The organism is Streptomyces ardesiacus, assembly GCF_003112575.1.
Lineage (GTDB): Bacteria > Actinomycetota > Actinomycetes > Streptomycetales > Streptomycetaceae > Streptomyces > Streptomyces ardesiacus.
In genome coordinates this window covers 172,262-284,538 of sequence record NZ_BEWC01000006.1, presented here as the reverse complement: position 1 = coordinate 284,538, position 112,277 = coordinate 172,262, and the positions used below count along the sequence as shown (strand labels likewise).

Annotated in this window: 105 protein-coding genes, 5 tRNA genes and 1 pseudogene (2 of these 111 running past the window's edge); 78 read left to right on the top strand and 33 right to left on the bottom strand. The window is 72.9% G+C overall.

Annotated features, from left to right (window positions below; genetic code table 11):
- Positions 1-111: the 3' portion of an ABC transporter substrate-binding protein gene (locus tag Sdi02f_RS21390; RefSeq protein WP_030404673.1), read on the top strand. Its footprint begins 1,494 nt before the window's first position; 111 of the gene's 1,605 nt are visible here — the last part of the coding sequence; its start codon lies off the left edge, out of view; its stop codon occupies positions 109-111.
- A gap of 100 nt (positions 112-211) precedes the next feature.
- Here the strand turns inward: Sdi02f_RS21390 and Sdi02f_RS21385 are convergent, their stop codons facing one another.
- Positions 212-883, bottom strand: coding sequence for a response regulator (locus Sdi02f_RS21385; RefSeq protein ID WP_030404674.1), 672 nt, complete (start codon positions 881-883; stop codon positions 212-214).
- Positions 884-909: 26 nt separating this feature from the next.
- Positions 910-1,905 (bottom strand): RecB family exonuclease, encoded by a 996-nt coding sequence (locus Sdi02f_RS21380; protein ID WP_167458223.1) that lies wholly within the window; start codon positions 1,903-1,905, stop codon positions 910-912.
- A 173-nt stretch (positions 1,906-2,078) separates the two neighbouring features.
- Between Sdi02f_RS21380 and Sdi02f_RS21375 the strand changes: the two genes are divergently transcribed.
- The 3 genes from Sdi02f_RS21375 (at position 2,079) to Sdi02f_RS21365 (ending at position 5,449) form a co-directional block, all read left to right on the top strand.
- Positions 2,079-3,677, top strand: a complete 1,599-nt coding sequence (locus Sdi02f_RS21375; protein WP_167458222.1) for a site-2 protease family protein — start codon at positions 2,079-2,081, stop codon at positions 3,675-3,677.
- Between the two features lie 58 nt (positions 3,678-3,735).
- Complete coding sequence (locus tag Sdi02f_RS21370) at positions 3,736-4,638, top strand: tRNA (adenine-N1)-methyltransferase (protein WP_030404677.1); 903 nt, start codon at positions 3,736-3,738, stop codon at positions 4,636-4,638.
- Between the two features lie 220 nt (positions 4,639-4,858).
- Entirely contained in the window at positions 4,859-5,449 is a 591-nt protein-coding gene (locus Sdi02f_RS21365) for a hypothetical protein (protein WP_053639437.1), read from the top strand.
- A gap of 74 nt (positions 5,450-5,523) precedes the next feature.
- Here the strand turns inward: Sdi02f_RS21365 and Sdi02f_RS21360 are convergent, their stop codons facing one another.
- Positions 5,524-5,829 carry a ferredoxin gene (locus Sdi02f_RS21360; protein ID WP_030404679.1) on the bottom strand — a complete coding sequence of 102 codons (306 nt, stop codon included), beginning with the start codon at positions 5,827-5,829 and terminating at the stop codon, positions 5,524-5,526.
- 244 nt (positions 5,830-6,073) lie between these two features.
- On the opposite strand from Sdi02f_RS21360, the gene arc reads away from it, so the two are divergent.
- From arc to prcA, 6 genes are all read left to right on the top strand, one after another.
- A complete protein-coding gene (arc, locus tag Sdi02f_RS21350) occupies positions 6,074-7,840 on the top strand; it encodes a proteasome ATPase (protein ID WP_108933847.1) in 1,767 nt (588 codons plus the stop codon).
- A gap of 233 nt (positions 7,841-8,073) precedes the next feature.
- Positions 8,074-9,585: a depupylase/deamidase Dop gene (dop, locus tag Sdi02f_RS21345; RefSeq protein ID WP_350889895.1), complete on the top strand. Its 1,512-nt coding sequence runs from the start codon at positions 8,074-8,076 to the stop codon at positions 9,583-9,585.
- Positions 9,586-9,763: 178 nt separating this feature from the next.
- Positions 9,764-9,982 (top strand): ubiquitin-like protein Pup, encoded by a 219-nt coding sequence (locus Sdi02f_RS21340; RefSeq protein WP_030404682.1) that lies wholly within the window; start codon positions 9,764-9,766, stop codon positions 9,980-9,982.
- Between the two features lie 60 nt (positions 9,983-10,042).
- Positions 10,043-10,621 carry an endonuclease VII domain-containing protein gene (locus Sdi02f_RS21335; protein WP_037798989.1) on the top strand — a complete coding sequence of 193 codons (579 nt, stop codon included), beginning with the start codon at positions 10,043-10,045 and terminating at the stop codon, positions 10,619-10,621.
- Positions 10,573-11,418: a proteasome subunit beta gene (prcB, locus tag Sdi02f_RS21330; RefSeq protein WP_030404684.1), complete on the top strand. Its 846-nt coding sequence runs from the start codon at positions 10,573-10,575 to the stop codon at positions 11,416-11,418. The genes Sdi02f_RS21335 and prcB overlap by 49 nt, the downstream gene beginning before the upstream one ends.
- 60 nt (positions 11,419-11,478) lie before the next feature.
- Positions 11,479-12,255: a proteasome subunit alpha gene (gene prcA / locus Sdi02f_RS21325; protein WP_108933846.1), complete on the top strand. Its 777-nt coding sequence runs from the start codon at positions 11,479-11,481 to the stop codon at positions 12,253-12,255.
- Positions 12,256-12,264: 9 nt separating this feature from the next.
- Here prcA and Sdi02f_RS21320 read toward each other — a convergent pair whose 3' ends face one another.
- On the bottom strand, positions 12,265-13,275 hold the full coding sequence (locus tag Sdi02f_RS21320; RefSeq protein WP_030404686.1) for a LacI family DNA-binding transcriptional regulator: 1,011 nt from the start codon (positions 13,273-13,275) through the stop codon (positions 12,265-12,267).
- A gap of 104 nt (positions 13,276-13,379) precedes the next feature.
- Between Sdi02f_RS21320 and Sdi02f_RS21315 the strand changes: the two genes are divergently transcribed.
- The 16 genes from Sdi02f_RS21315 to Sdi02f_RS21240 all read left to right on the top strand — a co-directional run bounded on the left by Sdi02f_RS21315 (position 13,380) and on the right by Sdi02f_RS21240 (position 29,708).
- Positions 13,380-14,639, top strand: coding sequence for an MFS transporter (locus Sdi02f_RS21315; protein ID WP_031087581.1), 1,260 nt, complete (start codon positions 13,380-13,382; stop codon positions 14,637-14,639).
- Positions 14,640-14,648: 9 nt separating this feature from the next.
- On the top strand, positions 14,649-16,010 hold the full coding sequence (pafA, locus tag Sdi02f_RS21310; RefSeq protein ID WP_030404688.1) for a Pup--protein ligase: 1,362 nt from the start codon (positions 14,649-14,651) through the stop codon (positions 16,008-16,010).
- Positions 16,011-16,160: 150 nt separating this feature from the next.
- A complete protein-coding gene (locus Sdi02f_RS21305; protein ID WP_030404689.1) occupies positions 16,161-17,162 on the top strand; it encodes an FKBP-type peptidyl-prolyl cis-trans isomerase in 1,002 nt (333 codons plus the stop codon).
- 60 nt (positions 17,163-17,222) lie between these two features.
- On the top strand, positions 17,223-17,594 hold the full coding sequence (locus Sdi02f_RS21300; RefSeq protein ID WP_030404690.1) for an FKBP-type peptidyl-prolyl cis-trans isomerase: 372 nt from the start codon (positions 17,223-17,225) through the stop codon (positions 17,592-17,594).
- 137 nt (positions 17,595-17,731) lie between these two features.
- On the top strand, positions 17,732-18,685 hold the full coding sequence (locus Sdi02f_RS21295; protein ID WP_030404691.1) for a helix-turn-helix transcriptional regulator: 954 nt from the start codon (positions 17,732-17,734) through the stop codon (positions 18,683-18,685).
- Positions 18,686-18,703: 18 nt separating this feature from the next.
- Positions 18,704-19,738 (top strand): helix-turn-helix transcriptional regulator, encoded by a 1,035-nt coding sequence (locus Sdi02f_RS21290; RefSeq protein WP_063788256.1) that lies wholly within the window; start codon positions 18,704-18,706, stop codon positions 19,736-19,738.
- 110 nt (positions 19,739-19,848) lie between these two features.
- Positions 19,849-20,109 carry a hypothetical protein gene (locus Sdi02f_RS21285; RefSeq protein ID WP_030404693.1) on the top strand — a complete coding sequence of 87 codons (261 nt, stop codon included), beginning with the start codon at positions 19,849-19,851 and terminating at the stop codon, positions 20,107-20,109.
- Positions 20,110-20,119: 10 nt separating this feature from the next.
- On the top strand, positions 20,120-20,314 hold the full coding sequence (locus Sdi02f_RS21280; protein ID WP_030404694.1) for a hypothetical protein: 195 nt from the start codon (positions 20,120-20,122) through the stop codon (positions 20,312-20,314).
- A gap of 280 nt (positions 20,315-20,594) precedes the next feature.
- Positions 20,595-20,882 carry a Sec-independent protein translocase subunit TatA gene (gene tatA, locus Sdi02f_RS21275; protein ID WP_030404695.1) on the top strand — a complete coding sequence of 96 codons (288 nt, stop codon included), beginning with the start codon at positions 20,595-20,597 and terminating at the stop codon, positions 20,880-20,882.
- Between the two features lie 47 nt (positions 20,883-20,929).
- On the top strand, positions 20,930-21,880 hold the full coding sequence (gene tatC, locus Sdi02f_RS21270; protein WP_030404696.1) for a twin-arginine translocase subunit TatC: 951 nt from the start codon (positions 20,930-20,932) through the stop codon (positions 21,878-21,880).
- A gap of 67 nt (positions 21,881-21,947) precedes the next feature.
- Positions 21,948-24,800 (top strand): DEAD/DEAH box helicase, encoded by a 2,853-nt coding sequence (locus Sdi02f_RS21265; RefSeq protein ID WP_030404697.1) that lies wholly within the window; start codon positions 21,948-21,950, stop codon positions 24,798-24,800.
- A gap of 317 nt (positions 24,801-25,117) precedes the next feature.
- Positions 25,118-26,746, top strand: coding sequence for a sensor histidine kinase (locus Sdi02f_RS21260; protein ID WP_055468370.1), 1,629 nt, complete (start codon positions 25,118-25,120; stop codon positions 26,744-26,746).
- A gap of 26 nt (positions 26,747-26,772) precedes the next feature.
- Positions 26,773-27,150 (top strand): roadblock/LC7 domain-containing protein, encoded by a 378-nt coding sequence (locus Sdi02f_RS21255; RefSeq protein WP_167308645.1) that lies wholly within the window; start codon positions 26,773-26,775, stop codon positions 27,148-27,150.
- Entirely contained in the window at positions 27,147-27,545 is a 399-nt protein-coding gene (locus tag Sdi02f_RS21250; RefSeq protein WP_030404699.1) for a DUF742 domain-containing protein, read from the top strand. Before Sdi02f_RS21255 ends, Sdi02f_RS21250 begins: the two co-directional genes overlap by 4 nt.
- Positions 27,526-28,146: a GTP-binding protein gene (locus Sdi02f_RS21245; protein ID WP_030404700.1), complete on the top strand. Its 621-nt coding sequence runs from the start codon at positions 27,526-27,528 to the stop codon at positions 28,144-28,146. Before Sdi02f_RS21250 ends, Sdi02f_RS21245 begins: the two co-directional genes overlap by 20 nt.
- 65 nt (positions 28,147-28,211) lie before the next feature.
- Positions 28,212-29,708, top strand: coding sequence for a cytochrome P450 (locus tag Sdi02f_RS21240; RefSeq protein ID WP_030404701.1), 1,497 nt, complete (start codon positions 28,212-28,214; stop codon positions 29,706-29,708).
- Here Sdi02f_RS21240 and Sdi02f_RS21235 read toward each other — a convergent pair.
- Positions 29,702-30,676 carry an RluA family pseudouridine synthase gene (locus Sdi02f_RS21235; protein WP_108933845.1) on the bottom strand — a complete coding sequence of 325 codons (975 nt, stop codon included), beginning with the start codon at positions 30,674-30,676 and terminating at the stop codon, positions 29,702-29,704. The genes Sdi02f_RS21240 and Sdi02f_RS21235 overlap by 7 nt on opposite strands.
- 107 nt (positions 30,677-30,783) lie before the next feature.
- Between Sdi02f_RS21235 and Sdi02f_RS21230 the strand changes: the two genes are divergently transcribed.
- Entirely contained in the window at positions 30,784-31,365 is a 582-nt protein-coding gene (locus tag Sdi02f_RS21230; RefSeq protein WP_167458221.1) for a GNAT family N-acetyltransferase, read from the top strand.
- A 433-nt stretch (positions 31,366-31,798) separates the two neighbouring features.
- Here Sdi02f_RS21230 and Sdi02f_RS21225 read toward each other — a convergent pair whose 3' ends face one another.
- Together Sdi02f_RS21225 and Sdi02f_RS21220 are read right to left on the bottom strand one after the other, a co-directional pair.
- Positions 31,799-32,641, bottom strand: coding sequence for a siderophore-interacting protein (locus Sdi02f_RS21225; protein ID WP_031087566.1), 843 nt, complete (start codon positions 32,639-32,641; stop codon positions 31,799-31,801).
- 95 nt (positions 32,642-32,736) lie between these two features.
- On the bottom strand, positions 32,737-33,642 hold the full coding sequence (locus Sdi02f_RS21220) for a 5'-3' exonuclease (RefSeq protein ID WP_053665188.1): 906 nt from the start codon (positions 33,640-33,642) through the stop codon (positions 32,737-32,739).
- Positions 33,643-33,835: 193 nt separating this feature from the next.
- On the opposite strand from Sdi02f_RS21220, the gene Sdi02f_RS21215 reads away from it, so the two are divergent.
- From Sdi02f_RS21215 to Sdi02f_RS21200, 4 genes are all read left to right on the top strand, one after another.
- Positions 33,836-34,963: a quaternary amine ABC transporter ATP-binding protein gene (locus Sdi02f_RS21215; RefSeq protein ID WP_030404706.1), complete on the top strand. Its 1,128-nt coding sequence runs from the start codon at positions 33,836-33,838 to the stop codon at positions 34,961-34,963.
- Positions 34,956-37,574 carry an ABC transporter permease/substrate binding protein gene (locus Sdi02f_RS21210; RefSeq protein WP_108933843.1) on the top strand — a complete coding sequence of 873 codons (2,619 nt, stop codon included), beginning with the start codon at positions 34,956-34,958 and terminating at the stop codon, positions 37,572-37,574. Before Sdi02f_RS21215 ends, Sdi02f_RS21210 begins: the two co-directional genes overlap by 8 nt.
- A 445-nt stretch (positions 37,575-38,019) precedes the next feature.
- Positions 38,020-38,589: a helix-turn-helix domain-containing protein gene (locus Sdi02f_RS21205; RefSeq protein WP_030404708.1), complete on the top strand. Its 570-nt coding sequence runs from the start codon at positions 38,020-38,022 to the stop codon at positions 38,587-38,589.
- Positions 38,590-38,599: 10 nt separating this feature from the next.
- Positions 38,600-39,319, top strand: a complete 720-nt coding sequence (locus tag Sdi02f_RS21200; protein ID WP_108933842.1) for a helical backbone metal receptor — start codon at positions 38,600-38,602, stop codon at positions 39,317-39,319.
- Here the strand turns inward: Sdi02f_RS21200 and Sdi02f_RS21195 are convergent.
- Positions 39,246-40,418, bottom strand: a complete 1,173-nt coding sequence (locus tag Sdi02f_RS21195) for a TDT family transporter (RefSeq protein WP_108933841.1) — start codon at positions 40,416-40,418, stop codon at positions 39,246-39,248. The genes Sdi02f_RS21200 and Sdi02f_RS21195 overlap by 74 nt on opposite strands.
- A gap of 70 nt (positions 40,419-40,488) precedes the next feature.
- Between Sdi02f_RS21195 and Sdi02f_RS21190 the strand changes: the two genes are divergently transcribed.
- Positions 40,489-41,481, top strand: coding sequence for a LysR family transcriptional regulator (locus Sdi02f_RS21190; RefSeq protein WP_037798996.1), 993 nt, complete (start codon positions 40,489-40,491; stop codon positions 41,479-41,481).
- A 187-nt stretch (positions 41,482-41,668) separates the two neighbouring features.
- Here Sdi02f_RS21190 and Sdi02f_RS21185 read toward each other — a convergent pair whose 3' ends face one another.
- Positions 41,669-42,370 carry a gamma-glutamyl-gamma-aminobutyrate hydrolase family protein gene (locus tag Sdi02f_RS21185; protein WP_030404712.1) on the bottom strand — a complete coding sequence of 234 codons (702 nt, stop codon included), beginning with the start codon at positions 42,368-42,370 and terminating at the stop codon, positions 41,669-41,671.
- 64 nt (positions 42,371-42,434) lie between these two features.
- A complete protein-coding gene (locus tag Sdi02f_RS21180) occupies positions 42,435-43,145 on the bottom strand; it encodes a FadR/GntR family transcriptional regulator (RefSeq protein WP_030404713.1) in 711 nt (236 codons plus the stop codon).
- A 104-nt stretch (positions 43,146-43,249) separates the two neighbouring features.
- On the opposite strand from Sdi02f_RS21180, the gene glnA4 reads away from it, so the two are divergent.
- From glnA4 to Sdi02f_RS21160, 4 genes are read left to right on the top strand one after another with little or no spacing between them, the layout of a single operon-like run.
- A complete protein-coding gene (glnA4, locus tag Sdi02f_RS21175) occupies positions 43,250-44,620 on the top strand; it encodes a gamma-glutamylethanolamide synthetase GlnA4 (protein ID WP_055468321.1) in 1,371 nt (456 codons plus the stop codon).
- An 8-nt stretch (positions 44,621-44,628) separates the two neighbouring features.
- Positions 44,629-46,032 (top strand): aldehyde dehydrogenase family protein, encoded by a 1,404-nt coding sequence (locus Sdi02f_RS21170; protein ID WP_108933840.1) that lies wholly within the window; start codon positions 44,629-44,631, stop codon positions 46,030-46,032.
- Positions 46,029-46,811, top strand: a complete 783-nt coding sequence (locus Sdi02f_RS21165; RefSeq protein ID WP_030404716.1) for a 3-oxoacyl-ACP reductase — start codon at positions 46,029-46,031, stop codon at positions 46,809-46,811. Before Sdi02f_RS21170 ends, Sdi02f_RS21165 begins: the two co-directional genes overlap by 4 nt.
- Before the next feature lie 37 nt (positions 46,812-46,848).
- Positions 46,849-47,811: a DUF2510 domain-containing protein gene (locus Sdi02f_RS21160; RefSeq protein WP_108933839.1), complete on the top strand. Its 963-nt coding sequence runs from the start codon at positions 46,849-46,851 to the stop codon at positions 47,809-47,811.
- A gap of 21 nt (positions 47,812-47,832) precedes the next feature.
- Here the strand turns inward: Sdi02f_RS21160 and Sdi02f_RS21155 are convergent, their stop codons facing one another.
- Positions 47,833-49,035 carry an amino acid deaminase/aldolase gene (locus Sdi02f_RS21155; protein ID WP_030404718.1) on the bottom strand — a complete coding sequence of 401 codons (1,203 nt, stop codon included), beginning with the start codon at positions 49,033-49,035 and terminating at the stop codon, positions 47,833-47,835.
- Positions 49,036-50,049: 1,014 nt separating this feature from the next.
- Here Sdi02f_RS21155 and Sdi02f_RS36520 point away from each other — a divergent pair.
- Both Sdi02f_RS36520 and mycP read left to right on the top strand, forming a co-directional pair.
- On the top strand, positions 50,050-51,213 hold the full coding sequence (locus Sdi02f_RS36520; RefSeq protein WP_245962228.1) for a hypothetical protein: 1,164 nt from the start codon (positions 50,050-50,052) through the stop codon (positions 51,211-51,213).
- Positions 51,210-52,394 carry a type VII secretion-associated serine protease mycosin gene (mycP, locus tag Sdi02f_RS21140; protein ID WP_030399195.1) on the top strand — a complete coding sequence of 395 codons (1,185 nt, stop codon included), beginning with the start codon at positions 51,210-51,212 and terminating at the stop codon, positions 52,392-52,394. The genes Sdi02f_RS36520 and mycP overlap by 4 nt, the downstream gene beginning before the upstream one ends.
- A 24-nt stretch (positions 52,395-52,418) precedes the next feature.
- Here the strand turns inward: mycP and Sdi02f_RS21135 are convergent, their stop codons facing one another.
- Positions 52,419-53,393 carry a serine hydrolase gene (locus Sdi02f_RS21135; protein ID WP_108933838.1) on the bottom strand — a complete coding sequence of 325 codons (975 nt, stop codon included), beginning with the start codon at positions 53,391-53,393 and terminating at the stop codon, positions 52,419-52,421.
- A 117-nt stretch (positions 53,394-53,510) separates the two neighbouring features.
- Between Sdi02f_RS21135 and Sdi02f_RS21130 the strand changes: the two genes are divergently transcribed.
- A complete protein-coding gene (locus Sdi02f_RS21130) occupies positions 53,511-54,242 on the top strand; it encodes an SseB family protein (protein ID WP_030399194.1) in 732 nt (243 codons plus the stop codon).
- Positions 54,243-54,274: 32 nt separating this feature from the next.
- On the opposite strand, the gene Sdi02f_RS21125 is transcribed toward Sdi02f_RS21130, so the two are convergent.
- Positions 54,275-54,640 carry a DUF1844 domain-containing protein gene (locus Sdi02f_RS21125; protein ID WP_030399193.1) on the bottom strand — a complete coding sequence of 122 codons (366 nt, stop codon included), beginning with the start codon at positions 54,638-54,640 and terminating at the stop codon, positions 54,275-54,277.
- A 384-nt stretch (positions 54,641-55,024) separates the two neighbouring features.
- On the opposite strand from Sdi02f_RS21125, the gene infC reads away from it, so the two are divergent.
- The 9 genes from infC to Sdi02f_RS21080 all read left to right on the top strand — a co-directional run bounded on the left by infC (position 55,025) and on the right by Sdi02f_RS21080 (position 64,993).
- On the top strand, positions 55,025-55,678 hold the full coding sequence (infC, locus tag Sdi02f_RS21120; RefSeq protein WP_063760623.1) for a translation initiation factor IF-3: 654 nt from the start codon (positions 55,025-55,027) through the stop codon (positions 55,676-55,678).
- 112 nt (positions 55,679-55,790) lie between these two features.
- On the top strand, positions 55,791-55,985 hold the full coding sequence (gene rpmI, locus Sdi02f_RS21115; protein WP_003977225.1) for a 50S ribosomal protein L35: 195 nt from the start codon (positions 55,791-55,793) through the stop codon (positions 55,983-55,985).
- Between the two features lie 97 nt (positions 55,986-56,082).
- Positions 56,083-56,466, top strand: coding sequence for a 50S ribosomal protein L20 (gene rplT / locus Sdi02f_RS21110; protein WP_003977226.1), 384 nt, complete (start codon positions 56,083-56,085; stop codon positions 56,464-56,466).
- 182 nt (positions 56,467-56,648) lie between these two features.
- On the top strand, positions 56,649-57,497 hold the full coding sequence (locus tag Sdi02f_RS21105) for a TrmH family RNA methyltransferase (RefSeq protein ID WP_030399191.1): 849 nt from the start codon (positions 56,649-56,651) through the stop codon (positions 57,495-57,497).
- Between the two features lie 50 nt (positions 57,498-57,547).
- Complete coding sequence (locus Sdi02f_RS21100) at positions 57,548-58,687, top strand: sensor histidine kinase (RefSeq protein WP_030399190.1); 1,140 nt, start codon at positions 57,548-57,550, stop codon at positions 58,685-58,687.
- Positions 58,688-58,855: 168 nt separating this feature from the next.
- Positions 58,856-59,977, top strand: coding sequence for a phenylalanine--tRNA ligase subunit alpha (gene pheS, locus Sdi02f_RS21095; protein WP_037824241.1), 1,122 nt, complete (start codon positions 58,856-58,858; stop codon positions 59,975-59,977).
- Positions 59,977-62,490: a phenylalanine--tRNA ligase subunit beta gene (pheT, locus tag Sdi02f_RS21090; protein WP_030399188.1), complete on the top strand. Its 2,514-nt coding sequence runs from the start codon at positions 59,977-59,979 to the stop codon at positions 62,488-62,490. Before pheS ends, pheT begins: the two co-directional genes overlap by 1 nt.
- 494 nt (positions 62,491-62,984) lie before the next feature.
- On the top strand, positions 62,985-64,325 hold the full coding sequence (locus Sdi02f_RS21085; protein WP_030399187.1) for an NsdA family TPR-like regulatory protein: 1,341 nt from the start codon (positions 62,985-62,987) through the stop codon (positions 64,323-64,325).
- A gap of 119 nt (positions 64,326-64,444) precedes the next feature.
- Positions 64,445-64,993 (top strand): NUDIX hydrolase, encoded by a 549-nt coding sequence (locus Sdi02f_RS21080; RefSeq protein WP_030399186.1) that lies wholly within the window; start codon positions 64,445-64,447, stop codon positions 64,991-64,993.
- A gap of 60 nt (positions 64,994-65,053) precedes the next feature.
- On the opposite strand, the gene Sdi02f_RS21075 is transcribed toward Sdi02f_RS21080, so the two are convergent.
- Positions 65,054-65,965, bottom strand: coding sequence for a 3-hydroxybutyryl-CoA dehydrogenase (locus tag Sdi02f_RS21075; protein WP_107049442.1), 912 nt, complete (start codon positions 65,963-65,965; stop codon positions 65,054-65,056).
- 137 nt (positions 65,966-66,102) lie between these two features.
- On the opposite strand from Sdi02f_RS21075, the gene Sdi02f_RS21070 reads away from it, so the two are divergent.
- A complete protein-coding gene (locus Sdi02f_RS21070) occupies positions 66,103-67,347 on the top strand; it encodes a glycoside hydrolase family 10-like protein (RefSeq protein ID WP_108933837.1) in 1,245 nt (414 codons plus the stop codon).
- 18 nt (positions 67,348-67,365) lie between these two features.
- On the opposite strand, the gene Sdi02f_RS21065 is transcribed toward Sdi02f_RS21070, so the two are convergent.
- Together Sdi02f_RS21065 and Sdi02f_RS21060 are read right to left on the bottom strand one after the other, a co-directional pair.
- Positions 67,366-67,560, bottom strand: coding sequence for a DUF1918 domain-containing protein (locus tag Sdi02f_RS21065; RefSeq protein WP_030399183.1), 195 nt, complete (start codon positions 67,558-67,560; stop codon positions 67,366-67,368).
- Between the two features lie 30 nt (positions 67,561-67,590).
- Positions 67,591-68,517: a DMT family transporter gene (locus tag Sdi02f_RS21060; RefSeq protein WP_108933836.1), complete on the bottom strand. Its 927-nt coding sequence runs from the start codon at positions 68,515-68,517 to the stop codon at positions 67,591-67,593.
- Between Sdi02f_RS21060 and Sdi02f_RS21055 the strand changes: the two genes are divergently transcribed.
- The 3 genes and pseudogenes from Sdi02f_RS21055 to Sdi02f_RS21045 all read left to right on the top strand — a co-directional run.
- Positions 68,516-69,955, top strand: a complete 1,440-nt coding sequence (locus Sdi02f_RS21055) for an aminotransferase-like domain-containing protein (RefSeq protein ID WP_031088097.1) — start codon at positions 68,516-68,518, stop codon at positions 69,953-69,955. The two genes, Sdi02f_RS21060 and Sdi02f_RS21055, sit on opposite strands and share 2 nt — an antisense overlap.
- A gap of 58 nt (positions 69,956-70,013) precedes the next feature.
- The gene (locus Sdi02f_RS21050; protein WP_030399180.1) at positions 70,014-70,454 is read left to right on the top strand and encodes a GNAT family N-acetyltransferase; all 441 of its coding nucleotides are present in this window, start codon (positions 70,014-70,016) and stop codon (positions 70,452-70,454) included.
- Positions 70,455-70,527: 73 nt separating this feature from the next.
- Positions 70,528-71,084 (top strand): annotated as a pseudogene (locus Sdi02f_RS21045) (histidine phosphatase family protein); the annotation flags it as partial.
- Positions 71,085-71,086: 2 nt separating this feature from the next.
- On the opposite strand, the gene Sdi02f_RS21040 reads toward Sdi02f_RS21045, so the two are convergent.
- Complete coding sequence (locus Sdi02f_RS21040; protein WP_167458220.1) at positions 71,087-71,563, bottom strand: DUF6314 family protein; 477 nt, start codon at positions 71,561-71,563, stop codon at positions 71,087-71,089.
- A gap of 158 nt (positions 71,564-71,721) precedes the next feature.
- On the opposite strand from Sdi02f_RS21040, the gene Sdi02f_RS21035 reads away from it, so the two are divergent.
- Entirely contained in the window at positions 71,722-74,196 is a 2,475-nt protein-coding gene (locus Sdi02f_RS21035) for an alpha-L-arabinofuranosidase family protein (protein ID WP_108933834.1), read from the top strand.
- 75 nt (positions 74,197-74,271) lie between these two features.
- Positions 74,272-74,796 (top strand): P-loop nucleotide/nucleoside kinase family protein, encoded by a 525-nt coding sequence (locus tag Sdi02f_RS21030; protein WP_108933833.1) that lies wholly within the window; start codon positions 74,272-74,274, stop codon positions 74,794-74,796.
- Between the two features lie 63 nt (positions 74,797-74,859).
- Here the strand turns inward: Sdi02f_RS21030 and Sdi02f_RS21025 are convergent, their stop codons facing one another.
- Positions 74,860-75,645 carry a helix-turn-helix transcriptional regulator gene (locus Sdi02f_RS21025; RefSeq protein WP_108933832.1) on the bottom strand — a complete coding sequence of 262 codons (786 nt, stop codon included), beginning with the start codon at positions 75,643-75,645 and terminating at the stop codon, positions 74,860-74,862.
- Between the two features lie 31 nt (positions 75,646-75,676).
- Positions 75,677-77,380 (bottom strand): amidohydrolase, encoded by a 1,704-nt coding sequence (locus tag Sdi02f_RS21020; protein WP_245962227.1) that lies wholly within the window; start codon positions 77,378-77,380, stop codon positions 75,677-75,679.
- A gap of 180 nt (positions 77,381-77,560) precedes the next feature.
- Here Sdi02f_RS21020 and argC point away from each other — a divergent pair, with 180 nt between their 5' ends.
- The 5 genes from argC to Sdi02f_RS20995 are packed head-to-tail and all read left to right on the top strand — an operon-like array spanning position 77,561 to position 82,394.
- Positions 77,561-78,589 carry an N-acetyl-gamma-glutamyl-phosphate reductase gene (gene argC / locus Sdi02f_RS21015; RefSeq protein ID WP_108933830.1) on the top strand — a complete coding sequence of 343 codons (1,029 nt, stop codon included), beginning with the start codon at positions 77,561-77,563 and terminating at the stop codon, positions 78,587-78,589.
- Complete coding sequence (gene argJ, locus Sdi02f_RS21010; protein ID WP_030399145.1) at positions 78,586-79,737, top strand: bifunctional glutamate N-acetyltransferase/amino-acid acetyltransferase ArgJ; 1,152 nt, start codon at positions 78,586-78,588, stop codon at positions 79,735-79,737. Before argC ends, argJ begins: the two co-directional genes overlap by 4 nt.
- A complete protein-coding gene (gene argB, locus Sdi02f_RS21005; RefSeq protein ID WP_030399144.1) occupies positions 79,734-80,642 on the top strand; it encodes an acetylglutamate kinase in 909 nt (302 codons plus the stop codon). The genes argJ and argB overlap by 4 nt, the downstream gene beginning before the upstream one ends.
- A complete protein-coding gene (locus tag Sdi02f_RS21000; RefSeq protein ID WP_031184885.1) occupies positions 80,639-81,847 on the top strand; it encodes an acetylornithine transaminase in 1,209 nt (402 codons plus the stop codon). Before argB ends, Sdi02f_RS21000 begins: the two co-directional genes overlap by 4 nt.
- A gap of 7 nt (positions 81,848-81,854) precedes the next feature.
- Positions 81,855-82,394: an arginine repressor gene (locus tag Sdi02f_RS20995; RefSeq protein ID WP_030399142.1), complete on the top strand. Its 540-nt coding sequence runs from the start codon at positions 81,855-81,857 to the stop codon at positions 82,392-82,394.
- A 95-nt stretch (positions 82,395-82,489) separates the two neighbouring features.
- Here Sdi02f_RS20995 and Sdi02f_RS20990 read toward each other — a convergent pair whose 3' ends face one another.
- From Sdi02f_RS20990 to Sdi02f_RS20970, 5 genes are all read right to left on the bottom strand, one after another.
- Positions 82,490-83,230, bottom strand: coding sequence for an FAD:protein FMN transferase (locus Sdi02f_RS20990; RefSeq protein ID WP_030399141.1), 741 nt, complete (start codon positions 83,228-83,230; stop codon positions 82,490-82,492).
- A 43-nt stretch (positions 83,231-83,273) separates the two neighbouring features.
- The gene (locus Sdi02f_RS20985) at positions 83,274-84,029 is read right to left on the bottom strand and encodes an FMN-binding protein (protein WP_167458219.1); all 756 of its coding nucleotides are present in this window, start codon (positions 84,027-84,029) and stop codon (positions 83,274-83,276) included.
- A gap of 27 nt (positions 84,030-84,056) precedes the next feature.
- Positions 84,057-85,439 (bottom strand): ferredoxin reductase family protein, encoded by a 1,383-nt coding sequence (locus Sdi02f_RS20980; RefSeq protein ID WP_167458218.1) that lies wholly within the window; start codon positions 85,437-85,439, stop codon positions 84,057-84,059.
- Positions 85,440-85,526: 87 nt separating this feature from the next.
- Positions 85,527-86,246, bottom strand: a complete 720-nt coding sequence (locus tag Sdi02f_RS20975) for a L,D-transpeptidase family protein (protein WP_030399138.1) — start codon at positions 86,244-86,246, stop codon at positions 85,527-85,529.
- A gap of 3 nt (positions 86,247-86,249) precedes the next feature.
- Positions 86,250-86,837, bottom strand: coding sequence for a pyridoxamine 5'-phosphate oxidase family protein (locus Sdi02f_RS20970; RefSeq protein ID WP_030399137.1), 588 nt, complete (start codon positions 86,835-86,837; stop codon positions 86,250-86,252).
- A gap of 120 nt (positions 86,838-86,957) precedes the next feature.
- On the opposite strand from Sdi02f_RS20970, the gene argH reads away from it, so the two are divergent.
- The 4 genes from argH to Sdi02f_RS20950 all read left to right on the top strand — a co-directional run bounded on the left by argH (position 86,958) and on the right by Sdi02f_RS20950 (position 91,642).
- Complete coding sequence (gene argH, locus Sdi02f_RS20965) at positions 86,958-88,385, top strand: argininosuccinate lyase (RefSeq protein ID WP_030399136.1); 1,428 nt, start codon at positions 86,958-86,960, stop codon at positions 88,383-88,385.
- Positions 88,386-88,487: 102 nt separating this feature from the next.
- Positions 88,488-89,459, top strand: coding sequence for an aldo/keto reductase (locus Sdi02f_RS20960; protein WP_108933829.1), 972 nt, complete (start codon positions 88,488-88,490; stop codon positions 89,457-89,459).
- 102 nt (positions 89,460-89,561) lie between these two features.
- Positions 89,562-90,113 (top strand): TetR/AcrR family transcriptional regulator, encoded by a 552-nt coding sequence (locus Sdi02f_RS20955; RefSeq protein ID WP_030399134.1) that lies wholly within the window; start codon positions 89,562-89,564, stop codon positions 90,111-90,113.
- On the top strand, positions 90,110-91,642 hold the full coding sequence (locus Sdi02f_RS20950) for an MFS transporter (protein ID WP_030399133.1): 1,533 nt from the start codon (positions 90,110-90,112) through the stop codon (positions 91,640-91,642). Before Sdi02f_RS20955 ends, Sdi02f_RS20950 begins: the two co-directional genes overlap by 4 nt.
- Positions 91,643-91,714: 72 nt before the next feature.
- Here Sdi02f_RS20950 and Sdi02f_RS20945 read toward each other — a convergent pair whose 3' ends face one another.
- A complete protein-coding gene (locus Sdi02f_RS20945) occupies positions 91,715-92,335 on the bottom strand; it encodes a lysophospholipid acyltransferase family protein (protein WP_231909120.1) in 621 nt (206 codons plus the stop codon).
- A gap of 508 nt (positions 92,336-92,843) precedes the next feature.
- Between Sdi02f_RS20945 and Sdi02f_RS20940 the strand changes: the two genes are divergently transcribed.
- The 3 genes from Sdi02f_RS20940 to Sdi02f_RS20930 all read left to right on the top strand — a co-directional run bounded on the left by Sdi02f_RS20940 (position 92,844) and on the right by Sdi02f_RS20930 (position 95,159).
- The gene (locus Sdi02f_RS20940) at positions 92,844-94,028 is read left to right on the top strand and encodes a glycerophosphodiester phosphodiesterase (protein WP_053638392.1); all 1,185 of its coding nucleotides are present in this window, start codon (positions 92,844-92,846) and stop codon (positions 94,026-94,028) included.
- Positions 94,029-94,102: 74 nt separating this feature from the next.
- Entirely contained in the window at positions 94,103-94,603 is a 501-nt protein-coding gene (locus Sdi02f_RS20935) for a sigma-70 family RNA polymerase sigma factor (RefSeq protein ID WP_108933828.1), read from the top strand.
- A 58-nt stretch (positions 94,604-94,661) separates the two neighbouring features.
- Complete coding sequence (locus tag Sdi02f_RS20930) at positions 94,662-95,159, top strand: GNAT family N-acetyltransferase (protein ID WP_030399130.1); 498 nt, start codon at positions 94,662-94,664, stop codon at positions 95,157-95,159.
- A gap of 22 nt (positions 95,160-95,181) precedes the next feature.
- Here Sdi02f_RS20930 and Sdi02f_RS20925 read toward each other — a convergent pair whose 3' ends face one another.
- A complete protein-coding gene (locus tag Sdi02f_RS20925) occupies positions 95,182-95,619 on the bottom strand; it encodes a hypothetical protein (protein ID WP_203712416.1) in 438 nt (145 codons plus the stop codon).
- Positions 95,600-95,959, bottom strand: coding sequence for a hypothetical protein (locus Sdi02f_RS20920; RefSeq protein ID WP_108933827.1), 360 nt, complete (start codon positions 95,957-95,959; stop codon positions 95,600-95,602). The genes Sdi02f_RS20925 and Sdi02f_RS20920 overlap by 20 nt, the downstream gene beginning before the upstream one ends.
- Before the next feature lie 618 nt (positions 95,960-96,577).
- Here Sdi02f_RS20920 and Sdi02f_RS20915 point away from each other — a divergent pair.
- The 8 genes from Sdi02f_RS20915 (at position 96,578) to Sdi02f_RS20880 (ending at position 107,712) form a co-directional block, all read left to right on the top strand.
- Positions 96,578-97,633: a methionine ABC transporter ATP-binding protein gene (locus Sdi02f_RS20915; RefSeq protein WP_031184880.1), complete on the top strand. Its 1,056-nt coding sequence runs from the start codon at positions 96,578-96,580 to the stop codon at positions 97,631-97,633.
- Positions 97,630-98,367 (top strand): methionine ABC transporter permease, encoded by a 738-nt coding sequence (locus Sdi02f_RS20910; protein ID WP_031082942.1) that lies wholly within the window; start codon positions 97,630-97,632, stop codon positions 98,365-98,367. Before Sdi02f_RS20915 ends, Sdi02f_RS20910 begins: the two co-directional genes overlap by 4 nt.
- 68 nt (positions 98,368-98,435) lie before the next feature.
- Positions 98,436-99,263 carry a MetQ/NlpA family ABC transporter substrate-binding protein gene (locus tag Sdi02f_RS20905; RefSeq protein WP_030399125.1) on the top strand — a complete coding sequence of 276 codons (828 nt, stop codon included), beginning with the start codon at positions 98,436-98,438 and terminating at the stop codon, positions 99,261-99,263.
- Positions 99,264-99,422: 159 nt separating this feature from the next.
- Positions 99,423-100,061: a GNAT family N-acetyltransferase gene (locus Sdi02f_RS20900; RefSeq protein WP_030399124.1), complete on the top strand. Its 639-nt coding sequence runs from the start codon at positions 99,423-99,425 to the stop codon at positions 100,059-100,061.
- Between the two features lie 116 nt (positions 100,062-100,177).
- Complete coding sequence (gene cbiE / locus Sdi02f_RS20895) at positions 100,178-101,404, top strand: precorrin-6y C5,15-methyltransferase (decarboxylating) subunit CbiE (RefSeq protein WP_108933826.1); 1,227 nt, start codon at positions 100,178-100,180, stop codon at positions 101,402-101,404.
- A 373-nt stretch (positions 101,405-101,777) separates the two neighbouring features.
- Entirely contained in the window at positions 101,778-105,449 is a 3,672-nt protein-coding gene (gene cobT, locus Sdi02f_RS20890) for a nicotinate-nucleotide--dimethylbenzimidazole phosphoribosyltransferase (RefSeq protein ID WP_108933825.1), read from the top strand.
- 210 nt (positions 105,450-105,659) lie between these two features.
- Positions 105,660-106,892, top strand: a complete 1,233-nt coding sequence (cobA, locus tag Sdi02f_RS20885; protein WP_108933824.1) for a uroporphyrinogen-III C-methyltransferase — start codon at positions 105,660-105,662, stop codon at positions 106,890-106,892.
- 1 nt (position 106,893) lies between these two features.
- Complete coding sequence (locus tag Sdi02f_RS20880; RefSeq protein WP_030399120.1) at positions 106,894-107,712, top strand: TrmH family RNA methyltransferase; 819 nt, start codon at positions 106,894-106,896, stop codon at positions 107,710-107,712.
- Positions 107,713-107,765: 53 nt separating this feature from the next.
- On the opposite strand, the gene Sdi02f_RS20875 is transcribed toward Sdi02f_RS20880, so the two are convergent.
- Positions 107,766-109,199 carry a serine/threonine-protein kinase gene (locus tag Sdi02f_RS20875; protein ID WP_167458231.1) on the bottom strand — a complete coding sequence of 478 codons (1,434 nt, stop codon included), beginning with the start codon at positions 109,197-109,199 and terminating at the stop codon, positions 107,766-107,768.
- Positions 109,200-109,815: 616 nt separating this feature from the next.
- Here Sdi02f_RS20875 and Sdi02f_RS20870 point away from each other — a divergent pair.
- From Sdi02f_RS20870 to Sdi02f_RS20860, 3 genes are all read left to right on the top strand, one after another.
- Positions 109,816-109,998 (top strand): hypothetical protein, encoded by a 183-nt coding sequence (locus Sdi02f_RS20870; RefSeq protein WP_030399118.1) that lies wholly within the window; start codon positions 109,816-109,818, stop codon positions 109,996-109,998.
- 202 nt (positions 109,999-110,200) lie between these two features.
- Entirely contained in the window at positions 110,201-111,157 is a 957-nt protein-coding gene (locus Sdi02f_RS20865) for an aminoglycoside phosphotransferase family protein (RefSeq protein ID WP_030399117.1), read from the top strand.
- 81 nt (positions 111,158-111,238) lie between these two features.
- Positions 111,239-111,520, top strand: a complete 282-nt coding sequence (locus Sdi02f_RS20860) for a TFIIB-type zinc ribbon-containing protein (protein WP_031082934.1) — start codon at positions 111,239-111,241, stop codon at positions 111,518-111,520.
- Positions 111,521-111,575: 55 nt separating this feature from the next.
- Here Sdi02f_RS20860 and Sdi02f_RS20855 read toward each other — a convergent pair.
- From Sdi02f_RS20855 to Sdi02f_RS20835, 5 genes are all read right to left on the bottom strand, one after another.
- Positions 111,576-111,647: transfer RNA gene (locus tag Sdi02f_RS20855), tRNA-Val, on the bottom strand.
- A gap of 25 nt (positions 111,648-111,672) precedes the next feature.
- Positions 111,673-111,744, bottom strand: a tRNA-Val gene (locus tag Sdi02f_RS20850).
- 36 nt (positions 111,745-111,780) lie between these two features.
- Positions 111,781-111,852, bottom strand: a tRNA-Val gene (locus Sdi02f_RS20845).
- 1 nt (position 111,853) lies between these two features.
- Positions 111,854-111,927: transfer RNA gene (locus tag Sdi02f_RS20840), tRNA-Cys, on the bottom strand.
- Positions 111,928-111,965: 38 nt separating this feature from the next.
- Positions 111,966-112,038 (bottom strand) — tRNA-Gly (locus Sdi02f_RS20835).
- A gap of 177 nt (positions 112,039-112,215) precedes the next feature.
- Between Sdi02f_RS20835 and Sdi02f_RS20830 the strand changes: the two genes are divergently transcribed.
- Positions 112,216-112,277, top strand: partial view of a chorismate-binding protein gene (locus Sdi02f_RS20830; protein WP_108933822.1) — the start only. The gene runs 1,003 nt beyond the window's last position; only the first 62 of its 1,065 coding nucleotides appear in the window; its start codon is at positions 112,216-112,218; the stop codon falls past the right edge of the window.

The window sequence follows — 112,277 nt, the reverse complement described above, 5'->3', positions numbered from 1 at the left end:
CAGGGCAAGCAGTACGTCGCCACCCGCGACGACGTCACCGGCGCCGCCTACCTCCTCAACGCGTCCGCGACGCTGCAACTGTGGGAGCTGGGCCGGGGCGTCAGCGGCTGACACCGCCCCGGCACACCCGAAGGGCGCCCTCTTCCCACCGGAAGAGGGCGCCCTTCGGGTTGAGCACCCGCCGCGGCCGCGCACCGGCCGCGACGGCCGCCTACTGCGCGCCGGGACGGACCAGACCGCTCTCGTACGCGTACACCGCCGCCTGAACCCGGTCCCGCAGGCCCAGCTTCGTCAGCACATGACCCACATGCGTCTTGACCGTCGTCTCGCTGACGAACAGGTCCGCGGCGATCTCCGCGTTGGACAACCCGCGCGCCACCAGCTTCAGCACCTCCACCTCACGGTCCGTCAGCGTGTGCAGGGTGTCCGGCACCGGCTCGTCCCCGGAGGGCAGATGCGTGGCGTACTTGTCGAGCAGCCGCCGGGTGATGCTCGGCGCGAGCATCGCCTCACCGTTCGCCACCACGCGGATCGCCTGCACCAGCTCGTTGGCCGGGGCGTCCTTGAGCAGGAAGCCGCTCGCCCCCGCCTTCAGCGCCTCCACCACGTACTCGTCCAGATCGAACGTCGTCAGCACCAGCACCTTCGCCGGACCGTCCCGCTCGGGCCCGGTGATCTGCCGGGTCGCCTCCACACCGTCCATCCGCGGCATGCGGATGTCCATCAGCACCACGTCGGGCTGCAGCGCCCGCACCTGGTCCAGGGCCTGGAGGCCGTCTCCGGCCTCGCCGACGACCGCCAGATCCGGCTCCGCCTCCAGAATCATCCGGAAGCCCGTGCGCAGCAGCGGCTGATCGTCGACCAGTAGGACGCGGATGGCCACGTAAGTCTCCTTCGATGGGACAGGCCCTAGTCCGGCCCCATTCTGCCCTGCTCGGCACCGGCCGGGTCGGCCGCCCTCACCGGCAGCGGATAGGGCGGGGGAGTGCCACCGAACTCCGGGCAGTGCGCCTGGTGGTCGCACCAGCCGCACAGCTTCGTGGGCCTCGGCCGCCAGTCGCCCGTCTCGGTCGCCAGCCGGATCGCCTCCCACAGCGCCAGCAGCTTGCGCTCGACCCGCTCCAGGTCGGCCAGGACCGGGTCGTACGTGAGCACGTCACCACTGCCGAGGTAGACCAACTGCAGACGCCGCGGAACGACCTTCTTCAGCCGCCACACCACCAGCGCGTAGAACTTCATCTGGAACAGGGCGCTCTCCGCGTACTGCGGCCGGGGTGCCTTGCCCGTCTTGTAGTCGACGATCCGCACCTCGCCGGTCGGGGCCACGTCGACCCGGTCGATGATGCCGCGCAGCCGCAGCCCCGAGTCCAGCTCCGCCTCGACGAACAGCTCCCGCTCGGCCGGCTCCAGCCGGCTCGGGTCCTCCAGCGTGAACCAGCGCTCCACCAGCCGCTCCGCCTCGGACAGCCACCGCGCCAGCCGCTCGCCCTCCGGGTCGTCCGCGAACAGCTCACCGACCTCCGGCCTGCTGTCGCGCAGCCGGTCCCACTGGCCCGGCACCAGCGCCTTCGCCCGCGGCGCCGTCCGCTCGGCCGCCGGAGCGTCGAAGAGCCGCTCCAGCACCGCGTGCACCAGCGTGCCCCTGGTCGCCGCCTCACTGGGCTTCTCCGGCAGCCGGTCGATCACCCGGAACCGGTACAGCAACGGGCACTGCATGAAATCACCGGCCCGCGAGGGCGAGAGCGAGGCGGGCGGTGCCGCCACGGGCGCGGACGAGGGGGCCGCGGCCGCCGCGTCCCGCGCCACGGCCGCCGCTGCCCCCGCCGCGCCCGCCCGGTCCGCCACCGCCGCCGGCCGGGCGGGTCCCCCGGCATCCCCAGCGACATCCTCGGTACTCGTCTCCATGACCACAGACCATACGGCCGGCCACCGACAGCGACCCAGCCACGAGGCCGTGACCCCTGCGACAGAAGGCAAGCACAGGGGTGCCGGGGCTGAACGGGCCGCGACGGACGCATACCATCGACACCAGACCCTCCCGACCGGCAGGCGGGAGACGCTTCGAACGAGGGGACACCGTGGACGTGAGCGGCGGGAGCGGGCAGCCGCGGTCCGGCAACGACGAGTCGGCCGAGCCCCAGGCACATCCCACGGCCCCGGCCGCCGACCCCGCCGACGCCGCACGGCCGGGACCCACCGGCCCCGCAGCCCCGCCCCCCGGAGCGCCCGAGGGGCCGACGCCGCACGCAGCGGCACCCGGCCCCGAGGGGCCGCAGGACGGCACACCCACACCCCCCGGACCGGACCAGACCCCCGCCGAAGCCCCCGCCCCCCGCGACGAACCCGCCCCGGACGGCACACCGCCCGGCACCGCGGGACAGCCGCCGAAGCAGCCGGCCCCCGAGGACGACACCCCCGCCCGCCCCACGACCGGCCCGGCCGGGGGCGAGCGCCACACCGGCACCCCCCACCGCTCCGAGGCCCACACCCCCGGCACCGGCGGACCGGGACGGCCACCGCAGCGCCGGCCCGAACCCGGAGGCGGACTGCTCATGGGCCGCCCCTTCGGCGTACCCGTGTACGTCGCCCCGAGCTGGTTCCTCGTCGCCGCCCTCATCACCTGGGTCTTCGGCGGCCAGCTCGACCGCGTCCTGCCCGAGCTCGGCGCCGCCCGCTACCTCGTCTCCCTCTTCTTCGCCGTCGCCTTCTACGCCTCCGTCCTCGTCCACGAACTCGCCCACACCGTCGCCGCCCTCCGCTTCAAACTCCCCGTACGCCGCATCCAGCTCCAGTTCTTCGGCGGCGTCTCCGAGATCGAGAAGGAAGCCGAGACACCCGGCCGCGAATTCGTCCTCGCCTTCGTCGGCCCCCTGCTCTCCCTCGTCCTCGCCGGCGTCTTCTACGCCGCCCTGCTGCCCGTCGAACCCGACAGCGTCCCCGGCGTCCTCCTGGCCGGACTCATGGTCTCGAACCTCATCGTGGCCGTCTTCAACCTCCTGCCCGGCCTCCCCCTCGACGGCGGCCGCATGCTCCGCGCCGTCGTCTGGAAGATCACCGGCAAACCGATGAGCGGCACCGTCGCCGCCGCCTGGGTCGGCCGCGCCCTCGCCATCGCCGTACTGATCGGCCTGCCCCTGGCCACCCAGTCCCTCGGCAGCAAGGCCGCCGACGACGTCGGCATGGACACCGTCATGGACGCCCTGCTCGCCGCCATCCTCGCCGCGATCATCTGGACCGGCGCCGGGAACAGCCTCCGCATGGCCCGCCTGCGCGAACACCTCCCCGAACTGCGCGCCCGCGCCCTCACCCGGCGCGCCGTCCCCGTCCAGGCCGACACCCCCCTCTCCGAAGCCCTCCGCCGCGCCAACGCCTCCGGCGCCCGCGCCCTCGTCGTCGTCGACGCCGACGGAACCCCCGCCTCACTCGTCCGCGAGGCCGCCATCGTCGGCGTGCCCGAGCACCGCCGCCCCTGGGTCGCCGTCAGCACCCTCGCCCAGGACCTCACCGACGGCATGCGCGTCTCCGCCGAGCTCTCCGGCGAGGAACTCCTGGACGCCCTGCGCGCCAACCCCGCCACCGAATACCTCGTCGTCGAGGAGACCGGCGAGATCTACGGCGTCCTGTCCGCCGCCGACGTGGAACGCGCCTTCGTCAAGGCCATGGCCCGGCCCTCCTGAGCACCGCCCGCCCACAGCCGTGGTCGGAGGCCCCCGCCAGGACCGGTACGCTGGTCACATGTCCGAACCGACCGGTGCCGCCCGCAGGCGCGGGCCCTTCAAGGTCGGGGACCAGGTTCAGCTGACCGACCCCAAGGGCCGCCACTACACGTTCACGCTCGAGGCCGGGAAGAACTTCCACACCCACAAGGGTTCCTTCCCCCACGACGAACTGATCGGTGCTCCCGAGGGCAGCGTCGTCCGCACCACCGGAAACGTCGCCTACCTCGCGCTGCGCCCCCTGCTCCCCGACTACGTCCTGTCCATGCCCCGCGGGGCAGCCGTCGTCTACCCGAAGGACGCGGGGCAGATCCTCGCCTTCGCCGACATCTTCCCCGGCGCCCGCGTCGTCGAGGCCGGCGTGGGCTCCGGCTCCCTCAGCAGCTTCCTGCTGCGCGCCATCGGCGACCAGGGCATGCTGCACTCCTACGAGCGCCGCGAGGACTTCGCCGAGATCGCCCAGCAGAACGTGCAGCGCTACTTCGGCGGCCCGCACCCCGCCTGGCAGCTCACCGTCGGCGACCTCCAGGACAACCTGTCCGACACCGACGTCGACCGCGTCATCCTCGACATGCTCGCCCCCTGGGAATGCCTCGAGGCCGTCTCCAAGGCCCTCGTGCCCGGCGGCATCCTGTGCTGCTACGTCGCCACCACCACCCAGCTCGCCCGGACCGTCGAGTCCATCCGCGAGATCGGCTGCTTCAACGAGCCGACCTCCTGGGAAACCATGATCCGCAACTGGCACGTCGAAGGGCTCGCCGTCCGCCCCGACCACCGGATGATCGGCCACACCGGCTTCCTCCTCACCGCCCGCCGCCTCGCCGACGGCGTCGAGCCGCCCATGCGCCGCCGCCGCCCCGCCAAGGGCGCCTACGGCGAGGACTACGACGGCCCCAACGCCGGCGGAGGCACCGGCCGCTGAGGCCACCCCGCACGGCACCCAACGAACCGACGCCGTGGTGGAGTTCCGGCAGCGTCCCGGAACTCCACCACGGCGTCGCCGTGTTGACCCGCACCCCACGCGCGAACGGCGACCGCGCGGAAAACAGAACCAGTACCCACCCCGCCGTTCCCCCGCACTGTGACGTGTGGCACGATGCAGGCCACCCCCACCGGCACAGCCCTCACAGGAGACACTCCTCGTGCAGCACCCCGCCGTTCCGGACCTCTCGCACACGCACACCCGGCCCATCCACTGGGTCGCCACCGCCACGGCCCTCGCAGGCGTGGTCGCCCTCTCCTCACTCCTCCAGCCCGACGCCGCGACCGCCGCCCAGACCGGCAGCCACACCACCGCGGCCGGACCCAAGGGCGCGCCCGCACCCATGGCGCCGCCCGACCCCGCCGCCGTCTCCTTCCCCCTGGAGTGCGGCCCCGTCAAGGCCGTCGTACAGAAACAGGCCTCCGGCGACCTCGACGGCGACGGCCGCCCCGAGACCGTGGCCGTCGTGCACTGCGACGCCCCCATGGGCACCCCGCCCGACGGCGTGTACGTCATCACCCGGAACGCCGACAACGGCAAGCCCCGCGTCGTGGCCACCCTCGTCGACCCCAAGGAGCGCCGCACGGCCACCGTCCTCGCGGTCCGCGACGGCGCCGTCCACGCCACGCTCCTCGGCTACTCCTCGGCCGACGTGCCCAGTTGCTGCCCCGACGTCACCGACGACGTGAAGTGGCAGTGGAAGAACGGCACGTTCGTCAGCGACACGCCCTCACACGCCCGCACCGTCTGACCGGTACTCCCGGGACGGACGGTGTGACACACCGGACAGCCCTCACGGAACGTACACGTCGCGTTACGATTCGGTCACTCCGCGTCCGGGCCGTAGACCTCGGTCCTGTCCGAAACGCGGCGCACGTGGATGCACTCGCCCGGACACTCCTTCGCCGAATCCACCACGTCCGTGAGAAGCGGCAACGGCACGGGCGTTGTCGCCCCCGGTGCCTGCAGCAGCTCGTCGCCCGCGCCCTTCACATAGGCCAGACCGTCGATGTCCAGCTCGAACACCTCGGGCGCGTACTGGGCGCAGATGCCGTCGCCGGTACACAGGTCCTGGTCGATCCAGACCTCCAGAGCCTCACCGTCGACAACGGCCTCCTGCTGCACGCTCATCTCTCCTGCCGTTTCCTGCGTCGAGCCCCCGGGAATCCGGCCAGCTCCGACGGGTGTTGAACACTTCGACCCTACCCCCGCCGGGGTTCCCCCCACGTTCCGTGGGTATTCCCCTGGCGTGAGGGAGAGCGCAAGGGTGAAGATCGGACACACCCCGACAGTCTTTGTGATCTAGGGGTTTCAATCGACACCCACCCAGGTAGGGTCTGGAAGCGTCCAGCTCCCCTTGGAGGAGGTGAGGACCGTGGCAGCCCACGACGACGACATGAACCGCGGCATCCGCCCGGGACGCGGGTCCGAGGACCCGGCCGGGCAGGTGGCCTACCTTGAGCAGGAGATCGCCGTCCTGCGACGCAAGCTCGCCGAATCTCCGCGACACACGAGAATTCTCGAAGAGCGGATCGTCGAACTGCAGACCAACCTCGCCGGCGTGTCCGCGCAGAACGAGCGACTCGCCGGCACCCTCCGTGAGGCCCGCGACCAGATCGTGGCCCTCAAGGAGGAGGTCGACCGGCTGGCCCAGCCACCGGCCGGCTTCGGCGTCTTCCTGCAGGCCAACGAGGACGGCACCGCCGACATCTTCACCGGCGGCCGCAAACTGCGGGTGAACGTCAGCCCGAGCGTCGAGCTCGACGAGCTCCAACGTGGCCAGGAAGTGATGCTCAACGAAGCACTCAACGTGGTCGAGGCCATGGAGTTCGAGAGCATCGGCGACATCGTCACCCTCAAGGAGATCCTCGAGGACGGCGAGCGCGCCCTGGTCCTCGGCCACACCGACGAGGAACGGGTGGTGCGGCTCGCCGAGCCCCTGCGGGGACTCACCATCCGCCCCGGCGACGCCCTCCTGCTCGAACCCCGCTCCGGCTACGTCTACGAGGTCGTCCCCAAGAGCGAGGTCGAAGAACTCGTCCTCGAAGAGGTCCCCGACATCGGCTACGAGCAGATCGGCGGACTCGGCGGACAGATCGAGATGATCCGGGACGCGGTCGAGCTCCCCTATCTCTACCCCGACCTGTTCAAGGAGCACGAGCTGCGTCCCCCCAAGGGCGTCCTGCTCTACGGCCCCCCCGGATGCGGCAAGACGCTCATCGCCAAGGCCGTCGCCAACTCGCTGGCCAAGAAGGTCGCCGAGGTCACCGGCCAGGCCGCCGGCAAGAGCTTCTTCCTCAACATCAAGGGCCCCGAGCTCCTCAACAAGTACGTCGGCGAGACCGAGCGGCAGATCCGCCTCGTCTTCCAGCGAGCCCGCGAGAAGGCCAGCGAGGGCACCCCCGTCATCGTCTTCTTCGACGAGATGGAATCCCTCTTCCGCACCCGCGGCTCCGGCGTCAGCTCGGACGTGGAGAACACCATCGTCCCCCAGCTCCTCGCCGAGATCGACGGCGTCGAAGGCCTGCAGAACGTGGTCGTCATCGGCGCCTCCAACCGCGAGGACATGATCGACCCCGCCATCCTCAGGCCCGGCCGGCTCGATGTGAAGATCAAGATCGAACGTCCCGACGCCGAAGCGGCCAAGGACATCTTCGGCAAGTACCTCACCGAACGCCTCCCCCTCCACTCCGACGACCTCGCGGAGCACGAGAAGGACAAGGCGGCCACCGTCCAGAGCATGATCCAGACGGCGGTGGAACAGATGTACGCCGAATCCGAGGAGAACCGCTTCCTGGAAGTCACCTACGCCAACGGCGACAAGGAAGTCCTCTACTTCAAGGACTTCAATTCCGGCGCCATGATCGAGAACATCGTGGGTCGCGCCAAGAAAATGGCGATCAAGGACTTCCTCGACAAGAACCAGAAGGGCCTCCGCGTCTCCCACCTCCTCCAGGCCTGCGTGGACGAGTTCAAGGAGAACGAGGACCTGCCCAACACCACCAACCCGGACGACTGGGCCCGCATCTCCGGAAAGAAGGGCGAGCGCATCGTGTACATCCGTACGCTCGTCACCGGAAAGCAGGGCGCGGACACCGGACGCTCCATCGACACGGTGGCAAACACCGGTCAGTACCTGTAAAACGCGGGGCGGCTGCGGGTGCCCTCACCGGGTACCCGCAGCCGACTGTTTTCCGGAGGCCCCGGCTGGAGCAAGGCAATGACGCAAATGATCTCCCCGCCAGCGCAAAGGCGTTCTAGGCTCTTCCTTACCGCCGAGTCGCGCAGTGCGGGGACGGGCACCGCACACGCATCGGAGCGCCAGCGGTACTTGAGCGGCGCCCACTACGGGCGCCGCCGGGCAAGGAGGGCCGCATGACCGTACGGCGAGTAATGGGCATCGAGACGGAGTACGGAATCTCCGTCCCCGGCCACCCGAACGCCAATGCCATGCTCACCTCGTCCCAGATCGTCAACGCCTACGCGGCGGCGATGCACCGGGCCCGCCGGGCCCGCTGGGACTTCGAGGAGGAGAACCCGCTGCGGGACGCCCGAGGCTTCGACCTCGCCCGCGAGGCCGCCGACTCCAGCCAGCTCACCGACGAGGACATCGGCCTCGCCAACGTCATCCTCACCAACGGAGCACGGCTCTACGTCGACCACGCCCACCCCGAATACAGCGCTCCCGAAGTCACCAATCCCCGCGACGCCGTCCTGTGGGACAAGGCCGGCGAACGCATCATGGCCGAGGCCGCCGACCGCGCCGCGGCACTGCCCGGCGCCCAGCCCATCCACCTCTACAAGAACAACACCGACAACAAGGGCGCCTCCTACGGCACGCACGAGAACTACCTGATGAAGCGGGAAACCGCCTTCTCCGACATCGTGCGCCACCTGACGCCCTTCTTCGTCTCCCGCCAGGTCTTCACCGGCGCCGGCCGCGTCGGCATCGGCCAGGACGGCCACGAACACGGCTTCCAGCTCAGCCAGCGCGCCGACTACTTCGAGGTCGAGGTCGGCCTGGAGACGACGCTGAAGCGCCCCATCATCAATACCCGCGACGAGCCGCACGCCGACGCCGAGAAGTGGCGCCGCCTGCACGTGATCATCGGCGACGCGAACCTGTCGGAGATCTCGACGTACCTCAAGCTGGGCACGACGGCCCTGGTCCTGTCCATGATCGAGGACGGCTTCATCGCCGTCGACCTCGCCGTCGACCAGCCCGTACGCACCCTCCACCAGGTCTCGCACGATCCGACGCTCAAGCACCTGGTCACCCTGCGCAGCGGCCGCACACTGACCGCCGTACAGCTCCAGATGGAGTACTACGAGCTGGCCCGCAAGTACGTCGAGGAACGGTACGGCGCGGACGCCGACGACCAGACCAAGGACGTCCTCGGCCGCTGGGAGGACACCCTCAACCGGCTCGAGAACGACCCCATGAGCCTCGCCGGCGAACTGGACTGGGTCGCCAAGCGGGAGCTCATGGAGGGCTACCGCCGCCGTGACAACGTCGACTGGGACGCCGCCCGGCTGCACCTCGTCGACCTCCAGTACGCCGACGTGCGGCCCGACAAGGGCCTCTACAACCGCCTCGTGGAGCGGGGACGCATCAAGCGCCTGCTGGACGAGAACGAGGTCGAGCGGGCCCGTACGAAGCCCCCGGAGGACACCCGCGCCTACTTCCGCGGACGCTGCCTGGAGCAGTACGCGGACGACGTCGCGGCGGCCTCCTGGGACTCGGTGATCTTCGATCTGCCGGGGCGGGACTCGCTCCAGCGGGTCCCCACCCTGGAACCGCTTCGCGGAACGCGTAATCACGTCAAGGAGCTCCTGGACCGGTGCCGCACCGCGGACGACCTGGTCAGGGTCCTGTCCGGCGGGTGAGCAACCCGAGTGGGTACCGGGGAGTAGACAGCCGGACGGGGTGGAATACCCCAGGTCCGGGAACCATGGAGATGGCCCCCGTACGTTGGAGGAAGTGCGGGGCCGATGTCGGACCGGACTTGTAGGGTCTGATCTTGACCGAGCAACTGTGTCGGGCGAACCGAGCGGGGTGAGGGTTATGGCGACCAAGGACACCAGCGGCGGGCAGCAGAAGGCCACGCGGTCCACCGAGGAGGTCGAGGAGCAGGCGCAGGACGCGCAGACCTCGGAGGACCTCAAGGAGCGTCAGGAGAAGCTGAACGACGACGTGGACTCGGTCCTGGACGAGATCGACGACGTCCTGGAGGAGAATGCCGAGGATTTCGTGCGCTCCTTCGTTCAGAAGGGTGGCCAGTAGGCCGCTTTCGCCTTCGAAACGAAGGTCGACTCTGGGGGTTGGTGAGTGCGGGAGGGGCAGATGACGAAGCGCTGCTCGCGGTGCGGGGTGACCAAACCGCGGGCGGCCTTCGCCGCCAACCGAGCCGCTCGTGATGGCTTGCAGGGCTACTGCCGGCCGTGCGTGGCGGCGTACCATCAGGCCCGCCAGCTGGCCAGGGGCAAGAACGTGCGACCCAGGGTGGAGACCCCGGAAGGGCACAAGTACTGCCGGAGCTGTGGTGAGACGAAGCCTCACAGCGAGTGGCACCGCAATGCGAGTGCCTCTGACGGTCTTTCGACGAGTTGCAAAGTGTGCCGGGCGGTGAAGAGCCGGGCGGGCCATCTGAAGCGGAATTACGGTCTTACCGAGGCCGAGCGTGACCAGTTGATCGCCGACCAGGCCGGCGTCTGCTGCATATGTCTCGCCGCTCCCGCCGCACATGTGGATCACTGCCACGAGACGGGTAGGGTCCGTGGCGTACTGTGCTTCAGTTGCAACGCTGCGCTGGGGCAGTTCAAGGATCGGCCCGATGCCATAAGGCGGGCTGCCGCTTACGTGGAGGGAATCGCGTGGAAGCCAACACTCGTAGCACCGGGCGTCTACCGGCTGCCTTCCTGACGCCCGGGTCCTCCTCCTTCATGGACTTCCTCGGCGCGCACCAGCCGGAGATGCTTCCGGGCAACCGGCAGCTCCCGCCGGTGCAGGGCGTCGTCGAGGCGCCGCACGGTACGACGATCGTGGCGGTCACGTTCCCCGGTGGTGTCGTGCTCGCCGGTGACCGGCGGGCCACGATGGGCAACATGATCGCCCAGCGGGACATCGAGAAGGTCTTCCCGGCGGACGAGTACTCCGCGGTGGGCATCGCCGGTACGGCGGGGCTGGCCGTGGAGATGGTGAAGCTGTTCCAGCTGGAGCTGGAGCACTTCGAGAAGGTCGAGGGCGCGCAGCTCTCCCTGGAGGGCAAGGCGAACCGCCTGTCGACGATGATCCGGTCCAACCTGGGCATGGCGATGCAGGGGCTGGCCGTGGTGCCGCTGTTCGCGGGCTACGACGTGGACCGGGGCAGGGGCCGCATCTTCTCGTACGACGTGACGGGTGGCCGTTCCGAGGAGCGGAACTACGCGACCACGGGTTCGGGCTCGGTCTTCGCGCGCGGTGCGATGAAGAAGCTGTTCCGTGACGACCTGACCGAGGAGCAGGCCACGACGCTCGTGGTGCAGGCGCTGTACGACGCGGCTGACGACGACTCGGCGACCGGTGGTCCCGATGTCGCCCGCCGGATCTATCCGATCATCACTGTGATCACCGAGGACGGTTTCCGCCGGCTCGGTGAGGACGAGGCCGCGGAGCTGGCGGGTTCGGTGCTGCAGGCCCGGCTCGAGCAGCCCGACGGTCCGCGGGCCGCGCTGCTGTAGCGGGGCGGGTCTTCGTTGTCAGGTGGTCCAGTGATTTCGACAGGAAGGGACGGATAACCGGTGTCGACGCCGTTCTATGTATCTCCTCAGCAGGCGATGGCGGACCGGGCGGAGTACGCCCGCAAGGGCATCGCGCGTGGCCGCAGCCTGGTGGTGCTGCAGTATGCCGACGGCATCGTGTTCGTCGGTGAGAATCCGTCCCGTGCGCTGCACAAGTTCAGCGAGATCTACGACCGGATCGGCTTCGCGGCCGCCGGCAAGTACAACGAGTACGAGAATCTGCGGATCGGCGGGGTGCGCTACGCCGACCTGCGGGGTTACACGTACGACCGTGACGATGTGACGGCGCGGGGTCTGGCGAACGTGTACGCCCAGACGCTGGGCACGATCTTCTCCAGTCAGGCCGAGAAGCCGTACGAGGTGGAGCTGGTCGTCGCGGAGGTCGGTGACAGTCCGGAGCACGATCAGATCTACCGGTTGCCGCACGACGGTTCGATCGTGGACGAGCACGGCTCGGTCGCGGTCGGGGGCAACGCGGAGCAGATCAGCGGCTATCTGGACCAGCGGCACCGGGACGGGATGACGCTGGCCGAGGCGCTGAAGCTGGCGGTGCAGGCGCTGTCCCGTGACACCAACGGGAGCGAGCGGGAGATTCCGGCGGAGCGGCTGGAGGTCGCGGTGCTGGACCGGACGCGTCCGCAGCAGCGCAAGTTCAAGCGGATCGTCGGCGCGCAGTTGTCGCGGCTGCTGGAGTCCGGGGCGGATGCCGGTGACGACGTCGCCAAGGCGCCCGCGGTGGAGGAGACGGACACCGACTCCGGGTCGGACGAGGAGTAGGCGCCCGCCTCATCGCGGCGGGGCCGTGGAACCCCGTACCACCAGGCTGACCGGCAGGTCCCCCTCTTCGGGGGGCCTGCCTTCCAGTACCGCCAGCAGGGCGCGCATGCCGCGTTCGCCGAAGGCTTCCGCGTCGAGGCGGACGGTGGTGAGTTCGGGGTCGATGGCGGTGGCGAGGCCGAGGTCGTCGAGGCCGGTGACGGAAAGGTCGTCGGGGACGCGGAGCCCGGCCCGGCGGATGGCCTTGTAGGCGCCGGCGGCGAGTTTGTCGTCGTCGCAGACCAGCGCCGTGGGCCGGGGCCCGGGTGCGGCGAGGGCGGCCTCGGTGGCGGTCAGGGCGCCCTCGATGGAGATGGGGGCGTGGACGGTGCGCAGGTCGGTGCCGGGGACGTCGGCGAGTCGTGCGGCGAGTTCGCGGGCGCGTACGTCGAAGGTCCAGGAGGGGACGTCCGCGGCGAGGTGGAGGAAGCTGCGGTGGCCGAGGGAGAGCAGGTGTTCGGTGACCTGGCGGATGCCGTCGGCGATGTCGAGGTTGACCGTGGCGGCGCCCAGGCTGCCGTCGGGGTCGCTGTCGAGCATGACGAGGGGGAGCTGGTCGCCGCGGATGGCGGTGAGCGCGTCGGCGGCCATGGAGGAGGCGATGACGCCGTCGAGTGCGGCCTGTGCGGAGGCGAAGGGGTCCCGGGCGGGGCCGACGCCTTCGGGTGAGGGGTAGAGGACGACTCCGAAGCCGTGTGCGGCGGCGACTCGTGCCGCGCCCGTGTAGACCTCGGCGAAGAACTCCGTGGTGAGTGCGGGGACGACGAGCAGGACGGTGCGGGTGCGGCCGAGGCGGAGGTTGCGGGCGGCGAGGTTGGGGCGGTAGCCGAGTTCGGACGCGGCCTCGCGGACGCGCTGGGCCGTGGGTTCGGAGACCCGGCCGCGCCATTTGTCGCCGAGGACCAGGGAGACGGCTGCCTGGGAGACGCCGGCGGCTTGGGCGACGTCCCGGCTCGTGGGGCGGGTGCTGCCTCGTGCCACCGTTCGCCTGCGCTTTCGTCTGGACTGCTGAACAGGCGACATGGTACGTATGGCAGCGGACGTTATACGTAACACTTGTGTGAGTGGGAACAGGGAGGTGGGTCGTGGTCGCCGGTTATCTGGGCATTCTCCGGGCGCGGCATGCCGTGCGGCTGCTCGTCGGCACGCTGGTCGGGCGGTTGCCCAACGCGACCGCGGCGATCGCGATCGTGCTGTTCGTGCGGGCCGAGGGCGGCTCGTACAGCCTCGCGGGGGCGCTGGCGGCGGTGTACGGCGTCGCGAACGCCGTCGGGCAGCCGGTGCTGGGGCGGCTGGTGGACCTGTACGGGCAGCCGCGGGTGCAGTTGCCGGCCGCGGTGCTGTCGGCGCTGGCGATGGCGGTCTTCGCCTTCGCGGGTACGGGGACGGCCGCGCTGGCCTACGTGTCCGTGGGGGCGGCGGGGCTGTTCACGCCGCCGCTGGAGGGCGGGCTGCGGGCGCTGTGGCCGAGCGTGCTGGGCGAGGAGGACCAGGTGCACACGGCGTATGCGATGGACGCCGTGGCGCAGGAGGTCATGTTCACCGTGGGGCCGCTGCTGGTGACGGTGTGCGTGTCGCTGTGGTCGCCGCCGGCGGCCCTGCTGGTGCTCAACGGTCTCGGTGTGCTCGGCGCGCTGTCCGTGGTGGTGTCGCCGCCCTCGCGCGCGTGGCGGTCGGCGCCGCGGGAGGCGCACTGGCTGGGCGCGTTGCGTTCGGGCGGGCTGCTGGCGCTGCTGGGGGCCTTCCTGTTCATCGGGATGGCGCTCGGGTCGATCACGGTGGCCTCGGTGCCGTATGCGGACGAGCACGGCGGTGACGCCGTGTACGGGTGGCTGATGGCGGCGCTGGGCCTGGGGGCCCTGGTCGGGGGAGTGGTGTACGGGGCGCGGCGCTGGGCGGGTGAGCCGGCGCGGCGGCTGCGGGTGCTGGTGGCGTTGCTGGCGGTGTGTTACCTGCCGTTGATGCTGATGCCGGGCGCGGTGGCGATGGTGCTGCTGACGGTGGTGGCGGGGGTGTTCCTGGCGCCGTGCATCGCGTGTGCGTTCGTCCTGGTGGACGTGCACGCGCCGCGGGGGACGGTGACGGAGGCGTTCTCGTGGCTGGTGACGACGTTCACGGTGGGCGCCTCGGTGGGCACGGGGCTGGCGGGGCCCGTCGTGGAGCACGGCGGCGCGCTGTGGGGCTTCGCGGTGCCGGGGGCGGCGGGATGCGTCTCGTTGCTGGTGCTGGCGTCTACGGGGCGGGTCCTCGCAGCTCCCGCGCGGGGTGCGGTCGTTGCGGCTTCATCGGAAAATGATCCAAACCGTGCCGTCGAACCCCGTTTCAGTTCGGGTCATCAGGCGTAATGTTCAGTCATGGACCGCCGCATTTTCGGGCTGGAGAACGAGTACGGCGTCACGTGCACGTTCAGGGGACAGCGCCGCCTGTCGCCTGACGAGGTGGCGCGGTACCTCTTCCGCCGTGTCGTGTCATGGGGCCGCAGCAGCAACGTCTTTCTGCGCAATGGCGCCCGCCTGTATCTCGACGTGGGATCACATCCGGAATACGCGACACCCGAGTGTGACAACGTGACCGAACTCGTCACCCACGACAAGGCGGGCGAGCGCATTCTCGAAGGACTCCTGGTGGACGCCGAACGACGCCTGCACGAGGAGGGAATCGCGGGCGACGTCTACCTCTTCAAGAACAACACCGACTCCGCGGGCAACTCGTACGGCTGTCACGAGAATTACCTCGTGGCCCGGCACGGCGAGTTTTCGCGGCTGGCGGACATCCTCATTCCCTTCCTGGTGACAAGGCAGTTGCTCTGCGGTGCCGGCAAGGTGCTGCAGACGCCGCGCGGTGCGGTGTACTGCGTCAGTCAGCGGGCCGAGCACATCTGGGAGGGCGTCTCCTCGGCGACGACCCGGTCCCGGCCGATCATCAACACGCGTGACGAGCCGCACGCCGACGCGGAGCGCTACCGGCGGCTGCACGTCATCGTGGGCGACTCGAACATGTCCGAGACGACGATGCTGCTCAAGGTGGGCGCGACGGACCTGGTGCTGCGCATGATCGAGGCGGGCACGGTGATGCGGGACCTGACCCTGGAGAACCCGATCCGGGCGATCCGCGAGGTCAGCCACGACATCACCGGGCGGCGCAAGGTGCGCCTGGCCAGCGGCCGGGAGGCGTCCGCGCTGGAGGTGCAGCGGGAGTACTACGAGAAGGCCGTCGACTTCGTCGACCGCCGCGGCATCCGCACCGGCACGGTGGAGCGGGTGCTGGAGCTGTGGGGCCGCACGCTGGAGGCGATCGAGGCGGAGGACCTGGACCGCATCGACACCGAGATCGACTGGGTCATGAAGTACAAGCTCCTGGAGCGGTACCGGGCCAAGCACAACATGACCATGTCGCATCCGCGGGTCGCGCAGATAGACCTCGCCTACCACGACATCCACCGCCGTCGTGGTCTGTACTACCTGCTCGAGAGGAAGGGCCAGGCGGCCCGGGTCGCCAACGACCTGAAGATCTTCGAGGGCAAGTCCGTTCCGCCGCAGACCACGCGGGCCCGGCTGCGCGGCGACTTCATCCGGCGGGCCCAGGAGCAGCGCCGGGACTTCACGGTCGACTGGGTCCACCTCAAGCTCAACGACCAGGCGCAGCGCACCGTGTTGTGCAAGGACCCGTTCCGATCGGTGGACGACCGGGTGGAGAAGCTGATCGCGGGGATGTGACCCCGGACGGGGTGGGAGCCGGTCTTCCGCGCGAAAGGCGGAACGCCACACGGGCACCGTACGTTAGCCGTACGGTGCCCTTCTCACGCCGTAGAGTTGCGCGCACGCCAGCCATCAGGACCGACCCGATACCGATACGAGGCCCCCACCGTGCGCCGACGCTCCCTCCTCATCGCCGTCCCCGCGGGACTGGTCACGCTCTCCGCCTGCGGTGACGACGGCTCCGGCTCATCGAGCAACGCGAGCGACAGCCCGTCGCCGCAGGCGTCGGCCGGGTCCGCGCCGCCGCCGAAGATCGTCGACGGTCCGCTGCCGGCGATCACCGCGGGGACGAAGTTCGGCGAGAAGCCGACCGTGGCCAAGGGCAGCGGCGAGCCGTCCAAGGACGTCGCGGTCAAGACGGTCGTCGCGGGCGGCGGCAGGGCCGTCGCGGAGAACGACTTCATCGCGGCGGACTACCTGGGCCAGGTCTGGTCGAGCGCGAAGGTCTTCGACAACTCCTACGACCGCAAGACCCCCCTGGTCATCCAGCTCGCCCAGGGCAGCATCATCGACGGCTGGCGGTACGCGCTCACCGGCAAGAAGACCGGCAGCCGCGTCGAGTTCTCCGTGCCGCCCACGTGGGGGTACGGGGAGCAGGGCAACGAGCAGGCCGGCATCAAGGGTGACGACACGCTGGTGTTCGTGGTCGACATCAAGGACACCTTCAACGCGAAGAGCAGTGCCCGGGGCAAGCAGGTCCCGCAGGACGACGCCGCGCTGCCGAAGGTGGGCACCAACACGGACGGCGCGGCGCCCTCCATCGAGGTGCCGAAGACCGACGCGCCGAAGAAGCTCGTCGCGCAGTACGTCCTGGAGGGCGACGGCGCCGAGGTGGGCGCCCAGGACAGCGTGCTCGTGCAGTACAAGGGCGTGCTGTGGGACGGCGGCAAGGAGTTCGACTCGACGTACGCCAGGAAGCAGCTCACGTCGTTCTCGCTGCAGCAGGTGGTCAAGGGCTGGGCGCAGGGTCTGACCGGCAAGAAGGTCGGCAGCCGCGTTCTCGTCGTCATCCCGCCGGACCTGGGGTACGGGGACAATCCGCCGCAGGGCAGCGACATCAAGAAGGACTCCACGCTGGTCTTCTCCGTGGACATCCTCGCGAAGATGTGACCTCCCGGGGATGCAAGACTTGGGCCGTTGCCTTTCCGCAGACAAGCAGGAGCTGAACACGTGAGCATCGACAAGCCCGAGGTCGACTTCCCGGAGGGGGAGCCCCCCGCGGACCTCGAGATCAAGGACATCTGGGAGGGCGACGGCCCGGTTGCCGAGGCCGGGCAGACCGTGACCGTCCACTACGTGGGCGTGACCTTCAGCACGGGCGAGGAGTTCGACGCGAGCTGGAACCGCGGTGCTCCCTTCCGCTTCCCGCTCGGTGGCGGCCGCGTCATCCAGGGCTGGGACCAGGGCGTGCAGGGCATGAAGGTCGGCGGCCGCCGCCGGCTGACCATCCCCCCGCACCTCGCCTACGGCGACCAGAGCCCGACCCCGGCGATCCCGCCCGGCTCGACGCTGATCTTCGTGGTCGATCTGCTCGGAGTCTGACCGAAGTCCGAACGGACGGCGATCAGAGCCGGTCACCTGGGGTCCATGCCCGTCCGGGCGTGGGCCCTCGGCTTTTGCCGCGCCACCGCGGGACGGTACGGTCATCCGTCGTAAGCACCATAGGGAGAAGGGCGTCGATGGCCATTGCCAAGGCCGAGCGGCTGATGAACCTGGCGCTGTGTCTTCTCGGGACACGGCGGCCACTCAGCAAGCGTGAGCTGCGCGAGTCGGTCGAGGCCTATCTCGAGGCGGGCTCCGACGACTCCTTCAACCGCATGTTCGAGCGGGACAAGGACGACCTGCGCGAACTGGGGCTGGTCATCGAGACCGTGGAGAGCCTCGACGGCGAGATCGGCTACCTGGCCCGCCGGGACAGCAACCGGCTGCCGCCCATCACCCTGGACGCGGAGGAGGCCGCCGCGCTGGGCCTGGCCGCGAAGGTCTGGCAGCAGGCCCGGCTCGCCGGTGCCGCGAGCGGCGCGCTGCAGAAGCTGCGGGCGGCCGGGCTGCCCGAGGACGTCGACCCGTACGAGGCGCACGGCGCCCTGGAGCCCCGCATCCCGGTGCACGAGGCGGCCTTCGAGCCGCTGATGCTGGCCTGCCGCGACCGCCGGCCGGTCGTCTTCGACTACCGCAAGGCGAACGCCGCCCAGCCCGAGTCCAGGCACGTGGAGCCGTGGGCGCTGGAGTGCTGGCGCGGCCACTGGTACCTGGCCGGTTTCGACCGCGACCGGGGTGCGGAGCGGGTGTTCCGGCTGTCGCGGATCACGGGGAAGGTCCGCTCGCGCGGCGCGCGGTTCACCGCACCGGTGCCGGACGTCGTCACCGTGCGGGAGACGGTCGCGAGCTGGGCGGGGGAGAGCGCCGACCGGTCCGCGCTCATCCGGCTGCGCGCGGGCGCGGGGTACCCCCTGCGGGCGAAGGCCACCGGGGTGCGGGAACTCGGTGACGGCTGGGACGAGTTGGAGATTCCGTACGGGCACGGCCTGGACGCCTGGCTGGTGGAGTTCGGGCCGGACGTGGTGGTGCTGGAGCCGGCGGAGTTGCGTGCGGACGTGGTGGACCGGCTGCGTGCCGTCGCCAAGGGCTGAGGGGGAGCGGACAACACTGTGGCAGGCAAACCGGTCAGGCCCGTGAACGCCATCGACCAGACCCGGCGGATGCTGTCCCTGGTGACGTATCTGCGCGAGCGCCCCGGGGCCCGTATCGAGGACGTGGCGCGCGCCTTCGGGATCACCGAGGACGAGCTGGTCTCCGACCTCGACGTGCTGCCCATGTGCGGCACCAGTTTCCGCGGCGGCGACCTCCTCGACATCGACACCGACGGCGAGCGCATCTGGTGGCACAATCCCGCCGCGCTCGGCGCGGACGCCGCCGAACCGCTGCGGCTGGCCGCGGACGAGGCCACGGCGCTGCTGGTCGCCGCCCGGGCCGTCGCGACCCTGCCCGGGCTGCGCGAGAGCGACCGGCAGGCGCTGCTGCGGGCGACGGCGAAGGTGGAGACCTCGGCCGGCGAGGCCGCCGGTGCCAGCTCGCGTCTGTCCGTCACCTTCGAGTCCGAGGGCGGTGTCTTCGCCGACGTCGACCGGGCCATCTCGGAGCGCCGCCGGCTGTGGATCCGCTACTACTCGCCGGCCCGCGACGAGGTCACCGAGCGGGAGATCGACCCCATCCGGCTGGTCAGCGTCGGGCACACGTACGTGGAGGCGTGGTGCCGCCGTTCCGAGGCGCGGCGCACCTTCCGGCTGGACCGGGTGGCCGAGATCCGCATCCTGGACGAGCCGTCCGCGCCGCCGGAGGTGGAGCTGCGGGACCTGTCGGAGGGTCTGGTGCAGCCCGCCGCCGAGGATCCCGAGGTGGTCGTGGAGGTCGGCCCGGGCGGGCGCTGGGTGGCCGAGTACTACCCGCACGACAGCGCGGACGAACTCCCCGACGGCGGGCTGCGCATCACCCTGCGCACGCCCGACCCGGCCTCCCTGCGGAGGCTGGCGCTGCGGCTGGGGCGCGACGGGCGGATCGTCTCCCCGCCCGCCCTCGCCGACAGTGCCCGGCAGGCCGCCCGCGAGGCGCTGGCCGCGTACGACGGGACGGGGACGGCCGGGGCGGTCGACGGGCGGCACGACAGGCAGGAGCACGCACGGTGAGCAACCCCCTGGGGCCGTCCGGCCCTTCCGGCTCTTCCGGGCCTTCCGGGCCGTCCCGGCCCACCGGGTCTTCCGGACCGTCCCAGCCTTCCGGGCCTTCCGGGCCGGGCATGACCGCCGCGGTCGCGTTCGCCGGTATGAGACGTGTGTCACCGGTCGTCTTCAAGGCGGGCTGTCCGGAGTGCCGGGGCCGCTTCGAACTCGCCGCGAGCGCCCTGCGCCTGGCCATCGGCGCCACGAGCCGGACCACGTTCTACTCGTTCACCTGCCCCGAGTGCGGGTCGGCCGTGCGCAAGCCGGCGGGAGAGCGGGTCGTGGAGCTGCTCACCGGCGGTGGGGTCAGAACCCTGCGGCTGCACTCCACCGTCTAGTCTCGACGTCATGTTCTGGCCGATGTTCGCGGTTGCCGCGGGATTCCTGGGTCTTGCCGTCCTCGCGGTGTTCGCCGTGAAGGTGTTCGTGGAGGCGCAGCGCCTCGGCCGGCAGGTGTCGGACTCCGCCCGCCGGATCAGCCGGGCCGCGGAGGACCTGGAGCGGGCGACCGAGAGCGCCGCCCGTGCCGTCGACGCCTTGTGACCGCGTGAACCCGCCGCCGGGAGGTCCGGCGGGTGCCCCGGCGGACGGGTGCGAGTTATGTTTTGGGGCACTTCGCCCTGTCACCTCACGGGTTCCGGACGGTACGCTGCTGGTCGCGGCCAGGAAAACGAGGCCCGGTCGCGGACGGGAGTACGCACGGGGATTGCCTCGCGTTCACCCCTGAGCGTTACGATCGCTGCACAAGTCGATCGATCGGACGCATGTCCGGCCGGTCGGACAGCACCCCCACCCAGCCGCCTCGGTGAGAAGGTAAAGACTTATGTTCGGAAGGCTCGGCGCCCCCGAGATCATTCTCATCCTCGTCGTCATCATCCTGCTGTTCGGCGCGAAGAAGCTTCCGGACATGGCGCGCTCGCTCGGCAAGTCGGCGCGCATCCTCAAGAGCGAGGCCAAGGCGATGAAGAGCGAGGGCAAGACCGACGAGGCCGCCCCCGCCGACCCGCCGAACCCGGAGCAGTCCGCGGCGCAGCGCACCATCCAGGCCGCCCCCGGCGACGTGACCAGCTCCCGGCCGGTCACCGAGCCGACGGACACGACCAAGCGCTGACACAGGGCCGGTGACCTCCGGCCCGCCGCACGAGATGGGAACGTGGGTTGCTGAAGTCTGCCCGCAACAAGGAGAAGGATCCCGAGGGGCGGATGCCGCTCGCGGAGCACCTTCGTGAGCTCCGCAACCGGCTTGCGAAGGCCGTGCTGGCCATCGTCGTCGTCACCGTGGTCGCCGCCTTCTTCTATCAGGAGATCATCAACGTCCTCACCGAACCGATTCTGAAGTCGGTCGGCTGTGACAAGTCGTTCGGTGAGCTGGCCCAGGCGAAGGCAGGCTCCGAACCCTGCGCGCAGATCACCATCAACGGTCTGCTCGGCCCCTTCACCCTGGCCCTGAAGGTCTCCCTGACGGCGGGTGTCGTGCTGGCCTCCCCGGTCTGGCTCTACCAGCTGTGGGCGTTCGTCGCCCCGGGCCTGCACAGGAACGAGAGGAAGTACGCCTACGCCTTCGTGGCCACCGGCGCCCCGCTCTTCCTCGTCGGCGCCTACTTCGCCTACGCGGTGCTGCCCACCTCCGCGAAGGTGCTGATCGAGTTCACCCCGAGCGACGTCGACAACCTGCTGCCGCTGGACGACCTGCTCGACCTCGTCACGCGCATGGTGCTCGTCTTCGGCCTCTCCTTCGAGCTGCCCCTGCTGCTGGTGATGCTCAACCTCACCGGAGTGCTGTCCGGCAAGCGGATGCTCGGCTGGTGGCGCGGGATGATCATGGGCATCACGGTGTTCGCGGCCGTCGCCACGCCGAGCACGGACCCCCTGACCATGCTCATGCTGGCCGGACCGATCTGGGTCCTGTACTTCGGCGCGGTCACCGTCGCGCTGCTGAACGACCGCCGCAAGAGCCGCCGCGAGGCCCTGGAACCCGACGACGACGAGGCCTCCGACCTGGACCTCACGCCCGAGGACGTCGGTGAGGCCGAGCCCGTGACCACCGCCCGTGCCCTGCCCGAGCAGGCCACGAAGGACCGGGTCAACGGGTACGACGACGTGACCTGAGGGCCGCCGGGGCGGTGACGCAGGGCGCCGCCGCCCCCACGGAACCCCCACACGGCCGATCCCGATAATGATCGTCCGGTTGTCAGTGCGGCCCGGTACGCTCGAAAGCACGATGACAGAGGATCTCTCACCGGCCGAGCGGTACGCGGCAGCCCGTCAGCGCGCTGCCGAGCAGGCCACCGCGCTCGCCACCTTCCGCGAGATGTACGACTTCGGCCTCGACCCCTTCCAGATCGAGGCCTGTCAGGCGCTCGAGGCGGGCAAGGGCGTCCTGGTGGCCGCGCCCACCGGCTCCGGCAAGACGATCGTCGGCGAGTTCGCCGTCCACCTCGCCCTCCAGCAGGGCAGGAAGTGCTTCTACACGACGCCCATCAAGGCCCTGTCGAACCAGAAGTACGCCGATCTGTGCCGCCGCTACGGCACGGACAAGGTGGGCCTGCTCACCGGCGACAACAGCGTGAACTCCGACGCCCCGGTGGTCGTGATGACCACCGAGGTCCTGCGGAACATGCTGTACGCGGGCTCGCAGACCCTCCTCGGCCTCGGCCACGTGGTCATGGACGAGGTGCACTACCTCTCCGACCGCTTCCGCGGCGCCGTGTGGGAGGAAGTGATCATCCACCTCCCCGAGTCCGTGACCCTGGTGTCACTGTCGGCGACCGTGTCGAACGCGGAGGAGTTCGGCGACTGGCTCGACACCGTGCGCGGCGACACCCAGGTGATCGTCTCCGAGCACCGGCCCGTGCCGCTGTTCCAGCACGTGCTGGCCGGGCGCCGGATGTACGACCTGTTCGAGGAGGGCGAGGGCCACAAGAAGGCCGTCAACCCGGACCTGACGCGCATGGCCCGCCTGGAGGCGAGCCGCCCCTCCTACCAGGACCGCAGGCGCGGGCGCGCCATGAAGGAGGCCGACCGGGAGCGGGAGCGCAGACAGCGCTCGCGGGTGTGGACGCCGAGCCGTCCCGAGGTCATCGAGCGGCTGGACTCCGAGGGCCTGCTGCCCGCGATCACCTTCATCTTCAGCCGGGCCGGCTGCGAGGCCGCCGTCCAGCAGTGCCTGTACGCCGGCCTCCGGCTCAACGACGAGGGCGCCCGGGAGCGGGTGCGGGCCCTCGTCCAGGAGCGCACCGCCTCCATCCCACGCGAGGACCTGCACGTCCTGGGCTACTACGAGTGGCTGGAGGGCCTGGAGCGCGGCATCGCCGCCCACCACGCGGGCATGCTGCCCACCTTCAAGGAGGTCGTCGAGGAGCTGTTCGTCCGCGGCCTGGTGAAGGCCGTCTTCGCGACCGAGACCCTCGCCCTCGGCATCAACATGCCCGCCCGCTCGGTCGTGCTGGAGAAGCTCGTCAAGTGGAACGGCGAACAGCACGCCGACATCACCCCCGGCGAGTTCACCCAGCTCACCGGCCGGGCCGGGCGACGCGGCATCGACGTCGAGGGGCACGCCGTGGTGCTGTGGCAGCGCGGCATGAACCCCGAGCACCTCGCGGGACTGGCCGGCACCCGCACCTATCCGCTGCGCTCCAGCTTCAAGCCGTCGTACAACATGGCGGTCAACCTGGTCGAGCAGTTCGGCCGGCACCGCTCGCGGGAGCTGCTGGAGACGTCCTTCGCGCAGTTCCAGGCGGACAAGTCGGTCGTCGGGATCTCCCGGCAGGTGCAGCGCAACGAGGAGGGACTGGAGGGCTACAAGGCCTCCATGACCTGCCACCTCGGCGACTTCGACGAGTACGCCCGGCTGCGCCGGGAGCTGAAGGACCGCGAGCAGGAGCTCGCCCGCCAGGGCGCCAACCAGCGGCGTGCCGAGGCCGCCGTCGCGCTGGAGAAGCTGAAGCCGGGCGACGTCATCCACGTGCCCACCGGCAAGTACGCCGGCCTCGCCCTGGTCCTCGACCCGGGGCTGCCCGCAGGGCGGTCCAACGGCCACCGCGGCTTCGACCACCACGACGGGCCCCGCCCGCTGGTGCTGACCGCCGAGCGGCAGGTCAAGCGGCTGGCGTCGATCGACTTCCCCGTGCCCGTCGAGGCGCTGGACCGGATGCGGATCCCGAAGACGTTCAACCCGCGCTCGCCGCAGTCCCGCCGCGACCTGGCCTCCGCGCTGCGCACGAAGGCCGGGCACATCCCGCCGGAGCGGGCCCGCAAGAAGCGCTCCCAGGCGGCCGACGACCGGGAGATCGCCCGGCTGCGCAAGGCGATCCGCGCCCACCCCTGCCACGGCTGCGACGACCGCGAGGACCACGCCCGCTGGGCCGAGCGCTACCACCGGCTGCTGCGCGACACCTCGCAGCTGGAGCGCCGGATCGAGGGCCGCACGAACACCATCGCCCGCACCTTCGACCGGATCGTGGCACTGCTGACCGAGCTGGACTACCTGCGCGGCGACGAGGTGACCGAGCACGGCAAGCGCCTGGCGCGGCTCTACGGCGAGCTGGACCTGCTCGCCAGCGAGTGCCTGCGCGAGGGCGTCTGGGAGGGGCTGTCCCCGGCCGAGCTCGCCGCCTGCGTCTCGGCGCTGGTCTACGAGTCCCGGGCCGCCGACGACGCGATGGCGCCGAAGGTGCCCTCGGGCAAGGCCAAGGCCGCCCTCGGCGAGACGGTCCGGATCTGGGGCCGGCTCGACGCCCTGGAGGAGGACTTCCGGATCAGCCAGACCGAAGGGGTGGGCCAGCGCGAGCCCGACCTCGGCTTCGCCTGGGCGGCGTACATGTGGGCGTCCGGCAAGGGCCTCGACGAGGTGCTGCGCGAGGCGGAGATGCCGGCCGGTGACTTCGTGCGCTGGTGCAAGCAGGTCATCGACGTCCTCGGCCAGATCGCGGCCGCCGCGCCCGGTACCGGCTCCACCGTGCCGAAGAACGCGCGCAAGGCCGTCGACGAGCTGCTGCGCGGAGTGGTCGCCTACTCGTCCGTGGGCTGACCCGGCCCCGACACCCCACAGGCCCGGCGGGAGAACCCGCCGGGCCTGTTCTCGTACGCCGTGAGCGCACTACTGCATGTGTTCGAATGACTCCGGGCCGTGCAAATGGGCCCGACCCTACTCCAGCGGCCGGGGCCGTTTCAGGTGCTTGCCGAATATGACACCACGATGATCCGGTCGGACTAAGCTCGCCCGCAGCGCACCGAGTTGAGGTGAAATCGCGCGCTTGTTCCCCATGCGCCGAAGCTCCCGGAAAGTCCCCGGCCTACCCCGCCGCATGCGTGCCCATCCCCGCCGACTCGTTTCAGAAGGCCTACATGGTGAGTGTTGATTCCCCTCCAGGTCGCCGCGAACTTCCCTATGCGCGCGTGCTGTTGCTGCCGGTCATAGTGATGGCCGCGGTCACCGGGGCCGCCGTCGCCCTCGTGACGGAACCGGCCCGGCCCGCCGTCGGCCTGTGCGGTGCCGTCGCCACCCTCCTGGTGCTCACCGCGGCCGCCGAAGCCGTGCGCCGCGGCCGCGTGCTGCGGGCCCAGCGCGCCGAACACGCCCGTCACACCGCCTACCTGGACCACCGGGCCGCGGGCCACCACGAGGAGATGGTCCGCCTCGGGGCCGAGGTCATCCCGAACGTCCTGCGGTTCATGCGCCGGGGCGCCACGCCCCGCGAGGTGATGAACCGGCTCGGCGAGGTGGACCCCTCGTACGCCGAACTCGGCGAGCCACAGCGTCAGTTGGTCCGGATGGTCTGCGAGATCGTCGACCACGAGGACTCCATGAGGGAGTCCGCCGAGCGCTCCTTCGTCGACATCGCCCGCCGTGTCCAGGCGATCGTCCACCAGCAGAACAAGGAACTGCGCGAGATGGAGGAGGACCACGGGCGCAACCCGGAGGTCTTCGACGACCTCCTGCGCATCGACCACGGCACCTCGCTGATCGGCCGCCTCGCCGACTCCATCTCCGTCATCGGCGGAGGCCGGCCCGGACGCCAGTGGCCCGAACCGGTCGCCCTCTACAGCGTGCTGCGCGGTGCCATGTCCCGGATCCTGGAGTACCGCCGGATCAACCTGGCCTCCATCGCCAAGGTCAACATCAAGGGCACCGCGGTCGAACCCGTCATCCACGCCGCGGCCGAACTCCTCGACAACGCCACCCGCTACTCGCCGCCCGCCGCCAAGGTGCACGTCACCGCGACCGAGGTGCAGAGCGGCGTGTGCATCGAGATCGAGGACGCCGGCGTCAGCCTCAGCGAGGAGTCCCGCGCCCGCATCGAGGGCCTGCTCGAACAGGCCAAACGCGGCACCGACGTGCAGGACCTCGCCCAGCACCCGCGCCTGGGCCTGTCCGTGGTGGGCCGGCTGTGCACGCAGTTCGGCATGGACGTCTCGCTGCGCGCCTCCGCGTACGGCGGCGTCCGCGCCATCCTCATCGTGCCCAGCAAGATGCTCACCACCGAGCCCGGCGTCGGCCTCGCCCACGGCATCGGCGCCACCTCGATCCCCACCCCCGGCCCGGACGCCCTGCCCGGACCGCAGCGCAAGCCCAAGAAGCGCCGCCCCACCAGCCCCCGCATCCCCGCCTCGGTCCCCCTGGAGGACGACGTTCCCGAGGTGACCGAGTGGACGGCGGGCGGCCTCCCGCAGCGCCGCAGCCGGGTCAGGATGCCGCTCAGCCAGCGCCTGGCCGAACAGGCCGCCTGGGAACGCGAGGACGCCGAACGCGAGGCCCGCAGGGTTGCCGAACGCGCCCGCGACGGCGTCCCCGCGCCCGCCGGACCCCACGCCGCGCCGAAGAAGGAGGACCAGGGCCTGCCGCCCGGTCACTTCATCGGCGCCTTCTGGGAGGGGCTCAAGCAGCACCCGGGCACCACCACCCAGACCCACCCGCAGTCCAGCAGCAACGCGCCGGCCCACGCCCCGGCAGACGACGAGGGGAACCTCAAGTGATCGAGCAGCAAGGCAAGTTCGACTGGATGCTCCGGGACCTCTACGACGGCGTCCCGGGCATCGAGATGATCGTCGTGCTCTCCGCCGACGGCCTGCGCATCGCCCGCTACTCCGGCGACCCGGACGCCGCCGACCGCGTCGCCGCCGCCTGCGCCGGCCTGCAGAGCCTCGCCAGTGCCGTCAGCCAGGAGATCCCCACCAGCGACGGCGACATGAAGATGGTGCTCATCGAGATGAACGGCGGCTACTTCTACCTGATGGCCGCCGGGCCCAACGCCTACCTCGCCGTCCTCTCCGACGTCCGCTGCGAACCCGGCCGGATGGGTCTGAGCATGGCCGACCTGGTCGCCCGGATCGGCCCCCACCTCACCAGTCCCGCACGGCGCAACGGGCAGACCGTATGACCCCTCCCCAGCGCCAGAGGCGATCCACCGGGGCGGCCTCCGACGGCGTGCCCGCCAAGGAGGGCGAACTCCGCAACCCCGAGCGGCTCTTCGTCATCGGCGGCGAAGGGGGCGGCGAACGCGCCGACCTCGACCTCGTCACCCTGATCGTGGCCCGCGCCGACCCCCCGGTGTCCGCCACGCCGGAACAGGCCGCCCTGCTGCGGCTGTGCGCGGCCCCCCTGTCCACAGCCGAGCTGTCGGCCTACCTGAGCCTGCCGTTCAGCGTGGTGACCGTGCTCCTCACCGACCTGCTGGCGAAGGAACTGGTGCAGGCCCGCGCCCCGATCGTCCGCCAGAAGGTCGCCGACCGAAACCTCCTCGAAGCGGTGATGCATGGACTTCAAAAGCTCTGACACGATCCCGGGCCCACGGACCGAGGACCGGCTGCCCCACACCGCCGAGGCCGCCGTGAAGATCGTCATCGTGGGCGGCTTCGGGGTCGGCAAGACCACCATGGTCGGCTCGGTCAGCGAGATCAGACCGCTGACCACCGAGGAGACGATGACCCAGGCCGGCATCGGGGTCGACGACAACTACGGGTCGGCCTCCAAGACGGCCACCACCGTCGCCATGGACTTCGGCCGCATCAGCATCACCGACGAACTGGTGCTCTACCTCTTCGGCACCCCCGGCCAGGAGCGCTTCTGGTTCCTGTGGAACGGCCTGTTCGAGGGCGCCCTCGGCGCGGTCGTCCTCGTCGACACCCGCCGTCTGGAGGTCAGCTTCGACGTCATGGGACGCCTGGAGGAACGCGGCGTGCCGTTCGTCGTCGCCGTCAACAGCTTCCCCGACGCGCCCCGTTACCCCGTCGCGGAACTGCGCACCGCGCTCGACCTGCCCGAGGAGATCCCCATCCTCGACTGCGACGTACGGCGCCGGGCCTCCAGCCGGGACGTCCTGATGACCCTGATGCGCTTCCTGCACTCCCTCGCCGTGAAGGGCGCGCTGACCTGACCCGCGCCCGCCGACACCCCCTCCCTTTCCCACGTGACCCACACCTTTTGCCGCGGAGCGAGACTGTGACGCCTGAGAGCCACTCCCCGACCGGAACGGGCGACCCGATGCTCGGACCACCGCCCACCTGCCCCGCACACGGCCTCGGGCCGGGCGGACTGCGCCGGCTGCACGAGGCGGCCGACCTGGAAGCGCTGTACGAGCAACTGCGCGAGCAGCACGGGCCGGTGGCGCCCGCACTGCTCCACGACGACGTACCCGTGTGGGTGGTCCTCGGGCACGCCGAGAACCTGCACATGGTGAGCACCCCCTCCCAGTTCTGCCGCGACAGCCGGATCTGGACCCCGCTCAACGAGGGCATGGTCAAGCCCGACCACCCGCTGATGCCCCACATCGCCTGGCAGCCCATCTGCTCCCACGCCGAGGGCGAGGAGCACAAGCGGCTGCGCGGGGCGGTCACCAGCGCCATGTCCGACCTCGACTTCCGGGAACTGCGCCGGCACATCAACCGCTACACCCAGCGCGTCGTCAACCGGTTCTGCGAGGAGGGCCGCGCCGACCTGGTCGGCCAGTTCGCCGAGCACCTGCCGATGGGCGTGATGTGCCATCTGCTCGGCATGCCCGAGGAGTACAACGACCGGCTGGTGGAGGCCGCCCGCGACACCCTCAAGGGCACCGACACGGCGATCGCCAGCCACGCCTACGTCATGGAGGCGCTGGGCCGGCTCGCCGCCGCCCGCCGGGCCGAACCGGCCGACGACATCGCCGGCCACCTCGTCACCCACCCGGCCGGGCTCACCGACGACGAGGTCCGCGAACACCTGCGGGTGGTCCTGCTGGCCGCCTACGAGGCGACCGTCAACCTCATCGCCAACGTGCTGCGGGTGGTCCTCACCGACCCGGGCTTCCGCGCCCAGCTCAGCGGCGGGCAGATGACGGTGCCCCAGGCGGTCGAGCAGTCACTGTGGGACGAGCCGCCGTTCAGCACCGTCTTCGCCTACTTCGCCAAACAGGAGACGGAACTGGGCGGCCAGCGCATCCGCGCCGGCGACGGCCTCCTGTTCGGCATCGCGCCGGGCAACGTCGACCCGCGCATCCGCCCCGACCTGAGCGCGGACATGATGGGCAACCGAGCCCACCTCGCCTTCGGCGGCGGCCCGCACGAGTGCCCCGGGCAGGACATCGGGCGGGCCATCGCCGACGCCGGAATCGACGCGCTGCTGATGCGGCTGCCCGACGTACGGCTCGACTGCGACGAGGACGAGCTGCGGTGGCGGTCGTCGATCGCGTCGCGGCACCTGGTGGAACTGCCGGTGCGGTTCGAACCCAGGGCGCAGCAGGACATCAGGGAGCAGCCGAGCCACGCCCCCGCCCCGGCCCAGCGCGCCCCCTGGCACGTCGGCATGCCCAAGCCGGAACCCCGCACGCAGCCGCCGCTGCCGTCCCAGCCGCCGCAGCCCGTGTCGGTGACGGCCGCCGAGCCCCAGCAGGGGCCGGCCGCGGGGCAGCAGCCGCCCCGGGGCGCGTGGCAGCGCTTCCTGCGCTGGTGGCGCGGCTACTGACAGCCGTCGCGGTCCCCGTACGCCGCCCAGTCCTCGTACGCCGTCCAGGCGCCGAGGGACCGGCCGCTGCGGAAGCGGTGCGCGCGCCCCGTGACCGGATCGGTGAACGCCAGCTTGCGCGCGAGCAGTTGCAGCGGGCGCCGGAAGTCACCGGCCGGCACGGGGGCGGCCACCCCGGGGTAGAGGGGGTCGCCGAGGATCGGCACGCCGAGCGCGCTCATGTGCACGCGCAGCTGATGGGTCTGGCCGGTGCCGGGCACCAGCCGGTACCGCCCGAGGCCGCGGTCGGGCCGGTGGCCGAGCAGTTCGACGCGGGTCACGGCGTTCGGCTCGCCGTCCACCTCGCGGGCGGCGAGGACTCCGCGCTCCTTCAGGATCCGGCTGCGGACCGTCCGGGGGAGGGCGAGCGCGGGATCGTACGGGGCGACGGCCTCGTACTCCTTGTCGACCCGCCGGTCGGCGAACAGCCCCTGGTAGGCGCCGCGTTCCTCCGGGCGCACGGTGAACAGCACCAGGCCCGCGGTGAGGCGGTCCAGGCGGTGGGCGGCACCGAGCGCCGGCACGCCCAGCTCCCGGCGCAGCCGTGCCAGCGCGGTCTGGGTGACGTGGCCGCCGCGCGGGGTGGTGGCCAGGAAGTGCGGCTTGTCCACGACCACGATGTGCTCGTCGCGGTACACGATCTCCAACGGGAAGGGCACGGGCACCTCGGCGGGCAGCTCGCGGTGGAACCACACGAACAGGCCCGGCTCGTACGGCGCGTCGCGCGCCACGGTGCTCCCGTCCGCCCCGACGAACGCCCCGGCGTCGAACATGCCGTCCACCACGCCGGCGCCCGCGCCCGACAGCCGCTCCACCAGGTGCTCCCGCACCGTGGACCACGGCCCGTCCGCGGGCAGCCGCACGCGCACCGCGTCGATGCCGTCGCGCTGCGGCAGGGGCGAGGGCGGGGGAGGGGTACGGCGTCTCATCACCTGCCAGCGTACGAGGCGGCGACCCGCGGCGGCGGGCCGAGGCGGCGGCGCGACCCGGGAAAACCGCTGGGCCGCGGGCTCCCCCCGTTGGCAGGATGCCGCCCATGCCCTACCTGACCCGCCCGGTCCTTCCCGCCGGCACCCTCTCCCGCACCCCGCAGCCCACCCTCCCCACCGGCGACGGGCTGCTGCTGCGCCCGTGGCGCACCGAGGACGCGCCCTCCGTGCACGCGGCCTTCCAGGACCCGGTGATGCACCAGTGGCACATCCGCGCCGCCGACTCCGAGGAGGAGGTACGGGGCTGGATCACCGAGTGGCAGCAGGCGTGGGAGCGGGAGCGCGACGCCCAGTGGGCCGTGGCCGACGCGGCCGACGACCGGCTGCTGGGCCGGGTCGCCCTGCGGCAGGTTCTGCTCGGCGACGGGGTGGCGGAGGTCGCCTACTGGACGACGGCGGACGCCCGCGGCCGGGGCGTCGCCGCGCGGGCCACACGCACCCTCGCCCGCTGGGCCCTGGACGAGACCGGCTTCCAGCGCCTGGAACTCTCCCACGCGGTGGCCAACGAGGCCTCGTGCCGCGTGGCCCACAAGGCCGGCTTCGCCCTGGAGGGCACCAAGCGCCGCGCCCTCCTCCACCCCGACGGCTGGCACGACATGCACCTGCACGCGCGCGTACGGGGCGACTGAGGGTCCGCGCTCCGCGGGTGCGAGGGCTCACCGAGGGGGAGTGCCGGGACGCAGGGCCACGACGGGCCTCCGGGACGAGGTCTGGGTCGGGGGATCGGCCGGGGCCGCCCCTGCGTGGCGTGCTGCTTCGGGTGGGGGGTCTGCGTCGGGGCGCTGGGGTGTGTGCCGCGGGCGGGGCGGGTTCGCGGCGGCCGGCCGGGTGTCGGAGGGGGCACGCGAGGGCCCGTCGGCGGGGTTCCGGGGCGTGGCCGCCGGGCCGGGCCGGGGAGGGGACGAGGGCGCGGATCCGGGGCGCAGTGCCCGGGATGCCGGGTGTCCGGACGCGCGCCGGTCGGGGGCCTCGGGCGTGAAGCTGCGTGAGGGGGCCCTCGTGGGGCCGGGTGCGCCGCGCGCCGGGTCGGTGTGGCGGGCGGCGGCGCGGCGCGGGAGCGGGTTACGCCGCCGTCGGGCTTTCCTGTTCCGCCTCGATGCGGGCGTTCCACTCGCGCTTGGACGCCTGCCAGCCGTCCTCGTTGTGGCCGAGGCGCCAGTAGCCGGAGATGGACAGGTCCTCGCGGGGGATCTCGCGCTCCACCCGCAGATACCGGCGCAGTTCCTTCACGCAGGCGGCCTCGCCGTGGACGAAGGCGTGCAGTCTGCCCCCGGGGAAGTCCAGCGCGCGCACGGCCTCGACCAGGGCCTGCCCGGCCGGACGGCCCGCGCGGTGCAGCCAGACGACCTCCACGTCGGAGTCGATCTTCTGCTCCTCCTCGGGGCCCTCGACCTCGACGAAGGCGAACGCGCGGGCCCCGTCCGGCAGCGCCTCCAGGGAGCGGGCGATCGCGGGCAGCGCGCTCTCGTCACCGGCGAACAGATGCCAGTCGGCGGCCGGGTCCGGGGCGTAGGCGCCGCCCGGGCCCATGAAGTGGATCTTCTCGCCCGGCCGCACCCGCGTGGCCCAGGGCCCGGCGAGGCCCTCGTCGCCGTGGATGACGAAGTCCAGCGTCATCTCGCGGTGCTCGGCGTCCCAGTGGCGCACGGTGTACGTCCGGGTCACCGGCCACTGCTCGCGCGGGAAGTCCTCGCGGATCCGCTCCATGTCGAAGGGCTCCGGGTAGGTCGCGCCCCCGGCGGGGAAGAGCAGCTTCACGTAGTGGTCCGTGCAGGTGTCCGCGGAGAAGGCGGCCAGTCCCTCGCCGCCGAGCACCACGCGCTGCATGTGCGGGGTCAGCCGCTCGGTACGGACGACCTGCGCCGTGTGCGGCCTGCGCGGCCTGCGTGCCGGACGGTCTGCCATGACGGCCTCCCTGTTCCCTGCTGCTTCCCTGAGTTAGGTATGCCTAAGCTAGCATCTGCCCGCCGCTCGGGGCACGGGTGCCCACCGGGCGCGCATCAGGCACCGAGCGTGGCCAGCAGCCGCTGCAGGGACCCGCCGAGCCCCCACCGTGCGGCCAGCGCGTCCAGCGCCCCGGCGTCGCGCGGGCCGTGCGGCAGCGCCGTGCCGGTGTCCGGCAGCGGGACGTCGTCCGCCACCCGTACGACCTTCGGGGCGACGTCGAGATAGGGCGCCGCCTCGGTGAGCCGCTTGCGCTGCGTGGGCGTGAGCTTCGCCCCGGGATCGTCGGCCGCGGCGCGGATCCCGGCCAGGTCGCCGAACTCGGCGAGCAGCTTGGCCGCCGTCTTCTCGCCGATGCCGGGCACGCCGGGCAGGCCGTCGCTCGGGTCGCCCCGCAGCAGTGCCAGGTCGGCGTAGCCGCGGCCGTCGACGCCGTACTTCTCGCGCAGCGCGGCCTCGTCGACGAGGTTGAGCGTGCCGACCCCCTTGACCGGGTACAGCACGCGCACGCCGCGGGCGTCGTCGACGAGCTGGTAGAGGTCCCGGTCGCCGGTGACGATGTCGACCGGGCCCGCGGCCCGCGCGGTGTACGTGCCGATGACGTCGTCCGCCTCGTACCCGGCCACGCCGACGCGGGCGATGCCGAGCGCGTCGAGGACCGCCTCGATGACCGGCACCTGCGGGGACAGCGTGTCGGGCACCTCCTCCTCGTCGGGGCCCGCCGGACGCTCCTCGGCGACCCGGTGCGCCTTGTAGGAGGGGATCAGCTCCACTCGCCAGTGCGGGCGCCAGTCGGCGTCCATGCAGGCCACCAGGTGGTCGGGGCGGTGGTCCTTCACCAGGCGGTCGATGAAGTCCAGCAGCCCGCGCACGGCGTTCACCGGCGTGCCGTCGGGCGCCCTCACCGAGTCCGGCACGCCGAAGTAGGCGCGGAAGTAGAGGGAGGCGGTGTCGAGAAGCATCAGTCGTCCGGTCACGCCTCGCAATCATGCCGCAGGTCATGTGGGTGAAGGAGGGAGGACGTGTGAACTGGCTCACTTAAATGTTTGGCGCATAAACATCGGGGCAGGCGCGCAGCCGGGCCGAAGCTGGTTGATGCATTCAACTGTTGGGAGGTTTCGCGCCCTGTCCCTGCCCCCGATTCAAGAGGTAAGCGTGTCAGCCAGACTAGAGGCCGAGCACCTGTACAAGGTCTTCGGCAGGAAACCGGACCAGGCAGTCGAACGACTGCGCCAGGGCGATGTCCACGAGGACGGGGGAGACGTCCGGGACGACCAGGGTGACGTCCGGGAGGAGCTGCGCGCCGGCGGCACTACCGCCGCCGTCATCGACGCGTCCTTCACCGTCGAGCCCGGCGAGATCTTCGTGGTCATGGGCCTGTCGGGATCCGGCAAGTCCACGCTGCTGCGCATGCTCAACGGTCTGTCGGAGCCGACCGCCGGGCACGTCCGCTTCGGGGGCCAGGACCTCACCGAGCTCAGCGACCGCGAGCTGCGCGAGGTCCGTTCCAAGAAGATCAGCATGGTCTTCCAGCACTTCGCGCTCTTCCCGCACCGCAGCGTCCGTGACAACGCTGCCTACGGTCTGGAGGTGCAGGGCGTGCCCCGCGCCGAGCGCGAACGCCGCGCCGACGAGGCGCTCGCCCTGTGCGGCCTGGCCGGCTGGGAGAAGTCCTGGCCCGACGAGCTGTCCGGCGGCATGCAGCAGCGGGTCGGCCTGGCCCGCGCGCTCGCCACCGACGCCGACCTGCTGCTGATGGACGAGTCCTTCAGCGCCCTCGACCCGCTGATCCGCCGGGACATGCAGGACCAGCTCCTCGACCTGCAGAAGACCCTGAAGAAGACCATCGTCTTCATCACCCACGACCTCAACGAGGCCATGCGCCTGGGCGACCGCATCGCCGTCATGCGGGACGGCCGGATCGTGCAGATAGGCACCGCGCAGGACATCCTCATACGCCCCGCCAACGACTACGTCGCCTCCTTCACCAAGGACGTCGACCGCTCCCGCGTCCTGACCGCCGCCGCGGTCATGGAGACCGAGCTGAACGGCGACGAGGCCGACTGCGACTGCGAGACCGCCGCGCCCGGCACGCCGTTCTCGGAGCTGTGCGCGATCAGCGCCCGCGTACCCCACGCGGTGGCCGTGGTCGACGGCGACCGGCTCGTCGGCGTCGTCCCGGCCCAGCGCCTCATCGGCTTCCTCGGCGATGAGGACGTCGTTCCCGGCGTCTGCCAGTCCCGCCGGGACAAGGGCGGCAAGAAGGTGATCAGCCGTGCCTAGGATTCCCCTCGGTGACTGGGTCAACAGCACCGTCGACTGGCTGCTCGACAACGTCTCCTGGCTCTTCACCTTCTTCAAGAGCATCTTCACCGGCGCCTACGACGGCATCAACGCCCTCCTCCAGGCGCCCGAGCCGCTGCTGCTCGCCGGCATCTTCGCCGTGCTGGCCTTCTGGCTGCGCGGCACCTTCGCCGGTGTCCTCTCCTTCGTCGGGTTCGCCTTCATCGACTCCCTCGGTCTGTGGGAGAACGCGATGGTCACCCTGGCGCTCCTGCTGGTCGCCACGATCATCGCGCTGGTCGTCTCGGTGCCGGTGGGCATCTGGGCGGCACGCTCGGACCGGGTGAGCGCCTTCGTGCGGCCGGTCCTGGACTTCATGCAGACGCTGCCCGCGATGATCTACCTGATCCCCGCGATCCTGTTCTTCGGGACCGGTTCCGCCCCGGGCATCGTGGCCACGCTGATCTTCGCGCTCGCCCCCGGCGTCCGCATGACCGAGCTGGGCATCCGCCAGGTCGACAAGGAACTGGTCGAGGCCGCGGAGGCGTTCGGCACCACCCCGCGCAACACCCTGCTGCGCGTCCAGCTCCCGCTGGCGCTGCCCACGGTGATGGCGGGCGTCAACCAGGTCATCATGCTCGGCCTGTCCATGGCGGCGATCGCCGGCATGGTCGGCACCGGCGGCCTCGGCGGCGACGTCATGGAGTCCATCGGCCAGCTCAACGTCGGCCTCGGCGCCGAAGCCGGCGTCGCCATCGTGATCCTGGCGATCTACCTGGACCGCATGACCAGCGCGCTGGGCACGCACGTCTCCCCGCTGGGCCGCCGCGCCGCCGCCAAGGCACGCGCCGCCAAGGGCCTGAAGATCTGGTCCTACCGTCCCCAGCCGCAGGTCGCCGTCATCGGCATCGTGATCCTCGCCCTCGTGGCCGGGGGCATGGGCATGTTCGGCGGCGGCTCCGACGACGCCGACACCGCGGGCGGCGGCACGAACGTCGGCAACGGCAAGAAGGTCTCCATCGGCTACATCCCCTGGGACGAGGGCGTCGCCTCCACGTTCCTGTGGAAGGAGGTCCTGGAACAGCGCGGCTTCGAGGTCGAGGCCAAGCAGTTCGAGGCCGGCCCGCTCTACACCGCGCTCGCCCAGGGCAACATCGACTTCCAGACCGACTCGTGGCTGCCCACGACCCACGAGCAGTACTGGAAGAAGTACGGCAAGCAGCTCGAGGACCTCGGCTCCTGGTACGACGAGACGTCGCTGGAGCTGACCGTCCCGTCGTACATGAAGGACGTCAACTCCCTCGAGGACCTCAAGGGCAAGGCCGACCTCTTCGGCGGCAAGATCACCGGCATCGAGCCCAGCGCCGGTGAGATGAACCTGCTCAAGAGCAAGATCCTCAAGGAGTACGGCCTCGACAAGGAGTACAAGGTCGTCGACAGCTCCACGCCGGCGATGCTGGCCGAGCTGAAGCGGGCCTACAGCAAGAAGGAACCGATCGTCGTCACCCTGTGGTCCCCGCACTGGGCGTACAACGACTACGACCTGAAGAAGCTGAAGGACCCCAAGGGCGCCTGGGGCAAGGGCGACGGCGTGCACTCGCTGTCCCGCAAGGGCTTCTCGGACGACAACCCGGTCGTGTCCAAGTGGCTGAAGGACTTCTCCATGACGGAGAAGCAGCTCACCAGCCTCGAGGCCGAGATCAACAAGGCCGGCAAGGGCCAGCAGCAGCAGGCCGTCCGCACCTGGCTCAAGGCCAACCCGGGCATCGTCGACAAGCTCGCCCCGGTCGAGAACGGCGGCGGCGCCGGCCCCGCCGAGGCCAAGCGCACCCTCGACGTGGCCTGGTTCCCCTGGGAGGAGGACGTCGCCGTCACCTACCTGTGGAAGAACGTCCTCGAGCGGCGCGGCTACAAGATGAACCTGAAGCAGATGGACGTCGGCCCGGTCTACACCGGTCTGGCCTCCGGCGGCATCGACCTCAACTTCGACGCCTGGCTGCCGCACGCCCAGAGCAACTACTGGAACAAGCACAAGGACAACCTCAACGACCTCGGCACCTGGTACGAACCGACCTCCCTGGAGATCGCCGTGCCGTCGTACGTGAAGGACGTCAACTCCCTCGAGGACCTCAAGGGCAAGGCCGACCTCTTCGACGGGAAGATCATCGGCATCGAGCCCGGCACCGGGCAGATGCAGCTCGTCAAGAACGACGTCATGCCGGCCTACGGCCTGGAGGACGAGTACAAGGTCGTCGACGGCTCCACGCCGGCGATGCTGGCCGAGCTCAAGCGCGCCCTCGCCAAGAAGGAGCCGGTCGCGGTCACCCTGTGGTCCCCGCACTGGGCCTACAGCGACTACGAGCTGACCAAGCTGAAGGACCCCAAGAAGGCCTTCGGCGAGGGCAACACCATCCGCACCATCTCCAGCAAGAAGTTCCCCGAGCAGTACCCGCAGCTCACGAAGTGGATCAAGAACTTCAAGATGAGCGAGGACGAGCTGGGCAGCCTGGAGGCCGAGATCAAGGACCGCGGTCAGGGCCACGAGGAGGCCGCCGTCGCGGCCTGGCTCAAGGAGCACCCGGACATGGTCGGCCGGATGACCCCGCAGTAACCCGGGCCGGGGTACCGGGCGGCCACCGCAGTGGTTGCCGGTACTCCGTGACGGTCACCCCCGAGGGGTGGGCCGGCGGCGCCTTGTGACGGCGCGCCGCCGGCCCACCCCTCGGGGCGTCCTGGAGCCGTCGCGGAATCGGACACCGTAAGGATTCGGCCAACCACGGAGCGCCAACCCCGCCCCTGAGCAGGGCCGCGCCGTGGCGGGAACACCTGACGGGAACAGGGAAGGGCGCCGGTGCCTTGAACCGGTAGGAGGCGCGGACCGGCCCGCCGGTGGCGAGAAATGTGAGGTCACGGCCACCGCACCGTGACATCGATGTGACGGCCGCATGAAACGGTTTGCCGAACATGCGTAGGGTGCAGAGAACTCATCAGGAGGACGGCGCCCCGATCGGGGCACGCCGACGGCACGGGGACGGGTGAAGGAGGGAGCCGGAGCGATGGGCGACCACAAAGATCAGCACCTCCGGGTGGGCGCCGCCGTGCGGCGCCGGCGCCGGGACCTCGAACTCACCCTCGCCGTGGTGTCCGAGCGCAGCGGCCTGTCCGTGCCCTTCCTGAGCCAGATCGAGAACGACCGGGCGCGGCCCAGCCAGACCTCCCTGGAGAAGGTGGCCGACGCGCTGCGCACCACCGCCGTGGAACTGCTCGCCGCGGCCGACCCCGCGTGCAGCGTCGACGTGGTCCGCGCCGAGGACCCCGATCCCGAACTGGCGCCCAAGGTGCGCTCGCTGGTGCGCGGACACCACCAGATGCACGCCTCCGAGTTCACCGGCGACCACGACGCCGGACGGGAACTGCAGTACCGCAACGACCAGTTGATGTTCGTGGCCGAGGGTGCCGTGGAGATCGAGGCCGAGGGCCGCGCCTACCGGCTCGGGCGCGGCGACACGCTGTACCTGACCGGCGGGGTGCGGCACCGCTGGCGGGCCACGGTGCCCGACACCCGGCTGATCGTCGTCGCCGTCGCCGAGCACATCGAGGCGGTCCGCGAAGGCCCCCGCCGGTGAGGGTGCCCCGGTGAGGGTCGTCTCCCTGGTGCCGTCGCTGACCGAGGCGGTGGCCCGCACCGTTCCCGCAGCGCTGGTGGGCGCGACCGACTGGTGCACGCACCCGGCCGGCCTGGACGTCGTCCGCGTGGGCGGCACCAAGAACCCGGGGACCGACCGGATCCTCTCCCTCGCCCCCGACCTCGTGATCGCCAACGAGGAGGAGAACCGCGCCCCCGACCTCGACGCCCTGCGCGCCGCGGGCGTCGAGGTGCTGGTGACCGAGGTGCGCACCGTCCCGCAGGCCTTCGCCGAGCTGGACCGGACCCTCACCGCCTGCGGCGCGCCCTCCCGGCCCCGCTGGCTGGACGAGGCGGAGGCCGCCTGGGCCGACCCGCCCGTCGCCGGCCGGCGCGCCACGGCGGTCGTGCCGGTCTGGCGCAGACCCTGGATGGTGCTGGGCCACGACACCTTCGCGGGCGACGTCCTGGCCCGGCTCGGCGTCGACCACCTGTACGCGGCCCACGCGGAGCGCTACCCGAAGGTCCCGGTGGACGACCTGCGGGCGGCCCGCCCGGACGTCGTGGTGCTGCCGGACGAGCCGTACCGCTTCACCGCCGACGACGGCCCCGAGGCCTTCCCCGGCCTGCCCTGCGCCCTCGTCGACGGCCGGTACCTCACGTGGTACGGGCCGTCCCTGGCCGAGGCGCCCCGGGCGCTGGCCGCGGCCCTGCGAGCAGCGCGCCGCTGAGCAGGCCCTGCGCGGTGCGCACGGCGGCCACGGCCCAGGCGGCCACGAGGAGGGCGTACAGGGCGACGGAGAGCCCGTCGTAGACGGCGAGGCCCGTCTCCCGGGCCAGCGCCCGGGCGCCGGTGACGCAGGTGCCCACCGGGAAGGTGAACGACCACCACGTCATCGAGAAGCCCATGCCCTGCCGGCGGGCCCGGACGACGTGCGCGGCGGCGAGGGCCAGCCACATCAGCGCGAAGCCCATCACGGGCACCCCGTACAGGACGGCGAAGACGGAGAAACCCCCGGCGTACGGCGCCGGCACGACCCCCGGCGCCGCGTCCGCGAACTTCCCCGCGGCGGTCGTCGACTGCCCGAGCGGGCCCAGGACGAGGAACAGCGAAGGGGTGAGCGCGAGCGGGAGCGGTCCGCCGGTGAGCAGCCGGCCGAAGACCACCGGCAGCGTCACCAGCGTCGCGAACAGGCTCACCCCGAACATCGCGACACAGGCCAGCAGCAGCGTCTCGCGGGGCTGTCCCGGCGGCAGGTGCGGCACCAGCAGCGGTCCGACGGCCGCGGACACCATCGGTGCCACCAGGGGGAGCAGCCACACCGGGCTGGCCTGCCCCGGCTCGATCCGGTGCCGTACGGCCATCAGGTACGGCACGGCGACCGCCGCCGCGAGCCCGATCGCCGTACCGGCGGTGAACAGCACGGTGTCCAGCGCGACCGCGGCCGGGGTGCCGATCCAGTCCCGGCCGAGGGCCAGGGTGCCGCCGCCGACGGCCAGCAGGGCCATCGACAGACAGCCGTAGAACGGGGCCGCGGCCGGGTCGAGGAGGTGGGCGCGGCCCTGGTCGCGGTGGTGCCGCCAGTGCAGGGACCGTGCGGCCAGCAGGACCAGCAGCAGGACGAGGGACAGCGCCCAGACCGCGGTGCACACGGCACGCAGGCCGGGTACGTGACCGGGCAGCGCGGCTCCCGCCGTGCCGACGATGGCGGTGCCCATGACGCAGGCGTACCAGTTGGGCCCGAGATGACGGACGGCCGGGAAGCGCGGGAGGGACGGGCCGGCTGCGGGGGAGGGGGAAGCGGAACGGGGCTGGGCTGCGGTGACCATGGCTCCACGGTCCCGGCCGGTGAAAGCCCTGACCAGGGACCATGTCTCTATGAGGGCATAAGCTGGAGTTATGAGCAGCAGCGGTGCGGGGAGCGAGACGGGCGGCACGGGTCGCACGGGCGGCACGCGTCGCCCCGCGGGCGGGCACCAGGGCCGGGAACGGTCCGGGGCGGGCTCGCTGGCCCACCGGGTGCCCGACCTCGGGGCGCTGGAGCTGCTGCTGGCGGTCGCGCGCCTGGGCAGCCTCGGCGGGGCCGCGCGCGAGCTGGGCGTCACCCAGCCCGCCGCCAGCAGCCGCATCCGCTCGATGGAACGGCAGCTCGGTGTCGCCCTGGTGGACCGCTCCCCGCGCGGCTCCCGGCTCACCGACGCGGGCGCGCTGGTCACGGACTGGGCGCGGCGGATCGTCGAGGCCGCCGAAGCGTTCGACGCGGGCGCGCAGGCACTGCGGGACCGGCGGGACTCGCGGCTGCGGGTCGCGGCGAGCATGACGATCGCCGAGTACCTGCTGCCGGGGTGGCTGGTGGCGCTGCGGGCCCAGTTGCCCGACACCGCGGTGTCGCTGCTCGCGGGCAACTCGGCGGCGGTCGCGGAGCGCCTGCTGGCCGACGACGCCGACCTCGGCTTCGTGGAGGGCGTGAGCGTGCCGACCGGCCTCGACTCCGCCGTCATCGCGCACGACCGGCTCGTCGTCGTCACCGCGCCGGGCCACCCCTGGGCCCGCCGCAGGCGCCCGCTCGCGGCGGCGGAGCTGGCGGCGACCCCGCTGATCCTGCGGGAGAAGGGCTCGGGCACCCGGCAGGTCCTGGACGCGGCGCTGGGCGGCCTGGCGCGTCCCCTGATCGAACTGTCCTCGACCACGGCGGTGAAGGCGGCCGCGGTGGGCGGCGCCGGCCCCTCCGTCCTCAGCGAACTCGCCGTCGGCGAGGAGCTGACCACGCGCCGGCTGGTCAGTGTCCCCGTGGCGGACGTCGTCCTGGCCCGCGATCTGAGAGCGGTCTGGCCCACGGGCCACCGCCCCACGGGCCCGGCCCGCCGCCTGCTGTCCCTGACCCGCGCGTAGGCACGGCCACGGGGCCGGGGCCGCACTCGCCCGGTTCCGCCCCGCAGAGGGCGCACGGCGGTGTCACGGTCTTCGTGGCGCCGCCGTCAGTGGGGGCGACCTCGCCGGAGGCCCCCGGCACGTGGTCGGCGTCCCGGGCCCCGGCCGGGGCGCCGTACCGGCGGGGCGAGGAGGTGGGGGTGCGCGGTCAGGCCGGTCGGCCGGGGCGAGCCGCGTCCACCAGGGCCTTCATCACGCGGACGTCCTCGCCCATCTCCGGGTGCCACTGCACGCCCAGGACCCAGCCGGGGGAGGACGGCAGCTCCACGGCCTCCACCGTGCCGTCCGTCGCGTGGGCCGAGGGGACCAGGCCCCTGCCGAGCCGGTCCACCGCCTGGTGGTGGTACGTCGGCACGAAGGTCTCCTCCGGGACAGCAGCCGCGTACAGCGTGCCCGGCACCGGCCGGACCGGGTGGCCGCCGAACACGCCCACCACCTCGGCGTGCCCCTCGATGTGCTGGACGAGGGTGCCGCCCAGGGCGACGTTGAGCAGCTGCATGCCCCGGCAGACGCCCAGCAGCGGGACGCGTGCCGCAAGGGCCGCCTCGACGAGCGCCAGCTCCCAGCCGTCCCGGACCCGGGCCGGCGGGCCGGTGCGCGGGCCGGGCTCGGCGCCGTAACGGACCGGCTCCACGTCGGGGCCGCCCGCGATCACCAGCCCGTCGACGCGGGCGACGGCCGCCGCGGCGTGCTCGGGCGCGTCCGGCGGCAGCATCACGGCCAGTCCGCCCGCCCGTTGCACCAGCCGCGGATACCCGGCCGGCAGCAGCGCGGCCTCCAGCTCCCACACGCCCCAGCGCGCCGCGGGCTCCAGATACGTACTGACACCGATCAGCGGTCGCTCGGCCATCCGTCCTCCAGGCAATGAACCCTTCCCACACCTTTGCCGGAGGGCGGCGCCCACGGCAAGGCCCTCACGTCAGGAACCCGCGCAGCAGCGCCGCCGTCCCCGCGCAGTGCTCCCGCGCGATCTCCCGCGCCCCGTCCGCGTCCCCGTCGAGCACCGCCCCCACCAGCGCCGCGTGCTGCCGCTGGGAGTGCTCCAGGTTGCGCACCAGCAGCGGGATGCAGTCCAGCAGGTCGTTGAGGGAGGCCCGGACGGCCGCGTACTGCGCCGCCAGCGCCGGTGAGCCGCACAGCTCCGCGAGGGTGAGGTGCAGCATCGTGTCCCGCCGCCGGTACTGCCCCAGCGGCGCGTCCCGCGTACCGGCCAGCGCCCCGCGCAGCCGCGCCTCCTGTGCGCCGGTCAGCCCGTGCGCCGCGCACAGTCCGGCCGCTCCCGTCTCCAGCACCTCCCGGAAGCGCAGCACGTCCTCGATGTCGACCCCCGCCACCCGGCGCCGCAGCTCGTCCTCACCGGCCGCGTCCGCGCGCGGCAGCACGAACGTTCCGCCGTACCGCCCCCGCCGGGCCTGGACCAGGCCCTGGTCCTGGAGCACCCGCAGCACCTCGCGCAGCGTCACCCGGCTGATCCCCAGCCGCCGCGCCAGCTCCCGTTCGGCCGGCAGCCGCTCGCCGCCCGCCACCAGACCCAGCCTGACGACCTGGAGGATCTGCTCCAGCGCCTCCTCGAAGCCGTTGCCCGCCCGCACCGGCCGCAGCACCGGCGCCAGCCGGTCCGTCACGCTCCCGGCACTCCCGGATTCCTCCCGCACGCGGCCGCGCCCCCTTCCCAACCAAAGGTTCCCCGCCATACCTTATGGCTCCCGGCCAGAAGGAGGCTCCCCCCGTGGCAGACCGCACACCCCCGCTCGGGGTCGAGGAACTGCACACCCTCGTCGCCGCCGGTGACATCGACACCGTCGTCCTGGCCTTCCCCGACATGCAGGGCCGCCTCCAGGGCAAGCGGTTCGCCGCGCGCTTCTTCCTCGACGAGGTCCTGGAACACGGCACCGAGGGCTGCAACTACCTCCTCGCCGTCGACGCCGACATGAACACCGTCGACGGCTACGCCATGTCCTCCTGGGACCGCGGCTACGGCGACTTCGCCCTGCACGCCGACCTCGCCACCCTGCGACGGCTGCCCTGGAACGAGGGCACCGCGCTGGCCGTCGCCGACCTCGCCTGGGAGGACGGCTCCCCGGTGCTCGCCGCGCCCCGGCAGATCCTGCGCCGCCAGCTGGAGCGGCTCGCCGGACACGGGTACCGCGCCCAGGTCGGCACCGAGCTGGAGTTCATCGTCTTCCGCGACACCTACGAACACGCCTGGGACGCCGGCTACCGCGGCCTGACCCCGGCCAACCAGTACAACGTCGACTACTCCGTCCTCGGCACCGGCCGCGTCGAACCCCTGCTGCGCCGCATCCGCAACGAGATGGCCGGTGCCGGCCTCACCGTCGAGTCCGCCAAGGGCGAGTGCAACCCCGGCCAGCACGAGATCGCCTTCCGCTACGACGAGGCCCTGGTCACCTGCGACCAGCACGCGGTCTACAAGACCGGCGCCAAGGAGATCGCCGCCCAGGAGGGCATGTCCCTCACCTTCATGGCCAAGTACAACGAACGGGAGGGCAACTCCTGCCACATCCACCTCTCGCTGGCCGGGGCCGGCGACGGCCGCAGCGTCATGGCCGACGGGGGCGGGGGCCGGGGCATGTCCGAGGTCATGCGGCACTTCCTCGCCGGACAGCTCGTCGCGCTGCGGGAGTTCTCCCTCCTCTACGCCCCGCACATCAACAGCTACAAACGCTTCCAGCCCGGCTCCTTCGCCCCGACCGCCGTCGCCTGGGGCCACGACAACCGCACCTGCGCCCTGCGCGTCGTCGGCCACGGCCGCTCCCTCCGCTTCGAGAACCGGCTCCCCGGCGGCGACGTCAACCCCTACCTCGCGGTGGCCGGCATGGTCGCCGCCGGACTGCACGGCATCGAGCAGCGGCTGGACCTGCCCGAGCCCTGCTCCGGCAACGCCTACGCCGCCGACTTCGCCCACGTCCCCACCACCCTGCGCGAGGCCGCCGAGCTGTGGGAGAACAGCACCCTCGCCAAGGCCGCCTTCGGCGACGAGGTCGTCGCCCACTACCGCAACATGGCGCGCGTCGAACTGGACGCGTTCGACGCCGCCGTCACCGACTGGGAACTGCGCCGCTCCTTCGAACGCATGTGAGGCACCGGTTGTCCGAGGAACTCCCCGACGAGCTACGGGTACTGAACCCCGCCACCGAAGAGGTCGTCGCCACCGTCCCCGCCGCCTCCGCGGCCGACGTGGACGCCGCCGTCACCCGCGCCGCCCGGGCGCAGACCACCTGGGCCGCCCTCGCCCCCGGCGACCGGGCCCGGCTGCTGCGCCGCTTCGCCGCCGTCGTCGACGACCATCTGGAGGAGCTGGCCCGCCTGGAGGTCCGCGAGGCCGGGCACCTGCTCGGCAACGCCCGCTGGGAGGCCGGCAACGTCCGCGACCTGCTCGACTACGCCGCCGGAGGAGTGGAACGGCTCACCGGACGCCAGATCCCGGTCGCCGGTGGCCTGGACGTCACCCTCCTCGAACCCCTCGGCGTCGTCGGCGTCGTCGCCCCCTGGAACTTCCCGATGCCGATCGCGGCCTGGGCCGCGGCACCGGCGCTCGCGGCGGGCAACGCGGTCCTCCTCAAGCCCGCCGAGACGACCCCGCTCACCGCGCTGCGCCTGGCCGAACTCGCCCTCGCGGCGGGCCTTCCCGAGAACCTGTTCCAGGTGCTGCCCGGCCACGGGCCGGTCGCGGGCGACGCGCTCGTCGGGCACCCGGGCGTCGCCAAGATCGTCTTCACCGGGTCCACGGCCGTGGGCCGCCGGGTGGCCGCCAAGGGCGCGTCGCTCCTCAAGCCCGTCACCCTCGAACTCGGCGGCAAGAGCCCCAACATCGTCTTCGCCGACGCCGACCTGGACGCCGCCGCGGCGGCCACGCCCATGTCCTTCCTGGACAACGCGGGCCAGGACTGCTGCGCCCGCACCCGCATCCTCGTCCAGCGGTCCGTCCACGAGCGCTTCCTCGCCCTCCTCGCCCCCGCGATCGAGGCCGTCCGCGTCGGCGACCCGGCCGACGGGAGCACCGAGATGGGACCGCTGATCTCCCGCGCCCAGCTCGAGCGGGTACGCTCCCGCGTCCCCGCCGACGCCGCCGCCATCCGCGGCACGGCACCCGAGGGCGGCCCCGGCTTCTGGTTCCCGCCCACCGTCCTCACCGGCGTCGACGCGCACGCGCCCGTGGCCGTCGAGGAGGTCTTCGGGCCCGTCGCCGTCGTCCTGCCCTTCGAGGACGAGGCCGACGCGATCCGCCTGGCCAACGCCACCGACTACGGCCTGTCCGGCTCGCTGTGGACCCGGGACGTCGGCCGCGCCCTGCGCGTGTCGCGCGCGGTCCGCGCCGGGAACCTGTCGGTCAACTCGCACGCCAGCGTCCGCTACTGGACACCGTTCGGCGGGTTCAAGCAGTCCGGTCTCGGCCGCGAACTGGGCCCGGACGCGCTGACCGCGTTCACCGAGACCAAGAACGTCTTCATCAGCGACACCTCGTCGAGCACGGAGGACCCCGCACAGTGAGCGAAGACATCGTCTGCCGCAGGCTCGTCGGCCGTACCGCCGTCGTCACCGGAGCGGGCAGCGGCATCGGCCTCGCCTCCGCCCGCCGGCTCGCCTCCGAGGGCGCCCACGTCGTTTGCGGCGACGTGGACGAGACCCGGGGCCGGGCCGCGGCCGAGGAGACCGGCGGCACCTTCGTCAAGGCCGACGTCACCGACGCCGAGCAGGTCGAGGCGCTGTTCGCGGCGGCGTACGACACCTACGGCAGCGTCGACGTCGCCTTCAACAACGCCGGCATCTCACCGCCCGACGACGACTCCATCCTGGAGACCGGCCTGGAGGCGTGGAAGCGCGTCCAGGAGGTCAACCTCACCTCCGTCTACCTGTGCTGCAAGGCCGCCATCCCCTACATGCGGCGCCAGGGCCGGGGATCGGTCATCAACACCGCGTCCTTCGTGGCCCGGATGGGCGCGGCCACCTCCCAGATCTCGTACACCGCCTCCAAGGGCGGCGTCCTCGCCATGTCCCGGGAGCTGGGCGTGCAGTTCGCCCGGGAGGGCATCCGCGTCAACGCGCTGTGCCCCGGCCCGGTCAACACCCCGCTCCTGCGGGAGCTGTTCGCCAAGGACCCCGAGCGGGCCGCGCGGCGCCTCGTCCACATCCCGCTCGGGCGGTTCGCCGAGGCCGACGAGATCGCCGCCGCCGTCGCCTTCCTGGCCAGCGACGACTCCTCCTTCGTCAACGCCACCGACTTCCTGGTGGACGGCGGGATCTCGGGGGCGTACGTCACACCGCTGTAGAACGGCGCGGGCGGCGTCCTACAGTGCCGGGATGAGCATGACTCCGCCGCCCGGCTGGTACCGCGACCCGTCGGCCCCGCACCAGGAACGCTGGTGGGACGGCACCGCCTGGACGGACCACCGGCGCACCCCGGAACCCGCCGGGTTCGGGCCCGCGCCGGTCCCGTACCCGGAGTCCGGGCCCGGGACGGGCACCGGCGGTCGCGCGAAGGCCGTCGCCGTGACCACCGCCGCGGCCGTGCTGGTCGCGGCGATCGTCACCGGCGTGCTGGTGCTGGGCGAGGACGACGAGGGCGGCACGCGGACACAGACCCGGACCCCGCCGGTCACGGCGACCGCCGGCGACCCGGCGCCGGTGAGCGACCCGCCGTCGTCGCCGTCGCCGTCGCCGTCGCCGACGCCGACCGCCTCCGAACCCTCCGCCGACGACCCCGCCGTGGTCGAGGACCAGCTCAACGGCGTCACCTTCCCGCTGCCGGACGGCTGGGTACGGCCGCGGTACGTCGCCGAGGACGACGTCATGATGACCACCGACGGCACCTACGACTGCCCCGCCGACGGCAGCGTGTGCCGGCACGGCCTCGTCATCTCCCGCACCGTCACGGCGAACGCCGAGTCCTCCCCGAAGGCCCTCGCCCGGCAGGACATCGAGGACGCGGCCGACGACGCCTACGACGTCGACCTGGTCGGCAACAAGCCCTTCGGCGGCATCGAGTCCCACGAGGAGGTGGCCGCCGGGCCCGTCGCGGTCGCCGGACGCGCCGGGTACTACGTGCGCTGGCGGGTGAAGACCGCCGAGGGGCCCGGCGGCTACGTGCAGTCGATGGTGTTCCCCTCCACCGTCGGCACCGAGTCCCCGATCCTCGTCCGCTACGTCTTCGACGCCGGCGAGGACGGGCCGCCGCTGGCCGGCATGGACGCCATCACCAAGGGCATCCGGCCCATCGGCGACGCGGACACGGGAGGCGGCGTGGGCAGCGGCCTGGGCCCGGCGGACTGACCCCGTCCGGGCGCGCCCGCACTACAGGAAGGTGTGCCCCTCGCCCCGGTACGTCGGCACGGTCGCCGTCACCGCGTCCCCCTCCACCAGGTGCAGGGCGTCGAAACGCTCGCACAGCTCCCCGGCCTTGGCGTGCCGGAACCACACCTTGTCGCCGATCAGCAGGTCGTCGGCGGGCGAGCCCAGCAGCGGCGTCTGCACCTCGCCGGCGCCCTCCTGCGGGTCGTAGCGCAGCCCCTCGGGCAGGTACGGCACCGGCAGCCGGTCGGCGCCGGCCGCGCCGGAGGCCGGGTAGCCGCCGCCGAGCACCGTCACGGCCCCGACCCCCGGCCGCCGTACGACGGGCTGTGCGAACAGCGCCGCCGGACGGCCGCGGAAGGACGTGTAGTTGTCGAACAGCCGCGGCACGTACAGCCCGGAACCGGCCGCGATCTCCGTGACCGCGTCCTCCGCGGCGGTGTGCTGCACGCTGCCCGTGCCGCCGCCGTTGACGAACTCCAGGCCCGGCACCACGGCCCGCACCGCCCGCACCACCGCCGCCCGCCGCTCGGCCAGTTCGCGGCGCGCGGCGGCCTGCATCAGCCGCACGGCACGCGACCGCAGCGGACGCCCCGCGACCGCGTCCCCGACTCCGGCGACGTGCCCCTCGTACGCCATGATGCCGACGACCTCGAACCCCGGCCGGCGGGCCACCGCGCGGGCCAGGTCGGCGACCTCGGCGGGGGAGTGCAGCGGCGAGCGCCGGGCCCCGACCCGCACCCGGCCCCCGAACAGCTTCAGCGAGGTGTCCAACTCCAGGCAGACCCGCACGACTTCCCGCCCGCCGTCGCGCGCCGCGTCCACGAGGTCCAGCTGCGCCGGGTCGTCGAGCATCACGGTCACGGCCGAGGCGAGTTTCGGGTCGGCGGTCAGCTCGGCGTACCCGGCGCGGTCCGCCGACGGATAGGCGAGCAGCACGTCCTCGAAACCGGAGCGCGCCAGCCACAGGGACTCGGCCAGCGTGAACGACATGACGCCCGCGAAGCCGTCCCTGGCCAGGGCCCGTTCCAGCAGCGCACGGCAGCGCAGGGACTTGCTGGCGACCCGGACCGGCTTGCCGCCGGCCCGGCGGAGCAGGTCGTCCGCGTTGGCGTCGAAGGCCTCCAGGTCCACGATCGCCACGGGGGCGTCCAGATGGGCGGTGGCCCGGTCGTAGCGGGCCCGGTCGGCGGCGCGTGCGGTCATGACGGCAGCCTGCCAGACAGGATTACCGCAGGGTAGGGGGACGATCCGGGCCAATGCCACGGGCGTGCGGACTGGTTCCCCCTTCGGCGGGGTCACGCCGTAGAGTGACGCGCACGCACGGCGGGCCCGAACCCCGCGGCGGGGCCCCGCAGCCCGCGCCGGGATGGCGGCCCTCCCGCGCGGGTATGCGTGCCCGGGACGGATCGGTTCCGCACCGGGCCGGGGCAGGAGACCACATCACCGGCCCGCGCCGGAGACACGGCCCGGGCCAGAGGAAACGGGGGGTGCATGAGCACGGAAGCGCGCCGCGCCTCCCTCCCCCCGCACCCGCCCCGCCCCCGGACGCCGCCCACCGCGCAGACCCCGCCCCGCCCGGACGCACCGCCCACCGCCGGAACCCCGCCCCGCCCGGACACCCCACCGGGTCCCCCGATACCACCGGCTCCCGGCACACCGGCGGATGCCGGCGCGTTCCCCGGCCCTCAGCCCCCGCCGCGCGCGGAGGCGCCGGCACGTCCGGGTACTCCGCCGGGTGCCCCGGTGACGCCGTCGGCTCCGGGCTCGTCGGCGCGTGCCGAGGTGCCGTCGGGTGGGGACGCGTCGGCGCGTTCCGGCGCGTTCCGCGGTCCTCAGCCCCCGCCGCGCGCGGAGGCGCCGGCAGGTCCGGGTACTCCGCCGGGTGCCGGGAGGCCGTCGGGTCCGGAGCCGGCGCCGCGCCCCGGTGGCTCCGCCGGCGCCCGGACGCTGCCGACCGCCGAGACGCCGCCGCGCTCCGATCCGTCCCTGCCTCCCGCGGCCCCGCCGCGCCCCCAGACACCGCCTCGTGCGGAGTCCGGGCCCGATGCGGACCGTGCCCCGGGGGCCGGTGTCTCCGGTGGTCCGGCGGCTCCGCCGCGCCCTCGGACGCCACCGCGTCCGGGCAGCGCGCCCCGTCAGACGCCCGCGTCGATGCAGCGCGGGGGCGGGCAGGAGGCCGGGCGTGCCGCCGCGCCGGGGCAGGCCGCAGTGTCCGCCGTGCCTACGGACGGCGACTCGGGAACCCCCGAGAGCCGGCCCCGCTACCCCCGTTTCCGGCTCGGCGACTCCCGGTCCGGTGACCCCGAGCCCGCACCGCCCCGGGCCTCCGCCCGCTTCCCCGACACCGCGCCGACCGTCGGCACGCCGCCCCGCCGTCCCGGTGCGCCCGCGCAGACGCCGACGGAGACGACCACCCGACTGCGCCCGGTCCCGGCGGAGACGGAGGACGAGCCGACACCGGAACCGGCGTCCCGGACACACGTCCCCACGCCGCGCCCCGACCCCGCCTTCTCCTGGGGCACCCCGGACCCGGACCCGCCGGCGTCCCCCGCCGGTGTACGGCCCCGGGTCTCCTTCGGCGAGCCCGAGGGGTACGACGGACTGGCCCGGCCGCGTCGGCTCGGCAGGCGTCCGCGTCCCCAGGCCCTCGCCGCCGCCGTCTGTCTCGTGCTCGGCGTGGGACTCCTCACCGGTGCCGTCACCGGAAGCTGGCTCGCCGGGGACCCCGGGGACGACGGCGCGCGCAGCGCGTACACCGAGGCCGGGGAACTGTGGCACAGCGTGCCCGTCGACGAGCTGTTCCCGCCCACGGTCCAGGGCAAGGGCGCCGGTCCCGGCGGAGCCGACCGCACCTGGACGCGGGTCGCCGTCGCCCCGGACGGCGCCTGCGCCGGCGCCTTCGACCGGCTCCTGGCCAAGGTGCTCGACCCCGTCGGCTGCGCACGTCTGCTGCGCGCCACCTACACCGACGCCACCCAGAGCCACGTCACCACCGTCGGCCTGCTCTTCACCAAGGCCGACGCCGCCGCCATGACCTCGCTGGCCGGTCGTTTCGAGAAGGAGGGCCTCGGCCGCCGGACCGACCTCGTGCCGCTGCCGTACGCGGCGGAGCACACCGTCGCCGAGGGCTTCGGCGCCCGGCAGCGGGCCTCGTGGACCGTTTCCGTGCTCACCGACGCCCCCGTCGTCGTCTACGCCGTGTCCGGCTGGGCCGACGACCGCACCGTCGACGTACCCGAACCCGCCGAGGAGGCCGTCGAGTCGGGCGCCACGTCCGCCCCCGCCCAGGCCGGCCTCGGTCACGAGGCCAAGGGCCTCGCCGACCGCGTCGAACGCGCCCTGCGCAAGAACGTCGGCGCCCCCACGGAGCACCCGTCGTGACCCCCGCAGACCTCCGCCGCGGGACCGGGGCCCTGAGCCTCCTCCTCGCCGCAGCCCTCGTCCTCGCCCCGGCGCCCGCCGCGCACGCCGACGGCATCCGCGCCCAGCAGTGGGCCCTGGACGCCCTGCACACCGAGGAGGCGTGGCGCACCACCAAGGGCGCCGGCGTCACCGTCGCCGTCCTGGACACCGGCGTCGAGGCCGACCACCCCGACCTCGCCGGCAACGTCCTCACCGGCACGGACCTGATCGGATTCGGCGCCGGCGAGGGCGACCGGTCCTGGGCCCGGCACGGCACCGCCATGGCCGGGATCATCGCCGGTCACGGACACGGCCCCGGCAACGCCGAGGGCGTCATGGGCATCGCCCCGGAGGCCAGGATCCTTCCCGTGCGGGTGATCCTGGAGGACGGCGACCCCTCCCGCGCCAAGGCCCGCAAGACCCGCGGCAACGCCCTGGCCGAGGGCATCCGCTGGGCCGCCGACCACGGCGCCGACATCATCAACCTCTCCCTCGGCGACGACTCCGCCTCCGCCCACCCCGAACCCGGCGAGGACGAGGCGATCCAGTACGCCCTGAAGAAGGGCGTGGTCGTCGTCGCCTCGGCCGGCAACGGGGGCGAACTGGGCGACCACATCTCCTACCCGGCCGCCTACCCGGGCGTGATCGCCGCGACCGCCGTCGACCGCTACGGCACCCGCGCCGCCTTCTCCACCCGCCGCTGGTACGCCACGGTCAGCGCCCCCGGCGTCGACGTGATCATCGCCGACCCCGACCACCGCTACTACGAGGGCTGGGGCACCAGTGCCGCCGCCGCCTTCGTCTCCGGGGCCGCCGCCCTGGTGAAGGCGGCCCACCCGGACCTCACCCCGGCCCAGGTCAAGGCCCTCCTGGAGGACACCGCCCGCAACGCCCCCGACGGGGGCCGCGACGACTCCCGCGGCTTCGGCTTCGTCGACCCGGTCGCCGCCATGGAGGCCGCCGGACGGCTGAAGCCCGAGGGCCTCAAGGCGGCGGCGCACGGCGACGAGTACTTCGGCCCGGGGCCCGACGCCCCCGACTCCGGCGACGGCACCTCGGCCTGGGCCGCCCCGCTGGCCGGCGGCGCGGGCGGCGTCCTGGTCGTCGCGGCCGTCGTCCTGTGGCGGGGCCGCCGCGAAGACCCCGACATCGGTCTCTGACCACCCGGATCAGTCCGCCGGCCCCTACGGGTCCCGGGCGCCGTCGTCCGCGACCACCTCCACGGCCGCCCGGGCGGCCGCCTCGGCCAGCGCGATCCCCTCCGCCTGCGTGCCGCTGCCCCGCGACACCACCGCCACCAGACAGCCGTGGCCGCCGGACTCGACCCGCCCGATGCTGTTGACGACCCACAGCCCGGTGGTGCTGCGCCGCAGCCAGCCGTTCTTCAGCGCCCACGCCGAACCACCGCCGGCCCCGTCGGCCGCCGCCGACACCCCCCACCGCTGCCCCTCGGCGATGTGCTCCATCAGCCCTCGCACATACGCGCGGGACGCCTCGCTCAACGCCGAGCCGTCCGCCACGAACACCTGGCGCAGCAGCACCACCTGATCGGCCGCGGTGGTCTGCGTCAGGCCCCACAGCGGACCGGCGCCGCCCGTGGTCTCCGCCAGCCCGAGGCGCGCGTTCGCGGCGTCGAGCCCGTCGGCCGTCCCGATCGCCCGCCACAGCGCCGACGCCGAGTCGTTGTCGCTGTCCTCGATCATCGCGGTGGCGTACGCCTCCTCCGCGGCGGTCGGCGCACGCCCCGCGTCCTGTGCCTGGAGCAGCAGTGCCGCCAGGATGTCGACCTTGACGATGCTCGCCGTGTCGAAGGCGCCCGTGCCGTACGAGGCGCTCCGGCCGGAGTCCGGGTCCAGCACCGCCACCGACACCTCGGCGCCGTCCGCCACCGCCACCGACGCCATGGCCGCCGCCAGCAGCGCGTCATCGTCGGCCACCGGCGGGGCCGTCTGCGTCGGTTCGGCCGTCTCCACCGATTCCTCCCCGCCCGAGGGTGCCGAGGACGCCGACGATACGGCGCCGCCCGCGCCCGGGCGCGCGTGGCCCTGCCCGTACAGCGCGCCGGCGGCCGTGGCGGCGACGACGGCGGACGCGATCAGGACGGTACGGACCCGGGCGGGGCGCCGGGGCGCCCGCCGACGGCCTCTGGAGGATGCCATGGCGGCGATGGTCCAGGCGGTTGCTGTGCGGGCCGTGGGGCCAAGGTGAGAACCGGCTCAGAGATCCCTCAGAGGCCGGTGAGGAACGCCTCGCGCGCCCCGATAGGGTCGGGGACCGTGGCGAACAAGAACATCCCCGACTCCGCCTTCTCCGACGACGACGGTTCCGCCGACCCCCGGCTGAGCGCCGCGCTCGCCGCCTGGTCCGAGGACCGCACCGCCGTGCCGCCGGTCCTCGAGGCGCTCAAGGGCGCCCGGCTGCTCGTACCCGTCGTCGCCGTCCTCGGAGAGGTGGAGGAGGACGAGAACGGGCTGCGCCGCGAGAAGACCAGCGACATGGCCGTACCGACCCTGAAGGCGGGCAACCGCACCGCGCTGCCCGCCTTCACCTCCACCCAGTCGCTCGCCCGCTGGGACCCCGCGGCCCGCCCCGTCGCCGTACCCGTGCACCAGGCGCTGGAGGCCGCCGCGCACGAGAAGGCCGACACCGTCGTCCTGGACCTGGCCGGGCCGGTGCCGTTCGAGCTGACCGGGCCGGTGCTGCTGGCGCTGGCCGAGGGGCGTACGACGGCCGACCCGCTCGCCGACCCGGCCGTGGCCGAGGCCGTGCGCGCCGCGCTGGCCGACGAGCCCGCCGTGCTCCGCGCCCACCTCGGGCCCGGACGGGCCGACGGCACGCTCGCGCTGGTCCTGGACCCGGACGCCGACGCGGCGAAGGCCGCCCGCGCGGTCGCCGAGCGGCTGGCCGCCGACGACACACTGAGGGCCCGCCTGGTGCGCGGCCTCGACCTGGCACTGCTGCCGGCCGGGGCGACGCCGCCGGGCGAGCCCTTGTACGTGCGGGGGTAGCTTCCGGGGCCGAACCCGGGGCGGGGCGGCGGTCAGCCGTAGACCGCGCCCGTGTACTTCTCGCCCGGCCCCTGGCCCGGCTCGTCCGGGACCAGCGAGGCCTCGCGGAAGGCCAGCTGGAGCGACTTCAGACCGTCGCGCAGCGGCGCCGCGTGGAACGAGCTGATCTCGGTCGCGGTCGCGTCCAGCAGACCGGCCAGCGCGTGCACCAGCTTGCGGGCCTCGTCCAGGTCCTTGTGGTCCTCGCCCTCCTCGGTCAGGCCCAGCTTCACGGCGGCGGCGCTCATCAGGTTGACGGCGACCGTCACGATCACCTCGACCGCCGGGACCTCGGCGATGTCGCGGGCCATGGCGTCGAAGTCGGGATTCGCCGAGGATTCAGCAGGGGTCTCACTCATGCCGCACACGATAGGCGCAGCGGGGGAGCGGACCCCACCCGGACTCGGTTAGCCCTCGCTCCGCCGAGCTGCTAACCTTGTGTAACGACCGGTCGGACACGTACGCCCACGGCAGCGTATCCGGCCCACAAGTGGAGGCTTCGAACTCCCACCTGGCCGTCCTCAGGACGGCGGGTCACCGGTCAGGCGGTCCCGTCCCAGCGGCGGTGACCAGCCCGAAATCGCGCCCCGCGGTCATCGCGGCGGTGCTCCGGTAGCAGTTCGAGGAGCCCCGCCTGTGATCGTCCGGGGCATTTTTTGTGTGCCGGCGCGGTTAGGTCTATCGAACACAGACGTTACGCGGCTGTCCGCCAGACCGTCGCGTGGTGCTACCGAGGAGGATCCATCAGCGCCGAGCCCCGCATCAACGACCGGATTCGCGTTCCCGAGGTGCGACTTGTCGGTCCCAGCGGCGAGCAGGTCGGGATTGTCCCGCTTGCCAAGGCCCTGGAGCTTGCGCAGGAGTACGACCTCGACCTCGTCGAGGTCGCGGCGAACGCCCGTCCGCCCGTGTGCAAGCTCATGGACTACGGGAAGTTCAAGTACGAGTCGGCCATGAAGGCCCGTGAGGCGCGCAAGAACCAGGCGCACACGGTCATCAAGGAGATGAAGCTCCGGCCGAAGATCGACCCGCACGACTATGACACCAAGAAGGGTCACGTCGTCCGGTTCCTCAAGCAGGGCGACAAGGTCAAGATCACGATCATGTTCCGTGGTCGCGAGCAGTCCCGGCCGGAGCTCGGCTACCGGCTGCTGCAGCGTCTCGCGGAGGACGTCCAGGACCTCGGCTTCGTGGAGTCGAACCCGAAGCAGGACGGCCGCAACATGATCATGGTCCTCGGTCCGCACAAGAAGAAGACCGAGGCGATGGCCGAGGCCCGCCAGGCGCAGGAAGCGCGCAAGGCGGACGCGAAGGCGAACCCCGGCAAGTCGCAGAACGCCGCGGAGGCCGACGTCGCGGAGGCCGAGGCCCCGGCCGAGGCACCCGCCGAAGCGTGACCCCGGGGGACCGCCAGTCCCCAGGACACAACCGATACCAGAGCGACGCTCCACCCGTGCCCGGTTTCACGACCGGGCACCGGAGCGCCACCGACGAGGAGAGAACGGCGCTATGCCGAAGAACAAGTCGCACAGCGGTGCCAGCAAGCGCTTCAAGATCACCGGCTCCGGCAAGGTGCTCCGTGAGCGCGCCGGCAAGCGCCACCTGCTCGAGCACAAGTCGTCCCGCGTGACGCGTCGCCTCACCGGCAACGCCGAGATGGCCCCGGGCGACGCCGCGAAGATCAAGAAGCTTCTCGGCAAGTGACGTACGGGCGCCACTGAGCGCCGTACGGCAGGACCGGGACCCATTCGATACCGGGCCGCGTGAGGACCACCGCGGCCCCGCTACAAGGAGTTAACAAGTGGCACGCGTCAAGCGGGCAGTCAACGCCCACAAGAAGCGCCGGGCGATCCTCGAGCAGGCCTCCGGCTACCGCGGTCAGCGTTCGCGCCTGTACCGCAAGGCCAAGGAGCAGGTCACCCACTCGCTGGTCTACAACTACAACGACCGCAAGAAGCGCAAGGGTGACTTCCGCCAGCTGTGGATCCAGCGCATCAACGCCGCTGCCCGCGCCAACGGCATCACGTACAACCGCTTCATCCAGGGCCTGAAGGCCGCCAACGTCGAGGTCGACCGCAAGATCCTTGCCGAGCTGGCCGTCAACGACCCGAACGCGTTCGCCGCGCTCGTCGAGGTCGCGCAGAAGGCGCTGCCGAGCGACGTGAACGCGCCGAAGGCGGCGTGACGCTGCGCCGGCTTTAGCCGGTTGTCGAAGGGACCCGCAGGCTGGAGCCTGCGGGTCCCTTCGGTTGCCCGCCGCCTTGGCCCGTCGTTCGGCTGCGGAGCCGTCGTGGCTGGTCGCCCAGTTCCCCGCGCCCCTGACGGGGCGCCCCAGCCCGCGTCGATTCATATGTGAAGGTGAGAAGAGTGCGCCCAGCCGCCCCCGAGCTGATCTCCCCCCGTTCCCCCCGTGTCGCCGCGGCGCGGCGGCTCGGCAAGCGGAACTTCCGGGGGAAGGAGCGGCTGTTCCTCGCCGAGGGGCCGCAGGCCGTGCGGGAGGCGGCGCAGTACGGGGAGACACTGGTCGAGCTGTTCGCCACCGTGGACGCCGCCGAGCGGTACGCCGACATCGTCGGGGCCGCCCGTGACGTCGGCGCCCGGGTGCATCTCGCCGCCGACGCGGTGATCGAGGACATCTCCACCACCGTCACCCCGCAGGGGCTGGTCGGGGTCTGCCGGTTCCTGGACACGCCGTTCGAGGAGATCCTGGCCGCGCGTCCCCGGCTCGTCGCCGTCCTCGCGCACGTCCGGGACCCCGGCAACGCCGGGACCGTGCTGCGCTGCGCCGACGCCGCCGGTGCCGAGGCGGTCGTGCTCACCGACGCCTCCGTCGACCTGTACAACCCCAAGGCCGTACGCGCCTCCGTCGGCTCCCTGTTCCACCTGCCGGTCGCCGTCGGCGTACCGGTCGAGCAGGCCGTCGCGGGACTGCGGGACGCGGGTGTGCGGGTGCTGGCCGCCGACGGCGCGGGCGAGCACGACCTGGACGCCGAGCTGGACGCGGGCACCATGGGCGGGCCCACGGCCTGGGTGTTCGGCAACGAGGCCTGGGGGCTCCCGGAGGAGACCCGCGCCCTCACCGACGCGGTCCTGCGCGTCCCGATCCACGGGAAGGCGGAGAGCCTGAACCTCGCGACCGCCGCCGCCGTATGTCTCTACGCGTCGGCGCGTGCACAGCGCGCCGCCGGAGGGTGCCGCTCCGTCACCGCGAGCTAGTAGGGTGACCAGCTCAGGGCCCCTGCGCGGTTGAGAGGTGGGGTACGGGAATGAGCGTCGGCACGAGCAGCGCACCGGGAGCACGCCAGGTGCCGCGTCCGGCCGCGCCCCGCACACCCGGCGAACTCGCCGGCCTCGGCCTCGACGCGGACCAGCTGCCCGACGGTCTCGTCGTCGCGGACGAGCACGGACGGGTGATCTGCTTCAACGCCGCCGCCGTCCGCATCACCGCCACCCCGGCCGCCGAAGCCCTCGGACAGCGCCTGGAGCGCGCGCTGCCCCTGGAGGACCTGGAGGGCCGCCGCTGGTGGCAGCTCACCGACCCCTACGGCGGTCTCGCCATCCGCGTCCGGCAGCCCGAGCGCAACCTCCTGCTCCCCGGCGGCCGGGAGGTCCTGGTCACCGCCCGCTACGTCCGCACCGAACGCCTCGGCCCCGTCCACCGCGTCGTCGTCACCCTGCGCGACACCGAGGCCCGCCGCCGCACCGAGCGCAGCCACGCCGAGCTGATAGCCACCGTGGCCCACGAACTGCGCTCCCCGCTCACCTCCGTCAAGGGCTTCACGGCCACGCTGCTGGCCAAGTGGGAGCGGTTCACCGACGACCAGAAGCGGCTGATGCTGGAGACCGTCGACGCGGACGCCGACCGGGTCACGCGGCTCATCGCCGAGCTGCTGGACATCTCCCGGATCGACTCCGGCCGGCTGGAGGTCCGCCGCCAGCCCGTCGACATCGGCGCCGCCGTCGGCCGGCACATCCAGGCGTACGTCGCCGCGGGCCAGGAGGCCGACCGTTTCCTGCTCCGCCTCGCCCATCCGCTGCCCGACCTGTGGGCCGACCCCGACAAGATCGACCAGGTGCTCAGCAACCTGCTGGAAAATGCCGTGCGCCACGGCGAGGGAACCGTCACCATTGACGTCACGCCCACGGCGTCCCCCCGCGAGGGAGAGGACACCGGCACGTCGGTCACGGTGAGCGACGAGGGGGCGGGCATCCCGGAGGAGTCCATGAACCGCGTCTTCACCCGCTTCTGGCGGGGCAGCAAGCGCGGCGGCACCGGCCTCGGGCTGTACATCGTCAAGGGCATCGTCGAGGCCCACGGCGGCACCATCACGGTCGGGCGCGCCCCCGGAGGCGGCGCCGAGTTCCGATTTACGTTGCCCGTGGCGGCACCGGCGTACCTCACCTGAGAAGCACCAGAGGCGGCCGACGACCCCACGGGCGTGATCCGCGTTCCACCGCCCCGTTAGACTCGGTCTTTGGCACCTTTGCGTCCGGATCCAGAGATGAAGCGTCCCAGCCCGTCTCCGGACCGTAGACGGGGCGTCCCAGCCAGCCAATCGGAAGCACGGGAAGAGATGTCGGCACCGAATAAGTCGTACGACCCTGTCGAGGTCGAGGCGTTGAAACCGGAAGAGATCGAGCGCATGCGGGACGAGGCGCTCGCCGCCTTCGCCGCCGCGGACTCCCTCGACGCGCTCCAGGAGGCCAAGGTCGCCCACACCGGCGGCACCTCCCCGCTGGCGCTGGCCAACCGCGAGATCGGCGCCCTGCCCCCGCAGGCCAAGGCCGAGGCCGGCAAGCGCGTCGGCATGGCCCGCGGCGCCGTGAACAAGGCGCTCGCCGCCCGCCAGGCCGAGCTGGAGGCCGAGCGCGACGCGCGCGTCCTGGTCGAGGAGGCCGTGGACGTCACGCTGCCCTACGACCGCGTCCCGGCCGGCGCCCGCCACCCGCTCACCACCCTGTCCGAGCGCATCGAGGACATCTTCGTCGCCATGGGCTACGAGGTCGCCGAGGGCCCCGAGGCCGAGACCGAGTGGTTCAATTTCGACGCCCTCAACATCGGCCCGGACCACCCGGCCCGCGGCGAGGCCGACACCTTCTTCGTCGAGGCCCCCGACGGCGGCTCCGAGTCCGGTGTCGTGCTGCGCACCCACACCTCGCCGGTGCAGATCCGCTCCGCGCTCACGCGCGAGCTGCCGGTCTACGTGATCTGCCCCGGTCGCGTGTACCGCACCGACGAGCTGGACGCCACGCACACCCCCGTCTTCCACCAGGTCGAGCTGCTCGCCGTCGACGAGGGCCTGACCATGGCGGACCTCAAGGGCACCCTGGACCACATGGTCCAGTCGCTGTTCGGCGCGGAGATGAAGACCCGGCTGCGGCCCAACTTCTTCCCCTTCACCGAGCCGTCCGCCGAGATGGACATGCTCTGCTACGTCTGCAAGGGCGCGTCCGTCGGCAACCCCGACCGGCCCTGCCGCACCTGCTCCAGCGAGGGCTGGATCGAACTGGGCGGCTGCGGCATGGTCAACCCGCGGGTGCTCGTCGCCTGCGGCATCGACCCCGAGAAGTACAGCGGCTTCGCCTTCGGGTTCGGCATCGAGCGGATGCTGATGTTCCGCCACAACGTCGAGGACATGCGAGACATGGTCGAGGGTGACGTCCGGTTCACCCGGCCGTTCGGGATGGAGATCTGATGCGGGTCCCGCTTTCCTGGCTGCGGGAGTACGTCGACCTGCCGGCCACCGAGACCGGCCGCGACGTGCAGGCCAAGCTGATTTCGGCCGGCCTGGAGGTCGAGACCGTCGAGCACCTGGGCGCCGACCTCAAGGGCCCCCTCGTCGTCGGCCAGGTGCTGACCATCGAGGAGCTGGAGGGCTTCAAGAAGCCGATCCGCTTCTGCACCGTCGACGTCGGCCGGGCCAACGGCACCGGTGAGCCCCAGGAGATCGTCTGCGGCGCCCGCAACTTCGCCGTCGGCGACAAGGTCGTCGTGGTCCTGCCCGGCGCCACCCTGCCGGGCGGCTTCTCGATCAGCGCCCGCAAGACCTACGGCAAGGTCTCGCACGGCATGATCTGCTCCAGCGACGAGCTGGGCATGGGCGACGACGGCACCCACGGCATCATCGTGCTGCCGCCGGAGACCGAGGTCGGCAAGGACGCCGTCGAGCTGCTGGAACTGGTCGACGAGGTCCTGGACATCGCCGTCACCGCCAACCGCGGCGACTGCCTGTCCATCCGCGGCGTCGCCCGCGAGGCCGCCATCGCCTACGGCAAGCCGCTGCGCGACCCGGCGCTGCTCGACGTGCCCGCGCCGAACGCCTACGGCTACCCGGTGAAGATCGCCGACCCGACCGGCTGCGACCGTTTCACCGCCCGCACCGTGACCGGCCTGAGCCCCGAGGCGCGCTCCCCGATCTGGCTCCAGCGGCGCCTGCAGAAGGTCGGCATGCGCCCGATCTCGCTCGCCGTCGACGTCACCAACTACGTGATGATGGAGCTGGGCCAGCCCCTGCACGCCTACGACCGCGGTCTGGTCCAGGGCACCATCGGCGTCCGCCGGGCCGAGGAGGGCGAGAAGATCGTCACCCTCGACGGCGTCGAGCGGAAGCTGCACGCCGAGGACCTGGTCATCACCGACGACCGGGGCCCCATCGGCCTCGCGGGGGTCATGGGCGGAGCCGACACGGAGATCGCCGACCACGGGGACGCCGAGAAGGCGACGAGTGACGTGGTCATCGAGGCCGCCCACTTCGACCAGGTGGCCATCGCGCGCACCGCCCGCCGGCACAAGCTGTCCTCCGAGGCGTCCCGCCGCTTCGAGCGCGGCGTCGACCCGCAGGCCGCCGCCGCTGCCGCGCAGCGCACCGTCGACCTGCTGGTGCTGCTCGCGGGCGGCACCGCCGAGTCCGGCGTCACCGAGATCAGCGCCCCGCCCGTGCCGCACACGATCACCGTGGCGGCCGACCACCCGGACAAGGTCGCGGGGGTGACCTACGGCCGCGAGACCGTCGTGCGCCGCCTCCAGGAGGTGGGCTGTGACGTCTACGGCCAGGACGAGCTGATCGTCACCGTGCCGTCCTGGCGGCCCGACCTCACCGACCCGAACGACCTGGCCGAAGAGGTCATCCGCCTGGAGGGCTACGAGAACCTGCCCTCCACGCTGCCCCGGCCCCCGGCGGGCCGCGGCCTCACCGCCCGCCAGCGGCTGCACCGCCGCGTCGGGCGTGCGCTCGCCGGCGCCGGTTACGTCGAGGCGCTGAACTATCCGTTCGTCGGTGAGCAGGTCTTCGACCAGCTCGGTCTCGACGCCGACGACCCGGCCCGCCGTGTCGTCAAGCTGGTCAACCCGCTCAGCGACGAGGAGCCCGCGCTGCGGACCTCGCTGCTGCCGGGCCTGCTCGGGGCGCTGCGGCGCAACGACGGCCGGGGTGCGCACGACCTGGCGCTCTTCGAGACCGGCCTGGTCTTCCACCCGCGCGACGAACAGCGCGTCGCCGCCAACCTGCCCGTCGACCGGCGTCCCGGCGAGGACGACCTCGCCGCGCTGGACGCCGCGCTGCCCGACCAGCCCCGGCACGTCGCCGTGGTCCTGGCCGGCGCCCGAGAGCAGGCCGGCTGGTGGGGCAAGGGCCGCCCGGCCGACTGGGCCGACGCGGTGGAGGCCGCCCGCACCGTCGCCCGCGAGGCCGGCGCCGAACTGGGCGTCCGCAAGGGCCAGTACGGGCCGTGGCACCCGGGCCGCTGCGCCGAGCTGTCCGTCACCGTGGACGGCGAGGAGCGGGTCGTCGGGCACGCGGGTGAGCTGCACCCGCGGGTCCTGAAGACGCTGGGCCTGCCCGCGCGCACCTGCGCGATGGAGCTGGACCTCGACGCCGTGGAGCGGGTCGGCGACGACACCCCGCAGGCGCCGGGCATCTCCACGTTCCCGGTCGCCACGCAGGACGTCGCCCTGGTGGTCGACGCGTTCGTCCCGGCGGCCGACGTCGAGGCGGCGCTGCGCGAGGGCGCGGGTGAACTGCTGGAGTCCATCCGGCTGTTCGACGTCTACGACAACGCGGAGCAGCTCGGGGAGGGACGCAAGTCCCTCGCGTACGCGTTGCGCTTCCGCGCGGGGGACCGGACGCTGACGGTCGACGAGGCGTCGGCCGCGCGGGACGCGGCGGTCGCCCTCGCGGGCGAGCGTGTCGGAGCAGTGCTGCGTAGTTAGTGGTTCGCCCAAGGGGCGTGGGGTTCTTGCCGGCTGGCGGGTGCGCGGCGGCCGGTGGCGCGGTTCCCCGCGCCCCTTCAGGGACGTCAGCGCCACGTCGCCTTCAGGGGGCGCGGTCCCCCTGACAGGCGTTGCGGCCATGCCGGTAAGGGGCGCGGGAACTGCGCGACCGGCCACGACGCCGTCGACCACGCGCCCGCCCTCGATCACGCGCCCGCACACGGAACGGTGCCCGGTTCCCCCGCGAAGCCGGCGGTGCCGTCCGCCCCGCCACGGAGTGTCGGGCAGGCGGCCGGGCGGACGGCGTGGGTGCGGGCCGCCGCACTGTACGAGGGGGAGCCGGCGGCCCGGCCGGCCTCTTTCGAGGCCCTTCAGTCAACCGGTCCACAACTCTCCGCGACAGCGCGCACACGCTGCGGATGCGCGCACTCCGTTCACACCCCGTGTGAAGTCCGACGCACTACGCTGTCGGCACCGATGCACCGGGGGGCACCATGCAGCCCAACACCCTGCTCGACGCGATCCTCGACGAGGCCGGGATCTCGCACGCGGGACTGGCCGCACACGTCAACCAGGCGGGGCGGGCGCGCGGGCTCGCACTGAGATACGAACACACCGCCGTCGCCCGGTGGCTGAAGGGGCAGCGGCCACGCGGCCAGGTCCCCGACCTGATCTGCGAGGTCCTCGCCGCCCGGCTGCACCGCCCCGTCACCCTCGACGACATCGGCCTCGGCGTACCCGGCGAACCCGCCGCCCCGCACACCGGCTCGCTGTCCGGGTTCGTGGAGCGCGCCACCGCCCTGTGGCGCTCCGACCAGCAGCAGCGCCCGCACATCCTCGGCGCCCCCGCCCTCACCGGCACGCCCGCCGTGCTGCCGGTGTGGGAGTGGGAGAACCCGCCCGAGGACACGGACGTCTCCCGCGGCGGACGGCACCGCGTCACCGCCGCCGACCTGGAGACGGTGCGCTGCGCCCGCACGCACTACGAGCAGATGTACCGCAAGGCCGGCGGCATCGCGACCCGCGCCCGCATCGTCGGCTTCCTCAACTCCGAGGCCGCCCCGCTGCTGCGCGGCAGCTACACCGACGCCACCGGACGCCAGTTGCACCGGGCCACCGGGGGCCTGGTGGCCGTCGCCGGGATCTGCGCGTACGACTCCGACGCGCACGGCCTCGCACAGCGCTACTTCCACCAGGCGCTCCGCCTCGCCAAGGCCAGCGGCGACCGGGGACTCGGCGCCTACGTCATCGCCCTCCTGGTCAACCAGGCGCTGTTCGTGCGGGAGTACCGGCAGGCCGTCGCCTTCGCCGAGGCCGCGCTGCGTGCCGCCGGCCGGCACATCACCCCGGCGCTCGCCTCCGACCTGTACGCGATGCAGGCGAAGGCGTACGCGCACCTGGGCGACGGCAGCAGCGCCCTGTCCTGCATCCGCCGGGCCGAACAGGCCGCCGAGCGCATCCGGCGCGGGTACGAGCCCGACGAGACCGGCTACGTCCAGCCGGGCCTGGTCAACGTCCAGGTGGCGGAGGCATTGCTGAGCCTCGGTGAACTCACGGCGGCCGGGGAACACGCGGCGGCGGCCGTCGACACCCCGGCGCACGACCGGGGGCGCGTGCACCGGCTCGCGATGCTCAGCACCGTCGAGCTGCGTCAGGGGCACGTCGACAAGGCGGTGGCGACGGCCGTACGGATGGCCGAGCAGGCCCGGGGCATGGAGTCCCAGCGGCTGCGGGACCGGTTGCGCGCGGTGCGTGAGCACCTGGTGAACAGCGGTTGCGCGGGTACGGCCGAGGCCGCCGAACTCATCGACGGTGCGCTGCGCGTCCCGCTGTAGGCCGCCCGGCCGTACGCGTGCTGCGCCCACTCCTGCGCCGTGAGCGGCCGTCGTACGCCTGCTGCCGGAACGCCGGCTGCTGCGATATTGCCACCTACTCAAAGAGAGGCGGCAACACCGTGCAGTGGACGAAACAGAGCGAGCAGAATGTGTACTCAAATCGCTGGTTCAGCGTCAATCTGGCCGATGTCGCCCTCCCGGACGGACGGCACCTCGACCACTTCCTCATCCGGATGCGCCCCGTGGCCGCCGCCACGGTCGTGAACGGGGCGGGCGAGGTCCTGCTGCTGTGGCGGCACCGCTTCATCACCGACAGCTGGGGCTGGGAACTCGCCGCGGGCGTCGTCGAGGACGGCGAGGACGTCGCGGTGGCGGCGGCCAGGGAACTGGAGGAGGAGACCGGCTGGCGGCCCGGACCGCTGCACCACCTGATGAGCGTGGAGCCCTCCAACGGTCTCACCGACGCCCGGCACCACATCTACTGGGCCGACGAGGGCACGTACGTGGGACCCCCCGTGGACGGCTTCGAGTCCGACCGCCGCGAATGGGTGCCCCTCCGGCTCGTGCCCGACCTCGTCACCCGCGGCGAGGTCCCGGCCGCCAACATGGCGGCCGCGTTGCTCCTCCTGCACCACCACAGGACGAGCACCGTGTCGCTGCACGCGTAGGCGCGGCTCCTCGCGGCCACCTGGACGTCCGCAGGCCGGGTCCCCCCCCGTGCCCGGCGGTCAGCCGTAGGCGTAGAAGCCGGACCCGCTCTTGCGGCCCAGGCGTCCCGCGTCCACCATCCGCTGCAGCAGCGGGGGAGCGGCGTACAGGGGTTCCTTGTACTCCTCGTACATCGAGTAGGCCACCGAGGCGACCGTGTCCAGGCCGATGAGGTCGGCCAGCTTCAGCGGGCCCATCGGATGGGCGCAGCCCATCTCCATGCCGTTGTCGATGTCCTCGCGGCTGGCGATGCCCGACTCGAACATCCGGATCGCGGAGAGCAGGTACGGGATCAGCAGCGCGTTGACCACGAAGCCGGAACGGTCCTGGGCGCGGATCGCGTGCTTGCCCAGCACCTTCTCGGTGAAGAGCTGGGCGCGGCTGAGCGTGCCCTCGGAGGTGGTGAGCGCCGGGATCAGCTCGACGAGCTGCTGCACCGGGGCCGGATTGAAGAAGTGGATCCCGATGACGTGGTCGGGCCGCGACGTGGCGACCGCCAGCTTCACCAGCGGGATCGAGGAGGTGTTGGAGGCCAGGATCGCGTCCGGCCGGGTCACGACCTGGTCGAGCACCTGGAAGATCTCGGTCTTGACCTGCTCGTTCTCGACGACGGCCTCGATCACCAGATCACGGTCGGCGAACTCGCCGAGGTCGGTGGTGAAGCCGAGGCGCGCCAGCGTCGCGTCCCGCTCCTCCTCCGTGATCTTGCCGCGCTCGGCGGCCTTGGCCAGCGAGTTGTACAGCCGCGTGCGGCCGATCTCCAGGGCCTCACCGGTGGTCTCGGCGACCACGACCTCCAGACCCGAGCGGGCGCACACCTCGGCGATGCCCGCCCCCATCTGACCGCAGCCCACCACGCCGACGCGTGCGATATCTCCCGAGATGCCGGTCACATCGTCCCTTTCGCTGACTCCACGGCTGGCAGCAGGCATGCCGGGGTCCCCGTCGCCTGCTCCGATCGAGCACGTTACCCCCGAATGGTCACGGATCCGTCTCCCGGGTCGGGCATGCTGAGGCCCCGTACACGATCCGTGACCGCGCGGGTCCACAGCGTTCAGGAGGTTGACCCATGGGCGGTGTCTCGCGCCGTGCCTTCACGGTGGCGGCGTTGTCGGCGTTCACGCTGGTGCCCGGGGCGTCGGCGGCGGCCCCCGCGCCCGCGCGGCCGGAGCCCTCGCGCAGCGCCGCCGCCGGGATGCGGGGGATGTGGCTGGCCACCGTGGCCAACCGGGACTGGCCCACCCGCGCGGGGCTGCGCGCCGCCGAGCAGCGCGCGGAGCTGATCGAGCACCTCGACAACGCGGTACGGCACGGCCTGAACACGGTGATGTTCCAGGTGCGGCCGTCGGCCGACGCGCTGTGGCCCTCGGACCACGAGCCGTGGTCGCAGTACCTCTCCGGCAGCCAGGGCCGCGACCCGGGCTGGGACCCGCTGGGCACGGCCGTGACGGAGGCCCACGCCCGCGGCCTGCAGCTGCACGCCTGGTTCAACCCGTACCGGGTCGCCACCCACGACGACCCCGCCCGCCTCGTCTCCTCCCACCCCGCGCGCAAGAACCCCGGCTGGGTGGTGGCGTACGGCGGGCAGCTCTACTACGACCCCGGGCTGCCCGAGGTCCGGGCCTTCGTGCAGGACGCGATGATGGACGCGGTGCGGAAGTACGCGGTGGACGGGGTCCACTTCGACGACTACTTCTACCCCTATCCGGTCGCGGGCCAGAGCTTCAACGACGGCGCGACCTTCGGCACCCACGGCACCGGCTTCGCCACGAAGGCCGACTGGCGGCGGGACAACGTCGACCGGCTGGTGCGCGAGACCGCGCAGCGCGTCAAGGAGATCCGCCCGGCCGCCCGTTTCGGCGTCAGCCCCTTCGGGGTGTGGCGCAACGCCACCACCGACGAGCGCGGCTCGGACACCCGGGCCGGCGTGCAGACGTACGACGACCTGTACGCGGACACCCGCACATGGGTGCGCGAGGGCTGGATCGACTACGTCGTGCCGCAGCTCTACTGGCACATCGGCATGGACGCCGCCGACTACGCGAAGCTGCTGCCCTGGTGGGCCGAGGTGGCCAGGGGCAGCCGCACCGAGCTGTACGTGGGCGAGGCGCTCTACAAGTGCGGGGATCCGGCCCAGCCCGCCGCCTGGCAGGACCCGGCCGAGCTGTCCCGGCACCTGACCCTGGCCGCGCGCCACCCGGAGGTGCGCGGGCACGTCTACTTCTCCGCGAAGGACGTCGCCCGGGACCCCGGCGGCGCGATGGCGAAGCTGGCCGCCGACCACTACACGCAGCCGGCCGGCGCCCCGCGCTGAACGGTGTCCCGGACGGCCCTAGAGCTGGATCTCCCTGTGCCGGATCTCCGAGTCGGGGCCGGGCGAGCACACGGCCTCGTGCCCGTCCTCGAACCGGACCCGGTACGGGGGAGTGCCCTCGTCGCCCATGACTTCGACGATCTCCGCGACCTTGTCGTGCTCACCGACCACCCGGCCGTGCTGGACCAGCTGGTCGCCCTTGGTTGCTCGCATCCGTGAGGCCTCCTCACCTGTGTGCCGCGCTCAGCCCCGGGCCCGCTGGGTGACCGCGATGCACACCAGTACGGCCGCGGCCGTCAGCGGAGCGGCCACCGTCAGGTGCTCGCCCAGGAGAAGTACCGACCACACCAGTGTGAGCAGCGGCTGCGCGAGCTGCAACTGGCTGGCCTTGGGGATGCCGATCGCCGCCATGCCCCGGTACCAGACGACCAGACCGAGGAACTGCGAGCCCATCGCCACCCACAGCAGCCCGGTCACACTGTGCGCCGTCAGCGCCACCGGCTCGTACGTCAGCGCCACCGCCGCCATCGGTACCGTCAGCGGCACGCACAGCACCAGCGCCCAGCCGATGACCTGCCAGCCCGGCATCACCCCGGCCAGCCGGCCGCCCTCCGTGTAACCGGCCGCGCACACCAGCAGCGCCGCCAAGAGGTAGGCGTCGGCCGAGGTCAGCGCGCCGCCGCTCTGCTGCACGGTGAAGGCGATGACGGCCGCCGCGCCCGCCAGGGCCGCGATCCAGAAGGTGCGCGAGGGGCGGGTGCCGACCCGCAGGGCGGACAGCAGCGCGGTGGTCAGCGGGAGCAGGCCCACCACGACGGCGGCGTGCGCGGTGGTCGAGGTCCGCAGCGCGAGCGTGGTCAGCAGCGGGAAGCCCAGCACCACCCCGGCGCCGACCACGGCGAGGCCGGGCAGGTGCCGTCGCTCGGGCGGGGCCACCCCCACCGCCAGCAGACAGGCACCGGCGACCGCGGCGGCCAGGACGCTGCGCACGGCGATCAGCGACCAGGGGCCGAAACCCTCCAGGCCCCAGGCGGTGGCGGGGAAGGTGAGGGAGAAGGCGACGACACCGAGGGCGGCCTGGAGGGTGCCGAGGGGCCTGCCGCCGGGGTCCGTGCCGGCGGTGCCGACTGCTATCCGGGACGGTGTGGTAGCGCTACTCTGTGCTTTCATGCAAGAGCGTAGCAGCGTCGCTGACCTGGTGGCCGTGTTGCGGCGAGAGCTGGACCGCTACTCACCGGGAGGAAAGCTCCCGTCCAGCCGGGCCCTCGTCGACCGGTTCCGGGTGAGCCCGGTGACGGTCTCCCGCGCCCTGGCCCAGCTCGCCGCCGAGGGACTGGTCGTCACCCGGCCCGGCGCGGGTGCCTTCCGCGCCCGGCCGCGGCCCTCGGCGGTGCCCGTCGGGGACACGTCCTGGCAGGAGGTCGCGCTCAGCGCCGACGGCGCCGCCGACCTCGTACCGCGCTCCGTCGACGCCTCCGGGGTGCTGGTCTCGCTCGCCGCGCCGCCGCCCGGTGTCGTGGAGTTCAACGGCGGCTACCTGCACCCGTCGCTGCAGCCGGAGCGGGCGATGTCGGCGGCGCTGGCGCGGGCCGGGCGGCGGCCCGGGGCCTGGGGGCGGCCGCCGATGGAGGGGCTGCCGGAGCTGCGGGAGTGGTTCGCGCGGGGCATCGGCGGGGCCGTCACGGCGGCCGAGGTGCTGATCACCGCGGGCGGCCAGTCCGCGCTGGCCACCGCCCTGCGCGCCCTCGCCCCGCCCGGCGCCCCCGTCCTCGTCGAGTCCCCGACCTACCCCGGCATGCTGGCCATCGCCCGGGCGGCCGGGCTGCGCCCCGTACCGGTCCCCGTGGACGCCGACGGAGTGCGGCCCGCCCTGCTCGCCGACGCCTTCCGCGCCACCGGCGCCCGCGTCTTCGTCTGCCAGCCCCTCTTCCAGAACCCGACCGGCGCCGTGCTCGCCCCCGAGCGGCGCGGCGAGGTGCTGCGCATCGCGCGGGCGGCCGGCGCCTTCGTCGTGGAGGACGACTTCGTCCGCCGGCTCGTGCACGAGGACGCGGGCCCGCTGCCCGCCCCGCTCGCCGCCGACGACCCGGACGGCGTCGTCGTCCACGTCTGCTCGCTCACCAAGGCGACCTCGCCCAGCTTCCGGGTCAGCGCCCTGGCCGCGCACGGCCCGGTGCTCGAACGGCTCCGGGCCATCCAGGTCGTCGACACCTTCTTCGTCCCCCGGCCGCTCCAGGAGGCCGCGCTGGAACTCGTCGGCTCGCCCGCCTGGCCACGTCATCTGCGGGCCGTCTCGGCCGAGTTGAGGGCCCGCCGGGACGCCATGACCTCCGCGCTGCGGCTGCGGCTCCCCGAGCTCTCCCCGGCCCACGTCCCCTCCGGCGGCTACCACCTGTGGCCGCGTCTGCCCGAGGGCGCCGACGAGAGCGCCCTGACCGCGGCCGCCCTGCGCGCGGGCGTCGCGATCACGCCGGGCCGCCCCTACTTCAGCGCCGAACCCCCGGCCGCCCACGTCCGGCTGAGCTTCGCGGCGGTCGCGAACACCGGGGAGATCGCGGAAGGGGTACGCCGTCTGGGCACCGCCTGCCGGGAGGCGTGGGGAGGCTGAGGGAAGCGGGGCGGATATCCGGTCGACGCGCTCCCCGCGGCCCTGGGAGCATCCCGGCATGACCGACACGCCGAGGCTCCCCGAGGGCTACGAGATCTCCACCGACCCGCACCGCATCGACGCCGGGCGCGTGCACCACTGGCTGTCCACCGACGCGTACTGGTCCCTGGGACGGACCCGCGAGAAGCAGGACCGGGCCATCGAGGGCTCGCTCAACTTCGGGGTGTACGACGCGGTGTCGGGCGAGCAGGTCGCCTACGCCCGGGTGGTCACCGACCTGGCCACCTTCGCGTGGCTCTGCGACGTGTACGTCGACCCGTCGGTGCGGGCCAAGGGCCTGGGCACGGCACTGGTCGCGGCCGTGCGCGAGCACCTGGCGCCCCACGGACTGCGGCGCATCCTGCTGGCGACGCACGACGCGCACGGGGTCTACGAGAAGCTCGGGTTCACGGCGCTGGACCGGCCCGAGCAGTGGATGGAGCTCGCCCTCGGCCGGTGAGCCGTGGCCCACCCTCGGTGAACCCCAGGTAACACCCCTTGACCCCGGCACCCGCGCGCTCCACCATCACCGCATGGCGCTTCGGGTCACGTTCGTCGCGGCCGCACGCGGCTCACCGCTGCTCGCGGAGCGCTTCGACGACGACCGGCCGCTGGACCGGGCCGGGTGGGACGAGGCGCTGCGCGCGGCGGGCGCCCTCCTGCCGCTCGCGGCGGCCGAGCTGCGCTACTGCTCGCCCACGCCCCGCAGCCGCGCCACCGGGGACGCCCTCGGCTGCGCTCCGCTGGTCCAACCGGCCCTGCGGGACTGTGACATGGGCCGGTGGCGCGGCCTGACGCTCGGTGAGGCGATGGCCCGTGAGCCGGAGGCCGTGGACGCCTGGCTCGCCGACCCGCGCTCGGTCCCGCACGGCGGGGAGTCGCTGCTGGCCTTCATCACCCGGGTCGGCAACTGGCTCGACACCCGTCCCGGCGAGGACGGCGACCGCATCGTCGCCGTGGCCGAACCTCCGTGATCCGGGCCGCGCTGGTCTACGCCCTGAAGGCGCCGCCCGGAACGTACTGGAACCTCGACGTCCGCCCCTTGTCGGCGACCACCGTGACGGGGCGCGCGGGCCGCTGGAGCCTGCGTCTCTAAACCCGGCCCGGGCCGGGGTGCCGCCCGCTCGGCGTTTCCCGCACGTAATCCGTCGTGAGCAGCAGGTCCTTGGCCGGACCGCCCACCCGCCACACCGTCCGCCAGCGGTCGGGTCCGCGCACCGTGAACTCGCCCCGGTACAGGTCGGCGGCGCACGGGTGGTCGGCCACGTGGCGCCCCGAGGTCAGGTCCAGGCCGTGGAAGGGGCGGCCGTCGGCGAAGCGCACGTCGGCCCGGCCCGGCCCGGCGCCCGGCTCGTAGCGCAGCGTGCGCTCGGCGGGCCGGGTCACGCCCTGCCAGGTGAAGGCGCCCGACTCGCGGCTGATCAGCCCGCCGGCGTCGAGCGGGTCGAAGGCCGTGACCCCCGTGAACCGGCCGTCCAGGCCGTTCGCCAGGTCCCGCACCGACCGCTCGGCGCGCCAGCGCCCCGCGAGGTACGCCAGTACGTCGGGCACCGGCCACAACTCGCCCATTTCCACTCGCTTTCCCGCTCCGGCCCACTGGTTGCCGCGCGACCCATTGACGCGCCTGATCCCCCTCCCTATCTTGCCGTTCGAAGTACTGACCGGCGTCCGACATCCCGAACATCTGAAGGCTGGAACACCCCCCTAGTGAGAGCCGCGGAGCATCCATGTCACGCACCCGCTGGAGACTCGGTCTCAGCGCCACCGCCCTCCTGACGGCATCCGCCCTGCTGCCGTCCCCGGCACACGCGCAGGCCGCCGCCGACTACACGATCACCGTCGACCCGTCCGCCCGGGGCGCGGCGATCGACGACACCATGTACGGCGTCTTCTACGAGGACATCAACCGGGCCGCCGACGGCGGCCTGTACGCGGAGCTGGTGCAGAACCGGTCCTTCGAGTACTCCACCGCCGACAACGCCGCGTACACCCCGCTCACCTCCTGGACCGCCGACGGCTCGGCCCAGGTCGTGAACGACGACGGCCGCCTCAACGAGCGCAACCGCGCCTACCTCTCCCTGGCCGCCGGTTCCACCGTCACCAACACCGGCTACAACACCGGCATCCGCGTCGAGAAGGGCGCGAGGTACGACTTCTCCGTCTGGGCCCGCGCCGAGAGCGGCACCACCCTCACCGTCACCCTCAAGGACGCCGCGGGCACGCTCGCCCCGGTGCGCCAGGTGGCCGCCAAGGGGAAGTGGCGCAAGTACACCGCGGACTTCACCGCCACCCGCACCAGCAACCGCGGCCGCCTCGCCGTCACCACCACGGCGGGCGCCGCCCTCGACATGGTGTCCCTCTTCCCCCGCGACACCTACAAGCACCAGCCGAACGGCCTGCGCAAGGACCTCGCCGAGAAGATCGAGGCCCTGCACCCCGGCTTCCTGCGCTTCCCCGGCGGCTGCCTGGTCAACACCGGCTCCATGGAGGACTACAGCGCGGACTCCGGCTGGCAGCGCAAGCGCTCCTACCAGTGGAAGGACACCATAGGGCCGGTCGAGGAGCGCGCCACCAACGCCAACTTCTGGGGCTACAACCAGAGCTACGGCCTCGGCTACTACGAGTACTTCCGCTTCGCCGAGGACATCGGCGCCATGCCGCTGCCCGTCGTCCCCGCCCTGGTCACCGGCTGCGGCCAGAACAAGGCCGTCGACGACGACGCGCTGCTGAAGCGGCACATCCAGGACACCCTGGACCTCATCGAGTTCGCCAACGGCCCCCGCACCAGCGAATGGGGCAGGAAGCGCGCCGAGATGGGCCACCCCAAGCCCTTCCACCTCACCCACCTGGAAGTCGGCAACGAGGAGAACCTCCCCAAGGAGTTCTTCGCCCGCTTCGAGCAGTTCCGCGCCGCCATCGAGGCGACGTACCCGGACGTCACCGTCGTCTCCAACTCCGGCCCCGACGACTCCGGCGCCACCTTCGACACCGCCTGGCAGCTCAACCGCGACGCCGGCGTCGCCATGGTCGACGAGCACTACTACAACAGCCCGCAGTGGTTCCTGCAGAACAACGACCGCTACGACTCCTACGACCGGAACGGCCCCGCGGTCTTCCTCGGCGAGTACGCCTCCCAGGGCAACGCCTGGAGGAACGCGCTGGCCGAGGCCGCGTTCATGACCGGCCTGGAACGCAACGCCGACGTGGTCAAGCTCGCCTCCTACGCCCCGCTGCTCGCCAACGAGGACTACGTGCAGTGGAACCCGGACCTGATCTGGTTCAACAACCACGCGTCCTGGGGCTCGGCCAACTACGAGGTCCAGAAGCTCTTCATGAACAACACCGGTGACCGCGTCGTCCCGTCGCAGGCCACCGGCACCCCCGCCGTCAGCGGCCCCATCACCGGCGCCGTCGGCCTGTCGACCTGGGCGACCAGCGCGGCGTACGACGACGTGAAGGTCACCTCCGCCGACGGCAGGACCCTGCTGTCCGACGACTTCTCCGGCGACGCCTCGCAGTGGAGCCACAGCGGCGCCGGGAGCTGGACCGTCCAGGACGGCCAGTACGTCCAGACCGACACGGCCGCCGAGAACACCCTGGTCACGGCGGGCGACCCGGCCTGGCGGGACTACGACCTGCATGTGAGGGCCACGAAGAAGTCCGGCAAGGAGGGCTTCCTCGTCGCCTTCGGCGTCAAGGACACCGGCACCTACTACTGGTGGAACCTGGGCGGCTGGAACAACACCCGGTCGGCAGTGGAGCAGGCCACCGACGGCGGCAAGTCGACGCTCGTGTCCAAGGCCGGGTCGATCGAGACGGGCCGCGCCTACGACATCGACGTCAAGGTCCGGGGCCGCCAGGTCACCCTGTACCTCGACGGCCAGGAGTGGGGCGGCTTCACCGACGACAAGCCGGCCGAGCCCTTCCGCCAGATCGTCACGCGCGACGACCGCACCGGCGAGCTGATCGTCAAGGTCGTCAACGCCCAGGACACCGCGGCCCGCACCGCCGTCGACCTCGGCGGCGCCAAGGTCGCCTCCAAGGCCCGCGTCACCACGCTGGCCGCCGGCCAGGACGCGGTCAACACCGAAACCGACGCACCGGTGACCCCGGTGACCTCGACCTTCTCGGGGGTGGCGAGCGAGTTCACGTACACCTTCCCGGCGAACTCGGTGACGTTCCTGAGGATCGCGCAGCGGTAGTCCGGCGGCACACCACCCGGACCGGCGACGGATCCTTTCCCGCGACGTCGCCGGTCCGGGCTAGCCTGCGGACGCATGATCGTATGGCTCAACGGAACCCACGGTGCGGGCAAGACGACGACGGCCGCGCGGGTGCAGAGGCTGCTCCCCGACTCCCGGGTGCTCGACGCCGAGAAGGTCGGCGAGACCCTCATGGACATCACGCCGGGGCTGCCCGAGACGGACAACTTCCAGCACTGGCCGCCGTGGCGGCCGCTCGTCGTCGAGACCGCCCGCCGGGTGCTCGACTACGCCGGCGGGACGCTGGTGATGCCGATGACGGTGCTGGTCGAGGAGTACTGGCGGGAGATCGCCGCCGGTCTCGCCGGGCACGGGATCCCCGTGCGGCACTTCGTCCTCCACGCCGACCAGGAGACCCTGCGGAGGCGCATCGCGGGGGACACCGTGGTCGGACCGGACTCGTCGTTCCGTCTCCGGTACCTCCAGCCCTACGCCGAGGCGGCCCGCGCCTGGCTGCACGCCGAGGCCGAGGTCGTCGACACCACCCGCCTCACGCCCGGCCGGGCCGCGCTGCGGATCGCGGAGGCCGTCAAGGGCTGAGACGACCCGCCGGACCCTCCTCCCGGCGCGCCCGGGGCCGGGCCTCGCACCGACGGGCCGGGGTCAGACGGAGGGACCGATGCCCAGGGCGGCGGCCCGTGCGGCGGCCGCCGCACGGTTGGGGAGGCCGAGCTTGGCGAGGATGTGCTCGACGTGCGTCCCCACGGTGCGCGGTGTGACGTGGAGCCGCTCGGCGATCTCCCGGTTGGTGCGGCCCGCGGCCACCTCGGCCAGCACCTGGACCTCCCGCGGCGAGAGCCGGCCGGGCCGCGCGTCCGGCTCCCGTCCGCGCGCGGCGGGGCCGTCCGGGGCGGGGCCCCCGGAGGGTGGGCCCGCGCGGGAGCCGACGGCCGCGGCGAGGGCCTCGGTGAGCAGGACGACCACGGCGCGCGCCGGGTCCGGAGCGTGCCGTGGCCGGCGGGTGCTGACGTTCAGCATGCCGACGTACCGGCCGTCGGTGTCGAACAGGCACTGGGCCACGCCGCCCTCGACGCCCAGCGGAGACAGCACCTCCCGGAAACCGGGGGAGGCCGCCAGGAGGTGCCGGGGGACGTCCGTGAGCCAGAGGCCGCCCCGGGCCGGGCCGTGGAGGAGGGGGAAGACCGGATCGTGGTGGAGACGGGTTTCGATGTAGGCGGTGGCGTCGTCCGGGTAGCTGCCGGCGAGCGTGGTGTGGCGCCGGCGCAGCGGGTCCCACCGGGCCAGGGAGGCGTGGTCGTACTCCATCACCTCCGACAGGGCCGCCAAAACCGCGTCCATGCCGGTCGCGCCGCTCGTGGCGCTCCTGGCGGCCGCACGAACGTGGACGGCCGCGTCCAGGACGTCCGACGCACTCCGCTCCGCTGCCATCGTCCAAGGATGATCACGTGCCCGGTCCGGGTCAATCGCGCAGGGTGTCGTGGACGATCCGCCCGTCCACGACGGTGAGCAGCACGGGCATACCGGGTATGTCGTGGGGGTCGGCGGAGAGCAGGTCCCCGCCGAGCAGGCAGAGGTCGGCCACCTTGCCGGGCTCCAGTGAGCCCTTCCAGCCGTCGGCGAAGTCCTGCCAGGCCGCGTCGATCGTGTACGTACGGATCGCCTCGGCCAGGCCGATGCGCTGCTCGGGGCCGCTGACCCGGCCGGCGGCCTTCGACTCGCGCAGCATCATGGTGGCGACGCCCTGACGCCAGTCCGGGAACGTGACGGGGGCGTCGGACCCGCTGGTGACCCGCACCCCGGCGTCGAGGGCGGCCCGGTACGGCCACGCGTACGCGGCCCTGTCGGGACCGACGAACGCCTCCTCCATGTCCGCGACCGTCCACTTGACGGTCGGGTTCATGTTCACGCCGAAACCGTGCGCGGCCAGCACCTTCATGCTGCGCGCGGTGAGGAAGTCGCCGTGGATGACGTAGTGGCGGGCGTCGGGACGCGGGTGCTCGGCCGCGGCGGCGGCGAAGGAGTCCGTGACGGTGTCGATGCCCCGGTCGCCGGTCACGTGGACGCCCACCTGGTGTCCGGCGGCGTGGGCGTGCCGGATCATGGCGTCGATCCCGGCGACCCGCTCGGCGTCGGTCGCGCCGCCCACGCACAGGGAGCCGCAGCCGCCGCCGACGTACGGCTCGTGCATCCACGCCGTCCGGTTCGGGACGATGCCGTCGGCGAAGATCTTGACCCCGTGGATCGCGAGGCGGCGCGGATCGGTGTCGCCGCACTCGACGAGGGCGGTGAGGGCACGGGCGAACTCCTCGGCGGTGCTCGCCATTCCGGTGGGCAGGAGCAGCACGCCGACACGGGCGGTCAGTTCGCCGTCGGCCAGCAGCCGGCGGTAGACGTCGAGGGTCTCCGCACCGAGCGCACCCCGCATGATGCCGGCCCCGCCGGGTCCGAGCCCGGGCTCGGTGTAGCTGGTCACGCCGAGTCGCGCGAGCGTGGCCAGGGTCGACCTGATCGCCTCGGTCCGCTCCCGCCGGCCGAGCGGCGGCAGCGCGTTCTGGACGAGGGCCTGGGCCCCCTCGTGGAGCAGCCCGGTCGGCTCTCCGGCCCCGTCCACGACGACGGCCCCGCCCGGCGGCGCGACGGTGTGCCGGTCGATGCCGATGAGCTCCAGGGCCTTGGAGTTGACCCAGGTGGCGTGCCCGGAGAAGGAGTACAGGACGACGGGACGGTCCGGGCTCACGGCGTCGAGGTCGTGCCGCGAGGGCAGCCGCGACGGATCGGAGAGGCACTCGGCGAGGTAGCCGGTGTCCCAGCCGTGCCCGGTGATCCACCCTTGGGCCGGGGTCCGCCGGACGGCCTCCCGTACCGCACCGGCCACGTCCGCGAGCGAGGACACGGCGGGATGGCCGAGGTCGAGGGAGAGCGGCGGCGTCGCCATGCCGAAAGCGCAACCGTGCAGGTGGGAATCGTTGATGCCGGGGAGCAGGGTGGCCCCGCGCAGGTCGACCACGCGGGTGCCGGGTCCGACCAGCGGCGTGACGTCGTGCCCCTCCCCGACGGCACTGATGACGCCTCGGGTCACCGCCAGGGCCGAGGCGACGGAGAACTCCGCGTCGACCGTGACCACCCGTCCGCCCACGAACACCAGATCCGCGTACGCGCCCACAGAAAATCCTTTCACCACCGGGCGCACCAGGGCACCCGGGAACGATCTCCCGAGGACTATGGCCGCCTTCCCGCCCGCCGCACATCGGTCATTCCACCGATACGCGCACCGCCGTGCGGACTGGATTGCATAAACGTGCATGGAAACGTATAGTCATGCCATCCAGGAGGAGGGTTTCCCATGGCGGTACGTGCGGCGGTGGCCGGAGCGAGCGGGTACGCGGGCGGTGAGCTGCTGCGTCTGCTGCTGGCCCACCCCGAGGTCCAGATCGGCGCCCTGACCGGCAACTCCAACGCGGGCCAGCGCCTCGGCGCGCTGCAGCCGCACCTGCTGCCGCTGGCCGACCGCGTGCTGGAGGCGACCACGCCCGAGGCGCTCGGCGGGCACGACGTCGTCTTCCTCGCGCTGCCCCACGGGCAGTCCGCCGCCGTCGCCGAGCAGCTCGGGCCGGACGTCCTCGTCGTCGACATGGGCGCCGACTTCCGGCTCCGGGACGCGGCCGACTGGGAGACGTTCTACGGTTCCCCGCACGCCGGGACCTGGCCCTACGGCCTCCCCGAACTGCCGGGTGCCCGCGCCGCGCTGGAGGGGTCCAAGCGCATCGCGGTGCCCGGTTGCTACCCGACCGCCGTGTCCCTGGCCCTCTTCCCGGCCTACGCCGCGTCGCTGGCCGAGCCCGAGGCCGTGATCGTCGCCGCCTCCGGCACGTCCGGCGCGGGCAAGGCGGCCAAGCCGCACCTGCTGGGCAGCGAGGTCATGGGCTCCATGTCGCCGTACGGCGTCGGCGGCGGCCACCGGCACACCCCCGAAATGATCCAGAACCTCGGCGCGGTCGCCGGGGAGCCCGTCACCGTCTCCTTCACGCCGACCCTCGCGCCGATGCCGCGCGGCATCCTCGCCACGTGCACCGCGAAGGCCCGGCCCGGGGCCAGCGCCGAGTCGGTCCGGGCCGCCTACGAGAAGGCCTTCGCCGACGAACCGTTCGTGCACCTGCTGCCCGAGGGACAGTGGCCCGCGACCGCCTCCGTGTACGGCTCCAACGCCGTCCAGGTGCAGGTGGCGTACGACGCCGCCGCGCACCGGATCATCGCCATCAGCGCCATCGACAACCTGGCCAAGGGCACCGCGGGCGGTGCCGTCCAGAGCATGAACCTCGCCCTGGGTCTCGACGAGACCACCGGACTGACGACGATCGGAGTTGCGCCGTGAGTGTGACGGCAGCAAAGGGATTCACGGCGGCGGGCATCGCCGCCGGGATCAAGGAGAGCGGCAACCCCGACCTGGCCCTCGTGGTCAACACCGGCCCCCGACGCTCCGCCGCCGGCGTCTTCACCTCCAACCGCGTCAAGGCCGCGCCGGTCCTGTGGTCCGAGCAGGTCCTCAAGAGCGGTGAGCTGACCGCCGTCGTCCTCAACTCCGGCGGTGCCAACGCCTGCACCGGGCCCCAGGGCTTCCAGGACACCCACGCCACCGCCGAGAAGGCTGCCGACGTGCTCGGCACCGGCGCCGGCGAGGTCGCCGTCTGCTCCACCGGACTCATCGGCGTACTGCTGCCCATGGACAAGCTGCTCCCGGGCGTGGAGACGGCCGCCGCCCAGCTCTCCGAGCACGGCGGTGAGAAGGCCGCCATCGCGATCAAGACCACCGACACCGTGCACAAGACGTCCGTGGTCACCCGGGACGGCTGGACCGTCGGCGGCATGGCCAAGGGCGCGGGCATGCTCGCCCCCGGCCTCGCCACCATGCTCGTCGTGATCACCACCGACGCCGACCTGGAGACCGAGGCCCTGGACCGCGCCCTGCGCGCCGCCACCCGGGTCACCTTCGACCGGGTCGACTCCGACGGCTGCATGTCCACCAACGACACGGTGCTGCTGCTCGCCTCCGGCGCCTCGGGCGTCACTCCGGAGTACGCCGACTTCGCCGAGGCCGTCCGCGCGGTCTGCGACGACCTGGGCCAGCAGCTCATCCGGGACGCCGAGGGCGCCAGCAAGGACATCAAGGTCGAGGTCGTGAACGCCGCGACCGAGGACGAGGCCGTCCAGGTGGGCCGCACCATCGCCCGCAACAACCTGCTCAAGTGCGCCATCCACGGCGAGGACCCCAACTGGGGCCGCGTGCTCTCCGCGATCGGCACCACCGACGCCGTCTTCGAGCCCGACCGGCTCAACGTCGCCATCAACGGCGTCTGGGTCTGCAAGAACGGCGGCGTCGGCGAGGACCGCGAACTCGTCGACATGCGCTACCGCGAGGTGCACATCGTCGCCGACCTCGCCGCGGGCGACGCCACGGCCACCATCTGGACCAACGACCTCACCGCCGACTACGTCCACGAGAACAGCGCGTACTCCTCATGAGCAACGGACCCACGCGGAAGCACACCGCGCTCCCCAAGGCCCAGATCCTCGTCGAGGCGCTGCCCTGGCTGACCCGGCACCACGGCAGGACCGTCGTCATCAAGTTCGGCGGCAACGCCATGGTCGACGAGGACCTCAAGGCCGCCTTCGCCCAGGACGTCGTCTTCCTGCGCCACGCCGGCCTCAAGCCCGTCGTCGTGCACGGCGGCGGCCCGCAGATCAGCGCCGCCCTCGACAAGCACGGCATCGTCAGCGAGTTCAAGGCCGGCCTGCGGGTCACCACCGAGGACGCCATGGACGTCGTACGGATGGTGCTGGCCGGGCAGGTGCAGCGCGAGCTGGTCGGGCTGCTCAACCAGCACGGGCCGCTCGCCGTCGGCCTCACCGGCGAGGACGCCCACACCCTGACCGCCACCAAGCACCGGCCGGAGATCGACGGGGAGCCCGTCGACATCGGCCGGGTCGGCGAGATCACCGAGATCGACACCGGCGCCATCGAGGCCCTGCTGGCCGACGGCCGCATCCCGGTCGTCTCGTCGATCGCCCGTTCCCAGGACGACGGACATGTCTACAACGTCAATGCCGATACGGCGGCTGCGGCACTCGCTGCGGCGCTCGGCGCCGAGACGCTCATGGTCCTCACCGACGTCGAGGGCCTTTACGAGGACTGGCCGGACTCCGACGAGGTGATCAGCCGCCTCACCGCGTCCGAGCTGGAGAAACTGCTGCCCGACCTGTCCTCCGGCATGGTGCCGAAGATGGAGGGCTGCCTGCACGCCGTGCGCAACGGCGTCACCACCGCCCGCGTCATCGACGGCCGGGTCCAGCACTCGATCCTGCTGGAGATCTTCACCGACGAGGGCATCGGCACGATGGTCGTGCCGGACGAAGAGGGGGAGTCATGAGCAACGCGGAGCTGACCGAGCGGTGGCAGGGCACGCTCATGAACAACTACGGCACACCGCGCCTGCCCCTGGAGCGCGGTGAGGGCTCCCGGCTGTGGGACGCCGACGGCACGGAGTACCTCGACTTCGTCGGCGGCATCGCGGTCAACGCGCTCGGCCACGCCCACCCGGCTGTGGTGGACGCCGTGAGCCGGCAGATCGCCTCCCTGGGCCACGTCTCCAACCTCTTCATCGCCGAGCCCCCCGTCGCCCTCGCCGAACGGCTGCTCCAGCACTTCGGCCGCGACGGCAAGGTCTACTTCTGCAACTCCGGCGCCGAGGCCAACGAGGGCGCCTTCAAGATCGGCCGGCTGACCGGGCGGCCGCACATGGTCGCCACCCGGGGCGGCTTCCACGGCCGCACCATGGGCGCCCTGGCCCTGACCGGCCAGCCCGCCAAGCAGGAGCCCTTCCTGCCCCTGCCCGGCGACGTCACCCACGTGCCGTACGGCGACCCGCAGGCCCTGGCCGCGGCGGTCACCGAGGAGACGGCGCTGGTGATCATCGAGCCGATCCAGGGCGAGAACGGCGTCGTCGTGCCGCCCCCCGGCTATCTCAAGGCGGCCCGCGCGATCACGGCCGCCACCGGTGCGCTGCTCGTCCTGGACGAGGTGCAGACCGGCGTCGGCCGGACCGGGCACTGGTTCGAGTACCAGGCCCACGAAGGCGTCCTGCCGGACGTCGTCACCCTCGCCAAGGGCCTCGGCGGCGGACTGCCGCTCGGCGCGACGGTCGCCTTCGGCCGCGCCGCCGACCTGCTCCAGCCCGGCCAGCACGGCACGACCTTCGGCGGCAACCCGGTGGCGTGCGCCGCCGGACTCGCCGTCCTGGACACCATCGCGGACGAGGGGCTGCTGGACAACGTCAAGCGGCAGAGCGAGAAGCTCCGGGCCGGCGTCGAGGCCCTGGGCCACCCGCTGGTCGCCCACGTCCGGGGTGCCGGACTCCTCCTGGGTATCGTGCTCACCGAGCCGCTCGCCGCCCAGGTGCAGCAGGCGGCTCAGGACGCCGGAATCCTGGTGAACGCGCCCGCGCCCGATGTCGTACGGCTGATGCCCGCGCTGAACCTCGGCGACGACGTGGTGGAGGCGTTCCTCGGGGCGCTGCCCGGCATCCTTGACCAGGCCGCCGACACGGCCCACGGGGACGGACGATCCGGAGAATGAGACGACGATGAGCCACGCGCAGGAGCACGAGCAGACGGCCGGGCCCGCCCTGCCGCAGACCCGCACCGCACGCCACCGCCGGATCGTGGACATCCTCAACCGGCAGGCGGTGCGCTCGCAGAGCCAACTGGCGAAGCTGCTCGCCGACGACGGGCTCACCGTCACCCAGGCGACGCTCTCCCGGGACCTGGACGAGCTGAACGCGGTCAAGATCCGCAACACCGACGGCGACCTCATCTACGCGGTGCCCAGCGAGGGCGGTTTCCGTACCCCGCGGGCCCCGCTCGGGGAGTCGGCCAAGGAGGAGCGGATGCGGCGGCTCTCCGCGGAGCTGCTGATCTCCGCGGAGGCGTCCGCGAACCTCGTGGTCCTGCGGACCCCTCCGGGGGCGGCGCAGTTCCTCGCCTCGGCGATCGACCAGGCGGAACTGCACGACATCCTGGGGACGATCGCGGGCGACGACACGTTGCTGCTGATCAGCAGGGAGCCGGCGGGCGGGCAGGCACTGGCGGACCACTTGCTGCGGCTGGCCCAGAACGGGGGCTGAAGGGGGCGGTGCGGTGGTCTGCCGACCGCGGGCACCTCGTTGCTCATCGCGCGCCGCTCTCCGCGCCCCCGGGACGCTGCGGCGGGGCCGGCGGCTCACCCCAGCCGGCCCGCCAGGCCCCCCGTGCACCGCACCTCGTCCCCCGCCGTGATCAGCAACGCCTCCACCCCCTCCAGCGACTCCAGCCACCGCAGCCCCTCCCGCGCCCCCATCGCGAATGCCGCCGTCGCCCAGCAGTCCGCCCACGTCAGCCGGGGCGCCACCACCGTCACGGACAGCAGGTCGGTCACCGCCGAGCGCCCGGTGCGCGGATCGACGACGTGCGCACCCCGCTCGGCGGAGCCGGACGTCGCCACGGCCAGCTCCGCCGCTCCCGCCGCCGAGACGACCGCCGCGAGCCCGCCCGGACGCAGCGGGTCCGACACCCCCACCCGCCACGGCCGCGCCGCACCCGGCACCCCGAGCACCTGCACGTCACCGCCCCCGTTGACGCCGACGCCCCTCGCACCGGTGGCCGCCGCGACCCGTCGCGCGGCACGCTCCACCGCCCAGCCCTTGACGATCCCGGTCGGATCGAGCCGTCCGGCGTACCGCGTGCTGAACCAGCCGTCGCTCACCCGTTCCGCCTCGGCCGCCAGCCCCAGCACCTCGGCGACCTCCGGCGCGCACGCCCCGACGGTCAGCTCCCCGCGCGCCAGCCGGGAGATCTGGCTGTCGTCCCGGTAGGTGCTGAAGACCTCGTCGGCCCGGTGCAGCCCGGCGGCCGCCTCGTCCAGCGCCGCCCGGACGGCCGCCGGTTCCCCGCCGCGGACGTCGAAGGAGAAGACGGTCCCCATCGCCTCCACCGCCCTACGCACCGCGGCGGGAGCCTGCGCGCCGTCAGCCACCGGCCCGGTCCAGCGCCGACTGGAGGGACTGTCTGTACCCGGCGCTGGTGTAGGTGGCGCCGGAGACCGCGTCGATGTCGGCGCTGCCCGCGGCGACGGCCGCCCGCTCCAGCTTCGGCACGGCCTCCCCGGTGATCCGGTCGCTCCGGCCGCCCTTGGGCGTCTGGAGGGCCTCGACCCCGGTGATCCTCCCGCCGCTCACGGTCACCCGGACCTGCACGGGCCCGTACTGGGTCCGCACGGCGTCACCGGTGAGCACCTGCGTGCCGCGCCCAGGCCCGGACTCGGACCCGGACCCGGCCGGGGCCGCCGCCTTGTCCAGGGCGGACTGGAGGGACTGTCTGTACCCGGCGCTGGTGTAGGTGGCGCCGGAGACCGCGTCGATGTCCGCGCTGCCGGCCGCGACGGCCGCCCGGTTCAGCTTGGGCACCGCGTCCGCGGTGACCCGGTCGCTCTGCCCGCCCTTGGGCGCCTGCACGGCCTCGGCGCCGGTGATCCTCCCGCCGCTCACCGTGAGGCGGACCTGCACGGGCCCGTACTGGGTCCGCACGGCGTCTCCCGTGACCGTGCTCGCCCCGGCGTCCCGGCCGCCCTGCGGCGACTGCGCGGCCACCGGCGGGGCCGCACCCCCCGCCGCCGGGGCGGAGCCCGGGCCGGACGCCGGTTTCAGCGACAGCAGCAGCACGATTCCGGACACCGTGGCGGCCCCGGCGAGCACGGCACGCCGAACGGGGTGGCTTTTCCTCATCTGTCCTGGACTCCCGATGTCCGTCGCTCACATCGCGAACGACTCGTGGTGGATACGGCGAGCGGGGACCCCCGCGCCGCGCAGTGCCTCGTACACCGACTGGGCGAAGCCGGGGGGCCCGCACAGGAAGACGTCGTGGCGCTCGACGTCCGGGATCTTGCGGGCCAGGGTCTCGGCCGAGATGTCCGGGCGCTTCCCGTCCGGGCTGTTGACCGCGTACATCAGCCGGGCGCCGCGCTCGTCGGCGATCCCGGCCAGTTCGTCCCAGAGCGCCAGGTCCTGGGTGCTGTTGGCCCGGTAGAGCAGCGTGATGTCGCCGGAGGCGCCGGGCAGCGTCTCGAACAGCGCCCGCATCGGGGTGATCCCCACCCCGCCCGCCACCAGCAGCACCTTGCCGCGGCTGCGGCGCTGGGCGGTCAGGGCGCCGTACGGGCCCTCCGCCCACACCCGGGTCCCGGGCCGCAGCTCGCGCAGCCGGGCGCTGTGGTCGCCGATCGCCTTCACGGTGATCCGGAGCAGATCCGGGCGCGGCGCCGCCGACAGCGAGTACGGGTGGGAGCTGAACCGCATCCCGGGCGCGAGGAACCGCCAGCGGAAGAACTGCCCGGCCTCCGCGCCCATCCGGTGCAGCCGGCGCCCGCCGATCAGCACCGACACGATGCCGGGCGTCTCCTCGATCACCGCCTCCACCCGCATCCGGTGCCGCAGGTTGAGGCGCAGGGGGGTCAGCACCCGGTACCAGAGCACCAGGGCGGTCACGGAGCCGTACAGGGCGTACCAGAGGGTCCCGGCGAGCGGCTCGACGGCGAAGTCGTTGCCGGTGGTCAACTGGTGCCAGAAGGTCAGGAACACCGCCGCGTAGGTGAGCAGGTGCACGTGGTACCAGGCGTCGTACGGGAGGCGGCGGCGGACGGGGCCGGCGGACAGCAGCCCGATGACGACCAGCAGGGCGGTGCCGACGGCCGCCTTGCCCATGTCCGGCAGCCGGTTCACGGAGTCCACTGTCTGGGCGACGACGTCGCCGGGGCCCCTGCCCGCCTGGGCCGCGTAGCCCCACATGGTCAGCACGACGTGGGCGAGGACCAGGCAGAGGGTGTAGCGGCCGGTCACGGCGTGCCAGCGGGCGACCCGGTCCGAGCCGACTCGCCGTTCCAGCGCCGGCACCCGGGCCATCTGCAGCACCACGAGCGCCATCAGGTACCCGGCGAGCAGGCCGGTGATCCGGCCCGTGCCGAGGATCCTGCCGGCGTCGTCGGAGATGGCGGGCGTGTTGCGCCACCACAGCCACAACACGCCCGCCGCACCCGCCCACACGGCGAGCAGCAGGGGGACGGCGGGGGAGCGGCGCGGACGGATGCGCCGCATGGTCTGGCGGCGGGCGGCACGGCCGCCGGCGAGCGTGGTGGTCACGGTTCCTCCGTGGGACTCGGCCCTTGGCCCACAGATACGCGCCGCGTCCGGCGAGCGTTCAGCCCGCGCCGGTTCCGCCGTCCGGGTTCAGTACCGGGTGATCGCCGTCGCCCCGCCCGGGGTCCCGATCGCGATGTGCGGCCGTTCCCCCGGCTCGGCCCACCGCAGGATCCGCCGCATCGCCTCCTTCGGCACCGACACGCAGCCCGCCGTCGCCCCGCGCCCGTCGACGTGCAGGAAGATGCCCGCGCCCCGGCCGCGCACCGGGCGGTCGTAGTTGAAGCCGACGACGAGGGCGTGCGCGTACTGCGTCCGGTAGGTGATCAGGTGCTCGGCCTCGGCGGCCCGGCAGTCGGCGGGGCGGGGTTCGGTCCAGCGGTTGTAGGAGCGGGAGGCGTTGTCCTGGCACCACCAGGAGTTCTCGCGCACCGGACGGTACCGGTACGCCGTCCCGCGCGGCGGCGCCTCGGTGCCGAAGGCGTACGGCAGGCCGTACAGCCCCGTCGGCGTGGTGTTCGTGCCCTGGACGCGGCCGGCCCCTGCGGCGAGACCGCCGGAGCCGAAGCGGGCGGGGGCGGAACCGGCCGCCACCCAGGGACCGTCGCTGCCGCCCCTGCGGTCCCACCAGGTGACGGTGCCCGTGGTCGAGCCGGTGCCCTCCGCGACCGCGGTGATCAGCTGGGTGCCGCCGCCGGTGTCCGCCATCCGGGCCGGCAACGGCGGGGAGGCGTCGCCGCCGGCGGGGGCGGCGCCGAGCGTGAGGAGGGAGGCGGAGACGAGGACGGCGACGGGGACACCGGGGCGCATGGCTCAGACGGTAGAGGGAGGCAGCGGGAGCGGCAGCCCGGGAAGACCGTCGATGCTGTGGGCGATGTGCTCCTTCTTGGTGAAGTACGCGTTCAGCGAGGCGTCGTCCTCACGGGCGAACCGCCTGCCGTGCAGGTCCCGGTCGCTCTCGTACGCCATGAAGGGGACGGCGTAGCCGCAGGTGTCGCGGATGAGTTCGGCGCGCACGACGACGACCGCGCGCAGCCCGTGCGCGGCGGGGTCGATGTCCGGGAAGTGGGTGAGCAGTTCGGGGAAGCGGGGGTCGTCGCGGAAGACGGGCTCGCCGCGGCCGTGCACCCGCACGATGTTCGGCGGGCCCTGGAAGGCGCACCACATCAGGGTGATGCGCCCGTTCTCCCGCAGGTGGGCGATGGTCTCCGCGTTGGAGCCCGCGAAGTCGAGGTAGGCCACGGTCAGTTCGTCGAGCACCGCGAAGCTGCCCGTGAGGCCCTTGGGGGAGAGGTTGACCGTGCCGTCGCCGGCCAGCGGAGCGGTGGCGGTGAAGAAGAGGGGCTGGGCCTCTATGAAGGTGCGGAGTCTGCCGTCTATGCGCTCATAAGTCTTTCCCATGTCTAACGATTATGGGGGGTGGGCGCCGCGACGGGCGCCGCCCACCGCAAGATTGACGAATCATGCAGAGTTCTGCATACTCATGCAGAACAGTGATCGTACGGTTGAGGAGCGACCCAAGTGAGCAGCAACAGCGGTGACGTCCGGCTCTGGGGCGGCCGTTTCGCCGACGGTCCCGCCGAGGCCCTGGCGAAGCTGTCCGCGTCCGTCCACTTCGACTGGCGGCTCGCGCCCTACGACATCGCCGGTTCCCGCGCCCACGCGCGCGTGCTGCACGCGGCGGGGCTGCTCACCGAGGACGAGCTGAACCGGATGACCGCCGGGCTGGACCAGCTGGAGGCGGACGTCGCCGACGGCTCCTTCACCGGCACCATCGCCGACGAGGACGTCCACACCGCCCTGGAGCGGGGGCTGCTGGAGCGGCTCGGCCCCGACCTCGGCGGCAAGCTGCGCGCCGGGCGCTCCCGCAACGACCAGGTGGCGACCCTCTTCCGGATGTACCTGCGCGACCACGCCCGGACCGTCGGCTCGCTGATCGCCGACCTCCAGGACGCGCTGATCGGCCTCGCCGAGGCGCACCCGGACGTGGCCATGCCCGGCCGCACCCACCTCCAGCACGCCCAGCCGGTGCTCTTCGCCCACCACGTCCTCGCCCACGCCCAGGCGCTCGGCCGGGACGCGGAGCGGCTGCGCCAGTGGGACGAGCGCACGGCCGTCTCCCCCTACGGCTCGGGCGCCCTCGCCGGCAGCAGCCTCGGCCTGGACCCGGAGGCCGTCGCCCGCGACCTCGGCTTCGAACACGGCAGCGCCGGCAACTCCATCGACGGCACGGCCTCGCGCGACTTCGTCGCCGAGTTCGCCTTCATCACCGCGATGATCGGCGTCAACGTCTCCCGGATCGCCGAGGAGATCATCATCTGGAACACGAAGGAGTTCTCCTTCGTCACCCTCCACGACGCCTTCTCCACCGGCTCGTCGATCATGCCGCAGAAGAAGAACCCCGACATCGCCGAGCTGGCCCGGGGCAAGTCCGGGCGGCTCATCGGCAACCTGACCGGCCTGATGGCCACCCTCAAGGCCCTCCCGCTCGCGTACAACCGCGACCTCCAGGAGGACAAGGAGCCGGTCTTCGACTCCATCGACCAGCTGGAGGTCCTGTTGCCCGCCTTCACCGGCATGATGGCCACCCTCACCGTGCACCGCGAGCGGATGGAGGAGCTGGCCCCGGCCGGGTTCTCGCTCGCCACCGACATCGCCGAGTGGCTGGTCAAGCAGGGCGTGCCGTTCCGCGTCGCGCACGAGGTGGCCGGCGAGTGCGTCAAGGTCGCCGAGGCCGACGGCAAGGAGCTGGACGAGCTGACCGACGAGCAGTTCGCCAAGATCTCGGCGCACCTCACCCCCGAGGTGCGCACCGTCCTCAACGTCCCCGGCGCCCTCGCCTCCCGCAGCGGCCGCGGCGGTACGGCGCCCGGCGCGGTCGCCGTCCAGCTCGCCGAGGTGAAGGCGGACGTGGCGGCCCAGCACGCGTGGGCGGACGCCAAGAAGTAGCGGCAAGCCGTGGCAGCCGGTGTGCCCGGAGGGCATCGCGGTTACGTTGGTCAACAGCTCAGCAGCCCGACCGCTTCAGCAGCCGACCGAACGGAGCCCGCGATGCCCTTCGCCCGCCTGGCCGCGGCGACCACCCCCACCTGCCACATCGGACTGGGTCTCGCCGCCGTCGGCCGCCCCGGCTACATCAACCTCGGCCGCGACCGCGACCTCGGAGAAGACCGCACCGTCGAGGCGCTGCGCGAACGGACCCACGACCTCCTTGACGCCGCCTACGCCCAGGGCGTGCGCTACTTCGACGCGGCCCGCTCCTACGGGCGCTCCGAGGAGTTCCTCGCCGACTGGCTCCGGGAGCGGTCCGACGTCGACGACGTGGTCGTCGGCAGCAAGTGGGGCTACACCTACACCGCCGACTGGTCCACCGACGCGGAGAAGCACGAGGTCAAGGACCACGGCGTCGCCACCTACGACCGCCAGCGCGCCGAGACCGACGCCCTGCTCGGCGACCGGCTCGACCTGTACCAGATCCACTCGCTCACCCCGGACAGCCCGGCCCTCGGCGACAAGGAACTGCACGCCAGGCTCGCCGAGGCCGCCGCACAGGGCCGCACCATCGGCTTCTCCACCAGCGGCCCCGCCCAGGCCGACGCCATCCGCGCCGCGCTCGCCGTGACCGTCGACGGCGAGCCCCTCTTCCGTACCGTCCAGTCGACGTACAACGCGCTGGAGACCTCCGCCGGACCCGCGCTGGCCGAGGCGCACGAGGCCGGGCTCACCGTGATCGTCAAGGAGGGCATGGCCAACGGCCGCCTCGCCGACCGGCACGCGCCCGACGTCCTCAGGGCCGTCGCGGAGGAGACGGCGCTGGGCTGCGACGCGGTCGCCCTCGCCCTGGTCCTGCGCCAGCCCTGGGCCGGTGTCGTGCTCTCCGGGGCCGCGACCGTGAGTCAGCTCGGCTCCAATCTGCACGCCGCCGTCGTCGACCTCGACGACGACCAGGTGGCCCGTCTCGGCACCCTCGTCGAGGCCCCGGAGGCCTACTGGGAGCGGCGCGGACAACTGCCCTGGCACTGAGCCGCCCCCTCCCTTCGCCCCGCATCCGTGACCACCCCTGAACGGTGAGTCACGCATGCCCTGAATGAGACAAGACTGTCTCATGTGGGTTACCGTTGTCTCATGGCCGTCGATCGAGAACAGGTACTGCGCAGCGCCGCGGCCCTGCTGACCCGCAAAGCCACCGCGACCATGGACGAGGTCGCCCGGGCCGCCGGGATCAGCCGGGCCACGCTGCACCGGCACTTCGCCGGGCGCGACGCCCTCGTGCGGGCGCTGGAGTCGCTCGGCATCGCCGAGTGCGAGGCCGCCCTCGAGGAGGCCCGCACCGACGAGGGGCCGGCGGCCGAAGCGGTGCGCCGGCTGGTCCGCGCGATGGAACCCTCCGCCGCCCTGCTCGCCTTCCTCTACACCGAGAACCAGCTCTTCGAGGGCGAGGAGCAGAACGAGGGCTGGGCCCGCATCGACGCCGCGTTCACCGAGCTGTTCCGCAGGGGGCAGGAGAGCGGCGAGTTCCGCATCGACCTCACGCCCGCCTGGCTCACCGAGGCGCTGTACGGCCTGCTGGCCTCCGGTGCCTGGGCCGTGGCCGAGGGCCGTGTGGCCCGCAACGACTTCACCCACATGATCGCCGAGCTGCTGCTCGGCGGCGCGCTCCGGAGAGAGGAACCATGAACCGCACCCTGCAGCCGGCCCGCCCGACCGAGGCGGTGAGGCGACCGGGCCGCTGGCTGGCGCTGTCCGTCCTGGTGCTGGCCGTGCTGCTGGTGGCCGTCGACGCGACCGTCCTCGGTCTCGCGACCCCCTACATCAGCGAGGACCTCGCCCCCTCCGGCACCCAGTTGCTGTGGATCGGCGACGTCTACTCCTTCGTCATCGCCGGTCTGCTCGTCTCCATGGGCAGCCTCGGCGACCGCATCGGCCGCAAGCGCCTCCTGCTCGCCGGCGCCACGGCGTTCGGCGCGATATCCGTCCTCAACGCCTACGCGCACACCCCCGAGGTGTTGATCCTCGCCCGGGCCCTGCTCGGCGTCGCGGGCGCCACCCTGATGCCCGCCACCCTGGCCCTGATCCGCAACCTCTTCCACGACCCGCGCGAACGCAGTCTCGCCGTCGGCATCTGGGGCGCGGCGGCCTCCGCCGGTGCCGCGGTCGGCCCGGTCGTCGGAGGGTTCCTGCTGGAGCACTTCTGGTGGGGCTCCGTCTTCCTGATCAACCTGCCCGTGATGGCCGTCCTGGTCGTCGTCGGCGTCAAGCTGCTGCCCGAGTCCCGCAACCCGGACCCCGGCCCCTGGGACCTGCCCAGCGTCGCCCTGTCCCTGGTCGGCATGGTCGGTGTCGTGTACGCCGTCAAGGAGACCGCCGCCCACGGGTTCGCGTGGGCCACCCTGGCCGCGGGTCTGCTGGGCGCCGCCGCGCTCTACGGCTTCGTCCGCCGCCAGTTGACCATGCCGGTGCCGCTGCTCGACATGCGGCTGTTCCGCAACCGCGGCTTCAGCGGCGCGGTCCTGGCCGACCTGCTGACCATCCTCGGCCTGTCGGGGCTGGTGTTCTTCCTCTCCCAGTACCTGCAACTGGTCCAGGGCAGGCGGCCCTTCGAGGCGGGCCTGGCCGAACTGCCCGCCGCCGTCGGCGCGGTGGTGGCCGGCCTGATCGCGGGCCGCGCGGCGCGGCGCTTCTCCGTCCGTGCCGTGGTCTCCGGCGGGCTCGCCGCCGTCGGCCTCGCCCTCGCCGCGCTGACCGTCGTCGGCCAGCACACCGGCTACCCGCTGCTCGGCACGGCCCTGCTGGTCGTCGGCCTCGGCGCGGGCTTCGCGTTCACCGTCACCGCCGACGTGATCCTCTCCAGCGTCCCCGGGGAACAGGCGGGCGCCGCGTCCGCGGTCTCGGAGACGGCGTACGAACTCGGCGCCGCCCTCGGCATCGCGGTGCTCGGGTCCATCGTGACCGGCGTCTACCGCGACTTCACCGGGCCCGCGGGCACCCCGGACGCGGCCCACGAGTCACTGGGCGGCGCGGTGGAGGCCGCCGCGCACCTGCCCGCCCCCGCCGCCGGGGCACTCCTGGACTCCGCCCGGCAGGCCTTCGTCGACGGCCTGGCCCTCGCGGCCGGCGTCGGGGCCGTGGTCCTGCTGGCCGCCGCGGCGGCGGCCTGGTTCCTGCTGCGGGGCCAGCGTCTGGAGGACGGGGTGGAACACCCGTAGCCGCGGGGCGCGGAAACGCGAGACGGCGGACCGCTCACCGAGCGGCCCGCCGTCCTCGTCACCGGCGCGGAGCTACGCCGCCTTCGCCTTGCTGGCGTACATGTCCACGTACTCCTGGCCGGACAGCCGCATGACCTCGGTCATCACGGAGTCGGTCACCGCCCGCAGGACGTAGCGGTCGCGGTCCATGCCCTCGTAGCGGGAGAACTCCATCGCCTCGCCGAAGCGGACCGTGACCCGGCCCGGCCGCGGCAGGCCCGCGCCGCCCGGCTGGAGCTTGTCGGTGCCGATGACGGCGAAGGGGACGACCGGGGCGCCCGTCATCAGGGTGAGCCGGGCGATACCCGTGCGACCGCGGTACAGGCGGCCGTCGGGGGAGCGGGTGCCCTCCGGGTAGATGCCGAAGACGTGGCCCTCCTCCAGGATGCGGCGGCCGGTCATCAGCGCCGCCACCCCGCCCCGGCCGCCGTCCCGGTCGACCGGGACCATGCCGACCCCGGTGAAGAACCAGGCCATCAGCCGGCCCTTGAGGCCCTTGCCGGTGACGTACTCGTCCTTGCCGATGAAGAAGACCTGCCGGTCGCAGGTCAGGGGCATGATCACCGAGTCGATGAAGGTGAGGTGGTTGCCGGCCAGGATCACCGGACCGTCGCCCGGGATGTTCTCCACACCCTCCACTCGTGTGCGGAACATCAGGCGCATGATCGGACCGAGCACTGCCTTGATGAACACGAAGCGGGACAACGGGCCCTCCGGTGTCGGGGATGCGGTATGAGTCTGTGCAGGTGAGGACATTACTCGCGGTCCGGGGGGTCACGCACCCCGGGTTGCCCCGGCCCCCGCGCGGTGTTGACGCGCGTTCACCTGCGAAGCCGCGGCGTCGCAGGGCCGGCGTGCCCCCGCCCGGGTGTGAGGCAGGTCGCGTCCGTGAGCGCCGCAGCGGCGGTCCACGGTGCGGACACGGGCCGGATCCAAGCACACCCGGCCCGCGCACCGCGTGAGGCGCGCCGCCCGGAGGGCGCCGTATCCGGTTCCTCCTTTTCGCCTGCCCCGCCACGCCGTACGGCATGCCGCCCGCGCCCGCGGCGCGGCATCGTCGCGCAATCCCCGCGCACCCGCGTGTTCCGGCGGCGGTCTCCCGCTCGTCATGTACGCGACCCTACGATCGGCCCGCACGGGACGGTCGACGGCAGGAGGACCCATGGGAACGCAGGAGTCGGACGAGCGGCGGACGGCCGGCGGCGGCACGGGACGCCGGGCGCTCCTCGGCGCGGCGGTGCTCGGCGCGGGCGGCGCCGTACTCGGCCTGCCCGGGGCGGCGAGAGCAGCCGACGCCCGGCACGGCGGCGGACCCGGCGGCGGGCTGAAGAGCCTGCCCGTGCCCACCGTCATCGGCCACCGCGGCGCCAGCGGCTACCGCCCCGAGCACACCTTCGGCTCCTACGAGCTGGCCCTCGACCTCGGCGCCGACATCGTGGAGGCGGGCGACCTCGTCCCGACCCGGGACGGCCACCTGGTCTGCCGGCACGAACCGGAGATCGGCGGCACCACCGACGTCGCCGACCACCCCGAGTTCGCCGACCGCAGGCGCACCAAGGTGCTCGACGGCGTCTCCACCACCGGCTGGTTCACCGAGGACTTCACGCTCGCCGAGCTCAAGACGCTCCGCGCCACCGAGCGCATCCCGGCCAACCGGCCGCACAACACCCTCTACGACGGCCGCTGGGAGATCCCCACCTTCGAGGAGGTGCTGCGCTGGCAGAACGAGCAGACCCGCAAGCGCGGCAGGCAGGTCTGGATCTACCCCGAGCTCAAGCACCCCACCTACTTCCGCAAGCTGGGCCTGGGCACGGAGGAGCGCCTGGCGAAGCTGCTGCGCGCGTACGGCAAGGACCGGAAGAACTCGCCCGTCATCATCCAGTCCTTCGAGCCCACCAGCATCCAGCGGATGAGCAAGCTGGTCCGCAACCCCCTCGCCGTCCTGCTCTCCGGCGCCGGCAGCCGCCCCTGGGACTTCGTCGAGACCGGGGACCCGCGCACGACCGCCGACCTCGTCACGCCGCGCGGCCTGAAGGAGATCGCCTCCTACGCACAGGGGATCGGCCCCACCCTCGACCTGGTCGTCCCGAAGGACTCCGCCGGCCGCCTCACCGAGCCGACGACCCTCGTCCGCGACGCGCACCGCGCGGGTCTCGTCCTGCACCCGTACACCATGCGCAACGAGAACCCCTTCCTGCCCGCGGAGTTCCGCAAGGGCGGCGACCCCGACGCGTACGGCGACGCCTTCGGCGCGTTCCGGACCTACTTCGCCACCGGCATCGACGGAATCTTCACGGACAACCCCGACACGGGCGTGCTGGCCCGCGAGGACTTCGTCAACGGCTGAGCCACCACCACCGGTTGGGGTGAGCCGCGGCCGCCCGGGCAACCCGCCGCCCGGGCGGCCGCGTCGTCGTGCATATGACGCACGACCTGGTCGCCTCCCTGCGCCCCCTCCTCACCGCCGAGGCCACGGCCGAGGCATATGCCTCCGGAGACGAGCCCGGCGACCTCGAACAGGCGGTCTGGCTGCGCCTGCTGGAGCGCCTGGAGGCCGAGGGGCCGCCCGCCGACCCGCACCGCTGGCTGCGCAGCGCCGTGCGCAGCGAGGCCCGCCGCACCCGGTGCAGGACCCGCGACGAGCGGCCGTACGGAACCGAACCCGCCGGAGTCGCCGAGTACGCCCACGAGCCCGAGCGGCTCGCGCTCGCCTCGGCCCGGCACCGGGCCCTGCGCGACGCCGTGCGCCGGCTGCCGGGCCGCTGCCCCCAGGTACTGGAAGCCCTGTTGTCGCCCAGGGACCTCATATACCGGGAAATCGCGGGGGAGTTGGGTATCTCACAGGGCAGCCTTGGGCCGGAACGCTCCCGATGTCTGGGTTGTCTGCGTCGATTGCTGACGCCGGAGGTTGCGGCCGGCTGAGGACGGGGATAGGAGTGGGGGACCCACAGGTGATCAGGTGAGCGGGAGGCATGCGCACATGGGCATGAGCGTGACCATCTCGGCGGCGACCGAACAGGATGCCGAGCAGATCTTCCGGCTGCAGTACCTCTGCTTCCAGAGCGAGGCGGCGCTGTACGCCAACTACCGCATCGACCCGCTCGTCCAGACCCTGGACTCCGTGCGCGAGGAGGTCGCCGCCGACTGCGTCTTCGTGGCGCGGCTCGGCGACGAGGTCGTCGGCTCGGTCCGGGGACGGGTGACCGAGGACGGCGCGGCGTCCATCGGCAAGCTCTGCGTCCACCCCCGCCTCCAGGGGCACGGCATCGGAGCCCGGCTGCTGCGGGCCGCCGAGTCCGCCCTCGGCAAGGAGCGCGGCGCCAAGCGCTTCCGGCTGCACACCGGGCACCGCAGCGAGAACAACCTGCGGCTGTACCGCCGGGTCGGCTACGAGACGGTGGGGACCGCCGAGGGCGCCGACGGCGTACCCATGATCGTCCTGGAGAAGCCGGCGGAGACGTACGCGACCACGGCCTGAGCGGCCGCCGGGCCCGACGGCGCTACGCGGTGCGGGCCCGGCGCAGCCAGTACAGGGCCGACAGCGGCAGCAGTACCGGAATGAAGAGGTACCCCATCCCGTAGTCCGACCACACGGTCGCGTCGGGGAAGGCCGACGGGTCCGCCAGCGTCCAGGTGCCGACCGTCAGGACACCCGCCAACTCGGCGGCGCAGCACACCAGTGCCGCCCTGCGGGCCGTCTCGCCGCCGCGCACCAGGGTGTACGTGATGAATCCGTAGACGACGCCCGCGACGGCCGACAGCGAGTAGGCGAGCGGTGCCCGGTCCAGCTCGGTCGCGATCTGGTACACGGACCGCGACACCGCGCCGACCACCATCACGCCGTACAGCCACACCAGCAGGATGCCCGGCCCGCTGATCAGGCGCTGCCGGGTCTGCCTCTCCTGCGCGGCCCTCACGTCAGCCTCCCCAGATGTCATAGAGCCGCACCTCCAGGACGGCGAGGACGACACCGCCGGCCGCGACCGTCACCGAACCCCAGCGGGTCCGCTCGGCCAGCGACATGAACCCCGCGGCCGGCACGCAGGCGAAGGCGCCCAGCAGATACGCCACGAAGATCGTCGTGCCCTGCGCCGGCTCCTGGCCCCGTGCGAGCTGCACGACGCCGATCACCAACTGGACCAGTGCCAGGACCGAGACCACGGCCATGCCGATGAAGTGCCAGTCCTTCGTCGGCTGGTCACGGTAGGCGGCCCAGCCGCACCAGGCGGCGAGCAGCAGCGCGGCGACGCCGGTCACCAGCGTCAGGACGTCAAGCATGGCAGCGAGCCTATTACGGCCGTCGGGGCCCGCCGCCCCCGGCCCCGAGGGGCCGCGGGCCCGCCCGCGGACCGTGGCGTTGGCCACAACCACCGGGCCGGCGAACCCGGCACCGCCCCGGCCGCCGGGCACCCCTCGCCCCCGTCCGCACTGGTCACCGAGGCCGCGACGGAGGTCCCCGCACGGGACCGCACCGCGCCCCCGCGTCCGTCCGCCGTCCAGCACTGTCCACCATGCGGACACCGATGTCCGCTCGCGGGAGCCGGTCTGCTTTACTGATCCGCATGAGCACCACGAGCGACCGCACCCCTGCGACCGAGGCGACCACGACGCCCGGTGCTCGTTGTATGTGCCGCCGAATGTGCGCCTTCTAGAGGGCCCCCGCACCACCTGAGCCTCGCGCCCCGAAGCGAGCGTCCGGCCATGTCCGCCCGCGCCCCGGCGCGCCCGCGGCCGGGCCGCGCCCCGCGCACACGTTTCTCCCCGGTCCCACCGCCATGGCGCACCGCCACCGCGAGAACCGTGCCGCGTTCCGAAGGACCCCGAGAACCCGAAGAACAACGCCCCGTGCCCGGCACACACCACCGCGCCGCGCACTCGACAGTGACGGAAACCCACGTGATCACCACATCGGGCCTGACCAAGGTCTATCGTTCACGCGGCCGTGAGGTCACCGCCCTGGACGGCGTCGACCTGCACGTCCGCGAGGGCGAGGTGTACGGCGTCATCGGCCAGTCCGGCGCCGGCAAGTCCTCGCTCATCCGCTGCGTCAACCTCCTGGAGCGCCCCACCGCCGGCACGGTCACCGTCGCCGGCCAGGACCTCACCGCGCTGGCCGGGCGCGGCCCCCGCGCGGGCCGGGAGCTGCGGCAGGCGCGCAGCCGTATCGGCATGGTCTTCCAGCACTTCAACCTGCTCTCCTCGCGGACCGTGCAGGACAACGTCGAACTTCCGCTGGAGATCCTCGGCAGGTCGGGGAAGGAACGTTCCCGCAAGGCGCTTGAGCTGCTCGACCTCGTCGGTCTCGCCGACAAGGCCAGGGCCTACCCCGCCCAGCTCTCCGGCGGCCAGAAGCAGCGCGTCGGCATCGCCCGCGCCCTGGCCGGCGACCCCAAGGTCCTGCTCTCCGACGAGGCCACCAGCGCCCTCGACCCGGAGACCACCCGCTCCATCCTGCAGTTGCTGCGCGACCTGAACCGGCAGCTCGGACTCACCGTCCTGCTCATCACCCACGAGATGGACGTCGTCAAGAGCATCTGCGACTCGGCCGCCCTCATGGACCGGGGCCGCATCGTCGAGTCCGGCACGGTCGGCGAACTCCTCGCCACCCCGGGCTCCGAACTGGCCGCCGCGCTCTTCCCGGTCGGCGGCGACGCCTCCGGGGACGACCGCACCGTCCTCGACGTCACCTTCCACGGCGAGGCCGCCACCCAGCCCGTCATCTCCCAGCTCTCGCGCACCTACAACATCGACATCTCGATCCTCGGCGCCGCCATCGACACCGTCGGCGGCCTCCAGGTCGGCCGGATGCGCATCGAACTGCCCGGCCGCTACGAGGACAACGTCGTGCCCGTCGGCTTCCTGCGCGAACAGGGCCTGCAGATCGACGTGGTGAACGAGACGCCCGACGAACCGGCCACGCCGGGCCCGCTGGTGAAGGAAGGTGCCAAGTGACCTGGTCGCAGATGCAGCCGCTGCTGGAGCAGGCCTCCTGGGAGACCCTGATCATGGTCGGCTGGTCCACCGTGATCGCCGTGGTCCTCGGGCTCCCGCTCGGCGTGCTCCTCGTCCTCACCGACCGCGGCGGCCTGCTGCAGAACGTCCTGGTCAACAAGGTCATCGGGCAGGTCGTCAACATCGGCCGCTCGATGCCGTTCATCATCCTCATGGTCGCGCTGATGAGCTTCACCCGCTGGGTCACCGGCACCACCATCGGCAGCGAGGCCGCGATCGTGCCGCTCGCCATCGGCGGCATCCCGTTCTTCGCCCGGCTCGTCGAGACCGCCGTGCGCGAGGTCGACGGAGGGCTCGTCGAGGCCGTCCAGTCCATGGGCGGCAACACCTGGACCATCGTGCGCAAGGTCCTGGTCCCCGAGTCGCTGCCCTCGCTGATCGCCTCCACCACCACCACGGTCATCGCCCTCATCGGCTACTCCGCCATGGCCGGCACCGTCGGCGGCGGCGGCCTCGGCGACCTGGCCGTCCGCTACGGCTACCAGCGCTTCGAACCCGGCTTCATGTGGATCACCGTCGCGCTCCTCGCCGTCGCCATCTCGCTCATCCAGTTCGCCGGCGACTACGCCGCCCGCACCCTGCACCGCCGCGGCGGACGCGGCGGTGCGGCGCCCCGGCTCCGGCTGCTCCGGGCCAAGGAGCCCGCCGCGGCCGACGTGAGCAAGGTCGCGTAACCCGACCCCCCAAGACTCCCCGTCCGTCGCCCGGACGGGGCGGCACCACCTCAGGAAAGGCACTTTTCGTGCGTAACACCGCCAAGATCACCACCGCCGTCCTCGCCGCCGGAGCCCTCACCCTCGGGCTGAGCGCCTGCGGCTCGGACAAGGACTCCGCCTCCGACACCTCCGGCCCGCTGGTCGTCGCCGCGAGCCCCACCCCGCACGCCGAGATCCTCACCTACGTCAAGGACAACCTGGCGAAGAAGGCGGGCCTCGACCTCGAGGTCAAGGAGTTCACCGACTACGTCACGCCGAACACGGCGACGGAGGACGGCTCCGTGGGGGCCAACTACTTCCAGACCCAGCCCTACCTCGACGACTTCAACAAGAAGAACGGCACGCACATCGTGTCCGTCGTCGACGTGCACCTGGAGCCCCTCGGCCTCTACTCCCACAAGGTGAAGAAGGCCGACGACCTGAAGAGCGGTGCGACCGTCGCCGTCCCCAACGACACGGTCAACGAGGGCCGCGCGCTGCAGCTGCTCGCCGCCAACGGGATCATCGGCCTCAAGGACGGCGTCGGCACCGCGGCCACCCCCGCGGACGTCACCAAGAACCCGAAGAACCTCAAGTTCAAGGAGCTGGAGGCGGCCCAGACCCCGCGCTCCCTGGACGACGTGGACGCGGCGGTGGTCAACGGCAACTACGCCATCGAGGCCGACCTGAAGCCCGCCCAGGACGCCCTCGTCCTGGAGAGCGCCAAGGGCAACCCGAACAGCAACCTCCTCGCCGTGAAGGAGGGCCACGAGGACGACCCGCGGGTCGAGAAGCTCGCGAAGCTCCTCAACTCGCCCGAGGTGAAGAAGTTCATCGAGGACAAGTACGACGGCGCGGTCCTGCCCTCGTTCTGACCCAAGCACCGGCCCGCTCGCCCGGGCCGGACCCCGCGTCACCCACCGGGTCCGCTCCGTGCCTGCGGGGCGGACCCGGTGGTGTGGTTGAGTGCTTTCATGCTGCATGCTGGGCAGTTCGAGCAGGCCCTGACGGTTACACAGGTTACGGAGCGGCGCATGACAAGCACCTTCCCCAACATCTCCATCAGCACGGAGCGGTTGGTGCTGCGCCCCCTCGACGAGGACGACGTCCCCGCGCTGGCCGCGATGATGAACGACGAGCAGGTCGCCGCCTGGACCCACGTCCCGCAGCCCTTCACCGAGGCCAACGCCGCCACCTGGATCGGCGAGTACGCCCCCACCGAGCGCACCGCGGGCCGGGGACTCGACCTGGCGGTCACCGAGTTCCTCACCCAGCGACTGGTCGGCGTCATCCAGCTGACCAAGACCAACTGGCACGTGCGCTCCACCGAGCTGTCGTACATAGTCGCCTCCTGGGCCCGGGGCGAGGGGTACGCCTCCGAGGCGGCGCTCGCCACCGCCCAGTGGCTCTTCGGCGACCAGAAGTTCGAACGCGTCGAGCTGCGCACCGCCGCCGACAACACCGCCTCCCAGCAGGTCGCCCAGAAGATCGGCTGCATCAGCGAGGGCGTCCTGCGCGGCGCCTGCATAGCGCGCGCACGCACCGACGACGGCGTCTGGACGGACGTACGCACCGACTTCATCGTGTGGAGCCTGCTGCCGGAGGACCTCGAAGGCGCCACCGGAGAGCTGACCGGCGCCGACGGTTTCACCACCTTCACGGACTGGAACTGATACACGGGGGCCACCCGCGCCACCACCCGAGCCCAGGCCGCACCGGGTAACCTCCCGGAGCGCGCCCGCGAGGACCGCGCGACCACGACCTGCGAAAACCCTGGAGACTGACGACGATGGCCGACCGGGTCACGGTGATCGGCTGGGACGGTTCGCCGCTGACCGCCGCGGCACGCTCCGCACTGGGTGCCGCCACGCTGGTGGCCGGCGCCGCACACCACCTGGCACTTCCCGAGGTGCCGCCCGCCGCCGAACGCATCCGTCTCGGCAGCGTCGCCCTCGCCGCGCGCCGCCTCGCCGCCCACCGCGGTACGACGGTCGTCCTGGCCGACGGCGACCCCGGCTTCTTCGGCGTCGTCCGCACCCTGCGGGCCCCCGAGTTCGGCCTCGAGGTCGAGGTCGTCCCCGCCGTCTCCTCCGTGGCCGCCGCCTTCGCCCGCGCCGGAATGCCCTGGGACGACGCCCAGGTGGTCGTCGCCCACCCCCGGACCCTGCGCCGCGCGGTGAACGTGTGCCGCGCCCACACCAAGGTCGCCGTCCTCACCTCGCCGGGCGCCGGACCGGCCGAACTCGGGCTGCTGATGGAGGGCGTGCACCGTACCTTCGTCATCTGCGAGGAACTCGGCACCACCCGCGAACGCGTCACCGTCGTCACCTCCGACAAGGCCGCCGACCACACCTGGCGCGACCCGAACGTGGTCATCGTGGCCGGCGGCAGCACCGGCCCGGCCACCGCGGGCGACGGCGCCGGCTGGTTCGCCGGACGCGACCCGGCCACCGGGCCGCGCGGCTGGTCCCTGCCCGCCACGGCCTACGACGGTGACCTCGGCGAGGGCGAGACCGACCTGCTCCGCACGGCCCAACTCGCCCGGCTCGGGCCCCGCCTCGGCGACCTCGTGTGGGACATCGGCTGCGGCAGCGGCGCCTTCGCCACCGAGGCCGCCCGGGCCGGCGCCGCCGTCATCGCCGTCGACCGGGACCGGGACGCCTGCGCGCGCACCGAGGCCACCGCGCGGCGCTTCGGCGTCCAGCTCCAGACCGTGCACGGCACCGCGCCCCACGTCCTGGAGAACCTGCCCGAACCGGACGTCGTCCGCGTCGGCGGCGGAGGCGCGGCCGTGGTCTCCGCGGTCGCCGACCGCCGCCCCCAGCGCATCGTCGCGCACGCCGCGACCCGCGACGAGGCCGAACTCGTGGGCAGGGACCTGACGGAGCACGGCTACCGCGTCGAGTGCGCCCTGCTGCAGTCGGTGGGACTCGACACCCGGGCCTGGACGGAGACGGAGCGGAGCGTCGCCTTCCTGCTCAGCGGAGAGATCGTGCGGCGCGAAGCGCCCCGCTGAGGACCGTCGGCGACCGCGCCCCGTGATCGGTTGTTCATACCGCGCGGGGTAGGCTGGCGGATTGTTGTACCGCGTGCGGACACCCGGCAGTTCGTCGGGCGATGTCCGTAAAAAGCCGTTCCTGCCGGGGCGGGTGTGGTACGGCAGAACCGGAGGACGCGCAACGTGGCGCAGTCCACAGCGGGCCGTCGCGGATCAAGCTGTCGCGGCGGGGGAACGGCCGCGACAATGCCACTGAATGGCTTTGTCGTCTTTTCCTGCGGGTCGTTCGTGCCGCTGGGCACGCACGCTCGTTCTTCACTGTGGGGCGGTCGGTGCGCCGTCCCGGGTGAGCTGGTCGTAGAAGCACTAACCGATGGGCGAGGGGTTACGCATGACCGACACCGGCCAGATCCCGGGCGAGGGGCTGCCGGAGAACGCAGGCATGGTGGAGCAGCCGGGCGTCCCCGCACCCGGCGCGTACACCTACCTCTCCGAGGCCACCGCCGAGGACGAGGACCTGTTGTTGCTGCCGGGAGCCCAGAGTGCCTGGGGCAACGAGGTCGCGCCGCCGGCGCCGGAGCCGGTCGTCGAGACCGTCCACCAGCCCGGCCCGCACGAGATGTCCGGCCGCGACAGCGGCTCGGTCGACCTCGGCGGCGTCCGCCTGCCCGACCCGGCGCAGGACACCGCGTCGGCCCCGGTCCCGCCGCGACGGCCCCTCCACCTCGGCCCGCCGATCCCGGACACCTCCGCGAGCCCGGTCCGCTCCCTCGCCGACCGCGGCCCCGCCGACGTGCCGGTACGGCAGCCCGGCCCGCCGACCGTCGGACCCGAGTACCTCGACGTCCCGCAGGCCGCCGCGGCGGCCCCGCAGGCGGCGGCGCCCTGGGGTCCGCAGCCGGCGCCGCAGGCACCGGAGGCGCCGGTGCCCGCCGGGGCGGGGCATGCGGAAACGGTTGTTCCGGTACCGGAGCAGGCAGCCGAGCCGGAGGGCGCGGCCCAGGCGCTCGTCACCCGCGTGGCGACGGAGGCCGTGGCGGCGACGGGCACAACGGCCACGACGACGGCCGACGGTGAGCCGGGCGCATCCCCCGAGGAGCCCGCACCGCAGGCGGCGCGGACCGAACAGGCGCAGACCGAACAAGCGGCGCCGGTCGAGCAGGTGGCCGAGCCCCGGCAGGCCGGGGAGGCCGTGCCGGGTGACCGGCCCGAGCCGGAGGTCCAGGCCGTGCAGGCCGAGCAGGTGGAACAGCCCGAACAGCCCGAGCAGGGTGAAGCGGCCGGGCACGGGGTGCCGGAGGAAGCCGTCGCGGCCCCGGCCCCGGACGCCGACGCCCAGCAGGCCGCCGCCCCCGTACACGCAGCCGCACCGGCTCCGGTCCAGGAGGCCGTGCAGGCCCCCGAGGCGGTCGCCGCCACGCCCGGGGCCGAGCCCGCCCCGGAGGCCCAGGAGATCCCCGAGCAGCAGTCGGCACCGGAGGCGTCACCGGCCGACGCATCGGAGGGAAGCGCGGAGCCCCAGGCGGCCGACGCCCCCGACGCCGCCGAGGCCCCCGCGCCGCAGGAAGCCGCACCGTCCGGGACTCCCGGGCCCGAGGTGCCCGAACCCGCGGTCGCCGAGGCCGCGGGTGCCGACGCGCAGGCGACGCCCGTGCCCGAGGCCGGAGCGGCGCCCGAAGCGGCCGTCCCCGACCCCGCCCCGGAGGCCCCGCAGCAGCCCGCGCCCCCGGTCCAGGAGCAGCCCGCGCCCGCGCAGCCCGCCCAGGGCCCCCAGTCCCTCGCGGACACCGGCGTACGGCAAAAGCAGGAGCAGGAGCCCGCGCACGAGCAGGAGCTGACCGCGGCCGAGGGCACGCACGATCCCGCTGCCCCGCAAGCGCACCCCGAGCAGCCCGTCGGGACCGCCCCGGCCCCCACCGGCGCCCCCGCGGCGGAGCCGCAGCCCGCACCGGCCCAGGCCGCCGCCCCTCAAACGCACCCCGAGCAGCCCGTCGGCCGGTTCGTGCCCGTCGACGGCGCCCAGGTGCCCACCACCCCGCACCTCGCGCCCACGCCGCCCGAGTCCGTACTGGTCCCGCCGGAGGCCCCGGCCCCGGAGCAGGCCGCCGTACCCGCACCGCGCGAGTCCGGCCCCGGAGTCCTCCAGAGCGCCGACGACCTGGACACCCGCGGCGCCGGTCAGGAAGACCACGCGGCGGACGCGCCCGGGGCGACGCACCCGGCGCCCACGGCCACCCCGGACGTCCCCGCCGGGCAGGAAGCCCCCGCGCCGCAGGAACCCGCGCACGACGCCGGCACGGCCGCCGCCGCGGAGGCACGACGGCCCGCCGGCCCCGCGGCCCCCGCCTACGACGACGCCGAGCGCGAGGCCGTACTGAAGGTCATGCGCGAGCGCCGCGACATCCGCAACGGCTTCCGCAGCGACCCCATCCCGCACGAGGTGCTGCTCCGCGTCCTGGAGGCCGCGCACACCGCGCCCTCCGTCGGCCACTCGCAGCCGTGGGACTTCGTCGTCATCCGCAGCGCCGACACCCGTCGCGCCATGCACGAACTGGCGATGCGCCAGCGCGACGCGTACGCGAAGTCGCTGCCCAAGGGCCGGGCCAAGCAGTTCAAGGAACTGAAGATCGAGGCCATCCTCGACACCCCGGTCAACATCGTCGTCACCGCCGACCCGACCCGCGGCGGCCGGCACACCCTGGGCCGCCACACGCAGCCGCAGATGGCGCCGTACTCCTCCGCGCTCGCCGTCGAGAACCTCTGGCTCGCCGCCCGCGCCGAGGGCCTCGGCGTCGGCTGGGTCAGCTTCTTCGACGAGCGCGAGATGGTCCGCGCCCTCGGCCTGCCCGAACACCTGGACGTCGTCGCCTACCTGTGCGTCGGATACGTCGACGAGTTTCCGGACGAGCCCGAGCTGATGCAGGCCGGCTGGTCCAAGCGCCGCCCGCTGTCCTGGGTGGTCCACGAGGAGACGTACGGCCGCCGCGCCCTGCCCGGCGAGGCGCCGCACGACCTGCTCGCCGAGACCGTCGCGCAGATCCGCCCGCTGGACGCCAAGGCGCTCGGCGAGGCCTGGGAGCGGCAGAAGCGGATGACCAAGCCGGCCGGCGCGCTCGGCATGCTGGAGATCATCTCCGCCCAGCTCTCCGGGCTGTCCCGGCAGTGCCCGCCGCCCGTCCCGGAGCCCGCGGCCGTCGCGGTCTTCGCCGGTGACCACGGCGTGCACGCCCAGGGCGTCACCCCGTGGCCGCAGGAGGTCACCGCCCAGATGGTGGCCAACTTCCTGGGCGGGGGAGCCGTCTGCAACGCCTTCGCCACCCAGGTCGGTGCCGAGGTGTGCGTCGTGGACGTCGGCGTCGCCACCGACCTGCCCGCCACGCCGGGCCTGCTCCCGCGCAAGGTCCGCGCGGGCACGTCCGACATGACCACCGGCGCCGCGATGACCCGCGAGGAGGCCAAGCAGGCCATCGAGGTCGGCATCGAGACCGCCCGCGACCTGGTGGCGGCCGGCAACAAGGCCCTGCTCACCGGCGAGATGGGCATCGCGAACACCACCGCGTCGGCCGCGCTCATCTCCGTGTTCACCGGCGCCGACCCGGCCGAGGTCACCGGCCGCGGCACCGGTATCAACGACGAGACGCTGGCCCGCAAGACCGAGGTGGTCCGCCGCGCCCTCGAACTCCACCAGCCGGACCCCGCCGACCCGATCGGCGTGCTCGCGGCGGTCGGCGGCTTCGAACACGCGGCCATGGTCGGCCTGCTGCTCGGCGGCGCCTCCCTGCGCACCCCGGTGATCCTCGACGGCGTCAGCGCCGGCGCCGCCGCCCTGGTGGCCCGCGCGATCGCTCCCGAGGTCCTCGCGGCCTGCATCGCCGGCCACCGCAGCGCCGAGCCCGGCCACGTCGCCGCGCTCAACAAGCTGGGCCTGCGTCCGCTGGTCGACCTGGACCTCCGCCTGGGGGAGGGCACCGGCGCGCTGCTGGCGCTCCCGATGGTGCAGAGCACCGCGCGGGCCATGCACGAGGTGGCGACGTTCGACTCGGCGGGCGTCACCGAGAAGTAGCGGCCGCACGCCGCGGGGGCACGGGACCACGGTGCCGGGCCCCCGCCGGGCCGCCGTGCGCGCAGCCCCCGCCCGGCAGCCGGGTCCCGCCGGAGCGGCGGTCCAGCGGTCGGACCAGCGGTCCACCCACCGGACCACCCGGGCCCCGCGGCCCACCCCGCCGTAAAATCCGCACGTCAGCGCCACTGCCGCAGGAGGAGCCGTCCCCTCATGGCCGAACACCCCGCCTACCCCGTAGGCCTCCGCCTCACCGGCCGTCGCGTGGTCGTCCTCGGCGGCGGGCAGGTCGCCCAGCGCCGCCTGCCCGCCCTCATCGCGGCCGGCGCCGACATCCGCCTCGTCTCCCCGGCGGCGACCCCGTCCGTCGAGGCCATGGCGGACGCGGGCGAGATCGCCTGGGAACGGCGCCCCTACGCGGAGGGGGACCTCGCCGACGCCTGGTACGCCCTGATCGCCACCGGCGACACCGCCGCCAACAACGCCGCCTCCGCCGAGGCCGAGCGGCACCGCGTCTGGTGCGTCCGCTCCGACGACGCCGACCGCGCCACGGCGTGGACCCCGGCCACCGGACACAGCGAGGGCGTCACCGTCGCCGTGCTCACCACCGACGCCCGCCACCGCGACCCCCGCCACACCGCCGCCGTCCGCGACGCGGTGGTGGAGGGCCTGCGCGACGGCACCCTCGTCGCCCCGCACCGGCGCACCCGCACCCCCGGCGTCGCCCTGGTCGGCGGCGGCCCCGGCGACCCGGACCTCATCACCGTCCGCGGACGCCGCCTGCTCGCGGAGGCCGACGTCGTCATCGCCGACCGGCTCGGCCCGCGCGACCTGCTCGCCGAACTGCCGCCGCACGTCGAGGTCATCGACGCGGCGAAGATCCCCTACGGCCGCTTCATGGCCCAGGAGGCCATCAACAACGCGCTGATCGAGCACGCCAAGCAGGGCAAGGCGGTCGTACGGCTGAAGGGCGGCGACCCGTTCGTCTTCGGGCGGGGCATGGAGGAGGCGCAGGCGCTGGCCGAGGCGGGCATCGCCTGCACCGTCGTCCCCGGCATCTCCAGTTCGATCTCGGTCCCCGGCGCGGCCGGCATCCCGGTCACCCACCGGGGCGTCGCCCACGAGTTCACCGTGGTCAGCGGGCACGTCGCCCCTGACGACGAGCGCTCCCTGGTCGACTGGCCGTCCCTCGCCAAGCTCACGGGCACGCTGGTGATCCTGATGGGCGTCGACAAGATCGGCCGGATCGCCGAGACCCTCGTCGCGCACGGCAGGTCCCCCGACACCCCGGTCGCCCTCGTCCAGGAGGGCACGACGGCCGCCCAGCGCCGGGTGGACGCCACCCTCGCCTCCGTCGCCGACGTGGTCGTCACCGAGGAGGTCAGGCCGCCCGCCGTCGTCGTCATCGGCGCGGTCGTCGCCGTGGGCCCGCACGGGACGGTCTGACGTGGCCGGCCTCCTCACGATCGACGACCCCGACGACCCGCGCCTGCACGACTACACGGGCCTGACCGACGTCGAGCTGCGCCGCCGCCGCGAACCCGCCGAGGGCCTCTTCATCGCCGAGGGCGAGAAGGTGATCCGGCGGGCCGGCGAGGCGGGCTACACGATGCGCTCGATGCTGCTGTCCGCCAAGTGGGTCGACACCATGCGCGACGTCATCGACACGGCCCCGGCCCCGGTGTACGTCGTCGACCCGGCGCTCGCCGAGCAGGTCACCGGCTACCACGTGCACCGCGGCGCCCTCGCCTCGATGCAGCGCAAGCCGCTGCCCACGGCGGCCGGTCTCCTGACGGCCGCCCGTCGGGTCGTCGTCATGGAGTCCGTCAACGACCACACCAATATCGGCGCGATCTTCCGCTCCGCCGCCGCCCTCGGCATGGACGCGGTCCTGCTCTCCCCGGACTGCGCCGACCCGCTCTACCGACGCAGCGTCAAGGTCTCGATGGGCGCGGTCTTCTCCGTGCCGTACGCCCGACTCGACGTCTGGCCGGCCGGCCTGCGGGAGGTCCGCGAGGCGGGCTTCGGGCTCCTCGCCCTCACCCCCGACGAGCGGGCCGAACCGCTCGACGCGGTCGCCCCGCACCGCATGGACCGGGTCGCCCTCATGCTGGGCGCCGAGGGCAGCGGCCTGTCGCGGCGGGCCCTGGAGGCGTCGGACACGTGGGTGCGCATTCCCATGTCCCACGGCGTGGACTCCCTGAACGTGGGCGCGGCGGCCGCGGTCGCCTTCTACGCGGTGACGGCGGGACGCCCTCCGGCGTAAGCCGTCGGGGGATCCCGGCCGGGACGTCCGCCGGCCGTGAACCGTCCGCGGACTCAGGGCCGGGGCGCCCGCTGCTCCGCCGGGCCGTCGGGCGGAGCCGTCCGCTCCTGCTGGGCCGCCCGCACGCCGCCCCGGTCGTCGCCGAGCCCGCGCGAGGGTCCCTGACAGCCCTGTGCGGCGGCGATGCCCAGCGCGACCAGCAGCGTCACCACCACGAAGACGAACAGGCGCTGGCGCAGCAGCCGCGGATTGGCGGGCCGCCGCCAGCGGGTCCCCGTCGTCCGCGGCGCCGTACGGCCGGCCCCGCTGCGGGGTGCCGGACGGCCGCCGTCGTGGCGCGAGGCGTTCCGGCCGGTCGTGTCGCGGGAGGGGTGAACGGTCCTGGACCCGGACCGCGCCCCCGAAGAGCCGCCCCGCGACGGCGTGCCACCGCGCGAGGACCCCCCGCCGCGCGAGGGCGCCCCACCGCGCGACGGCACGGAACCCCGGGACGCGGACCCCCGCGACCCCGACGTGCCGCGCGGCGCCGGAGTGCCCTGCGCACCGGCCCGGCCCTGCGGACGCCGCTGGGCACGCTCCGGGTAGGTGTCGGCGAGCCGGCCCGTGGGCACGTCCGTCTCCCCGCCGCGCGGCGCGGGCGGCCGTACGTCGGCCATGCCCTGGGCCTCCCGGGCGGCGATCTCCTTGAGCCGCAGCGACAGTTGCAGCGTGCTGGGACGCTCCTCGGGGTCCTTGGCCAGACAGGCCCGCACCAGCGGGGCGAGCGCGTCCGGGACGCCCTGCAGCTGGGCCTCCTCGTGCACCACCCGGTAGAGCATCACCTCGGAACTGCCGTGCCCGAAGGGCGAGTCGCCCATCGAGGCGTACGCCAGCGTGGCGCCGAGCGAGAACACGTCCGTCGCCGGAGTGACCGCCGCCCCGCGCACCTGCTCCGGTGCGAGGAACCCGGGGGAGCCGACCGCGGTGCCGACGTGCGTGAGCGTGGAGGCACCGGTGGCCCAGGCGATGCCGAAGTCGATGATCCGCGGCCCCTTCGGGGACAGCAGGATGTTGGACGGCTTCAGGTCCCGGTGCACCACCCCGGCCTCGTGCACGGCGACCAGGCCCTCGGACAGCGCGGCGCCCACGGCCGCGACGTCGGCCGCGACGAGCGGACCACCGTCGACGACCTTGTCGTGCAGGGAAGGGCCGGGCACGTACTGCGTGGCGAACCAGGGGCGGTCCGCCTCCAGGTCCGCGGCGACCAGCCGTGCGGTGCAGCCGCCCCGGATGCGCCGGGCCGCCGAGACCTCGCGGGCGAACCGCGACCGGAACTCCTGGTCCTCGGCCAGGTCCGGCCGGATGACCTTCAGCGCGACCCGCTGCCCCTTCTTGTCGGAGCCCAGGTAGACCACGCCCATCCCGCCCGCGCCCAGCCGCCTGTGAAGCCTGAACGAGCCGACGACGCGCGGGTCCTCGCGCCTCAGGCGCATCATCGCCATGTTCATCCCCGCTGCCCGGTCCCTGTGACGTGCCACAGCTTACGTTTCCACGGCCGCCCGCGCGCAGAGGCCGCGCCCTCTCGGGACAACGGATTGTCAGTGTCCGGCGCGAGAGTTGAGGCGGGGCCGGCGAAGGCGGGGCCGCACCGGCCAGGCACCGCCCACTTCCCCAACCGGCCTCCCCGGCCGGGGGATTGGGGCGGGCGGGGGCGAGGGGGCGCGAGCGGCCGGGCAGGGCGGCGAGACACCGCACGGCTGCCGCACCGGGGCGGACGGAGGGGGACCAGGGGCGGCGACGGAGGCGCACGGGAAGAGGGCCGAAGTGAGCGAAGTCACCGGACAGCACGGAGATACCCGGACACGGTGGGCACCCCGTCCGGGAAGACCCCGAGACCCGTGAGCCGGTCTCCACCCAGGGGAGTACGCGGCAGGCCGTGGCTCATCCTCCGGGAGGCCCGGCATTCGGTACGAGGGCATGACGTCGGACGATCGCCCGGCGCATAGATTTGAGGTCAAGCGGCGGGTGCGGTACTCGTCCCCCGAGGTTCGGACACCCGCCGCTGCAACGAGACACGAGAAACGAGACACGAGACCGAAACAACGAACGGTCAGGAGAGGGACCATGGCCCAGACGGTTCCGCGGACGCTGATCCGCACCCGGCAAAGCCGCCGTCAGGGCCGTCGCCACCCCGTGGTGGCGACGCTCATGGCCCTGCCCCTGGCGGTCCTGCTCCTCCTCGTCTTCGACGGGTGGGAGACAGTGGCCACACAGGCGTCGTCCGTGGGTGCGGTGCTGGGGCGCTGAGCGGCGACCCCAGGCCCGGAAGAGCGGTCCGGGCGGGGACACCCATCCATGAAACCCCGTGGGGACGGGGGTGCGGCGGACGGCAAAATGCCGGCGCAGCTGGGGAGCTGCGCCGGCATTGCACGTCTCCCGGACCCACCCCGGTTCGCACCGTACCGGCCGAGGAGCCGACGCCACTGGGCCCCTGCGTACCCTCACCCACGTGACCACGGACGCCCCCGCTCTCCTCCCCGCCCTCGAGGCCCGCGTCAGGGAGACGGCCCACGCCCTGACCCCGGCCTGCCCCTGTGGCGCGGCCACCCTCGCCGACCGTCCCGACGCCACCGTCGTCCGGCACGCCGGCACCGTCGCCAAGGCCCACGCCGCGGACGCCGACCCCGCCGAACTCGCCCTCCGTGTCACTGCCGCGTCCCGCCTGCCCGGCGTGCTCCTGCCCCCGCTCGCCCCGGCCCCCGCCGTCCTGCACGGGAGGCTCGTCACCTTCTGGCCCCACGGCACGCCCGTGGACCCCGACGACCCGGACGCGGCACCGTGGGAGGCCGCGGCCACCCTCCTCGCCCGCCTCCACCGCACGCCGGCCCCCACCGCCGTCCCGGCCATGCGCGGCCCGGCGAAGGCGGCCCTGGCCGTCGCCCGCCTCCGCGCCACCGCCCCCGGGCACCCCGCCACCGCCCCCGTGCTGCGGGCCTGGTCCGCGCTCCCCGGCTGGGCGCGCGGCGCGTCCGCCCCGCCGGACACCACCACCCTCTGCCACGGCGACCTCCACCTCGGCCAGCTCATACGCCACCCCGCCCCCGACGGCCCCTGGCTGCTGATCGACGTCGACGACCTCGGCACCGGCGTCCCGGCCTGGGACCTGGCCCGCCCGGCCGCCTGGTACGCCTGCGGGCTGCTCCCGCCCGAGGAGTGGCACCGCTTCCTCACCGCCTACCGCGCCGCCGGCGGCCCCGCCGTGCCCGCCGACGGCGATCCCTGGCCCGCGCTGGACGTCCCGGCCCGCGCCCTCACCGCGCAGACCGCGGCCCGGGCCGTCACCAAGGCGGTCCTGGCGGACCGGCCCCTGGACGAGGTGGAGTGCTCCCTCGTCGACGCCTGCGCGCGCATGGCGGCCGTCCGGCCGGCGGGCCCACAAGGCCGAGGCCGAGTTTCCCCGCAGTAGGGTGCAACCGACCCGCGGCGGGACAGAGTCTGTCCTGGCGACACGCGAAGCAGGACCGACCGGCGAGGAGTTGAGCCGAGCATGCAGTGCCCCAAGTGCCACGCACCGATGCACACCTACAACCGCAACGGCGTTCAGATCGAGCAGTGCAGCGGCTGCCGCGGCATCTTCCTCGACTACGGCGAGCTGGAGTCGCTGACCCGCCTGGAGGCCCAGTGGTCCCAGCCCGCTCCGCCGCCGCCCGCCGCGCCGCAGGCCTACCCGGCGGCTCCGGCTCCGGCGTGGGGCGCCCCGCACGGCGGCCACGGTCACTACGGCCACCACCGCCACAAGAGCTTCGGGCGCATGCTCTTCTCCAGCTGACCGGCCCACGACGAAGCCCCCGGCCGTGCGAGACGGCCGGGGGCTTCGGTGGGCGTGGACGATACTGGGATTGAACCAGTGACCTCTTCCGTGTCAGGGAAGCGCTCTCCCGCTGAGCTAATCGTCCTGGAAGCACCAGGTGCGGTACTGCGTGCGCGATACTGGGATTGAACCAGTGACCTCTTCCGTGTCAGGGAAGCGCTCTCCCGCTGAGCTAATCGCGCGGAGATCCTTGCGGACCGGAGATCCTTGCGGATCAGTGGACGATACTGGGATTGAACCAGTGACCTCTTCCGTGTCAGGGAAGCGCTCTCCCGCTGAGCTAATCGTCCTTGGAGGTGGAGACGGGATTTGAACCCGTGTAGACGGCTTTGCAGGCCGTTGCCTCGCCTCTCGGCCACTCCACCAGGAGTGTAGGAGACCCGGGAGGCCCCCTGTTCCTGCGAGCGGACGACGAGGCTCGAACTCGCGACCTCAACCTTGGCAAGGTTGCGCTCTACCAACTGAGCTACGTCCGCCTGTCGGTTCGGTCCGCTTGCGCGGCCCGGCGACGTGATGAACTCTAGCGGATTCCGGGGCCAGTACAAAAACGCGTTTGTGCAGCGTGCTGCGCTGCGCCCGCCCACGGACCTGGTCAGGGCACCCGGAAGGACACCTTCGGGGCACCTCGGAGCCACCCGCCTAGACTCGGCGGCGTGCTCGACCTCCCTCCCCTCGCCCGCTTCGGTGACCGTGTCGCCACCGGTCTCCTCGACGT

What these genes read in the sequence shown, in the direction of transcription:
- Sdi02f_RS20920 (WP_108933827.1), bottom strand. Translation starts at nt 95,959, where the DNA reads ATGCTTGACGTCCTGACGCTGGTGACCGGCGTCGCCGCGCTGCTGCTC.
- Sdi02f_RS21245 (WP_030404700.1), top strand. Translation starts at nt 27,526, where the DNA reads ATGGACTTCAAAAGCTCTGACACGATCCCGGGCCCACGGACCGAGGAC.
- Sdi02f_RS21380 (WP_167458223.1), bottom strand. Translation starts at nt 1,905, where the DNA reads ATGGAGACGAGTACCGAGGATGTCGCTGGGGATGCCGGGGGACCCGCC.
- Sdi02f_RS21255 (WP_167308645.1), top strand. Translation starts at nt 26,773, where the DNA reads ATGCTCCGGGACCTCTACGACGGCGTCCCGGGCATCGAGATGATCGTC.
- Sdi02f_RS20955 (WP_030399134.1), top strand. Translation starts at nt 89,562, where the DNA reads ATGGCCGTCGATCGAGAACAGGTACTGCGCAGCGCCGCGGCCCTGCTG.
- Sdi02f_RS21135 (WP_108933838.1), bottom strand. Translation starts at nt 53,393, where the DNA reads ATGGCATCCTCCAGAGGCCGTCGGCGGGCGCCCCGGCGCCCCGCCCGG.
- Sdi02f_RS21285 (WP_030404693.1), top strand. Translation starts at nt 19,849, where the DNA reads ATGACCGCCGCGGTCGCGTTCGCCGGTATGAGACGTGTGTCACCGGTC.
- Sdi02f_RS20860 (WP_031082934.1), top strand. Translation starts at nt 111,239, where the DNA reads ATGCAGTGCCCCAAGTGCCACGCACCGATGCACACCTACAACCGCAAC.
- Sdi02f_RS21035 (WP_108933834.1), top strand. Translation starts at nt 71,722, where the DNA reads ATGTCACGCACCCGCTGGAGACTCGGTCTCAGCGCCACCGCCCTCCTG.
- Sdi02f_RS21100 (WP_030399190.1), top strand. Translation starts at nt 57,548, where the DNA reads ATGAGCGTCGGCACGAGCAGCGCACCGGGAGCACGCCAGGTGCCGCGT.
- Sdi02f_RS21085 (WP_030399187.1), top strand. Translation starts at nt 62,985, where the DNA reads ATGCAGCCCAACACCCTGCTCGACGCGATCCTCGACGAGGCCGGGATC.
- Sdi02f_RS21280 (WP_030404694.1), top strand. Translation starts at nt 20,120, where the DNA reads ATGTTCTGGCCGATGTTCGCGGTTGCCGCGGGATTCCTGGGTCTTGCC.
- Sdi02f_RS21265 (WP_030404697.1), top strand. Translation starts at nt 21,948, where the DNA reads ATGATCGTCCGGTTGTCAGTGCGGCCCGGTACGCTCGAAAGCACGATG.
- Sdi02f_RS21190 (WP_037798996.1), top strand. Translation starts at nt 40,489, where the DNA reads ATGAGCAGCAGCGGTGCGGGGAGCGAGACGGGCGGCACGGGTCGCACG.
- Sdi02f_RS20960 (WP_108933829.1), top strand. Translation starts at nt 88,488, where the DNA reads ATGCCCTTCGCCCGCCTGGCCGCGGCGACCACCCCCACCTGCCACATC.
- Sdi02f_RS21060 (WP_108933836.1), bottom strand. Translation starts at nt 68,517, where the DNA reads ATGAAAGCACAGAGTAGCGCTACCACACCGTCCCGGATAGCAGTCGGC.
- Sdi02f_RS21125 (WP_030399193.1), bottom strand. Translation starts at nt 54,640, where the DNA reads ATGAGTGAGACCCCTGCTGAATCCTCGGCGAATCCCGACTTCGACGCC.
- Sdi02f_RS21250 (WP_030404699.1), top strand. Translation starts at nt 27,147, where the DNA reads ATGACCCCTCCCCAGCGCCAGAGGCGATCCACCGGGGCGGCCTCCGAC.
- pafA (WP_030404688.1), top strand. Translation starts at nt 14,649, where the DNA reads ATGGACCGCCGCATTTTCGGGCTGGAGAACGAGTACGGCGTCACGTGC.
- cbiE (WP_108933826.1), top strand. Translation starts at nt 100,178, where the DNA reads ATGGCCGACCGGGTCACGGTGATCGGCTGGGACGGTTCGCCGCTGACC.
- Sdi02f_RS20940 (WP_053638392.1), top strand. Translation starts at nt 92,844, where the DNA reads ATGGGAACGCAGGAGTCGGACGAGCGGCGGACGGCCGGCGGCGGCACG.
- Sdi02f_RS21025 (WP_108933832.1), bottom strand. Translation starts at nt 75,645, where the DNA reads ATGGCAGCGGAGCGGAGTGCGTCGGACGTCCTGGACGCGGCCGTCCAC.
- Sdi02f_RS21230 (WP_167458221.1), top strand. Translation starts at nt 30,784, where the DNA reads ATGCCCTACCTGACCCGCCCGGTCCTTCCCGCCGGCACCCTCTCCCGC.
- Sdi02f_RS20935 (WP_108933828.1), top strand. Translation starts at nt 94,103, where the DNA reads ATGACGCACGACCTGGTCGCCTCCCTGCGCCCCCTCCTCACCGCCGAG.
- Sdi02f_RS21260 (WP_055468370.1), top strand. Translation starts at nt 25,118, where the DNA reads ATGGTGAGTGTTGATTCCCCTCCAGGTCGCCGCGAACTTCCCTATGCG.
- Sdi02f_RS20925 (WP_203712416.1), bottom strand. Translation starts at nt 95,619, where the DNA reads ATGACATCTGGGGAGGCTGACGTGAGGGCCGCGCAGGAGAGGCAGACC.
- Sdi02f_RS21235 (WP_108933845.1), bottom strand. Translation starts at nt 30,676, where the DNA reads ATGAGACGCCGTACCCCTCCCCCGCCCTCGCCCCTGCCGCAGCGCGAC.
- Sdi02f_RS21040 (WP_167458220.1), bottom strand. Translation starts at nt 71,563, where the DNA reads ATGGGCGAGTTGTGGCCGGTGCCCGACGTACTGGCGTACCTCGCGGGG.
- Sdi02f_RS20995 (WP_030399142.1), top strand. Translation starts at nt 81,855, where the DNA reads ATGAGCCACGCGCAGGAGCACGAGCAGACGGCCGGGCCCGCCCTGCCG.
- Sdi02f_RS20930 (WP_030399130.1), top strand. Translation starts at nt 94,662, where the DNA reads ATGGGCATGAGCGTGACCATCTCGGCGGCGACCGAACAGGATGCCGAG.
- Sdi02f_RS21340 (WP_030404682.1), top strand. Translation starts at nt 9,764, where the DNA reads ATGGCGACCAAGGACACCAGCGGCGGGCAGCAGAAGGCCACGCGGTCC.
- Sdi02f_RS20970 (WP_030399137.1), bottom strand. Translation starts at nt 86,837, where the DNA reads ATGGGAAAGACTTATGAGCGCATAGACGGCAGACTCCGCACCTTCATA.
- rpmI (WP_003977225.1), top strand. Translation starts at nt 55,791, where the DNA reads ATGCCGAAGAACAAGTCGCACAGCGGTGCCAGCAAGCGCTTCAAGATC.
- Sdi02f_RS20990 (WP_030399141.1), bottom strand. Translation starts at nt 83,230, where the DNA reads ATGGGGACCGTCTTCTCCTTCGACGTCCGCGGCGGGGAACCGGCGGCC.
- Sdi02f_RS21000 (WP_031184885.1), top strand. Translation starts at nt 80,639, where the DNA reads ATGAGCAACGCGGAGCTGACCGAGCGGTGGCAGGGCACGCTCATGAAC.
- pheS (WP_037824241.1), top strand. Translation starts at nt 58,856, where the DNA reads ATGTCGGCACCGAATAAGTCGTACGACCCTGTCGAGGTCGAGGCGTTG.
- Sdi02f_RS20875 (WP_167458231.1), bottom strand. Translation starts at nt 109,199, where the DNA reads ATGAACATGGCGATGATGCGCCTGAGGCGCGAGGACCCGCGCGTCGTC.
- Sdi02f_RS21070 (WP_108933837.1), top strand. Translation starts at nt 66,103, where the DNA reads ATGGGCGGTGTCTCGCGCCGTGCCTTCACGGTGGCGGCGTTGTCGGCG.
- Sdi02f_RS20975 (WP_030399138.1), bottom strand. Translation starts at nt 86,246, where the DNA reads ATGCGCCCCGGTGTCCCCGTCGCCGTCCTCGTCTCCGCCTCCCTCCTC.
- Sdi02f_RS21335 (WP_037798989.1), top strand. Translation starts at nt 10,043, where the DNA reads ATGACGAAGCGCTGCTCGCGGTGCGGGGTGACCAAACCGCGGGCGGCC.
- Sdi02f_RS21065 (WP_030399183.1), bottom strand. Translation starts at nt 67,560, where the DNA reads ATGCGAGCAACCAAGGGCGACCAGCTGGTCCAGCACGGCCGGGTGGTC.
- Sdi02f_RS20985 (WP_167458219.1), bottom strand. Translation starts at nt 84,029, where the DNA reads ATGAGGAAAAGCCACCCCGTTCGGCGTGCCGTGCTCGCCGGGGCCGCC.
- Sdi02f_RS21160 (WP_108933839.1), top strand. Translation starts at nt 46,849, where the DNA reads ATGACTCCGCCGCCCGGCTGGTACCGCGACCCGTCGGCCCCGCACCAG.
- Sdi02f_RS21185 (WP_030404712.1), bottom strand. Translation starts at nt 42,370, where the DNA reads ATGGCCGAGCGACCGCTGATCGGTGTCAGTACGTATCTGGAGCCCGCG.
- Sdi02f_RS20950 (WP_030399133.1), top strand. Translation starts at nt 90,110, where the DNA reads ATGAACCGCACCCTGCAGCCGGCCCGCCCGACCGAGGCGGTGAGGCGA.
- Sdi02f_RS20900 (WP_030399124.1), top strand. Translation starts at nt 99,423, where the DNA reads ATGACAAGCACCTTCCCCAACATCTCCATCAGCACGGAGCGGTTGGTG.
- Sdi02f_RS21055 (WP_031088097.1), top strand. Translation starts at nt 68,516, where the DNA reads ATGCAAGAGCGTAGCAGCGTCGCTGACCTGGTGGCCGTGTTGCGGCGA.
- Sdi02f_RS20945 (WP_231909120.1), bottom strand. Translation starts at nt 92,335, where the DNA reads ATGTTCCGCACACGAGTGGAGGGTGTGGAGAACATCCCGGGCGACGGT.
- Sdi02f_RS21370 (WP_030404677.1), top strand. Translation starts at nt 3,736, where the DNA reads ATGTCCGAACCGACCGGTGCCGCCCGCAGGCGCGGGCCCTTCAAGGTC.
- Sdi02f_RS21075 (WP_107049442.1), bottom strand. Translation starts at nt 65,965, where the DNA reads ATGCCTGCTGCCAGCCGTGGAGTCAGCGAAAGGGACGATGTGACCGGC.
- Sdi02f_RS21195 (WP_108933841.1), bottom strand. Translation starts at nt 40,418, where the DNA reads ATGGTCACCGCAGCCCAGCCCCGTTCCGCTTCCCCCTCCCCCGCAGCC.
- Sdi02f_RS21155 (WP_030404718.1), bottom strand. Translation starts at nt 49,035, where the DNA reads ATGACCGCACGCGCCGCCGACCGGGCCCGCTACGACCGGGCCACCGCC.
- tatA (WP_030404695.1), top strand. Translation starts at nt 20,595, where the DNA reads ATGTTCGGAAGGCTCGGCGCCCCCGAGATCATTCTCATCCTCGTCGTC.
- dop (WP_350889895.1), top strand. Translation starts at nt 8,074, where the DNA reads ATGACCGTACGGCGAGTAATGGGCATCGAGACGGAGTACGGAATCTCC.
- Sdi02f_RS21205 (WP_030404708.1), top strand. Translation starts at nt 38,020, where the DNA reads ATGGGCGACCACAAAGATCAGCACCTCCGGGTGGGCGCCGCCGTGCGG.
- cobT (WP_108933825.1), top strand. Translation starts at nt 101,778, where the DNA reads ATGACCGACACCGGCCAGATCCCGGGCGAGGGGCTGCCGGAGAACGCA.
- argC (WP_108933830.1), top strand. Translation starts at nt 77,561, where the DNA reads ATGGCGGTACGTGCGGCGGTGGCCGGAGCGAGCGGGTACGCGGGCGGT.
- Sdi02f_RS21030 (WP_108933833.1), top strand. Translation starts at nt 74,272, where the DNA reads ATGATCGTATGGCTCAACGGAACCCACGGTGCGGGCAAGACGACGACG.
- Sdi02f_RS21360 (WP_030404679.1), bottom strand. Translation starts at nt 5,829, where the DNA reads ATGAGCGTGCAGCAGGAGGCCGTTGTCGACGGTGAGGCTCTGGAGGTC.
- Sdi02f_RS21295 (WP_030404691.1), top strand. Translation starts at nt 17,732, where the DNA reads ATGGCCATTGCCAAGGCCGAGCGGCTGATGAACCTGGCGCTGTGTCTT.
- Sdi02f_RS21225 (WP_031087566.1), bottom strand. Translation starts at nt 32,641, where the DNA reads ATGGCAGACCGTCCGGCACGCAGGCCGCGCAGGCCGCACACGGCGCAG.
- cobA (WP_108933824.1), top strand. Translation starts at nt 105,660, where the DNA reads ATGGCCGAACACCCCGCCTACCCCGTAGGCCTCCGCCTCACCGGCCGT.
- pheT (WP_030399188.1), top strand. Translation starts at nt 59,977, where the DNA reads ATGCGGGTCCCGCTTTCCTGGCTGCGGGAGTACGTCGACCTGCCGGCC.
- Sdi02f_RS20870 (WP_030399118.1), top strand. Translation starts at nt 109,816, where the DNA reads ATGGCCCAGACGGTTCCGCGGACGCTGATCCGCACCCGGCAAAGCCGC.
- Sdi02f_RS21220 (WP_053665188.1), bottom strand. Translation starts at nt 33,642, where the DNA reads ATGCTTCTCGACACCGCCTCCCTCTACTTCCGCGCCTACTTCGGCGTG.
- Sdi02f_RS21050 (WP_030399180.1), top strand. Translation starts at nt 70,014, where the DNA reads ATGACCGACACGCCGAGGCTCCCCGAGGGCTACGAGATCTCCACCGAC.
- argB (WP_030399144.1), top strand. Translation starts at nt 79,734, where the DNA reads ATGAGCAACGGACCCACGCGGAAGCACACCGCGCTCCCCAAGGCCCAG.